This window comes from Rhizobacter terrae (assembly GCF_003852895.1).
GTDB classification, from domain to species: Bacteria; Pseudomonadota; Gammaproteobacteria; order Burkholderiales; family Burkholderiaceae_C; genus Albitalea; species Albitalea terrae.
Map to the genome: position 1 here is coordinate 1 of NZ_QUSW01000012.1, position 93,267 is coordinate 93,267.

The window sequence follows — 93,267 nt, forward strand, 5'->3', positions numbered from 1 at the left end:
TGAAGTGAACTTCACTTCAGTGAGCGTTTTTAAGGTCCTTCAGACCCGACATTCTTTCGAATGCCTGGCACTCAACCCGTCCAAACGCCCACGCTTATCGGCTGTTAGTTTTTAAAGAACGTTGCTGATTTGTTATCAGCGAAGCCCACTATTATGTCTGAATTTTTGTTAGCTCGTCAATTGCCGACTAAATTCAAGGGGCTTTGCAACTTCCGTCGCAACCGGCTCACGCATCGTGCGCCGGAACTCAGCATTATGCATCAATTTTGAGGCGCGACGCAAACAGAGCGCGCAAGAAGATCAATTCATCACGATGCGATCACAATCGCCCCGCTCGGCACACCCCACCAACGACCACTCGCTCATTCATGCCCAAGAAGCCCGCAGCAGGAACCGCGCCCCAAGAGAAGAAGCCCGGCAAGACCACGCGACCTTCCGACACGCGAGTGACCATGACGGATGTCGCCTTGAAGGCTGGCGTCTCGCAGTCAACGGTCTCGCTGGTGCTCAACGGCATGACGGGCACCAAGCTGTCGGACGAGACGCGTGCCAAGGTCATCAAGATCGCCGGCGAACTGGGATATCGGCTACCCGACCGACGCGCAACCGGAGCCGCATCGCGGCGAGGCAAGAGCGCTGGCCTGCCCGTCATCCTTTACCTGGTCGACGAGATGTCCACGAGCCCTCATCCGGTGTTGTCCATCGACGGCGCCAAGGACGAAGCCTGGGGACAAGGTGCGCTGGTGTCCGTCTTCGCGACGCGCACGAACGAGAGCGTGGAATCGGCCGTGTTGTCCACGATGCTGTCCAATCCGCAGGTGATCGGCGTCATCTACTCGACCATCTTCACCCGCGCGATCACCCTGCCCGAGCCGCTCACCCGTGTGCCGACCGTGCTGTTGAACTGCCGCGAGGCGGACGTACCGGCCAATGCACCCCCGCGCCTTTCATCCGTCGAGCCGTCGGAAATCATGGGCGGCATGCTGGCAACGCAGCATCTCCTGGATGCCGGCCACAAGCGGATTGCCTTCATCAATGGCGAGCCATGGATGGACGCCTCGCAGGATCGCCTCAAGGGCTATCGGCGCGCACTGACCAGCATGGACATCCCCTTCGACGCCGCACTCGTGCGCGAAGGCGACTGGCACGTCGCGTCCGGCCACGACTGCACGCTTGCGCTGATGAAGCAGCCACACCCGCCCACGGCCATCTTCTGCGCCAACGACCTGATGGCACTGGGCTGCCTGCAGGCACTGCAGCAGCTTGGCAAGGAGGTGCCTCGCCAGGTCTCCGTCATGGGCTATGACGACCAGGAGATCGCGCGGCACACCTATCCACCCCTCAGCACACTGGTGCTGCCCAACTACGAGATGGGACGCCTGGCCGTGGAAACCCTGCTGGCAGAGCTGGCACAGCCGACGCGACCCAAGCGCCGCCTGAAGGTCGAAGGCCAACTGGTGTCACGCGGCACCGTCGCCACCCGCACGCTCGCCACCCGCAAGCGCTGAAACTCTGCGGTTACTTCCCCTTGCTGCCGTGTCGATGACGGTGGTGTATTGTCGCTCGTCTGACTAATATTTTCAGATTATTAGTCATGACAGCCTGCCAGCGCTGCCACACCCCAACAACGTCTGCTGGCAACGGAAGAAGTTTTTCCGCGACACCCGAGAGGAGATGAACATGTACGGAAGATCCGTGCGATGCCTGGGGGCTGCCCTGGCATCGCTGATCGTGGCTGGATGTGGTGGAGGCAGCACCGACGGCACGTCCACCGCGCTGGACGCCGGCACTCGCAGCAAGGCCGCTGCCGTGACGGCGCAGGCGGTGTCGGCGCGTTTGACCACGCCCTGGACCACCGCCGCGCTGCAAGCCGCGGTCCCCCTGCCGGAATATCCCCGGCCGCAGCTCACCCGGACGGACTGGCTGAACCTGAACGGCAAGTGGAGCTACAACGGCGGCAGCGCCGCGCCGGACGCCAACAGCCCTCCCGCCACGGCACCGGGCTTTCCCGCGAACCCCGAGCAAGTGCTGGTGCCCTACCCCGTCGAGTCCTACCTCTCGGGCATCCAGCGCATGAACGACCGCAACCTCTGGTACCGCCGCAGCTTCACGGTGCCGGCGGGCTGGAGCGGCAAGCACGTGAAGCTGAACTTCGGCGCGGTGGACCGCAAGGCCACGGTGTACGTGAACGGCACACGCGTGGGCCAGCACAGCGGCGGCTACGACGCCTTCAGCTTCGACATCACGCCCTACCTGCGCGCCGGCAGCAACGAACTGGTGGTGGGCGCCTTCGACCCGACCACCGGCGACGACATGATCGGAAAGCAGACGCTGAACCCCGGCGGCATCTTCTACACGCCGAGTTCCGGCATCTGGCAGACGGTGTGGCTGGAGCCGGTGTCCGCCCCGCACATCACGCGGCTGGACATGACACCCGACGTGCCCAACAACCGGCTGCGCGTCATCGTTCGCGGCGACAACCTCGCGGGCACCAGCATCGAGGCCGTCGCCACCAGCGGCGGCGCGAACGTCGGCAGCGCCACCGGCACAGTCGACATCGAATTCACGATCCCCGTGCCCAACCCGCACCTGTGGTCGCCCGACGATCCCTTCCTCTACGACCTGAAGATCCGCGTGCGCAGCGGCACCACGGTGGTGGACGAAGTCGGCAGCTATTTCGGGATGCGCTCGATCGGCGTGGGCACGGTCGACGGCGTGCCGCGTCCATTGCTCAACGGCAAGTTCGTCTTCCAGTTCGGCCCGTTGGACCAGGGCTTCTGGCCCGATGGCCTCTATACCGCGCCGACGGACGATGCGCTGAAGTCTGACTTGCAGGCCGCCAAGGACCTGGGGTTCAACATGGTCCGCAAGCACATCAAGGTCGAGCCGCAGCGCTGGTTCTACTGGGCTGACAAGCTGGGCATCATGGTGTGGCAGGACATGCCCCAGGCCTGGGATGCCGAGACCAACCCCAACGTGCGCGCGAAGGTGGAGGCCGAGGACCGCGAGATCGTCGATGAGCACCGCTCCTCGCCGGCCGTCGTGACCTGGGTCATCTTCAACGAGAGCTGGGGCGACTTCGACATGGTCCGCATGGCCAACACGTTCAAGTCGTGGGACGCGAGCCGGCTGATCAACACCCACTCCGGCATCAACTTCGCCCCGGGCGACCAGGGCACGGGCGACCTCATCGACCTGCACGACTACCCCGGCCCGAGTGCACCGAACTGGCAGCCCGGCCGCGTCGCCGTGCTGGGCGAATTCGGCGGCAACGGCCTGCGCGTCGATGGCCACATGTGGAACCCCGCGTCCACCTGCTGCTACAACCTCTACCCCGACTCGGCCACGCTCACCAACGTCTACCTCGACCAGGTGAACAGCCTGCGCGACCTGGCGGTGTCCCGGGGCCTGAGCGCCGCTGTCTACACCGAGACGACGGACGTGGAGGACGAGCTCAACGGCTTTCTCACCTACGACCGGCAGGTCCGCAAGATGGACTTCGCCCGCGTCAAGGCCGCCCACCAGGCGCTCATCGACGGCGTGCCCTACCTGCGAGGCGGCGCGTCGTACTCGCTGCGCACGGTGACCCCCGGCGTCACCAACCGCTACATCCGCCATGCCAACAGCCTCGCGTCCACGGAAGTGGTGGATGCGTCCAGCCCCGAGCTGCTGAAGACGGACGCGTCGTGGAAGGTGGTCAACGGCCTGGCGGACAGCAGCTGCGTGTCCTTCGAGTCGGTGAACGTTCCGGGCCAGTTCCTGCGCCACGCCAACTTCCGCCTGCGGCTGGACCCGAACGACAACAGCGCACTGTTCAAGTCGGACGCCACCTTCTGCCCACGCAAGGCGCTGAACGGCGGGTTCGGCATGTCGCTGGAATCCAAGAACCTGCCCGGCTACTACGTGCGGCACATGAATGCCGAGGTGTGGCTCAACCAGTTCCAGGACACCGACCTCTTCCGCAACGATGCATCGTGGGCGCCGCAGACTGGCTGGTGGCGCAGCGCCGTGGTCATCACCCCCGGTGACTGGCACTCGATGCGCGTGCTGACACCGGGCTACGACAACCGCTACATCCGCCACCAGGACGGCCTGGCCTTCACCGAGGTCGTGGACGCCGACAGCAGCACGCTGCTCAAGCAGGACGCGACCTGGCGCCTCGTCGCAGGCCTCGCGGACGCGAGTTGCTACTCGTTCGAGTCGCGCAACTTCCCCGGAGAGTTTCTGCGTCACAGCAACTCGCGGGTGCGCCGCGAGCCCCAGCAGAACAGCGACCTGTACCGCGCCGATGCCACCTTCTGCGCGCAAGGCACGGCCGATGGCAGCACCGGTACGCGCTTCGCGGCATTCAACTACCCGAATCGCTACCTGCGCCATTACGCCGCAGAGGTGTGGATCTCCGATGGCCTGGGCGGTGACGCCTGGAACACGTCCAACAGCTTCCTGGTGGACACGCGCTGGTCGGTGCAGGCGCCCTGGGCGCCATGACCTGATTCGTCGCACATGAACTGAAGGCAGACGCCGCCCGGGAGGGTCGCGTCTGCCCTTCCAATACCCCTGACGCAAGGATCAGGGATAGCACTGCACACCCTGTGCAACAGAGTACAGTTTCCTTCACGCCAGTATCTGGCCCGGGCGCGATTGAGCACATCCTTCACCCCACTCCACCAGCCAGGGCCGCCAACCCGGGCCACCATGGGGACCGTGCCATGCCGACGTCGTCCTTCGAACAGATCCTGCTGCGCACCCTGGCGGACCACATGCCGCAGCGCATCTACGCCAAGGACCTGGAAGGCCGGTTCGTCTTTGCCAACCTCTGCGTCGCACGCGGCATGGGCGTGTCGCTGCCCTCCGATCTCATCGGCCGCACCGATGCGGACTTCTATCCCCCCGAGGCGTCTGAACAATACCGCCGCGAAGAAACCGAGGTGATGCAGACCGGCCGGCCCATGGTCGACCGCGAGGAGCACGTGCACTACACCCGCAGCGGCACCGAGGCCTGGATGCTCACCACCAAGGTGCCGTTGGTCGATGACGACGGAAAGGTCATCGGCATCGCCGGCATCAACCACGACATCACCGACCGCAAGGCCGCGGAGTTCAAGCTGCGCCAGGCCATGGAACAGGCCCAGGAGGCCACGCTCGCCAAAAGCCGCTTCCTCGCGTCGATGAGCCATGAGCTGCGCACGCCGCTGAACTGCGTGCTGGGCTACGCGCGGCTGCTGCAGGACCGCGGCGAACTCAGCATCGAACAGCGTTCCAACCTGCAGATGATCGAGCACAGCGGGCGACACCTGCTGGCGCTCATCAACGACTTGCTGGACATCGCCAAGATCGAGGAAGGCAAGCTCGAACTGACGCCCGCCGAAGTGCACCTGCCCGACCTGCTGGCGGCGGTGTGCGGAATCATGCGCGTGAAGGCGACCGAGAAGCACATCGGCTTCGCCTGCAGCGTCGACCCGGCCCTGCCAGCGGTCGTGCTGGTGGACAACCGCCGGCTCAGCCAGGTGCTGCTGAACCTGCTGGGCAATGCGGTGAAGTTCACCGACGTGGGCGAGGTCCGCATGTCGGTGAAGCTCGCGGGCGCATCGGCCGGCGGCGTGCGCGTGCGCTTCGAGGTGCGCGACACCGGCATGGGCATGTCCTCGCAGGAGATCCACCACATCTTCGACCCCTACGTGCAGGTGGGCGACGAAGTGCGCCGCAGCGAAGGCACCGGCTTGGGCCTGGCCATCAGCCGGCAGATCGTGGGCGCGATGGGCTCGGACATCGACGTCCGCAGCGCGCCCGGCCTGGGCAGCCTCTTCTGCTTCGAGCTGGAGATGCCCGCGCCGTTGACCCGCGAGGCCGCAGCAGCCGGCACGACGCCGCCCATCTCACAAGACGCCCCTCTGCCCGAGGCCGAACTGCAAAGCCTCGAGCAGCTCGCACGCATCGGCAACATGGGCGACATCGCCCGCTTCGCGACCCACTTGCAGACGCTGAGCGATTCGCACCGGCTCCTCGCCGACCAGCTGCGCACGATGGCCAGCCGCTGCGAATCCAAGGCCATCCTCGACTTCGTGCAAGCCCTGCCGCGCAAGGCGGCCTGAGCTGCACTCATCGCCTCACTTGTAGTAGCCCGCGCGGCGCATCTCGCGGTCCGCCGCGGCCTGGCCTGCGGACAGCGCCTGCGGCACGCTCATCTTGCCCGCCAGCGCAGCGCTGATGCTCTGCCCCACCGACTGCCCGATGGCCTGGAACTCCGGGATCGCCGCGAACTGCACCCCCACATAAGGGCTGCGCGGCAAGGTGCTGTCCGTCGGGCTGGCGGTGGCGATGGCGATGGCTTCGTCCATCGCAAAGCGTGCCGCCCCCAGGAACTCGCGGCGCCGGTAGGTGGAGGTGCGCGTGCCCGTGGGCACCTGCGCCCACCCGATCTCATGGCCCACCAGCTGGACGTAGTCGCGCGAGGTGGCCCAGCGAATGAAGCGCTGTGCCTGCTCGGCCTTCGCCGACCCTGATGGAATGCCCAGCGCCCAGGCCCACAGCCAGTTCGCGCCCTTGGGCGTCACGGCCACCGGTGCCTGCACGAAGCCCACGTTGGCGGCCACGCGGCTGGCCTTGGGGTCGGACACGAACGAGGCCGCGATGGTCGCATCCACCCAGATGCCGCACTTGCCCGCCTGGAACAGGGCCAGGTTCTCGTTGAAGCTGTTGGCCGCCGCGCCCGGCGGCCCGTACTTGTTGAGCAGGTCCACGTAGAAGCCGACCGCCTCGGTCCAGGCGCGGCTGTCCAGCTGCGGATGCCAGCCCATGTCGAACCACTGGCCGCCGAAGGTGTTCACCATGGTCGTCACCAGGGCCATGTTGTCGCCCCAGCCGGGCTTGCCGCGCAGGCAGATGCCGTACACGCCCTTGGCCGGGTTGTGCATCTTCGCCGCCGCGTCTCGCACCTGCTGCCAGGTGGGGCGCGCCGGCAACGTGGCACCGGCCTCGCGGGCGAGGTCGGTGCGGTACATGGTCATCGAGCTTTCACCATAGAACGGCGCGGCGTAGAGCTTGCCCTGGTAGGACAGGCCGCCGCGCACCGCAGGCAGCAGGTCGCCGACCTCGTAGGCTGCATCGGGCTGGATCTCCTGCAGCCAGCCCTTGCGCGCCCAGATCGGCGTCTCGTACATGCCGATGGTCATGACGTCGAACTGCCCGCCCTTGGTCGCGATGTCAGCCGTCACGCGCTGGCGCAGCACGCTTTCCTCCAGCGTCACCCATTGCAGCTTGATGTCGGGGTTGGCCTTCTCGAAATGCCGCGACAAGCGCTGCATGACGATCATGTGCCCGTTGTTTACCGTGGCAATGACGAGTTCGGTGGGCGCCTGCGCACCGGCGACGGCGCAGGAAAAAGCCAGCATGGCGACTGCGAGAAACTTCACGTCCGGACCTCCGTGGGATCAAACGCACCCAAGGTGCCGGACCAGTGTGTGGCGTTGCCGGGAACGCATCGATACCGCGTGGCGCGCTCCAATACTTGCGCGTTTGGCAAGCCGCGGGGATTTCACCAGCGCATCCGTGGCAGCGGCGTACAGCAGCGCGCAAGGGCGTATCGAAGAAGGCGGACAAACATCCGTAGCTTGAGGCGTGCATTCAAAGAAAGGAACTGCCGTGGCAAGACTCCCGGGCTTTCGACTCGCCGCCTCCCTGAAACTGGGTCACCAGTTGGCCCTGGCCTTCGCGGTAATGGTCGCCTTCGCGCTCGCCTTGGCCGCCACGGGCTGGGCGCAGCTGGCCGCCATCCAGCAGCACTTCGACGGCGTGGTCGACCGCACGCTGCCCAAGCTGGCCGCGCTGGGCGAAGTGAACGACCGGCTGCAGCAGATGCGAAGCGCGCAGTTGCAGCACCTGGCGGCGCCCACCATGCCGGCCAAGGAGCGCGAGGAGAAGAACGTCCAGGCGGTGGTGGCCGCGTTCAACGAGGCGATGAAGCGCTATGCCGCCTTGTCGGATGCCGACAGCGACCCTGCCGCGGACGCCGAATTGAAGAAGACGGTGGCTGCCTTCGATGCGCTGCGCCCACGCTTCATCACCATGTCCAACTCGGCGGCCGGCGGCGAGATCGAGCGTGTGCTGGAGGCGCGCGAGTTCTTCGACGGCCCTGCCCTCACCGCCTTCCAAGCCGCAGACGCGTCGGTTCGCCGGTTGTGGACACAGAACCGCGAGCGCGCCGACCGTGCCAAGTCGGACGGACGCCGGCGGCACGAGCTGGCGCGCCAGGTCCTGCTCGTTACCGCGGCCCTGGCCGTGACGGTGTCGGTGCTGCTGGCCGCCTTCATCTCTCGGCGCATCACCCGGCAGCTCGGTGGTGAACCTGCAGAGGTGGCGCGCATCGCCGGTCGCATCGCAGAAGGCGACCTCTCGCAGGACCTCTCGGCGCAGCCTGGCGCACCCGACAGCATCATGGCCTCGATGGTTGCGATGCAGCAGCAGCTGCAGGCGCTCATCCGCGAAACGCAGGCCACCGCCAACGGCATCCTGCTGGGCGTGGGCGAGATTGCCACCGGCAACATGGACCTGAGCCGCCGCACCGAGGAACAGGCGAGCAGCCTGCAGGCCAGCACCAGCAGCATCGAGGCGATGACGACGGCCGTGCACCTCACCGCTGGCAATGCGCGCAAGGCCAATGAGCTCGCGCAGGAGACCTCGCAGTGCGCCACGCAGGGCGGCGAGGTGGTGACCCAGGTGGTGGAGATGATGCGAGCCATCGCCGAGCGCAGCCGGCGCATGGCCGACATCCTCGGCGTGATCGAAGGCATCTCCGCGCAGACCAACATCCTCGCGCTGAACGCGGCGGTCGAGGCGGCACGAGCGGGCGATGAAGGCCGCGGCTTCGCGGTGGTGGCCAACGAGGTGCGTTCGCTCGCGCGGCGCAGTGCCGACGCGGCCAAGGAAATCGCCTCGCTCATCGACGGCTCGGTGCGCACGACCGCCCAGGGCCTGGTGCTGGCGGAGTCGGCGGGCCAGGCGATTCAGGACATCGTGGTGCGCGTGCAGCGGGTGGACACGCTGATGACGGAGGTCAGTGCCGCCATCAGCGAGCAGACCTCGGGCATCGACCGCGTGAGCCGCGGCATCGTGCTGCTGGAACAGACGGCGCAGCAGAACGCTGCACTGGTGGAGCAAAGCGCCGCGGCCTCCGGCGTGTTGCGGTCGCAGACGGAACGACTGGTGGGCGCCGTGTCGCGCTTCAAGGTCAGCGACGATTCATCGAACGTCGCCGCCTGAAGCCGACCCCGGCACCGAGGCAGAAGCGACCGGAGAGAGCGCCACAACCTTGCGCGCCGCCGGTTCGCCGCTGCCTGCGGATGCCGTCGTCATGCCAATCCCCCTGAATGCTTGAGTAGTGCGCGGATGCTAGGAAGCATCGTGCAGCCGCACCACCGGCAATCCCTCGGGCTGTCGGATTCGCCGGTTGAATGGCAGAACCGGGCCGTTGAATGGCGCGCCTACTTCGCCTACCTGTCCACGAGGGTCACGGCCTGCGGCATCAGCGCGCGCAGCAGCTTCGCATCCACCAGCGTGGCCGGGTCGGTGTCGGACGAGGACACCAGGTTCTCCTTGCGGGCCCAGCGGACCTGCGAGCGCATCGTCGTGACGACCGCCTGGTCCAGCCGCAGGTGGTAGTCCTGCTCGCTCATCAGGCGGTCGGCCAGCTCGGTGGAACCGCCCAGCTGGGTGCGCAGGATGTCGCGGGCGCGCTGAGGTTCGATCTCGATGAAGTGCTCGGCCTTGATCAGGGCCTGCAGGAACCGCGTGAGCGCCTGCGACTTGACCGTCACCGCCTGGCGCGTGGACAAGAGGCTGAAGAACTGGGTGTACACACGCGGGCTGGGAATGATGGCGGCGCGTCCGCCCAGTTCCTGCACGCAGGTACTGGCCAACGGCTCCCAGATCGCCACGGCGTCCGCCCGCCGGGTGGCCAGCGTCTGCACCACGTCGGAAGGGGTGGTGGCCACGAGCTTGACGTCCGAGGAGCCCAGCCCATGGAAGGTCAGCCAGCTCGACATGAAGTACTGCGCCGAGGTGCCCATCACCGTGGCCACGGTCTTGCCCTGCACGTCCTGCGGCCTGGCGATGCCGGCGTCGCGCCGGGCGACCAGCTTGATCTGGTGGGCCGAGCTGCTCAGCGTGCCCAGCAGCACCGATTCAGGATGACTGCCCGCGCGCAGGCTCAGGACCAGCTCGGCGGCGGTGGCCACGTCGGCCGCGCCCGAACTCATCAGCTCGAAGCATTCCAGGCCGCTCTTGCACGGCACGAACACCACGTCCACGCCGGTGGCCTTGAAGTACTGGTTGGATTCGGCCACGTACAAGGGCAGCGAGACGGGGCCGCGCGAAACCGCCACCTTGAGAGGCTGCGCATGCCCCACGGCGGCTGCCAGCAGCAGCCCCAGGCACCACCAGCGAAGCATTGAAACGCGGGAACTTGGCATGACCGAACTCTATGCCACTGCCGCGGCCTCGTCCCTGCCCCGCCGATGGCCCCAGGTGAAAACGAAATCACACCAGCCCGAGGGTTGAAACCCGAAGACATGGCGCATTGCATCGGGATTGCCGATGCAATGCGCGGCCGATAGAGTGCCGCCATGCCCGAAACCCCTTCCCTGCCTGAGCTCACCGGCCAGGTGCTGGCGCACTACGCCGGCATCTACGAGCGGCTGCACACGCGCTGGGACAAGCACCAGCACCGCGCCTCGGCCGAGGCGCTGGCCTTCATGCTGCACCTGTCGCGCAGCGGGCCGCTCACGGTGAGCGAAGCCTGCCTGCATTTCGACCGGGCGCAGTCCGCGATGAGCGAGCTCATCGACCGGCTGGAGGAACGCGCCCTCGTCACCCGCTTCAAGGACACCCGCGACCGTCGGCGCACGCTGGTGTGGCTGAGCGACGAGGGCATGGACGTGCTGAACCAGAGCCTCGCGCCGCTGGACCGCGACAGGCTGTCCAAGGCGCTGCAAGGCCTGAGCCCTGCGGAGCGCGACGCCCTCTGCACGGGCCTGGCCGCGCTGGTGCGGGCCGCCGGCGAATGCCCCCATCAACCCCATCACTTCGAGGACCCCTCACCATGACCACCACCCATTCCTGCAAGAGCTGCGGCATGAGCATTTCCAGCGGCCTGTTGTGCCAGTACTGCGTCACCCCCGACGGCTCGCTGCAGCCCTTCGACGAGCGCTTCGAGCGCATGGTGCAGTGGTCGATGTCGCGCGAACCCTCACTCGCCCGAGACGAGGCCGAGCGCAAGACACGCGCCTACATGCGCACCATGCCGGCGTGGAAGGACCATCCCCAACTGGCGGATCAGCCGGCCTGACGCACCGCCTCAGAACGGCCGCGACAGGTAGTGCTGGCCCAGGCCGGTCAGCACGCCGTCAGCGGCCAGCAGGCTGGTGTGGTGCACGTCGTTGTTCCAGCGGCCGGTGAACCAGGCGTAGCGGAACACGTCGGCGCGTGACTCGCAGACCGACACCATGTCGGTCATCTGCGCCTTCTGCTTGTCCTCGGTATCGATCTGCGCCGAGCCGTCGCCGTTGTGCCAGTTCGCCATCTCAGTCACCCAGAAGGACTTGCCGTACTTCGTCAGCCGGTCAAGCTGGCCGGCCAGGCCGTAGTCGTACCAGTGGAAGGCCAGGTAGTCGATCTGCGGATCGCGGTTGCCGTTGGCCTGGCGGTAGGCGGCGTAGAAGGCATCGAGCCAGGCGACCGGGTCGGCAAAGCCCGCCATCGTGCCCCAGGTGATGGCCGGCCCCACCAGCTTCACGCCGGTGCGCGTGGCGATGGCTTCGTAGCGCGGCCACAGCGTGGCGGCATCCGAGGGCTTGAGGTTGGCCTGGTCGGTGAGGTTGGGCTCGTTGAGCAGCAGCAGGTAGCGGATGCCGGGGTTCGCGAGCAGGTAGGACGTGATCGCCGCGTCGTCGAAGCTGCCGTTCCACAGCATGGGCACGTGGTCCATGGCGTGGCGCGTGCCAGCGTCCGACGGCAGCTTGCTGTTGGGCTTGGAGGCCCAGTTGTAGAACCAGCTCACGCCCGGCGCGAGCGCCGTCATGTCGGCCTCCGAGGCCAGGTCGTAGGCGACGCCGCGCTTGGCGCTCTTGGCAGCGGGTGCGGGTGCGGGTGCGGGCGCCGGAGCCGGTGCGGGCGCCGGGGCTGGGGCCGGTGCGGGTGCAGGAGCAGGCGGCGTCGGGGCGGTCTGCGGTGTCGGTGCCGGCGACGGAGCCGATGTCCCACCCCCACCACCACAGCCCGCGATGCCCCCGACGGCCATGGTGGCCGCTGCCAGGCTCAACAGGCGGCGCCTGCTGAGACCGCCGATGTTCTGTCCCTCGTCGTGAGCCTTGCTCATTCTTGTTCTCCTGCTGGGTTCTTGCGCGAAAGGCGCACGTCAGATCGCACCTGCGAATCCGCGCCAGATGCAGCGTCCGTGCCATGGACACGAAGCACGAAGCACGTCAGCGACAGGCGTGCATGCAGGCCAGAGGCCGTTACATGCGGAAGCAAGGCGCCCGGGTACGTCGCAAGAGGCCGTGAAATGTCACCGCAAGATGGAATCGATTCCAACATGGTCATCGCGGACCAGTGAAAGCGCTGTCATACTGAACCGATCCACGCAGCACCCGTGCCATGTCGTCCCTCGCCAAGCCCGCCCCTTCGCTTGCCGCCGCCACCCACGCGATCCGCGCGCAGTTCTTCGTCTGCGGCATCGTGTTCGCCACCTGGGGCGTGCATGTGCCCAGCGTCAAGGCCCACTACGGCCTGGGCGACCGGGCGCTGGCGATGGCCATGCTGGCCGGGGGCGTGGGCTCCGTGCTCACGCTGACGCAGGCGGGACGCCTGGTCGGCAGGCACGGGCCTCGAACGGTCACGATCGCCAGCGGCCTGGCCGCCTCTCTGGCGATCGCCCTGCTGCTGGCCTTCGACAGCTATGCCGCCTTGCTGGCCGTGATGCTCGCCTACGGCATCGCCATCAGCCTGTTCGACGTGTCCATCAACGCCGAGGCCAGCGAGATCGAGCGGCTGACCGGTCGGCCGGTGATGAGCGGGTTCCACGGCATGTTCAGCCTGGGCGGCATGGTGGGTTCGGCCGCGGCAAGCGTCCTGCACACGGCCGGGGTCACGCCCACGCAGCGACTGGTCGTCGGCGCCCTGGCGAGCGCCGCCACCATCGTGGCCGGCTGGTCGGCAATGCTGCGCGTGGACGGCCCGCCCGCCGAAGGCCCCGCCATGAGCCTGCCGCGCGGCGCCTTGCTGCTCATGGGCGTGCTGGCCGCGCTGGGCCTGATCAGCGAAGGCGCGATGTACGACTGGAGCGTGCTGTACATGCGCGACGTGCTCGCTGCCGATGCAGGCATTGCGGCGCTGGCCTACGCCAGCTTCAGTGCCGCCATGGCCGCCGCGCGCTTCTGCGGCGACTGGGTGCGGCTGCACGTGTCGGCCATGCGCCTGATGCAGCTCAGCGGCACGCTGGGCGCGGTGGGCATGGCCCTCACCCTGCTCGCACCGCATCCGCTGGTGGCCCTGGCCGGCTTCGCGCTGGTGGGCCTGGGCTTCGCGAACGTGATCCCCATTCTCTTCAGCGCCGCCTCGCGCGTGCCGGGCGTGAGCGCCGCGCACGGCATCGCGGCCGTGTCGTCGCTCGGCTACCTGGGCATGATGGCCGGCCCACCCATCATCGGCCTGATCTCCGAGTCGCGCTCGCTGGCGGCCGGCCTGTCGACGGTGGTGTTGTTCTCTGCCGTCCTGGGCCTGGCGGCCCGTCGTGCCCTGCCGCGCGGCTGACGCACCAGTCCGACTCGTCCGCCCATTCCTGCCGGGCACCTGCGTGGTGCCTGGCCACCGTTCACCCCCTCTGCACCGGCATCCGTGCCCCACAAGGGCGCAGTTTTGCCCCGCTGAAAGCCGCTTCCATTGGCACATCGGTTGCTTGTATACAAGAAGGTGTCCAACCAGAGGAGAACGCCATGACGCAGTCGAAGATGAATCGTCGGGAGTTGATCAAAGGCGCCGGTGCGCTCGGCCTGAGCGCCGCAGGCGGCACGTGGATGGAGCTGGCAGCGGCGCAAGCGCCGATCACCGTGGGCTTCATCTACGTGGGCGCGAAGGATGACTTCGGCTACAACCAGGCCCAGGCCGAGTCGGTGGCCGAGATCAAGAAGTTGCCGGGCATCAAGACGGTGGAAGAAGAAAACGTGCCCGAGACCACCGCCGTGCAGAAGACCATGCAGGCCATGATCTCGCAGGACGGCGCCACCCTGCTCTTTCCCACCTCCTTCGGCTATTTCGACCCGCACACGCTGGCGGTGGCCGCCAAGAACGAGAAGATCCGCTTCGCGCACTGCGGCGGGCTGTGGAACGAGGCCAAGCACCCGAAGAACACCGGCAGCTTCTTCGGCTACATCGACGAATGCCAGTACCTCAACGGCGTGGTGGCCGGCCACATGAGCAAGAGCAAGAAGCTGGGCTTCGTGGCCGCCAAGCCGATCCCGCAGGTGCTGCGCAACATCAACGCCTTCACGATGGGCGCTCGCTCAGTGGACCCGTCCATCACCACCAACGTCATCTTCACGGGCGACTGGTCCATGCCGGTCAAGGAAGCCGAGGCCACCAACAGCCTGGCCGACCAGGGCGTGGACGTGTTCACCATGCACGTGGACGGCCCCAAGGTGATCGTGGAGACCGCGGCCAAGCGCGGCAAGATGGTCTGCGGCTACCACGCCAGCCAGGCCAAGCTCGCGCCCAATGCCTACCTCACCGGCGCGGAGTGGAACTGGCTCACGGCCTACAAGACCATCATCGATGCAGCCCGCACGGGCAAGCCGCATCCGAACTTCGTGCGCGGCGGGTTGAAGGACGGCTTCGTCAAGCCCTCGCCCTACGGTGCGATGGTGACGGCCGCCGCCCGCAAGAACGCCGACGACGTCAAGGCAGCGATGCTCAAGGGCAGCTTCGACATCTTCAAGGGCGGCAGCGCCGGCCTGAAGGACAACACCGGCAAGCTCGTCATTGCGGCAGGCAAGGCCTTCAAGCAGACCGACGTCGAGCTCGAAGGCATGAACTACCTGGTGGAAGGCGTGGTCGGCAAGGCCTGAGCGCGAGGCCGCCATGCTGTCGGACGAACGCACCCGCGACGCCCTCGAAGCCGCGCTGCTGCCGCTGCTGGCGCTGGCCGGCGGCCTGCTGTTGTTCGGTGTGTTCATCGCGCTGGCGGGCAAGAGCCCGGTGCAGGCCTGGACGCTGCTCTTCAAGGGCGCGTTCGGCGATTGGTTCTCCTGGCAGAACAGCCTGCAGCGCGCGGCGCCGCTGATGCTCACCGCCCTGTGCGTGGCCATTCCGGCGCGCGCCGGGCTCATCGTCATCGGCGGTGAAGGCGCACTGGTGCTGGGCGGCCTGGCCTGTGCCGGCCTGCCCTACCTCTTCGCGCCGCCGGCCAACTCGCTGGGCACGGGGATGGTGCTGGTCGCGGCCGCCGCCGCAGGTGCTGCCTGGGTGGCACTGGCCGGCCTGCTGCGGCAGTGGCGCGGCGTGAACGAGACCATCAGCAGCCTGCTGCTGGCCTACACCGGCATCGCGGTGTTCAAGCATCTGGTGGAAGGGCCGATGCGTGACCCCGCGAGCCTGAACAAGCCCTCGACGCATGCGCTGGCCGAGGGACTGCGCATCGGCACCCTGCCCGACGCGGACATCCATTGGGGGCTCGTTTTCGGCGTGGCCGCCTGCGTGCTCGCCGGCCTGTGGCTCTTCTTCAGCACCTCCGGATTCGCCACGCGCGTGGTCGGCGGCAACGCGCGCGCCGCGCGGCTCGTCGGCCTGCCGTGCACGCGCATCGTCGTGACGGCCTGCGCCGCGGGTGGCGCCTGTGCCGGACTGGCCGGAGGCATCGAGGTGGCCGCGGTGCACACCGCCGCCAACGCATCGCTGATCGCGGGCCTGGGCTATGCGGGCATCCTCGTGTCCTTCGTGGCACGGCACAACCCGTGGGGCGTGATTCCGGTGGCCGTGCTGTTCGGCGGCTTCGGCTCGGCAGGCAGCCTGCTGCAGCGGCGCATGGACGTGCCCGATGCCTCCGTGCTGGTGCTGGAGGGCTTCGCCTTCCTGCTCATCCTGGCCAGCGAAGCGTTGCGCGGGCGGCTGCCGCTGGCGTGGCGCCTTCCTTCGCGCCGCATGCAGGCTGCGCCGCAGTTGCAGGAGGGCACACCATGAGCACGGAAGTCGATTCACTGGCGATCGCGCTGCAATTGATGGTCGCCGTGCTCGGCGGCGCGATCCGCGTGGGCACGCCCTTCCTGATGGTGAGCCTGGCCGAATGCATCACCGAGAAGTCCGGCCGCATCAACCTCGGGCTGGAAGGCGTGCTGGTGTTCTCCGCCATGGGCGGCTTCGGCGCGGCCTACCTCAGCGGCTCGGCCTGGGTGGGTGTGCTGGCCGCCGGCGCCGCGGGCGCGCTGCTCGCGCTCGTGCACGGACTCGTGTGCTCGCTGCCGCGGGTGAACGACATCGCCGCGGGCATCGCGCTGATGCTGCTGGGCACCGGCCTGGCCTTCTACCTCGGCAAGCCGCTCATCCAGCCTCAGGCGCCACAGATTCCCTCGCTGCCGCTGGGCGGCTGGAGCTCGTCGCCGCAGGTGCGCGCGGCGCTGGACATCAACATGCTGTTCCCGCTGGGCGTGGCCCTGGCGGCGCTGCTCTCCTGGGGCTTTCGCTCCACGCGCTGGGGACTGGTGCTGCGCATGGCGGGCGACTCCAGCGATGCCGCCCGCGCGCTGGGCTACTCGGTCAACGCCATCCGCATCGCAGCGACCGCACTGGGCGGATTCATCGCGGGGCTGGGCGGCGCCTCGCTGTCGCTGTACTACCCGGGCAGCTGGAACGAAGGACTGTCCAGCGGCCAGGGCCTGATCGCCGTGGCGCTGGTGATCTTCGCGCGCTGGAGCCCCTGGCGCTGCCTGGGCGCCGCCCTGCTCTTCGGCGGCGCGGGCGCCCTGGGGCCGGCGCTTCAATCGGTGGGCATCGGCTGGGGCTACCACCTCTTCAGCGCCGTGCCCTACATGCTCACCCTGCTCATCCTCGTGTGGACCTGCTCGCCGCGGCGCAGCCTGCAAGGTGCGCCGGTGGAGCTGGGCGTGTCCCGCTGAACCGACGTCCTGCTGAACCGCCGACCACCACCATGACGACCGAACGCCACGTCCTCGCCGATCCGTACCCCTGGCCCTTCGACGGGCAGCTCCACGCCGCGAACACCGCGCTCATCGTCATCGACATGCAGACCGACTTCTGCGGCGTGGGCGGCTACGTGGACAAGATGGGCTACGACCTGTCGCTCACCCGTGCGCCCATCGAGCCCATCCGCCGGCTGCTGGCGGCCATGCGAGCCCAGGGCTGCACCATCATCCACACCCGCGAAGGCCACCGGCCCGACCTGTCGGACCTGCCGGCGAACAAGCGCTGGCGGTCGCGCCGCATCGGTGCGGGCATCGGCGACGAGGGGCCTTGCGGACGCATCCTGGTTCGGGGCGAACCGGGCTGGGAGATCATTCCCGAGCTCGCACCACTGCCTGGCGAGGTCGTGCTCGACAAGCCCGGCAAGGGCTCGTTCTGCGCGACCGACCTGGAGCACATCCTGCACACGCGTGGCATCCGCAACCTCGTGCTCACCGGCATCACCACCGACGTCTGCGTGCACACCACCATGCGCGAGGCCAACGACCGCGGCTTCGAATGCCTGATCCTGTCGGACTGCACCGGCGCCACCGACCACGGCAACCATCTGGCGGCGCTGAAGATGGTGACGATGCAAGGCGGCGTGTTCGGGGCGGTGTCCACGTCCAGTGCGCTGATCGAGGCCATGGCATGAGCGCAGAACCGCCACGCGCCCTGGCGCTTGAAACCTACCTGCTCACCAAGCGCTTCGGCGCCTTCACCGCACTGGACCACGTGTCGCTGAAGGTCACCCCCGGCACCGTGCATGCGCTTCTGGGCGAGAACGGCGCCGGCAAGAGCACGCTGGTGAAGTGCGTGGTGGGCTACCAGCAGGCAGAAGAAGGCGCGATCATGGTCAACGGCCGCGAGACGCGCATCGCGTCGCCCACCATGGCGCGCGACCTTGGCTTGGGCATGGTCTACCAGCACTTCACGCTGGTGCCGGGCATGACGGTGGCGGAGAACCTGCTGCTCGCGCGCGGCCGGCTGCCGGCGGTGATCGACTGGCCGGCCGTGCGCGCCGAGCTCACCGCCTTCATGGCCTCCACGCCCTTCCGGCTCGACCTGGACGCCACGCCGCAGCAGCTCTCGGCCGGGCAGAAGCAGAAGCTGGAGATCCTCAAGCAATTGCTGCTGCGGCCTCGCCTGCTCATCCTGGACGAGCCCACCTCCGTGCTCACCCCGCAGGAGGCTGACGAAGTGCTGGGCCTGCTGCGCGAACGCGCGCATGCCGGCGAATGCAGCGTGGTGCTCATCACCCACAAGTTCCGCGAGGTCATGGCCTATGCCGATGACGTGAGCGTGCTGCGGCGTGGCCGGCTGGTGGCGGCGCATGCGGTGCTCGACACCACGCCGCGGCAGCTGGCCGTCGACATGGTGGGCGATGCCGACGAGGCGAAACGCGAGTTCGCGGCGCCCGAACGCAGCACGGCCGGCCCAGGCGAGGTGCGGCTGCAGGTCGACGCACTCAGCGCGGATGGCGACCGTGGCACCTGCGCAGTCAACGCGCTGTCGCTGTCGGTGCGCGGCGGAGAAATCCTCGGCGTGGCGGGCGTGGCCGGCAACGGCCAGCGCGAGCTGCTCGAAGCACTCGTCGGCCAACGTCCGCGCACCGGCGGCCGGGTGCGCGTGGGCAACGAGGACTACACCGGCACGCGCCGACAGAACCACCAACTGAAAGTGCGCAGCCTGCCCGAGGAACCGCTGCGCAGCGCCTGTGTCGGCGAGATGGGCGTGGCCGACAACATGGGCCTGCGAAGCTTCGATGAACCGCCGGCTTCGCGTGGCGGCTGGCTGCGCTCGTCGCTGCTGCGGCTGCGCGCTCGAGAGCTGATCACGCACTTCGGTGTGAAGACGCGCAGCGAGTCGACGCCCATCCGCGCGCTGTCCGGCGGCAACGTGCAGCGCGCCGTGCTCGCGCGCGAGCTGAGCGACGACGCGGGTGTCCTGCTCGTGGCCAACCCGGTGTTCGGGCTGGACTTCGCTGCTGTGGCCGAGATCCACCAGCGGCTCATGGACGTGCGCAACCGCGGTGGCGCGGTGCTGCTCATCAGCGAGGACCTCGACGAGTTGCTGGCCCTGTCCGACCGCATCGCGGTGATGAGCGAAGGCCGCATCGTCCACGAATCACCGGTCGGCGGCGTGAACCGCGAGACCCTCGGTGCCTTCATGGGCGGCCATGGGCACTGAACCCCGCATGATCACCGTCGACGCCCTGCCCGGCCCCTTCGTCTTCGACCCGCGTCGCGCGGCGCTGGTGATGATCGACATGCAGCGCGACTTCATCGAGCCCGGCGGCTTCGGCGCGACGCTGGGCAACGACGTGTCGCTGCTGGCGCCGGTGGTGCCCGCGGCGGTGGAGCTGGTGGCATGGGCGCGGCAACGAGGCCTGCTCATCGTGCACACCAAGGAATGCCACCGCCCGGACCTGGCCGATTGCCCGAGCGCCAAACGCTCGCGCGGCCTGCCCAGCCTGCGCATCGGCGATGCCGGACCGATGGGACGCATCCTCATCGACGGCGAGCCGGGCGCGGACTTCGTGGCGGCGCTCGCGCCGCAGGCGGGCGACATCGTCATCCGCAAGCCCGGCAAGGGTGCGTTCTATGCCACCGACCTGCACGGCATCCTGAAGGACCACAGCATCACCAGCCTGGTCTTCGGCGGCGTGACCACCGAGGTCTGCGTGCAGACCACGATGCGCGAGGCCAACGACCGCGGCTACGACAGCCTGCTGGTGGAGGAAGCGACGGGCTCGTACTTTGCGCAGTTCAAGCAGGCGGCGATCGAGATGATCCGGGCGCAGGGCGGGATCGTCGGGTGGACGGCCAGGCTGGGCGCCCTGCGCGAGGCCTGAGGGCTCAAACCCTCGCCGACTCCGGCCTCGCGCTGTGCAGCTTGTGGATGGTGATCTTCCTCACCTCCGCCTTGCTCTCCTCGATGTGGCTGCGCAGCATGAGCTTGGCCTGGTCCCCGCGGCGGCGAAGGATGGCGCGCAGGATCTTCGCGTGCTCCTCGTAGGTCGCAGCGATGCGCGGCGGCTTGGTGAAGTCCAGCCGCCGCACGATGCGGATGCCGTCGGTCACGTCCGAATGCACCCGCGCCATCTCCTGGTTGCCGGCAGCGCTGACGATGGTGGCGTGAAAGGCCTCGTCCAGCGCCGCGACTTCGGCGGTGTCGGTCAGCCGCTCCTTCTCCGGCACCAGCCAGGTGGCCTTGAGCAGGCCCAGGTCGGGCATCGGCTCGGCCGCGCACAGGCGATCGACCGCCGTGCACTCCAGCACGACGCGCAGGTCGTACAACTCCTCGAGCTTGCGGAAATCGAACGGCGCCACGTTCCAGCCGCTGCGAAACGCCACCTGCACGTAGCCTTCCAGCTCCAGCCGGAACAAGGCTTCGCGGACTGGCGTGCGTGACATGCCCAGGCGCTCGGCCATGTCGCTTTCGGTGAAGCCTTCGCCGGGCAGCAGCACGAAGTCGAAGATGGCGGCCTTGATGCGGCGGTAGGCCTCTTCGGCACGGGTCAGCTCGCGCTGGTTGGACGGCGCGCTCACCGGCGCCGCCTTGCGCGCGACGGGTCGGGTGGCTTTCGAGGGGACCGGCTTGCTCATCCCATCAAGCTTACATGGGCGGACACCACGCGCCATCCCTGGCGCGTGCGCATCCAGGTCTGCGTCTGGCGGCCGGTGCGGCTGGCGCCATCACGCCAGAACTCGATGTGGGTGGTGGCGAAGTCCTGGCCGTAGGTGGTGATCTGCGTGCGCAGCACCATGCGCGACAGGCCCACCGCTGCGCGCCCTGCGCGGAACTGCTGGATCGCGCCATAGCCGTAGAGGTTCTCGTTCACGCCATAGCGCAGCGTGTGCGGGCTGTCCCAGAAGAGTTCGTCGAGCACCGGCACGTCGTTCCCCACGAGCGCGGCCTCGTAGCGCCCGAAGGCGGCGGTGACTTCGGCCAGCACGCCCGGCAGGTTGATCTGGTCGTCGCTCACCATCGCGACACCGGGGACTTCGCCACGCCTTGCGCTTCGAGCACGCGGGCTGCGCGCAGGGCCAGGTCTTCGCGCCAGGGTGCCGCGATCAGTTGGACGCCCATGGGCAATGCGGCCGTGGGCCACAGCGGTGCGGCCACCACCGGGCAGCCCGAGAAAGAGACGGGCTGAGTGAGCAAGCCCAGGCTCGGTCGCGCGGGCAGCGTCCTGCCGTTCAGCTCAAAGGTCTCGGTGCCGATGGTCGGCGCGGTGATGGGAGTGGCAGGAGCGATGAGCACGTCCCAGTCCTTGAACAGGTCCTGCACCTTCTGGCGGTAGGCCGCCCGAAAGCGCTGTGCGCGGATGTACCAGGCGGCCGGCTGCAAGGCGCCGGCGATGAAGCGGTCGACCGACAGCGGCTCGAACTCGGCCGCCCGTTCACGCAGCAAGGGCAGGTGCAGCGCGCCGCCTTCGCTGGCCGTCACGATGAAGGCGGCGGCCCGGGCCAGTGCGGCATCGGGCCAGACCACGCCGCGCAGCGCGCCCAGCGCTTCCGCGGCCGTGCCGGCAGCCTTGCGCGCGGCCTCGCCGGCGTGGTCCTCGAAGTAGCCGGCCAGCAAGCCGATGCGCAATCCGCGAACGCCATCGTTGAGCGACGGCAACGTGGGCTGCACCCGTGTCGCGTGGCAGGCGCGGTCCAGCGGATCGGGGCCTTGCATGGCGTCATAGGTGGCGGCCAGGTCTTCGACCGAGCGGGCGAAGGGCCCGAGGTGATCGATGCTGGCCACGAAGGGAAAGCTGCCTCGCCTCGACAGCCGCCCGAAGGTCGGCTTCAACCCGAACACGCCGCACAGCGAACTGGGCACGCGGATGGAGCCGTTGGTGTCCGAGCCCAAGGTCACCGGCACCTGCCCCGCCGCCACGGCCGCGGCGCATCCGCCCGAGGAACCTCCTGCCGTCCGCGACAGGTCGCGCGGGTTGCGCGTGGGGCCGTGGTGGCTGTTCTCCGTGGTGAAGCCGTAGGCGAACTCGTCCATGTTGAGCGCGCCCACCAGAACCGCGCCCGCAGCCTCCATGCGCTGCACGAGCACCGCATCGGCCTGCGCCGGCGGTTCGCCGTTGCGCACCTTGCTGCCGGCGCGCGTGACCAGGCCCTGGATGTCGAACAGGTTCTTCACCGCGTAGGGCAGACCAGCCAGCAGCGGCAGCGCCGCACCGCTGGCACGCAGCTTGTCGATGGCCCGCGCCTGGCGAACGGCTCGCTCGAAGGTGCCATCGGTGAAGGCATTCACGCGCGAGTCCGTCACCTCGATGCGCGCGATGGCGTGCTCCAGCGCTTCCTCCGCGAGCATCTCGCCCGAGCGCACGGCGCGGACAGTCTGCATGCCGGTGTTCACGGCACGTTCTCCTCCGAGGGGAATGGCGCGGGGCAGAAGATCTCTGCCGGCTCGTCGTGTGCCGCGAGCTCTGCGGCCGCCAAGGCCTGCGCCATCGCCTGCGTGCGCTCCAGGTGCACGGCCACGCGCTGCATCTGTGCGGCATCGAGCGTCAGGTCCAGCATCAACGAGGCGGCCCGCACGTAGTCGAGCACGTGGTCAGGAACAGCATCAACGCTCATCGCCGAACCTCCTGCTGGAAGATCTCCAGGCTGCGCTTCTTGGTCTCCACGAAGCTGGGCTGCGACAGCGTGGCCACGGTGCGTGGCCGCGCGTCGCCGTAGCGCAGCACCTCGGCCACTCGCGTGGGGCGCTTGGTCAGCAGCAGCACCTCGTCGGCCAGGTACACCGCCTCCTCCAGGTCGTGCGACACCAGCAGCATCGTGGTGCCGGTCTGCATGAACACTTCCTGCAGCTTCTCGCGGATGAACAGGGTCATCTCGAAGTCCAGCGCGGAGAACGGCTCGTCGAGGAACAGCACCTCCGGCCCCGGCGCCAGCGCACGCATGATGGACGCCGTCTGCTGCTGCCCGCCCGAGAGCTCGTACGGGTAGCGGTTCAGGTCGAACTTCACGTCGAAGCTGGCCACCAGTTCATCCATGCGTGAGCGGACCTGCGCCTTGCTGCGGCCTTCCAGCTTCAGCGGGTAGGCGATGTTGTCGATGGTGCGCATCCACGGGAACAGCGCATCGCGGTAGTTCTGGAACACGTAGCCGATCTTCGTGTCCTTGAGCGACTTGCCGTCGAAGAGGATCTCGCCCGCATCGATGGGCACCAGCCCCGCGATCATGTTGATGAGCGTGGACTTGCCGCAGCCGTTGGGCCCGAACACCGAGGTGATGCGGTGCTTGGGGATGTCCAGGTCGAAGCCCTCGTACAGCGGCTTGCCGGCGAAGTGCTTGGTCAGCCCGCGGATGGTGATGTGCGTGCCCGGCGGCCCCGGCACGAAGGCGGGCGGCGTCTCGGGCACCTCGGCCCACACGGCGGCGTTCATCGGCCACTCCAGTGCACCACGCGGCGCTCGATGGCCAGGAACAGCATGTTCAGCGCATAGCCGAGTGCGCCGGCGGCCAGGATGGATGCGTACATGCTCTTCACGTTGAGCACCTGCTGCGCGTCGATGATGCGGTGGCCCAGGCCGTTGTCCGAGCCGATGAACATCTCGGCCACGATCACGATGACCAGCGACATCGACACCGCCGAGCGCAGGCCCACGAAGGTGGGCTGCAGGCTCTCCCAGATGAGCACGTCCTTGAAGACCTGCCAGCGCGTGGCGCCCATCACCTGGGCAGCCATCACCCGCTGCTTGCGCGCGTTCATCACCCCGTAGGCGCTGGTGAAGAGCACGATGAGCAAGGCACCGAAGGCGGCAATGGCCACCTTGTTCACGTCCGACACGCCGAAGATCAGCAGGAACAGCGGGATCAGCGCGGACGACGGCGTGGAGCGGAAGAAGTCGATAAGGAACTCCACGCTTCGGTAGGCGCGCTCGTTGCTGCCCAGCGCGATGCCGGTCGGCACGCCGATGGCCGCCGCGATGACGAAAGCCTCCAGCGTACGCAGCACCGTGACGGCAAAGTCAGCCAGCAGCGGGCCGCCTGCCAGGCCGACGAGCAGCGTCTGCACCGTGTCCACCGGCCGCGGCAGCAAGATGGCCTTGATCCACCCCGCGCGCACCACCAGGTCCCAGATGAGAAAGAGCACCAGCGGCCCGATGAACGGGACCAGCCGGCGCCAAGGCAACGCATTCATGTCATCACCCCTTGAAGAGCATCGGCTCGACCAGCACGCGCTTCTCGAAGATGCTCTTCTCGGCGAACAGGTCGTAGAACTTCTGGAAGTAGGCGATGTCGCTGGCCTTGAACTCGTTGAAGAGCATGTAGGACGCGAGCGGCACCTCGCTCGTCAGCGCACCGTCGATGGCGGTGTAGCCCTTGAGGAACTGGCGCGCCTCTTCCGGCTTGCTGCGCACGAGTTCGATCCCCTTGGCGTACGCCGCGATGTAGCGCTTGGCCTCGCCGGGGTACTTCTTGATGAACTCGGTGGTGAGGCTGGCCGAGCCACCGTGCCACGGCGCCATGGGGTCGCCCAGCACGTACTTCGCGACCACGCCTGCTTCGAGAACACGTGTCGTGCCGTTGAGCCGGCCCACGGTACCGGTGGGTTCCAGGGTGTAGACCGCGTCGATCTGCCCCGCTGCCAGCGCGGCCACGTGCTGGCCGATCGGCAACTCGCTCACACTGACGGCGCCCGCCCCGGCACGCTCCAGCATGGTCTTGGCCAGCGTCACGTTCTGGATGCCCGGCCCCGAGGCCACGCGCTTGCCCTTGAGTTCAGCCAGCGACTTGACCGCGCTGTCCTTGGGCAGCAGGAACTCGTCGAGCACGTGCTTCGCATTGCTCGGGTTGGTGGCGAAGATCTTGAACAGCCCGGGTTGCGCAATCTCGCCGATGGCGAGGTTGGCCGAGCCCGTGCCGTTGGAGCTGCCGTCGCTGCGGCCCGAGAGCATGGCTTCCATCACCTGCTGGGCGCCGGCGAACTTCAGCGGCTCGACCTCCAGCCCCGCCTCCTTGAAGTAGCCCTTCTCGATGGCCGCGAAGAACGGCAAGCCGGCCGCCACGGGCCAATAACCGATGCGGATCTTCGGCCCGCCCTGTGCGCGGACGATGGCCGGCGCGGCGAGCCCTGCCAATGCGAGGCCGGCCGATTGCACGAGGCGCCGACGGATGCGGCTGGGGGAGTCTGGTCGGGTGTGGCTCATGGCGAATTCCGTGTGTCGTGGGAAGAAGATTCGCGAACCCGCAGCCACGCGAGAAACCCGCGCCAGCCGCCGTGCTCGGTGATGTCGAGCGCCCCGCTGCCCGCTGCGACGCCGCGCGGTTCGCACACGAATCCGCGCTCGCTGCCGCCATCGGCCAGTTCCACCGTGCCGATTGCAAGGGGCGCGCCAACCAGCATCATGAAGCTGCCCAGGTGTGCGCGGTCCATCTCCCACACCTCGACCTCGATGGCGCGACCCGTTGCGGTGCCCACATGCACGAGGCCGGGGCGCGTGGGCTGCAAACCGGTGAGCGAGTACAGGCGATACACCGGCGCGGTGCACGTGCGGGCCACCAGCCTGGCGCTGCGCTCGGCCAATTGCCAGTTGAGCCCGAGGCCGCTCATGTGCGCGCCAACGGTCACCACCCGCACGAGGTGGGCCGGCACGCAGGCGGGCATGTCGGCCGGCTGCGGAGGCAGGCGGTGCCGCATCACGCCGACCTCCGGCTGCCAGGCGCGCACCAGGCGGGCGGCCAGTTGCGCGAGCGGGTAGTCGCTGAAGGCCGGTCCCAGCAGCGTCACGCCCGCCGGCAGTCCATCGGCGCGCCACGGGCCGGGAATGGCATGCGCGGCCATGTCCAGCAGGTTGACGAAGTTGGTGTAGTGGCCCAGGCGCTCGTTGGGACCGAAGCGATCGGCGCGCACCGCATCGAGGGTGGGATGCGTGGCGGCCGTCGGCACGAGCATCACGTCGACCTCGCGCCAGATGGCGTGGGCCTGCTGCTGCAAGGCCTGCATCTCATATTGAGCAGCGAAGGCTTCGTGCGCGAGGTGATTGCCGCCGCGCAGCACGATGGCCGCCACGGCGGGGTCGGCATCGTTCGCATGGGCCTCGATGAACCGGCCCACGGCGGCGTAGCGCTCCGCCACCCACGGCCCTTGGTAGAGCAGGCTCGCGGCGCGTGACAAGGGGGCCATGGGCACGTCGACCAGGCGGCATCCCATGTCCCGCAGGCCGTGAAGCACCTTGTCGAACGCGGCAGCGGCCTGCTCATCGCCGAAGAACTCCAGCGGCGCCGGGATGCCGATGCGCAGGCCCTCCAGCTTGTCCACGCGCAAGAGCGGCGGCGCCAGGGGGCGGGTGAAGGCATCGTCCGCATCAGGACCGGATGCGATGGAGGCCACGGTCCACGCATCCTCGGGCGACAGCGCGAAGACCGACACGCAGTCCAGGCTGCGGCAGGCCGGCACGACGCCCGTGGTGGGCAGCCAGCCCTTGGTCGGCTTCAAGCCCACGATGTTGCAAAAGCCCGCCGGCACGCGGCCCGAGCCCGCCGTGTCGGTGCCCAGCGCGAAAGGCACCTGCCCGGTCGCCACGACATAGGCCGAGCCTGAACTGGAGCCGCCGCACACGCGGGTGCCATCGAACGGGTTGGGCACCACGCCATGGGGCGAGCGCGTGCCGACGAGGCCGGTCGCGAACTGGTCGAGGTTGGTCTTGCCGATGGGAATGGCGCCCGCGTCGACCAGGCGCTGCACCGCCGTGGCGTGGCGAGCCGCGGGCGTCGTGTTGAAGGAAGGACATGCGGCCGTGGTCGGCAGTCCGGCCACGTCGACGTTGTCCTTCACAGCGAAAGGCACGCCCAGCAGCGGCCTGGATTCGAACGCCGCGGGCCCGTGCTCGCGCAGCAAGGCATCGCAGGCTTCGGCCTGGGCCAGCAGCGATGCCGGATCGTGCCGCGAGATCCATGCCGAGCGGGCCAGCCCTTCCCCCGCGGCCAGGGCACGCGACATCCCGCTTGACGCGCTCCAGGCGCCGCTGCCCAGCGCATCGCGCCACTCCTGCAAGGTCCTAGGCTCGTGATCCACGTGATGCTCCGCCTTTGTGCATTCAATCTTGTATGCAAGATAAAAGCACGCATCGTGCCACTGGCCACAGGTCAAGGTTCATCCGCTTGCTGCCGCATGAACGCCAGGAGGTGGTGCGCCGGCGAAGCACCACGCACGAACACGCAGAACGATTTCTGGTGCAGCCGCCGTCGGCCCGCGAGCACTCTCGGTGCAAAGCGGGGCCCATCAAGCCTGAAAGTGCTGGCACGGCTGATGCTAGACATGACCTGTCATAACAGGTTGAGTGAATCGTCCGATGAACGCTGCCCGCAAGACATCGCCCGCCGTCGCGCTCATGCCCTCGGTGCCCATGCACTCGCAGATCCGCGAGATCGTCAGGCGCCGCATCCTCGACGGCACCTACGCCCCGCATTCGCAGATGCCCTCGGAGGCCCAGATGATGGAAGCCTTCAAGGTCAGCCGCATCACCATCCGCCAGGCGCTGGGTGACCTGCAAAAGGAAGGCCTGATCTTCAAGGTGGCCGGCAAGGGCAGCTTCGTGGCCAAGCCCAAGGCCTTCCAGAGCCTGTCCAAGCTGCAGGGCTTCGGCGAGGCGATGGCACCCGCAGGCTACGAGACCTTCAACCAGGTGCTCAGCATGCGCCGCACGAGTGCCGGCGAGCTGGTTGCCAAGCGGCTGCAGCTGTCCCTGGGTTCGCCGGTCTACGAGATCAAGCGGCTGCGCTACCTCAACCGCGAACCCATCTCGGTGGACGTGAGCTACTTCGACGTAGCGCTGGGCGAACGCCTCGCGCAGGAGGATCTGGCCACGCGCGACATCTTCCTCATCCTGGAGAACGACTACGGCATGCACCTCACGCATGCCGACGTGCAGATCGAAGCCATCTCGGCCGACGAGTCGCTGTCGCGACACCTGCGCACGGCCGAGTCCTCGCCGCTGCTGCGCATCGAGCGGCTCACGCATGCCGACGACCGGCCGGTGGACTTCGAATTCCTCTACTACCGCGGCGACGCCTTCCAGTACCGGCTGCGCATCGACCGCTGCTGATGTCACAACAACATGGAGCCCACATGAACACGATCGATCTGGAGTTCGACCTCGTCGTCATCGGCGGCGGCACCGGCGGCCCCATGGCCGCGGTGAAGGCCAAGGAGCGCAACCCCAAGCTGCGCGTGCTGCTGATCGACAAGGCCAACGTCAAGCGCAGCGGCGCCATCTCCATGGGCATGGACGGGCTGAACAACGCCGTCATCCCCGGCCACGCCACGCCCGAGCAGTACGTGAAGGAGATCACCGTCGCCAACGACGGCATCGTCGACCAGGAAGCGGTGATGGCCTATGCGGCGCACAGCTTCGACATGATCCAGGAACTGGACCGCTGGGGCGTGAAGTTCGAGAAGGACGAGACCGGCGACTACAGCGTGCGCAAGGTGCACCACCTGGGCGCCTACGTGCTGCCCATGCCCGAGGGGCACCACATGAAGCGCATCCTGTACCGGCAGCTCAAGCGCGCCCGCGTGGAGATCACCAACCGCGTGGTGGTGACGCGCGTGCTGACCGGCCCGGATGGCGAGGTTGCCGCAGTGATGGGCTTTGACTGCCGCACCGCGGAGCTCTACGTGATCCGCACCAAGGCGGCGGTGATCTGCACCGGCGCCGCCGGCCGCCTGGGCCTGCCCGCCTCGGGCTACCTGATGGGCACCTACGAGAACCCCACCAACTGCGGCGATGGCCACGCCATGGCTTTCCACGCCGGTGCGGACCTGGCCAACCTGGAGTGCTTCCAGATCAACCCGCTCATCAAGGACTACAACGGTCCGGCCTGCGCCTACGTGACCGGCCCGCTGGGCGGCTACACCGCCAACTCCCACGGCGAGCGCTTCATCGAATGCGACTACTGGAGCGGCCAGATGATGCAGGAGTTCTACAACGAACTGCAAAGCGGCAACGGCCCGGTATTCCTCAAGCTGGATCACCTCGCAGAGGAAACGATCCAGAACATCGAGACCATCCTGCACACCAACGAGCGCCCCAGCCGCGGCCGCTTCCATGAAAAGCGCGGCAACGACTACCGCAGCGAGATGGTGGAGATGCACATCTCCGAGATCGGCTTCTGCAGCGGGCACAGCGCCTCGGGCATCCACATCAACGCGCGCGGCGAGACCTCGGTGAAGGGCTTGTATGCCGCCGGCGATTGCGCCAGCGTGCCGCACAACTACATGCTGGGCGCGTTCGTGTACGGCAAGCATTGCGGGATCAATGCAGCAGCCTATTGCGACGAGACGGCACACGCGGCCATCGACACCGAGGCGCAGGCCGCAGAAGCCCTGCGCATCCAGGCGCCCCTGCAGCGCGAGGGCGGCCTCACGCCCTGGCAGGTCGAATACAAGACGCGCCGCCTGGTCAACGACTACCTGCAGCCGCCCAAGATCACGCGCAAGTACCACATCGGGCTCAAGCGCTTCGAGGAGATCCGCGAAGACATGCAGCACATGAGCGCGGCCAACCCGCACGAGCTGATGCGCGCCATGGAGGCCACGTCCATCCTCGACTGCGCGGAGATGGCGGCGCACGCCTCGCTGTACCGCACCGAGAGCCGCTGGGGCCTGTACCACAGCCGCGTCGACCACCCCGAGCGCGACGACGCCAACTGGTTCTGCCACACGCTGCTCAGCCGCGACGCGCAAGGCCGCATCGGCATGCGCAAGAAAGACATCGAGCCCTACATCGTGCCGGTGGACGAAGAAGAACGCACCGCCTACCAGCGCCTGCGCGTGGCGCGCACCGCCGAAGCCGCCTGACCCAAGGAGCATCCCATGACCATTGCCCTCACCCCCACCCAGGTTCCGGTCGTCATCGACGAATCCAAGTGCATTGCCGACAAGGGCTGCACCGTGTGCGTGGACGTGTGCCCGCTGGACGTGCTGGCCATCGACCTGGTGAAGAACAAGGCCTTCATGAAGTTCGACGAGTGCTGGTATTGCCTGCCCTGCGAACAGGACTGCCCCACCGGCGCAGTGAAGGTCGAGATTCCCTACCTGCTGCGCTGAGGTGGCCATGACATCCACGCTTGCACAGCGGCTGGAAGCGGCCGACCCCACCGTGCGCCGCCTGGCCGTGATGGACCTGCCGTACAGCGACGAGGACGACATCGTGCCCTTGCTGCTGCCTCGCCTGCTGGACGGCGACGCGACGGTGCGCATCGAGGCGGTGAAGGCCCTGGAAGGCTTCGAGGAGCCGGAGGTGGTGCAGTCGCTCGCGCCCATGCTGCTCGACGAGGACGAAGGCGTGCGCCAGGCCGCGGCCGACGTGCTGGCCGAACTCAAGGAGACGGCGTCCGCCGGGCCCTTGCTGCCGATGCTGCTGCGCGGCCCGTCGCAGGCGCGCGCGTCGGCGTTCCGTGCCATCCGTGCGCTGCGCTCGCCCGAGGCCTTCGAGCCGGCGATGCAGTCCTTGCGCGATCCGGACGCCGCCGTGCGACGCGAGGCCGTGGGCGTGCTGGGCTACCTGAAGAACGCGGCGGCCGTCGGCGAACTGGCCGAGGTCGCGGCCAACGACCCCGACGCCGAAGTGCGCCGCATCGCCATCGGCGCCCTGGGCTACTCCAACACCGTGAGCGTGCTGCCTGCCCTGGTCCGCGCCCTGGCCGACGGCATGTGGATGGTGCGCGAGGAGGCCGCCCAGACCATCGGCAAGCTCAAGCTCGCTCCCGCGGTGGGCGAACTGGTGCGCGCCATGGCCGACGAGTACTGGCAGGTACGGGTCAAGGCCGCGCGCAGCCTGGGCTGGCTCAAGGCCGAGGCCGCCCTGCCCGCGCTGGTCACCTCCCTCACGCATCCGGTGAGCAACCTGCGCAAGGAAGCCGTGATCGCGCTGGGCGAAATCGGCGACACGCGCGCCATCGCGCCGCTGGAGGCTTCGCTGGACGACCCGGACCCCGACGTGCGCAAGCTCGCGCGCCTGGCACTCACGTCGATCACCCTGGCAGGGAGGAAACCGGCATGACCTTCGTCGTCACCGAAGCCTGCATCCGCTGCAAGTACACCGACTGCGTGAGCGTGTGCCCCGTGGACTGCTTCCACGAGGGGCCCAACTTCCTCGCCATCGATCCGCAGGCCTGCATCGACTGCGCCGTGTGCGTTCCGGAATGCCCGGTGAACGCCATCGTGGCCGACCATGAGCTGGCGCCCGAACAGCAGCACTTCCTTCAACTCAACGCCACGCTGGCCGGCCAGTGGCCCGTCATCAACGCCGCACGTGAACCGCTGCCCGATGCCGAGCAGTGGGCCGGCGTGACCTCCAAGCTGGACCACCTGGTCCAGCCTGCCTGAACCGGATTCGCCCTGCAGTCCTGCGAGCAGCCGCGCATGAACCCCCAGCGCACCACGACCGCCCGAAGGTGGCATCTGACTTGCAGTCCCGAGGAGACAAGACGCTTCCCTCACATCACGGAGATTCGTTCATGAAGCACATCGTCTTGCAGGCCTGCGCCGCCCTGTGCATGGCTGCGGCCTCGCCCGCATGGGCTGCCAAGCAGGAAGTCGTCATCGGCATCGGCACGCAGAACACCACCACCAACACCGTCACGGGCGGCGTGGTGCTCAAGGAGCTCAAGCTGATCGAGAAGTACCTGCCGCACACCGGCAAGTACAAGGACATCACCTTCAAGCTGGACTGGCAGAACTTCACCTCCGGCCCGCCCATCACCAACGGCATGATGGCCAAGAAGCTGCACATCGGGATGATGGGCGACTACCCCCTGCTGGTGAACGGCGCCACCGGCCAGGCACAGCCGGGCAACGAGACGCAGCTCGTGGCCGTGATCGCCTACAACGCCTTCGGCTCGGGCAACGGCATCGTGGTGCACAAGGACTCGCCCTACTACCAGCTGAGCGACCTCAAGGGCAAGACGGTGTCGGTGCCCTTCGGCTCGGCCGCACACGGCATGGTGCTGCAGGCCCTGCAGTCGCGTGGCCTCAGCCCCGACACCTTCTTCAACCTGGTGAGCCAGAGCCCCGAGGTAGGCACGACCAACCTGCAGGAGAAGAAGATCGACGCGCACGCCGACTTCGTGCCGTTCTCCGACCTGCTGCCCTACCGCGGCTTCGCGCGAAAGATCTTCGATGGCGTGGAGACCAAGGTACCCACCTTCCACGGCGTGGTGGTGCGCAAGGACTTCGCCACCGAGTATCCCGAGGTGGTGGTGGCCTACATCAAGGCGCTGATCGAAGCCAACGGCTGGCTGCGCGCCAACCCCGCGGCCGCGGCGGCGAAGATCGAGGAGTGGACCCGGATCGAGAAGGAAGTGGCCTACCTCTACCTCGGCCCCGGCGGCATCCACACGCTGGACCCGAGCATCAAGCCGCGCTGGCTGGACACCATCCGCACCGGCCACGAGGTGCTCACGAAGATGAACCGTGTGAAGGGCCTGGACATCAACGCCTGGGTCAACGAGACCTACCTGCGCGAGGCCTTCAAGGAACTCAAGCTCGACTACGACGCGCAGAAGCAGACGCTCGCGAACTACGACGTCGGCGGCACCGACCCCTTGTGCAAGACACCGATCTCGCGGCCCAAGGAGGCCGGCGAGGTGTGGATCGAGGGCGCGGGCATCACCGCGTACGCCTCGCCCACCTGCACGCTGGCGGCCGTCCACAAGGCGCAGGCCGAGAACAAGAAGGTGCGCGTGGCCTACCTGGTGGACAAGGCGCTGGGCATCAAGCTTTTCGCCGACAAGGCCTTCTTCGCACTGAACACCAGCGATCCGAAGAAGCCGCAGATCGTGCCCTTCCTGCTGAAGAAGGATGCCGAGGCGCACGCCGCGAGCATCGGCGGGCGGGTGGGCAGCTATTCCGATGCCCTGGCTGCGGCCGCGGGCCTGTGACCACGATGTGCCATGAGGGGAATGACCATGTCGACCGCACCGCGCCGATTGTTCGAGGAAGTCTCCGACCAGCACCCGCCGCCCGAATTGCCGGCCATCGCACTGGTGCGGGTGGAAGATGCACTGCGTCCGCCGGCAGCCGCACCAGCGCCTGAGGCCACCGAACCCGCGCGTGCATCGCGTGCCGTCCAGGCGCTGCGAGAGAACGGGCCGGGCATCGCCATGGGGGCCGCGTCGCTGCTGAGCATGCTGGTCTTCTGGCACCTGGCCACCACGCACCGCTGGGACTTCTACATCCGCTTCACCAACATCCCCACCCCGCTGGACGTGCTGGACAAGGTGATGCAGGTCAACGCCAACGGCAAGTTCATCACCAACGTGGGCATGAGCCTGCGGCGCATCTTCCTCGGCTTCGCGGTGGCCACGCTGCTGGGCGTGGCCATGGGACTGCTGATTGGCCGCTACCGCATCGCGCGCGGCCTGCTGTTCCCGGCGCTGGAGGCGTTGCGTCCCATCCCGGCCATCGCGTGGGTGCCCATCTCCATCATGCTGTGGCCCGACAACGAGGTGAGCATCGTCTTCATCACCTTCATCGGCGCGTTCTTTCCCATCCTGCTCAACACGGTGAGCGGCGTGCAGGCAGTGGACGGCGTGCTGCTGCGCGCCGGGCAGTGCCTGGGCGCGAAGGAGGCGCAGCTCATGTGGCACGTGGTGCTGCCAGGCGCGGCGCCGCAGATCTTCACCGGGCTGGCGGTGGGCATGGGCGTGGCGTGGGTGTCGCTCATCGCGGCGGAGATGATCTCCGGCCAGTTCGGCATCGGCTACTTCACCTGGGAGGCCTACTCGCTCATCTCCTACCCCGAGATCGTGCTGGGCATGATCACCATCGGCCTGCTGGGGCTGGCCTGCAGCGGGCTCATCCGCCTGGCGGGGCGCTCGCTGATGCCGTGGCTGGGCCTGGCCGGCCGTGCGGGAGGTGCGCGATGACTGACCTGCGCAAAGGCCGCATCGAGATCCGCGACGTGTCGGTGAGCTTCGGCGGCAAGGGCCAGCGCACCCAGGCGGTGAGCGGCGTGTCGCTGGAGGTCAAGCCCGGCGACTTCGTGAGCGTGATCGGCCCCTCGGGCTGCGGCAAGTCCACGCTGCTGAACATCGTGGCGGGCTTCATGGTGCCCACGCAAGGCGCCGCGCTGCTGGACGGGCAAGCCATCGACGGCCCCGGCGCGGACCGCGGCGTGGTATTCCAGCAGTACTCGCTCTTCCCCTGGATGACGGTGCGCAAGAACGTGGAGTTCGGCCTGAAGATGCAGGGCCTGGGCATCAATGCGCGCGAGTCCAAGGCGCGCACGCTGCTGGGCCTGGCCGGCCTGCTGCCCTTCGAGAACCACTACCCCGACCAGCTCTCCGGCGGCATGAAGCAGCGCGTGGGCATCGTGCGCGCACTGGCCACCAGCCCGCAGGTGCTGCTCATGGACGAACCCTTCGGCGCACTCGATTCGCAGACGCGCACGGTGATGCAGGAGATCCTCACCAACATGTGGCAGCAGCTGCAGCTGTCGGTGCTGTTCATCACGCACGACATCGAGGAGGCCATCTTCCTGTCGGAGAAGGTCTACGTGATGACGGCGCGGCCGGGCCGCATCAAGGCGGAGATTCCGATTCCGCTGCCGCGCCCGCGCACGCCGGAAATGATGTCCTCGCCCACCTTCCACGCGCTGGTGCGGCAGCTCAAGGGCCTGATCCGCGAGGAGAGCCTGGCGGCCATGGGCGGCGAGCTGGGCGCGGCGGGGTTGCAGGGCCTGGACGCCCACATCGGGCAGGACGGGCTGAAGGCACTCTCATGACGCCCTTCGACTTCCCGCAGGCCATCGTGGACCACCAGGGCAGCGGCGTGCTGGAGCTGACCTGGCAGGACGGCTCGGTCTCGCGGCTGCCGCATGCGGTGCTGCGGGCCTCGTGCAGATGCGCGGGATGCGAGCAGGCGCGACGGCACGGTGCACCGCCGCAGTCCGCCGGCGACGTGCGCATCGCGGGCATCGTTCCCGTCGGCGACAAGGGCCTGAACCTCGCGTTCAGCGACGGGCACGCCCGCGGCATCTACCCTTGGCCCTACCTGCACGACATCACGCAGTCCCTCTGAGAAGCTCTGAGAAAGGCAAGGCATGTCCAACCTCGGCACCGAACGCGTCCTGCACGTGCACCACTGGAACGACACCCTGTTCTCGTTCCGCACCACCCGCGACCCCGCGCTGCGATTCCGCAATGGCCACTTCGTCATGATCGGCCTGCCCGTGGACGGCAAGCCCCTGCTGCGCGCCTACAGCGTGGCCAGCGCCAACCACGACGAGCACCTCGAATTCTTCAGCATCAAGGTCGAGAACGGCCCCCTCACTTCGCGGCTGCAGCACCTCAAGCCCGGCGACGAGATCATCGTGGGCCGCAAGCCCGTGGGCACCCTGGTGCTCGATGACCTGCGCCCCGGCCGCAACCTGTACCTGCTGTCCACCGGCACCGGCCTGGCTCCCTTCATCAGCATCATCCAGGACCCCGAGACCTACGAGCGCTTCGAGAAGGTGGTGCTCGTGCACGGCGTGCGCCAGGTCGACGAGCTGGCCTATGCCGACTTCTTCCAGCACCAGTTGCCCGAGCATGAGTTCCTGGGCGAGATGCTCAAGGACAAGCTGATCTACTACCCCACCGTCACCCGCGAGCAGTTCCGCAACATGGGCCGGCTGACGGACCTGATCGAGTCGGGCAAGCTGTGCGCCGACATCGGCCTGCCGATGATCGACCCCGCCAGCGACCGCGTGATGATCTGCGGCAGCGAGGCCATGCTCAAGGACACCTGCAAGCTGCTGGATGCGCGTGGGTTCCAGATCAGCCCGCGCCAGGGTGAGCAAGGCGACTACGTGATTGAACGCGCCTTCGTCGAGAAGTAAGGCATGCCCGGCGCCGCCCTCGCTGCCCGCGGCCTCGCGGCATGGTCCGCACTGGGCGCCCTGGTGCCGGGCGTGGCGCTGTGCGCGGTGATCGCCGCGGCCTCGGGCTTCGTCGCCGGACTGCACGGCGGGCCGCCACTGCTGTATGCCCTCTTCTTCGGTCTGTGCTTCCATTACCTGCATGACGATGAGCGCACGCGCACAGGCATCGACTGGTGCTCGCGGACGCTGCTGCGCCTGGGCATCGCGCTCCTGGGGGCACGCATCACCGTGGCGCAGATGGCCACGCTGGGCTGGACGACGATGGCGATCGTCGTGGCCGGCATTGCCGCCACCATCGCCGCCGGCCTCTTGCTCGCCCGGCTGCTGCGCCTGCCTGCCTCGCAGGGCATGCTGTCGGGCGGCGCCACCGCCATCTGCGGTGCATCCGCGGCCCTGGCGCTGTCGGCCGTCCTGCCGCGCTCGCGCGAACAGGAACGCTTCACGCTCGTGGTGGTGGCCGGCGTCACCACCTTGTCGACGCTGGCGATGCTCAGCTACCCGGCCATCGCGCGGGCCCTTTCGCTGCCTCCTGCCGCGGCCGGGCTCTTCCTGGGCGGGAGCATCCACGACGTGGCCCAGGTGGTCGGCGCGGGCCACCTCATGGGCCCCGCGGTCGAGACGCAGGCCACGCTGGTGAAACTGCTGCGCATCTCCTTCCTCGCACCCGTGGTGGCCGTGGTGGCGCTGACCGCACGCTCGCGTGGCCTTGGCGACGGCACACGCACGCCGGTGCTTCCAGGCTTCCTGGTGGCCTTCGTCGCGCTCGTGGCGCTCAACTCGCTGGGCGGCATACCCGCCGCATGGCAGCCGCACGCGGCGGATGTGTCGCGTGCAGGCATCGTCGTGGCCATCGCTGCGCTGGGCATCAAGACCTCGCCGCGCGCGCTCATGCAGGCGGGCTGGAAAGCACTGGCCATGCTCGTGCTGGAAACGCTGTGGCTGGCCTCGCTGATGTGCATCGCAGCCTGGCTGCTGTCGCCATGAAGCCCTGAAAGCCCTGCCTTTGTTGCGCCGCAACATGCAAAGCGGCCCCGGCCCTTTGCTATCCTGAACCGCATGAAGCGAAGTGCCTCCCCACCACCGGCTTCGCCTCCGGCGGAACCGCTGCGCCATTCGGAGGAACGATTCAGGCTCCTGGTGGAAAGCGTCCAGGACTACGCCATCTTCATGATCGACCCCGAGGGCATCATCCAGACCTGGAATGCGGGCGCCCAGCGCCTGAAGGGCTACAACGCCGACGAGGTCATCGGCCAGAGCTTCGAGATCTTCTACCCCGGGGACGCCATCGAGCGCGGCTGGCCCAGGCAGGAGCTGGCGGAGGCCCGCAAAAACGGCCGCATCGAGGACGAAGGCTGGCGACTGCGCAAGGACGGCACGCGCTTCTGGGCCAGCGTGGTCATCACCGCCTTGCGAGGCCCCGAAGGCGACCTGCGCGGCTTTGCCAAGGTCACCCGCGACCTCACCGAGCGACGCGAACAGCAAGAGGCCCTGCGCCGCAGCGAGGAACAGCTGCGGCTGATGGTCGAGTCGGTCAAGGACTACGCGATCTTCATGCTCGACCCCACGGGCAACGTGGTGAGCTGGAATGCCGGTGCCCGGGCGATCAAGGGGTACACGTCGGCTGAGATCCTTGGCAAGAATTTCGCCATCTTCTTCACTGCCGCCGACGCGGATGCAGGCAAGCCGCAGCGGGAGCTGGCCGACGCGCGGCTGCAGGGCCGCGTGGAGACCGAAGCGTGGCGGGTGCGCAAGGACGGCAGCGTGTTCTGGGCCCACGTGGTGATCACGCCGGTGGTGGACCACGAAGGCGTGCTGCGCGGCTATTCCAAGGTCACGCGCGACATGTCCGACCACCGGCGCCTGGTGGAGCTGGAGCACTCCAGCCAGCGCATGAACGAGTTCCTCGCCATGCTGGCCCACGAGCTGCGCAACCCCCTCGCGCCCATTCGCAATGCGGTGAGCATCCTGCAGGTGCACCCGCTGATGCCTGCGCAACTGGCGGGCACGAGCGACATCATCGACCGGCAGCTCGTGCACCTCACCCGGCTGGTCGACGACCTGCTGGACATCGCACGCATCTCCACCGGCAAGATCGTGCTGCGCCACGAAGCCCTGGACTTTCGCGAGGTCGTGCACGCGAGCATGGAGGCGACGCGCCCGCTGGCCGCCGCTCGGCGCCATCGCGTGCACCTGGACATGCCCGAGCAGCCGATCCGGATGACGGGCGACCACACGCGGCTGGTGCAGGCCTTGCAAAACCTGCTCAGCAACGCCGTGCGCTACACGCCTGCGGGTGGCGACATCAGCGTGCGGGTGCAGCTGGAAGGCCAGGCCGTCGTCACCTCCGTCACCGACACCGGCGTGGGCATCGCGCCCGAAGCGCTGGAACGCATCTTCGAGCTCTTCGCGCAGGAAAGCGGCAAGCGCACGCCGGCTGAAGGCGGCCTGGGGATCGGGCTGAGCCTGGCCCGCTCGCTGGTGGAGCAGCACGGCGGGCTGCTGACCGCTGCGAGTGCCGGTCTCGGCCAGGGCAGCACCTTCACCATGCTGCTGCCGCTGCGCGTGCCCGGCAGCATGAACGGGCCGACCCACGCCCCCACCTCGCTGCCCAAGGCAGCCCGGCCGCTGAGGGCGCTGGTCATCGACGACAACCGCGACTCGGCCGACACCATGGTCTACGTGCTGCAGTTGCTGGGCCACGGCGCCCAGGCGGCCTACGGTGCGCAGCAAGGCCTGGCGGTCGCCGCGGAGATCGCGCCGCAGCTGGTCCTGCTGGACCTGAACATGCCCGACGGCAGCGGCTTCGAGGTGATGCGGCAACTGCGCGCCGCGATCGCGCATCCGGTCTACATCGCCGCCATGACCGGCTACGGCCAGAACAGCGACCGCGCGAGCACGCTGGCCGCCGGATTCGACATGCACCTCACCAAGCCGGTGGGCACGCTCGACCTGAACGACGCCTTGGCGGGCGCCACGCGCCTGCTGGACGAACCCGTCCCCGAGCATTGAGTCAGGTGCAGGCCCTGGCCGCGCGCCGGAACGCCTCCTGCGAGAAGTCGTACTGCTTCAACGCGGGGTTGTGCACCTTCGAAAAGGCGCGGAAGTCAATGGCGTAGACACATCGCGTGAACCGCAGGTGCTGCTCCGCCGTGGCCCGCGTGGCCACCTGGATGGGAAACAGCACCTCGGCCCCTGTCTCTGCCGCGAAGTCGATGCCGCAGGCGTGGTCGTACACCATCGTCGCCATCTGCCCGATGCACAGCATGCTGCTCGCAGCAGTCGCGACGAAGCGGCCGTCCTGCACCAGGCGAAGCCCGAGGTCGGACATGTCCTGCCCGCCCGTGAATACGTCGCTGCCAGCATGCCGGCCCGCGTCCTCGATCGCCTGCACGGCCCCCGCACCCAGCTGGTCGCTCGCGGCCCACACCACGCTGGCTTGCGGATAGCGCTTCAGCAGCTTGCCGGCCAGCCACCGGCCCTCGCGCTGCGTCCATCGCGTGGGCACCACCTGCTTGAGCACGGCCCCCGGGTGTTCCGCCACCGCCCGCACCAGGCCGGCCTCGCGCTGGCCGGAGCCGAACCAGGTGGTGTCGCCGCCCAGGCCCACGACGTGGATGAGCTTGTCGGACGCCACGGCCTGCCTGCGTGCCGCCTCCTGGATGAGCGCCTTGGCCAGCACATAGCCCTTCTCTTCCTCCGACGACTCGAACGAGCCTGCCCAGTGCGGGTAGCGCAGGCGCGGCGACTGGCCGATGGCCGGGAGTTCGCTCGGAAAGATCGACCCCATCACGAACACCGGCACGCCCGCGGCCTCGGCCGCTTCCATGATCGGCTTGCTCTGCCCCACCACGACGTTGACGATGACTGCATCGGGCCGAGGCGTGTCGCCGATGATCTGCAAAGTCTGGCGCTGACGCGCGTAGCGGTCGTCCACGCCGAGACTGTGGGTCGTGAACTCGAAGCCCAGCGTCTGCGCGGCGTGTTCCATGATGCCGAACACCTGCGGCCAGAAGGTGTTGCCCTCGCTGTTGGGCGTGATCATGGCGATGCGCGGCCGCTTGGGCGCCGGCGATGGCGTGGTCGCGTCGGGGGCGGGGCCGGCGCCTGCTGGCATCGCGTGGACTGCCAGGCTCGCACCAACGGCCTGAAGCATTGCGCGTCTCGTCGGCATCCAGTCGCTGCGCACCGCACTCCATTTCCGCGCCCTACGGCCCTGCTTCAGGCGCACGGCCGATTTTCGAAGATCGTGAATGGCAGTGCACAGGAAATACCCTCAGCAGGGTGCTGCCAAGGGAAGGCAAAAAGAAGGCGCCGCCGGGGGTGACGGCGACGCCCAACGGGGAAGCGGCGGCGTGGGTTCAGTAGCGCGGCTTGCGCTTGACGTGCGCCGGGTCGTACTTGCGCATCTCGGCTTCGTCGTCGCGCTCGCGGATGCCGCAACGACGGTACTGCTCGTGCAGCGCGCCCAGCGCGTCGCGGTCGAGGTCCACGCCCAGGCCGGGACCCGGGGGCACGGCCACTGAACCATCGACGATGCGCACCGGCCCGCCCTGGATCAAGTCCTCGCACTGCCAGGGGTAATGCGTGTCGCAGGCGTAGCTCAGGTGCGGCAGCGACGCCGCGAGGTGCGTCATCGCCATCAGGCTGATGCCCGCATGCGAGTTGCTGTGCATGGACAGGCCGATGCCGAAGGTGTGGCACATGCTGGCCAGCTCGCGCGTGGCGCGCAGGCCACCCCAGGCGTGGTGGTCCAGCAGCACCGTCTGCACGGCGTTCATGCGCACGTTCTCGCGGAACTCGGCGTGGTCGCACACGACCATGTTGGTGGCCAGCTCCAGGCCGGTCTGCTCGCGCAGCGCCGCCAGGTCGGCCAGCGTGAGCACGGGGTCTTCGTAGTACTCCAGCTCGCGGCCCAGCCGTTGCGCCACATGCAAGGCGGTGGGCAGCGACCAGTTGCCGTTCGGGTCGATGCGCAAGGGATGCGACGGGAACGCCTGCCGCAGGGCAAGCAATGCATCGGCCTCCGCATCCGGCGCGAAGACGCCGGCCTTGAGCTTGATGCTGCCGAAGCCGAAGTCGGCCACCATCTGCCGCGCCTGCGCGACGATGCCCGCCGGGTCCAGCGCCGCGCCCCAGCGGTCGGCCTCGTAGGGACGGTCGATGTGCTCGGCGAACTTGTAGAACAGGTAGGCGCTGTAGGGCACGCGGTCGCGCACCTGGCCACCCAGCCACACGGCCAGCGGCACGCCCTCGCGGCGGGCACACAGGTCGGCCAGCGTGGACTCGAAGGCGCCGAAGGTCTTCATGAAGACGCGGGCCGCCTTGCTGCCGGGCACGGTGGCGATCTTCTTCTGCTCTTCCGCACTGAAGGCATGGGTGCGCACCGCGAGGTCCACCGCATGCAGGTCGAAGGGGCTCAGGCCACGCAGCGCCTGCGCCGAGGCCTGCAGCCGCAACAGCGTGTCGGACTCGCCGTAGGTTTCGCCGATGCCCAGCGCGCCGTCATCGGTCTCGATCTCGATGATGGCGCGCAAGGCATATGGCTGGTGCACGCCCGATGCATTGAGCAGCGGCGGGTCCTTCAAGGCGATGGGCGTCACGCGGACGGCCGAGATCCTGGCGGGGCGGGATGGGGTCATGTCGTGATGGAAAGTTCAGGCGCGGCGCCGCGTGGAGGCCCGGGGCACCAGTCGCGGTTCGAGGATTTCGTCGAAGGGCTGGGCCAGTTCGCCGTTGATGGATTCGAGCAGCCGCTGCATGGCCACGTCGCCCATGCGCTCGCTTTGCATGTCCACGGTGGTGAGGCCGGGCGATGCGTAGCGGCCATAGGCGATGTCGTCGAAGCCGGCAATGGAAACGTCTTCCGGCACGTGCAGGCCCAGGGTCTTGGCTTCGCTCATGAGGCCGAGCGCCACGAGGTCGTTGTAGGCCACCACCGCGTGCGGGCGGTCAGGCCCCAGCAGCACCTGCGAGGCGATGCGCTCGCCGGCCTCCGCGCTCGGTGCCGCCACCTCGAACACGCGGGCCACCTTGCCCACTTCGGACAGCGCATCGTTGAGCCCGCGCAGGCGTTCCTGGTTCCAGCGCGCCGCCTTGAAGCCGACGTAGGCGACATCGCGGTGGCCCAACTCGACAAGGTGACGTCCCAGCATGAAGGCAGCACGGTAGCCGTCGCTGCCCACGCTGTGGATGCCCAGCCGCCCCAGCCGTCCGAAAAACACCACCGGCTTGCCCAGCTCGGCCAGCCAGGCGATGGATTCTTCAGGCAGGCGCGAGCTGACGATGAGGCCGTCCACCCGCCGCGACAGCGTCTCCAGCAACTGCCGCTCGGGCGACTGGCTTTCTTCGGTGTCGACGAACAGCAGGTTGTAGCCGCGGCTCATCGCCACGCGGTTCGCGCCCTTCACGATGGCCGTGAAGTGAGGGTTGCGGATGTCGAGGATGACCACGCCCACCGCGCCGGTCTGCCCCGTGATCATGCTGCGCGCCAGCGGGTTGGACTGGTAGCCCAGGCGCGAGATGGAGTCCTTGATGCGCGCTTCCACCTCGGGTGAAAAACGCTGCGTGCCGTTGACGAACTTCGACACGGTGGCGGTGGAAACGGCGGCTGCCGCGGCCACGTCGCGCAGGGTGGCTTGACGTTTGATCATGCGTGTTTTGGAAAACGATTAACTCAAGCATATCTGCAAACAACCAGCCACGTCAGAAAGAGATGACCTGGGGTAAGCACCAGGGACAGTTGTCATTGACATCGTACAACTCGAACTCTACGCTGCAAACAAGTTAAACGTTTTCCAAACCAATCAAGCGAGCATGAACTGCAGGGTCCATGCATCGCCGGAGACAACAAGGATGCGATCCGCCTCCAAGCGCCATGGCCTCGCCCTGGCCACCCTCTTCTCGTTGGGACTGCCCCATGGCGCCGCCTGCGCCGACGACACGATCCAGGTCTGGACGCGCTCGTCCGCAGACGGCCGCAAGACCTACGACACCATCGCCGAGGCCTTCACGAAGAAGTCCGGCGTGCGCGTCGAATACTTCAACGCAATGACCGATTTCGAGCAGCGCCTGGCACGCGCCGCAGCGGGCAACGACCTGCCCGACCTCATCATCAACGACGTGGGCTCGCTCGGCCAGTTCGTGGGCATGGGCATCGTGGACGAGATCGACCGCGGCAAGATCGCCGGCAGTGCGGACCTGCACGAAGCCGCCTGGCGCGGCGCCAAGGCCCACAACGGACGGTACTACGCGGTACCCACCTCGGCGCAGGCCCACGTGCTGTTCATCCGCAAGGACTGGCGCACCAGGCTGAAGATGCCCGTGCCGCAGACCTGGGCCGACGTGCAGGCGCTGGCCAAGGCCTTCACCGAGAAGGACCCCGACGGCAACGGCCGCGCCGACACCTACGGCTTCGTCTTCCCGGGCAGCACCACGCGCGGCTATGCGGCCTGGTTCATGAGCTCCTTTCTCTGGCAGGCCGGCGGCGATTTCATCCGCCCCGCCGGGCAGGACCAGTACAAGAGCGCGCTCACCGAACCCGCGGCCGTCCAGACCCTCAACTGGTTCAAGCGCCTGTTGTGCGACGACAAGGTGATGCAGCCCAACGCCATCAACGCGACGACGCAGGAGGCGAACCAGGCCTTCATCTCGGGGCAGGCGGGCATGTACCTGTCGGGTCCGTATCACATCGCCCTCTTCGACAAGGAGCCCGGGCGCGACAAGGTGGAGGTGGTGCCCGCGCCCGCCGGCAGCGGCGGCAAGGCCGTGCTCGCGGGCGGTGAACTCGCCTACCTGATGAAGACCAGCGCCCACAAGGCCGCCGCCCAGAAGTTCGTCGAATTCCTCATCTCGCCGGAAGGACAGTCGTTGGGCATGAAGGCACCGGCCGGCGGCTTGCCGGTGGTGCGGCTGCCGGTGAACAAGAAGGTGGACGTGGGCGCGACCTACCAGGACCCGCGCTGGCAGATGGTGGCCGATGAGTATGCGCAGCACGGCCACGCGCTGGCCGCGATTCCCAACTGGGCGAAGGTGCAACAGGTGGCCGCCGAGGGATTCAACGGCAGCCTGGCGCGCTGCTCCACCGCCGTGCAGGCCGACCTGCAGGCCCTGAGCGCGAAGGTGGACGAAGAACTCGCCCGCCAGAAGGTGCTGGCGAAATGAGCCTGTCACCGACATCGCGACGCCTGGCGGCCTTGGGGCCCTGGCTGTACCTCGCGCCCGCGCTCGTGGTGTTCGCGATGTTCAAGTTCATTCCCATGCTCAAGGGCCTGGAGATGAGCTTCTACAAGGTCAACTTCGGCGGCACGAACGAGTGGGTGGGCCTGGCCAACTTCGAGCGCGCCGTGACCGATCCGGGCCTGCGCACCGCGGTGTGGCACACGCTGGTCTACGTGCTGGGCACCGTCGCGCTGTCGGCCAGCATCGCGCTCTTGCTCGCCATGGCGCTGCAAGGCCAGGCGCGGCACCTGCGCTTCCTGCGCACGGCGATGTTCCTGCCGGCCGTGACCAGCGCGGCGGTGCTGGCCGAGGTCTGGCGCATCCTCTACGCGCCAACGCCGGATGGCGTCATCAACACCATCATCGGCTGGGCTGGCGTGGCGCCGCAGGGCTTCCTGAGCAACCCGGACCAGGCCCTCGCCGCGCTCATGGGCATGCATGTGTGGAAGCATGTGCCTTACGACACGGTGATCTTCGTCGCCGGCCTCGCGGGCGTGAGCAAGGAGCTGTACGAAGCCGCGGAAGTGGACGGCGCCAACGCGTGGCAGCGCTTCGTGCACGTCACGCTGCCGGGCATCGCACCGTCCATCACCATCATCGCGACGCTGGGCTTCATCCGCGGCTTCCGCGTGTTCACCGAGGTCTATGCCACCACCGGCGGCGGGCCGGGCGGCGCGACCGAGGTCGTCATGACGCACATCTACAAGCAGGGCTTCGTGGAGCTGGACTATGGCTATGCCGCCGCAGCCTCCTTCCTGCTGTTCGTGTTCACCGCGCTGACGACCACGCTTTACCTCGCGTGGCGCCGAAGGGGCGCGCAATGAGCGCCGTGATGAGCGCCCTGCCCTCGCACGATCACGGCCTGCAACGCGCACGCCTGCGGCGCCTCGGTGCGCTGGCGGCCCGTGGCCTGCTCTACGCGCTGGTGATCGTCGTCTTCGTCGGCCCGTTCTGGGGCATCGCGATGACCGCGTTCTCCGGCGCCACCGTCGCCCCCGGTCGCCTGCTGCTGTGGCCCGAGCAAGCCACGCTGGACAACTTCCGCTATGCCTGGGAACAGGCCAAGGTCTGGCGCTACCTGCTCAACTCCGCCATCGTCGTCGCTGCGGGCACCGTGCTGCAGGTGATGGTGAGCGCCCTCGCCGCCTATGCATTGGCCCGCAAGAAGTTCCGTGGCGCCGCCTGGGTGAGCCTGGCGCTGCTGTCCACCATGATGCTGCCCGAGGAGGTCATCGCCATTCCGCTGTACCTCGTGCTGGGCAAGCTGCCGCTCCTGGGCGTGAGCGTGCAGAACACGCGGCTCGGGATGATCCTGCCGGTGGTGGGCTGGGCCTTCTCCATCTTCCTGCTCACCGAGTTCATGCGCCGCATTCCGGTGGAGCTGGAGGAAGCCGCCCGCATGGACGGCGCGCGCGACTGGCAGGTGCTGGTCTACGTGATCCTGCCGCTGGTGCGCCCGGCGCTGGGCACGGCCGCGATCTTCGGCTTCATCATGATCTGGGACCAGTACCTGCTGCCCCTGCTCGTGACCAACCGCGAGTCGCTGTACACGCTGCCGGTGGCGCTCGCCACGGTGCGCGCCGACGAGACGATGAAGCCCGCGGTGTTCATCGCCATCACGCTGATCGCGATGCTGCCCAGCATCGTCGTCTACCTGCTGTTCCAGAAATCATTCAACCGCGGGCTGCTGGCCGGCGCGGTCAAGGGCTGAAGCCATGTCTGCCATCCACCTTCACAACGTCGCCAAGCGCTTCGGCAGCGCCGACGTCATCCGCAACGTGTCCATGGACATCGCCGACGGCGAGTTCTGCGTGCTCGTGGGCCCGAGCGGCTCGGGCAAGTCCACGCTGCTGCGCATGATCGCCGGCCTGGAAGCCGCAAGCGCCGGCCGCCTGAGCATCGGCGGACGTGACGTGACCGACCTGCCGCCCAAGGCACGCGACATCGCCATGGTCTTCCAGAGCTACGCGCTCTACCCGCAGATGACGGTGGCCGAGAACATGGGCTTCGGGCTCAAGCTGGCGGGCAAGCCCAAGGCGGAGGTCGAGCAGCGCGTGAACAGTGCGGCCGACATGCTGGGGCTCAGGCACCTGCTGCCGCGCAAGCCCGCGGCGCTCTCGGGCGGGCAGCGCCAGCGCGTGGCCATGGGCCGCGCCATGGTGCGCGAGCCTTCGGTGTTCCTCTTCGACGAACCGCTGTCGAACCTCGATGCCGCGCTGCGCGCCCAGGTGCGCGGCGAGATCCGCGACCTGCATCGCCGCCTGGCCACCACCTCGGTCTACGTCACGCACGACCAGGTCGAGGCCATGACCATGGGCGACCGCATCGTCGTGCTGCGCGATGGGCGCGTCGAACAGGCTGGCACGCCGGTGGAGCTGTACGAGCGGCCTGCCAACCGCTTCGTCGCAGGCTTCATCGGCTCGCCGGCGATGAACTTCTTCGACGCACCCGTGGTGCATGCGCCGGACATGCCGGTGGCCTCCGTCGGCGGCACCACGCTCAAGCTGCCCGCGAACTGCGATGCGCTCGCGCAAGTCACCCTGGGCCTTCGCCCCGAACACCTGGAGCCGGGTGATGCCGATCCGGCCACGCACCTGGGCTGGACTGCCGTCGTCGACTCGGTGGAATTCATCGGCGCGGAGACGCAACTGGTTCTGGACACGCCCGTCGGCCGCCTGTGCGCCACGCATCGCGGCGGCACGCCGGCCAAGCCGGGCGAGCGCATCGCCGTGCGCGCACCCAAGGACCGCGTGCACTGCTTCGACCCCGGCACAGGGGGCCGCATGACGCATTGACCACACGCCGGCCCGATGAAGGCCGGCTTTCACACACCTCGCACATCAGCGCCGGCTCATTCTGTTTTTGGGACCGGAGGGGCGAACTCATGCCTACGCGATGCCTGCGACGGTGCCACGGGGAACCGAGGGGATTCACGAGAGCACTGGAGAGACACACATGATCGGGACGACACGGGACACGACTTTCATCCGCAGCGCGATGGCCTGCGCACTGGCTGCGGCCGGCATGGCCGCGCATGCGCAGAGCAACGTCACCATCTACGGCATCATCGACAGCACCGTCGAGGCCGCGAGCGCCAAGGGCGCCACCGCCGCCGGCAAGGACGTGCCGCAGCTGTGGCGCGAGAACAGCAACAGCTCGCTCATCGGCTTCAAGGGCACGGAAGACCTGGGCGGCGGGATGAGCGCGATGTTCCAGATCGAGTACGGCCTGAACGTGGACCAGGGCACCGGCGGCGCGCCCAACCGCGACACCTTCGTGGGCCTGGCCGGCGGCTTCGGCAGCGTGAAGATGGGCTTCCTCACCTCGCCCATGCGCGGCCTGGGCGGCAAGCTCAACTGGATTCCGGGCAGCACGTCGATTGCCAACAACATCGGCATCTTCACCACGCTCAACGGTCAGGCGCTGGGACTGAACAGCCGCATCCCGAATGCGGTGATCTACAACTCGCCGAAGGTGAGCGGCTTTGAAGGCGCGCTGATGTACAGCTTCGCCGAGAGCAAGCCGGCGAAGAACGACTCTGCCTTCGGACTGGGCCTCACCATGGACCGTGACCCGTTCTGGGTGGGCTACGCCTACGAAGCCCGCAAGGACCGCGGCGTGCTCGCCGCCATGCCCAGCACCGACTGGGAACACCGGCTGGCCGTTCGCTACACCTGGGGCGACACGAAGTTCTCGCTGGGCTTTGACCGTCATGGCTCCGACGGCACCTACGGCACGGGTGCGGGTGCCGGCAATGGCACCACACAGCGTGATGCGTTCGGCCTGGCGGTGTCGCACACCGTGGGGCTGCATGAGTTCATCGGCCACGTCGTGCGGGCCAACAACCTCAAGTGCAGCGGCGCAGCCACCACCGGCCAGTGCGCGGCCGCCAATGTGAGCGAGACCAATGCCAGCCAATGGGCGCTGGTCTACCACTACTGGCTGAGCAAGCGCACGATGCTGCAGGCTTTCGCCACGCGCATCACCAACGCCCGCAACGCCAAGTACGACTTCGACGTGAACCCGGTCACGGCCGACTACGCCACCCGGCCGGCCGGCGCCGACCCGACGGGCGTGGGCTTCGGCATCCGCCACGCGTTCTGACCTTGCCTTGCACACCACCGCTTCCGACATGTCTTCATCGCCCCTGTTCCACCGACTCTTGCTGACCGGCGCGCAAGGCCGCCTGGGCGGCGTGCTGCGCCCGAGGCTGCGCGACTGGGCCACGGTGCTGCGCGTGTCCGACCGCGTGCCGCTCTCGCCCGCGGTGCACGAGGGCGAGGAAGACCTGCCCTGCGACCTGGCCGACCGCGCCGCGGTGCTGGCGCTGATGGAGGGCGTGGATGCGGTGGTGCACATGGGCGGCATCTCGCGCGAAGACCGCTTCGATGCCATCTTGCAGTCGAACATCGTGGGCGTCTTCAACCTCTACGAGGCCGCCCGCAAGCACGGTGTGCGGCGCGTGGTGTTCGCAAGCTCCAACCACGTGACGGGCTTCTACCGCCAGGACGAGACCATCCGGCCCGACGCGGCGCGCCGGCCGGATGGCCTGTACGGCGTCAGCAAGTGCTTCGGCGAAGACCTGTCCCGCTACTACTTCGACCGGTTCGGCATCGAGACGGTGTGCCTGCGCATCGGCGCCTCCTTTCCCGAGGTGCGCGACCGGCGCATGCTGGCCACCTACCTGAGCCATGACGACCTGACGCAGCTGGTGCGCTGCGCGCTGACGGCGCCCAGGGTGGGCCACTGCGTGATCTACGGCGTGTCCGGCAACAAGCACGTGTGGTGGGACAACCGCCAGGCGGCGCACCTGGGTTTCGTGGCGAAGGACAGCTCCGAACCCATGCGCGCCACACTCGAGGCGAACACGCCCGAGCCCGATCCCCAGGACCCGGCGGCCATCTACCAAGGTGGCGGCTTCGTGGTCATGGGCCCTTTCGACGATTGATACGAACCGCAGGATGCATCCACCATGCGCCACTGCCGATTGCTTGTGCGATTGCTTGTGTTCAGCCTGTCCCTGGGCCTGGCCGCCTGTTCGACGCCAGGGCAAGGCATGACAGCCGCGCCTGAACCTGTGCTTGAAGTGCCCACGGCGCAGACGCTGGTCGCCGCGAAGGTGAAGGACCCGAACGCGTCGTTCTTCGACGTGGCGGCACGCCGCCGGCAACTGGCCGGCGACTTGCCGCCCAGGGTGCGGGCGTCGCTGCCGCCGCGTACGGGCTGCTCCACCACGGCCGCCCCCACGCCGCCCACGGGTGCCATGGAGATCCCCCGCCGATATCTCGCGCCGCCTCCAGGCCGCGGACCGCTGAACCCCGAGCAGGCCAAACGCGCCGGGCCCTACTGGCAGCTGGAAGACTTCGTGGCCGAGGCGTCCACGCGCTATGGTGCCTATGGCGACCCGGCCGTCGCAAGCTGCCTGCTCGCAACGCTGGATGCCTGGGCCCGTGCCGAGACGCTGCTCAACTACGACCCGAAGGCCTGGTCGCAGTCCTGGTTCACGGTCGAGTGGACGACCACGAGCGCAGCACTGGCGGTGTCCATCATCCGCGCCGAGCCATCGCTGGACCAGGACTCGCTCCAGCGCGTCACCGCCTGGCTGGACCGGGTCGCCCGCAAGCAGCTTTCTCACACCGCCGTCATGGGCGGCTCGCAGAACAACCACGCGTACTGGCGCGGGCTGATGGCCACGTCCACCGCCATCGTGGCTGCCGATGACGAGCTCTTCCGGCAAGGCCTCGCGCTCTTCGCCACGGGCATCGAGCACATCGCCGAAGACGGCAGCTTCCCGCTGGAAATGCAGCGCGGCGAACTCGCCGTGCACTACCAGAACTTCGCGATCATGCCGCTCATGGCCACGGCGGAGCTGGCGCGGCGTCAAGGCATCGACCTCTACCGCTACAGCGCCAACGGCCGCACGCTGCAGAACGCAGCGGGCTTCCTGCTCTCCGCGCTCGATGACCCGGCCGTCGTCCGCAAGCACCAGTCGATGGCGCAGGACGAGGTCCCGCCCGAAGACCTCTCATGGATGGAATGGGCCGCGCTGCGATGGCACGACCCGCGCCTCGCCAGGCACCTCACGCACCCGATGTTCCACCGGCGCCTGGGCGGCGGGATCACGGCACTCGTCGCCGGCACCACACCCTCTCACTGAGGAGGTTCACATGGCCAAGACATGGCGCTTCGCCGCGAAGCGCGGGGCCGCTGCATGGGCGGCGCTGCTGTGCAGCGGCATGGCGGTCGCGCAGACCGTCGAGCTCAAGACCTGGAACATCCACCCGCCCGGCTACCCGGTGACGCAGGCGCTGGAGTTCTTCGCCGACGCCATCGCGTCCGGCACGGGCAACCGCTACACCGTCAAGCTGCATTCCAACGGCGTGCTCGGCGACCAGCCCAAGGCCGTGCAGATGATGAAGCGCGGCGAGATCGACCTGGCGGAGTTCAGCCTCTCGCCCTTGTCTGAAGCCGCGCCCGGCGCGAAGGTGCTGACCCTGCCCTTCCTCTTTCGCGATGCCGGCCACATGTACCGCCAGCTCGACGGCAAGCTCGGCGAACGCTTCTCGCAGACCCTGCGCCGCGCCGGCTACGTGGTGCTCGGCTGGTACGACGGCGGCGCGCGGCACTTCTACTGCGCCAACCACCGGGTGCGCGGGGCGTCCGACTTCTCGGGCCTGAAGGTGCGCGTGCAGCAGTCGGAGACCGCCATCCACATGGTCAAGCTGCTGGGAGCGACGCCGGTGGTCATGCCCTACCGCGAGGTGCTCGACGGGCTCAAGACGGGCGCCATCGACTGCGCCGAGAACAACCTGCCGGCCTACGAATCCACCGGCCACATGTCGGTGGCGAAATTCGTGTTCCTGTCCAGCCACACCGTGACGCCCGAGGCGCTGGTGATGTCGGCCAAGGCCTGGGACGCACTGGGTGAGGCGGACCGCCAGGTCTTCCTCGACGCCGGCCGCCGCTCGGCCGAACGCATGCGGGAGCTGTGGAAGACGCGCACCGAACAGGCGCGCCAGGCCGCAGGCAAGCAAGGGACCCAGTTCTTCGCCATGGAGGACTACGGGCCGATCGTGAATCGAATGAAGCCCCTGTACGAGGGCTACTTCAAGGACCCGGTGACGCGCCAGGAGATGCTTTCCATCCTGGCGGACTGAGTCCTTCGTCCACTCATGAGGAGAACCGCTTGAAACTCAACCACCTCACCGCCTCGACATCCGGCCGCGTCGCCGGATGGATGGCGCTGCTGCTGCTGATGGCCTTCGCGCTGTCGGCCCATGCGCTCGACCTGAGCGCCGCCAACCGCCGCGCGCCCCTTCCCGGCCTCTACGACTGGCGGCACGCCGGCTACAACGAAGGCGCCGACCTGCCCACCGATGCCAACGTCACCGCCACCATCTACGCGGTGAACTTCGGCGTCACCGCCAACGACGGGACCGACGACACCACGGCCTTGCAGGCGGCCATCGACTCCGGCTCCGGCACGGGCTTCAACGGCCTGCGCAAGCTGGTGCTGCCGGCGGGCACCATCAACATCTCGCGCTCCATCGCCGTGCGATCGAGCTACCTGTGGATCGTTGGCGCCGGCAGCGATCCGGCCACCGGCACGAAGATCGTCTTCAAGCCCGATGCCAACACGCGCTACGACATCCTCACCGCCGACAGCAGCCAGCCCGACATGAGCGCCATGGCCTCGGGCTCGGGCCAGATGGGCTGGGTGTGGCCGGGCCGCGGCCTGTTCAAGGTGCAGGTGACTGACGTGCACGATGCCTACGCGAGCGAATACGCCGCGGCGCCCGCCAACCGCCGCGACATCTTCGAAGGCAGCGTGAACTTCCACTGGAAGGCCGGCGTCAAGGTGAGGCAGACGGCGCCCTATGCCGCGCTCAAGGGCGCGACCATCATCCCGCTGGACAGCAGCGCCGACATGTCGCACTTCAGCGTGGGCGGCTACGTGCAGATCGGCGCCGCGAACACGAGGAAGATGTTCACCGACGAGATGGGCGCGGACTGCGTGGCCAGCCCGGACGAGTGCACCAACGGCTTCATGAAGTCGCAGGTGTTCAAGCTGAGCGCGGTGGACGCCGCCGGCAAGACCATCACCCTCGACAAGCCGCTGGAGTTCGACCTCAACCGCGACAGCGTGGCGGACGGCTCGGCCCAGATGCCCGCGTCGGCCGGCGGCTCGCCCGCGCTCTACTACAGCAAGGCCGTGCCGCTGAAGATGGTGCGCGGCGTGGGCTTCTCGAACTTCTACACCGAGCTGCCGCTGACCGGCCTGCCCAGGCTGGGCGGCGGCACGCACACCGCCACCGCGGCGGACGCCATCCACAACTACGGCAACATCGCGCCCGAGTACGCGATGCACGGCATCATCTTCAAGTGGGCGGCGGATTCCTTCGTGCGCAACGTGAAGCTCTCGATGACCGGATCGCATCCCATCGTCACCGAGTTCGCCAAGAACATCCAGGTGCAGGACAACCAGGTCGACGGCGCCTGGAACAAGGGCAAGGGCGGCAACGGCTACCTGCGCGGGAGCAAGGTGTGGGACAGCCTCTACACCGGCAACACCCTGCGCAACGTGCGGCACTTCACCTTCCAGTGGGGCGCGTCGGGCAACGTCGCGATTGCCAACGACTTCGACTGCGACATGAACCTGCACGGCGGCTGGGAGCGCAACAACCTGTTCGAGCTGAACACGGTCAAGGTGCCCTTCAACCATTCGTCGGGCAGCTGCACCGCGAACTGTGGCGGCGAAGGCGGCGGCACCGACGCGGGCACCTGGTACCCCATCTACTGGTCCACCGGCGGGAAGGCCCACTGGGCCGGCGCCACGGGGCCGAAGAACATCTTCTACAACAACCTGATGAAGAAGGAGAAGGACGCCAACGGTGATCACGTCGGCGACGGCTTCGGCGGCACCGACTCCGACTTCCTGCCCTACTACAGCAGCGACGGATCGAAGCAGCACACCATCTTCCAGCTCGGCACCGACAGTGCGAACGAGGCGAACTACAAGCACCTGGAGACCTCGCCCGGCGTGAAGCTGGCGGACTGGGGCGGCAGCGAGACGCTGGACTGGGCGGTGAGCCCGCGCAATGGCGTGAACAGCAGTCGCACGGATGGGGCGAGTGCGTCGCTGTTTCTGGTGAACGCCGGGGCACCCTGCACGGTGCCGGGCACGCCGGCCGGTTTGGTGGCGACACCCGGCAATGCGCAGGTCAACACCAGCTGGAATGCTGTGAGCGGCGCGGCGAGCTACACACTGAGCTGGAAAGCTGACGCGGCTTCGGCCTGGACGGCGGCCGGCGGCATCACCAGCACCAGTTCGTCGCGCACGGGCCTGGCCAACGGCACGCTGTACGACTTCAAGGTGGCCGCAGTGAACAGCTGCGGCACGAGTGCCGATTCGACGGTGGTGAAGGCAACACCCGCAGGCAGCGGTGGGGGCGGAGGTTCCTTCGAGGTCAAGGCCGAACTGAACCGCGACGACAGCAAGCAGACGAAGTACAACGTGAGCGTGAAGAACACCGGCACGGCGGCGGCGACGGGCTTGTCGGCCCGCATCTACGTGGACGTGTCGGAACTGCTCGCCGCCAACCATGCGGCTTCGTCCGTGGTCTGCGATGTCCGCTCGGGCACGAGCAGTTCATTCACCTGCAGCGCGCTCAAGCCCTACAGCGGCAACGTGTACTACGCCGAAATGAACTTCGGCAGCTACAACCTTGCGGCGGGCGCAACGCTGAACCACAACGTCACGCTGCGCCTGTCGGACTGGGCGCTGATCTGGAACAGCGGTAACGACTATTCGCGGACTGGGCTGAACACGAGTTCGGCGGTGGTGACCACGCGGATTCCGGTGTACCAGGGCGGGACGCTGGCATCGGGCACCAACCCCTGATCCCGCCACAACCCGGGAGTCGCCCTGGTCACTCAGCCCTTGAGCTGCCGCCCCAGCAGGTCCGGCAGCTCCAAGCCCTCCTTGCGCGCCTCGTCGAGCACGCGCTGGGCCAGGGCGCGGTCACTGATGGCCAGGGCGTAGTGGTAGCGCCTGATCACCGTTTCCGGCTGCAGCGGCTCGACGGCCATGTGCAGCTGGATGAGCGCGTCATGTGTCGGATCCTGCTTCACGCGCGCGGCCAGGGTCTGCGCGTAGGCAGGATCCGCATATCGGAAGAGCAGCCACGCCCAGGGGCTGGAGCGGCTCGGGAAGCGGCGATCACGGTCGCGCAGGAGGGTCATCACCTCGACGATGTCCGGATCGGCCTGCACCAGGCGGCGGAACTCGGGATCTTCGTCGTGGTGAAGGATCATCAGCGTCGACGCCTCGATGAGGCGCCCGTACTTGGCCAGGCTCGCCGCGAACGCCGGGTTGGCCTTGGCCAGTCGCAATGCGGCCCGGTTTTCCAGTGATTCCGTGAGCATCGACAAGGTGCCGGCACTCGGGCTGAGTGCGCGCGCCTTGTGCGCCACCTTCACGGCACCATCGGCGTCGAAAGGCTGGCCCAGGCGTGCCAGTGCCGACTGTCCATCCACCCACTGGCCCGCCGCCACGGCCCACGAGGCCGGGCTGCGCTGAAGTGCGCTCTGGCCCATCAAGGCAGCAGCCTGCCGGACCTGGACCTGGGTCTCCTCGACATTCTTCTTCAGTTCCGAACCATCGGTCAGTTTGCGCAGGCGCTCCTTGCCGTCGGCCATGTCCACCTTGGCCGCCGTTGCGCGCGTCGCGATGGATTTCATCGCCCCGACATCGTCCACGATGGCGGCGATGGATCCGGAGAACGCGTAGGCGCGCGGGTTGCGCGGGGCAAGCAGTGCAGCCTTCTCGCTGTAGGCCAGGCCCTTCTTCACGGCCTCGTTCTCCCGGATGGTGCGGCGCACGCGATCGAGCGAAGCCTCGTCGTCGTACAGGAAGGTGACCAGGTGGAAGTTGGCCGGCATGTGCAGCAATGGGAGGTCGATGCGTTCACCGAGGATGGCCGCTGCCGCTGCGGAGCCCACCGCGCCCACGTTGTTCAGCAAGAGGATGCTGTCCATGGGCATCAGTGCCAGGGCTTGGTCGAGCTGGGCCAGTCCGGCATCCCGATGCTTGGGATCGCCCTCCATCGAATACAGCGCCAGGTGAACCAGCGCCGAACTGTTGAGCTGCGTGGAGCTTTCCGGCATCTTGGCGAACTCCTCGGCCGCCAACTCGTAGTCGCGCTTGGCCGCGGCACGCTGGCCCTTTTGCTCGGCAATCTGTGCACGCACCGTGTGGATGGATGCGCGAATGCGGGCCTGCGAACGGTCCGAGCGCTCCAGCCAGGCCAGTTCGTCCTGTGCATCGGTATTCATCACCGAGCGGAGGTGAGCGGCGGTCCAGCGAAGGTCATTGTCCGTGGCCTTGGCATGCGCTTCCTCGCTCAGCGCTCGCGCCTCCTGAACGGCGCCGATGGAGCGCAGCAGCACGGACACGTCGATCAACATTCCGGGCTCCCGCTTGTGCGAGGCCAGCAATTCGTCGAACAGCTTCTTGCCATCGGCCTGCTTGCCCAACCAGTAGTAGACCTGGCCCAGGTAGAGCCGGTACTTGTCCGTGTTGCCCACCACTCCGCGGATGGACAGGAACACTTTCTCCGCGGCCTGGAACTGCGCGTTGCGCGCCGCAGTGTCGCTCAAGGTCTGCGCACGCTGGACAGTCACGATGCCCAGGTCCAATGCCACGGGCACGATGGCGGCCGACTGGCGCAACCCCTGCACCAAGGCCTTCAGCGCACCGCTGGCATTCATCTGCTCGTCGATGAAACCCGACACCATCTCGCGCTTGCCGGCTTCGTCGGCCGCGTCGTAGCGCTTGTAGAACTCGGCCGGCGCCTTGTCACGGCGCAGCATCTCGATGGAGGACTTCTCGATGCCCGAGACCATGGCCTCGTAGTCGGCCTGCTGCTTCACGAAGACTTTCAGCTTCTCCTCGGTGTACGGCTGAAGCAGCGCATAGCTGTCGTCCAGCCGCCCCTTGGCTGCATAGATCTGGCCGAGGATGCGGGCGCCCTCGCCTTTTCCGAGCACGGCAGCGTGCGGTGCCAGCAGCACCTCACAGCGCGCGCAATCGCGGCGCTGGTCCAGCAGTTCAGCGTATTCAATGGCCGCCGCTGCATTGCGCGGATCCGCCGCCACGATGCGCTCCAGCAGCGGCAGCGTCGCCGTTGCGAGCTTGGCCTTGTCGGTCTCCACCACCTTGATGGCATCGAGGACGGCCTTGGCGCCGGCCGGGTCCTTGTCGGCATGCGCGGCCACCAGTGCCCAGCCGAGACCGGCCACGTCCTTGCCCGACATGGGCGCGTGTCCGGCTGCGCGTGCGCGCAGGCCATGCTGCAGCACCTGCGCCGCGTCGGCCGCGGGCAAGGCCTGCAAGGTGGCGAGGTCCAGCAGTCCTTTCAGGCCGACGGCACCCTGCGACGCCGCTTCGGTCCCCGATTGCGCCACACCCGCGAACAGCGCGGCCGACTGCACGACATGCCCTTCGGCCCTGGCCTGTGCCGCTTGCTTCAGCTGGCGTGCGGCCACCTGGCCGGGCGACTGGTAGTACTGCCAGCCGCCGAATCCCACAACCGCCGCGGCAATGGCTGCCCCAGCGATGAGCTTCGCTCTCCCGACGTTTCCCGACATTTCATGATCCTGTTATTTGATGTGCCGGGGTCCCTCCCAGGCGGGGCGAAGCATAAGGCAGCACGTCAGGCCAGCGCACCCCGGTCGACCCGGCTACAGGCGCATCCTCGGGCAAAAGTCACGCCCGGAATCGGGTACACCCTAGCTCGGGCGCGTCCGATCTGGGCGTCGTCGAACGCGGTGGATATGGTCTGGAGGTCCGAGCCTTGAGCTCGCCCTTCATGCCGTCCCACGGAGTCCACCATGCCCCTGACCGTCGACCAGGCCGCCCAGAAGATCCACAACCTCGTGCAAGACGATGGCTTCTGGGGCACATCACGCAACGACCACATGCACGAGGTGCGCGACCTGCTCAAGCAGTATTCGCCGGCCGACGCCAACGCCATCATCTCCAAGCTCAGCGAAGGCGACCTCCACGGGCTGGCCGATGACGTCAACTCCGGCGGCATCTTCGGCGCACAGGGCCTGTCGGGCGACGAGAAGCGCGACATGTTCAACGACCTCGCCAAGGAACTGGACGGTACGCAGCTCGGACGCCTGGCCAATGCCTTCAGCGACCGCGGTGACGTGCTCGCGCTCAGCGACTCGGTGGCCACCTTCGGCTCCGGCCAGGCCAAGGTCGACTACGTCAAGGCCATTGCGGCGCACTCCACCGACCGCGAGGCCAAGATCGACACCGGCTTCGGCTACTCCAGCACCACCTTCGGCGACAAGGAAGCCATTGGCATCGGCAAGGTGCTGGCCAGCCTGAAGAACGACCCGGCCTCCTTCAATGCCGCCGTCACCGCGCTCAGTCCCGAGCAACTCGCATCAGTGGTGAAGGCCGGCGAAGGCGAGCGCATGACCAGCTACTCCGGCGGCATGGGCGTGTCGCAGCCTCAGACGACCTTCGACCCCGCAGGACTGCGCGGCATCCTCGACGCGGCCGCCAACAGCAGCCACCCGGTCGTGAAGGCGCGGGTCTTCACCGCGGCCACCACCGCCCTGAGCGACATCCGCGGTTCCGACACGCTGCTCACGCCCAACCCGAGCGCGGGCGACGCTGCCAAGGTCGTGGCCGAGGGGCTGACCAAGGTGATGGACTCGGACACCCGAGGCATCGTCAACGAGCTGAACAATCGCGATGCCAGCGGCAAGGCGCTCACGACCTACCTGCAGGAAGTGATCAAGGAAGACCCCAACTCCACCAACCCCGCCATCGGCCGCCAGATCGCGGCGCTGCAAGGCGCGGGCACCGGCATGAGCGCCGCCCAGTACATCAACACGCCGGAGAAGACGGCCAACGGCGACAGCTTCTACCGCAACGCGCAGAACCTGGGCTACTACTCCGGCGCGGTGCAGGCGGGCATCAACAAGATGAACGCCGACGACAAGACCAAGGGCGACATCCTGAGCAACGTGTTCAGCACGGCGATCACGGTGGGCACCACGGCCATCACCAAGATGCCGACCTCCGGCAAGATCGCTTCGGGCATCTTCAATGGCCTGACCAAGGAGGCCCTGCGCGAGATCGTGGCCGACGTGAGCGCGGGCCGCAAGTCGCTGCGCGATGCGCTGAGCGAGATGGCGCTGCCCAAGGACCCCGGCGCCACCAACCGCTACCGCGGACCGGCGGATCCGTTCTTCCAGGGGGCCGCCAACACGGTGGTGCTGGCCAACCAGTGATACTCGGTGCATGCGATGCACGACCGATGAGCTGCCTTCGTTTTCGCGCCGACGCCTGCTGGGCATGGCAGGCCTGGCCTTGACCACCCTGCCCGGCTGTTCCGACCGCGGCCCGGCCTCGCCTGAGCTGGCGCCGCCGCAAGCGGCGCCCATTGGTGCGCGCGGCGTGTTCGACCTCGCCCTGTCGGATGCAGAAGTCGCCATCGCCGACAGCGTCGGCCGCGATCACGGCAAGCTCGACGTCATGCGGCATCGGCTGTCACCGTCAATGAGCTGGCAGTCGTTGTGCGAGTTCTATGCGCAGCGGCTGGGCGACGGCTGGAAGGTGCTGACGACCTACCCGGAGAACCATGCCGCCTTCCTGCTGCGCGCATGGGAGCATCCATCGCTGCTGGGCGGCGGGCCGGTGCTGGTGGCGGCGTGGTTCAAGGAAACGGCCGTCGATGCCGAGGGCCGCCTGTTCCGCCCGCTGCTGGTGGCCGCCTCGCGTTGAGAGGAGCCGCACGCCTCAGGGCGTGTCGCTGCGCCACCTCAGGATGTCATCCACCAGCGCTTCGTTCGGATACCTCGTTCCGTCGTATCGCAGCCTCACCTTGAGCGGCTTGCGCCTGGCCTTGTGCCCCTCAGGGACGCGCGACGTCCCGGTGATGACGAGGTCCTTGAAGCCATTCGTGGTGCCGGCACCGACGGCGATGCTGAAACCCGCCTGCTCGATCTCATCGTCCTCCGTCTCGACCGGGCTGCACGCCGGGTTGCTGCCCTTGACAAACCACCAGTGCGACAGCCACACCTCTTCGAGCACGGGGCGGATGTGTTCTTTCTCCACGACGTACAAGGAACGCGTCGGCCCAAGGCCGCCTTCGGCGCAGCGAGGGCCAGGCGTGCCGCTGGCAATGTCCAGGCCGAACGCTCGCACCCCCGGCGAGAGCTCATAGCGCGCCGTGTCGATGCGCAGGCTGCCGCCATAGATCGACACCACCGCATCCTCGCCGATGCTGCCGCGATGGCTGGCCACCACCAGGCCATCGCCAACACGAATCACCGCGAGGAAGAGCGACTTGCGCGACTCCTCGCCCTGGTCGTAGGCCACCGCGGCGATCAGCAGTTGGCTGTCCATCGGCCAGGCCTTGCATGCGCTGGACACGACGATGCCTTCATCGTCCCGGGGCTTGAAGTGGTCCAGCTCCAGCACACGGCCGATGCGTTCGATGACCGACGGTGGGCATGCCTGGTCGCGCTCGGCCGCCCAGGCAGCGTCGACGCACAGCATGCACCCCGTCGCCAGCACGCTGACGAACAGCGAGGTCTTCATGTTCAAAGTATGGTGCTGCTTGACTGACTCGTGGTGGACTTTTCGAGGCTCGCGCGCATGCGCTGCCGGCGCGGCGTGGCCCTGGCGCGCATCCACAGGTCCCGATCGATGACGAACCAGCTCGCCGCCGCGCCGCTGCATGGGCGGTCGCCGTCGTGCCGGAACCCCAGCGTGCGCAGCACATGCCGCACCGAGCGGTGCTGCGGATGGCAGATGCCCCACACACGCGGCAGGCCCAGTTCCAGGAAGGCCTTGTCCAGCAGGCGCTCGCCGCCGTCGTGCACCAGCCCGCTGCCCCACACCTCGGGAATCAGCCTGCAGCCGATCTCCACCTCCTGCGGCATGTCCGTGACGCGCATGAGGTTGAACCAGCCCACGAAGCACGGCACGGGCCTGGAAAACAAGGCCAGCGCCTCATCGCTCAGCGAAGCCTGCACCTCCGGGTTCGCCAGGTCTTCGTCCGACAAGGCGGCCACCCAGCGCTCGGCGCACCAGATGCCCAGGCCCGGATGGGTTCGGTAGTAGGCCTGCATGCGCTCGATGAAGGCATGCGCGACGCGGGCATCGTCCAGCGGGAAGTCATCCACCAGCAAGGCCCGCACGCGGGCATCGGCATGCATGGCGGTGATGGCCTCGCGGTCGCGGTGCTCGAACTCGCGAAGGCTCAGCCGTGGCGTGTCCTGCTCTGCCATCAGCCCGGGCCGCGTCAGCTCGCCGTCCAGTACACCGGCCCGCAGCTGCGCGCCGGCACCGATCCCTGCTTCATCACCGCGGCCGTGCTGGTCACGTCCTGGTTCGCCGTGGTGGCGGACAGCGGCACGATGTCGGGCTCGGGCGAACCCGACCCGAGCGGCGGGCAATCGCCACGCACCACCGTGACCTTGGTGCCGTCCGGGCTCCATGCGGGCCACGCCTGGCCGGCATGCACCTGCGACAACTGCGTGAGGCTGGACCCATCCACGTTGATGCGCCACAGCGCCCCGCCCTGGATGAAGGCGATGGCCGATCCATCCGGCGACACCGCCGGCTGCGATGGCGCGTTGCCGGCACTGCCCAGGCCGATCGCGCCGATGCGCACCGGCGTGGACGGCGCCGCGAGCGGGATGCTGAACAAGCCGTCGTCGCCAGCGGCCACGATGGCACTCGCGCCCAGCCACACCGGGTCATGCAGGCCGCTGGCGTGCATCAGCACGTTGGCGCTCGCGTCGACGGCGTAGATGTGGTCGGTGTCCGGCGTGCCCAGCCCATTGTTCTCGATCGTGTGCAAGGCGAAGCGCGTGCCGTCCGACGATGGCTGGACGGGGCCGGACACACGCAATCCGGCGGAGCTGATGACGGGCAGCGACTTCACGAACTGGAAGGTGCCGGCGGTGTACTGCCACAGGTTGACGGTGTACTCGTTGGGTGCAGCGGTCGTGTGGGTCACCACCGTCACGTCGGTGAAGAGGCCGCCACCGTAGCCGAGCTGGTCGTTGCTGTCGGTGGCCAGGGCCTTCTTGCTTTCCACGCCGGCCGACACGTCCAGGCGCGATGCGGATCCGGCCTGCGTGTAGAACATGGCGCCGCTGCCACCAGGCCCCGGCGGCGGCGGTGTGGGAGTCGGCGTGGGCGCCGAGCTGCTGCCGCCTCCGCCGCATCCGGCCACGATGGCCAACGCCAGCACTGCGCCGGCGGCTTGAATGTATCCAGACTTCTTCGACATCACATCCATCCCTGGTCGTCTTGCAGGTTCAGTTCAACGACAGACCCTTTGCCGTCACCTGCACCCGCTCGGCATCGGTCTTGAGAAACTGTTCGAGGTTGCCCTTGGCGATCTGCCGCATGTTGGCGGCCACCGCGTCATTGGGCTTTTGCTTGAGCGCCATCTGCACCGTGGCCAGGAAGAGGCCTCGGATGACCATCTGGTCGTACATGTCGCGCTTCTCGGCCGCGGAGGCCCGCAGGAACTCCGGGTTCGACGCGATGATCTGGCGCATCTGCGACACCAGCGCCGGGAAGTTCTCGTCGGGGAAGTCGGAGTTGCGGTAGGCCATCCACGAGCCCGCGACGAAGGCCGCCACGGCGCCCGCCAGGTCGTTGGCGGGAATGTTGAAGCGCTGCTCGATCTTGCGGTAGCCATCCAGCAATTCGCGGAAGGCGCGCTCGGTCTCGGCTCGCTTGTCGGGCGGATAGTTGGCCGCCAGTTGCGCCGGCACGTTGGACGCGCTGCGCGTGGGCACCACGGTGGGCGACAGGCCCGCGCTGGTCGTCAGCGCCGCCGCCTTGCCCTGCGTGGCCACGGCCTTCTCGGGCTGCCCGATGTGCTTGCGCCACTCGGACATGTACACGTTGGAGTTGTTGTTCCAGGTGCCCACGCTCATCATGGGCACGTAGTCGATGTAGGCGCGGGCCGGCCCCGCCATCGCCAATGCTGCGCCGGCGGCGAGCGCCAGGCGTCGGAACGTGGACTTCATCTGTGCATCTCCCAATGGAAAAAGGAAGGCAGGAGACCATCTCCTGCCTTCCGGTGACCCGCTTGCGCGGGCCGAGCGCGAAGCGCCCTTATTGCTTGCGAGCCGCGGTGCTCAGCGCTTCGCCGATGGTCTTGATGGCCTGGTCGGCGGAGTTCATCATGAAGCTCAGGCGCTGCGAAGCGGTCTGCAGCTCGGTCATGGTGCTGGGCTTGTCCTTGGCGTTCTGGTCGGTGATTTCCGACGACAGCTGCTGCACCTTGGCGGCTTGCGCATCCAGCGCCTTGCCCAGGGCCTCGGCCAGGGCTTCCAGCCAGCTGCCGGAACCCTTCTTCTTCGTGCTCTTGATGTTCTGCACCGCGTTGTCGACGATGCTCTTGGACAGGTCGTTCTTGAAGTCGTCCACCGCGCTGCCGGCGGTCTCCTTCAGGTGGCTGTCCACAGCCGGGTCGCTTTGCTTGGTGAGCTGGCCCACCACCGAGTCCACCACCTGGCCGATGAGGCTGGTGAGGAACTTGGGCATGCCGAACTCCTGGGCCAGCGTGGTCGCGGCCATCTTGACGGCCTCGCCGATCGCGGTCGTGAGCAGGTTGCTCAGGCCGCCGGCCAGGGCCAGGGGCGGGAAGGCGATGGACGCGACACTCAAGAGCGCGCCGAAGATGTTGCCGCCGCCAAAAACGCTGTTCAATGCACCAGACATGGGGTCTCTCCTGGAACGTGGGTTGATTCATCGTGCCGCCTGCGCCGCGTTGTTCGTTTTGGCGTCGGCTGACGGGATGAATTGAAGGCGATGCCTCACGTTCGGAATAGCTGGTGCGTGCCATAGCTAGGGTGCGCCAGAGGTCGTTGTGCTTGTCCCTTGAAGACGCGCGAGTGTGCCTTCCGGCTGACAAGCCGATCACGGTCTGCGTGTATCCAATGGTGTCGCCATGCAGGCGCAATGAGGTCATTCGACCTCGTTGCCGTGCGGGTCGATCTCATGGGAGTCGACCGTGCTGATGCCGCCTGCCGTCACGCCCAGCAGGTAGTCGCGCCCACGGTAGCGCACGGTCACCAGGCGCTCGCGCGGCCCGAGCCCCACGCTGCCGACAATGCGCGGCAAGTGACCTTCGTCACCGCCTGGCGTGCGCCGCAGCTGCATGCGCTTGAGCAGCTTCAGCGACACCCAGGCGAGCGCGAGCACCGCGATCAGGGCGACGACCGTGGAGATGAGGTTGGCCACAAGGCCGGGGCCATCGTTCATGCATGTCCTTGCTGGTGGTGGGGGTCCAACGCTGCGGATGGCGCGAGGTCGTAGCGCGTCAGGTCCTCGCCGGGCGGGGCGCGCCTTGCGGTCGCCGGCCCGGCCCCGGCCTCGCGGGCCATCTCCTCGCGGACGTCCTTGGCCCAGAGGATGACCTGCGCGATCACGTCGAAGAGGTCCTGCGGGATCACCTCGCCCGGCTCGCCGCGCGCGAGCAGGTCGCGGGCGAGCGCAATGTTGCGCACGATGGGCACGCCCGCCTCCTCCGCCGCCTCGCGCATGGCGCGCGCGACGTGGTCCTCGCCCTTGGCCGCGATGGTGGGCACCGGGCAGTTCTCGCGGTCGTAGTCGATGGCGATGGCCACGTGCGTGGGGTTGACGATCAAGGCATTCGCCCCACGCGCCGCCTGCTGCGCATTGCGCTGCGACCACTCCTCGTGGGCCTGGCGCCGGTGCTGCTTGATGTGCGGATCGCCCTCGCTGTCCTTGAGCTCCTGGCGGATGTCGCGCCGGCTCATGCGCATCTTCTTCGTGAAGCTGAAGCGCTGGTACGCGAGGTCGAGGATGGACAGCAGCGCGAACACGGCCACCGCCCAGGTGAGCACGGGCCTGGCCGCCGCCCAGATCGCGCTGCCCACCGATTCCGGCCGGTCAGCGAAAGGCAAGTGCACGAGCTGCGGCAGGAGCGACGACACCGCCAGCCAGCCGATGCCCAGCAGCGTCACCGTCTTCGCCGCGGCCTTCACCAGCTCCACCAGGTTGTCCATGGAAAACATGCGCTTCACGCCCTCCACCGGGTTCATGTTCTCGAGCTTGGGCTTGAAGCGCTCCACCGAGAACACCGGCCCCGCCTGCAGGTACTCGGCGACGATGCCCACCGCCGCCACTGGCAGCAGCAAGGCCGCGGTGAGCGCAAGCAACGCATGCAATGCGCTTTGCCCGATCGCCGGCGCGGCCAGGGCGAAGGGGTCGCGGATGGCCATGAGCATCGCATCGATCAAGGTGGTGAGCTGCGTGGCGGCGTACACGCTCGCGAGCATGGCCAGCACCAGCCACACGAGCAGCTCCACCGTGCTCGTGACGTCCTTGCTCTTGGCCACCTGGCCCTTCTTGCGAGCGTCCTGAAGCTTCTTCGGCGTGGGCTTTTCGGTCTTGTCCCCGCCGTCGTTCTTGTCGGCCATGGGGCCTCCCCTGCACTGCGTGGTCGTGAAGCCAATGGTCTTCCCGACCGCATGACGGGCCGATGACCTGCTCCGAACGGCTGCCATCGTCGAAGGTTTCCCCTCCGCATTTGAAACTGCATGCAACCTAGGGGGTCGGGATGCCACGTGCGCGCGTTTTTATATTGGAGTTCCTTTGGAATCCATTTACCAGCTGTCACAGGATCGCCATGACTTGTCACGAAAGGCCTTTGGGATCGCCCCAACACTGCGCTCCATCGACCCTGCACTGCAATGCACAAAAGACGGGCGAACGACGGGTCGGAAATGGGAGTGGTGACGATGAACGGAGCCTTCAGGCGCCCCCTCGCACAAGGGGTGCGTCGTCGAATCGGCCGCGCCTTGCGTGCACACAATGCACCCTGGCAATGGGCCCTCATCCTGCTGGTTTGCGGCATCGCAGGGCCAGTGTGGGCGGACACCGGCGAGTGCGATGCAGCGATCGCGAAGCTGCCGGTGGCGCAGCGCAGCAAGTTCAGCCTCGCGGCATCGGCTTGCCACGATTTCGCACGGGCGAACGCTGTTCGCACGAACGCACCGCAAGCGGACGCGGTGGTGATGTCCGATCGGGCAGGCGCAGCCCGCCGGCCGGCGGTTCCGGAGCCGGTTTCACGCGAGCTGCAACTTTTCGACACAGACCGCACGCCTGCCACCGGCGGTGATGCGAGCCCCGCGCCGGTGTCGCGCGTGGTGCTGCCGCCGCTGGCTGCAATCTCGCTGCCGACATCAACGGCAACGCGCCGCAACGGCAGCGCCGGCGCACGGGCCATCGCGCTCTCGCCCGACATCGACGAGGTCGCGCGGCGGCACGACATCGACCCCTTGCTGCTTCACGCCATCGCGCACGTCGAGTCGCGCCACAACACCGCGGCCCGCTCGCACGCCGGCGCACAGGGCGTGATGCAGGTGATGCCCGCCACCGCGCAACGCTTCGGTGTCGACGGCACGCGGGCCTTGTACGAGCCGCGGACCAACCTGGAGGTCAGCGCCGCCTACCTCAAGTCGCTGCAGGAGCGTTTCGGCAACAACTTGACGCTGGTGCTGGCGGCCTACAACGCCGGAGAAGGCGCGGTCGAAAAGCACGGGCGACAGGTACCGCCCTATGCCGAGACGCGCAGCTACGTGCGGCAGGTGCTCGACGCCTACCGAACGTTGAGTTCGATCGCCCACCGCTCGACGACGAGCGCGCGGCGGGCGGACTTGTGACGCTCCCCAGAGCGCCTCACCCGTCCTCACCGCCGCCAGCCCGGCAAACGCCAGACCGGCGCGGGCTTCCTGTTGCCGACAACGACTGAGTTCCGACGCACACGACCATGAGCAGCTTGCCCACCGCGACCCGAACCGATCCGCTCGCCAGCGCCTGGCGCGGGCGAGGCTACAGCGACATCCTGCTCGTGGGCGGCGTGGTCGCCATCCTCGCGATGATGGTGCTCACGCTGTCGCCGCTCATCATCGACGCGATGGTGGCAGTGAACATCGCGGTGGGCGTGGTCCTGCTGCTGGTGGCGCTGTACATCGGCTCGCCGCTGGAGTTCTCGGTGTTCCCGAGCGTGCTGCTCATCACGACGCTGTTCAGGCTCTCGGTGGCCATCGCCACCACCAAGCTCATCCTGCTGCACGGCAATGCGGGGCACATCATCGACACCTTCGGCCGCCTGGTGGCCGGCGGCAACCTGGTGGTCGGGCTGGTGGTGTTCCTCATCATCACGGTGGTGCAGTTCATCGTGATCGCCAAGGGTGCGGAGCGGGTGGCCGAGGTGGCGGCGCGCTTCTCGCTCGACGCGATGCCGGGCAAGCAGCTGTCCATCGACTCCGACCTGCGCTCGGGCCTCATCGACAAGGATGAAGCCCGGCGCAAGCGCCGCCAGCTCGAACTCGAAAGCAAGCTGCACGGCAGCCTCGACGGCGCCATGAAGTTCGTGAAGGGCGATGCGATCGCGGGCATCGTCATCATCGTCATCAACCTGCTGGGCGGGCTGGGCATCGGCGTGCTGCAGCAGGGCATGGACCTGTCGCACGCGATGCTGAAGTACTCGGTGCTGACCATCGGCGACGGCATGGTGTCGCAGATCCCCGCGCTGCTGGCCGCGATGTCGGCTGGCCTCATCGTCACCCGCACCACCGACGAAGAGACCGACCGCCACCTGGGCGAAGCCATCACGCGGCAGATCTCCGCCAAGCCGCGCGTGCTGCTGGTGGCAGGCGGCCTGTGCCTGATGCTCGCGCTGGTGCCGGGCTTCCCGGGCGCGGTCTTCGCCGTGCTGGGCCTGGCCTTCGCCATCAGCGGCGCGCTGCTGATGCCGGCGGTGAAGGCACGCTGGCAGCGGCTGTCGCGCCCGGCGCGCGAGACCGTGCTGCGCCGCAAGGACCCGCCGCCGGCCACGCTGTCCACTGCCTTGCCTGCCGCACGGCCGACGGTGCCGCTGCTGCTCGAAGTGCCCGCGGCGCTCATGCACGGCGACACGCCGCACCAGCTCGTGCAGTCGCTGGAAACCACGCTGGACCACATCAACCTCACGCTGGGCCTGCCGCTGCCGCGCATCACCTTGCACGGCGCCCATGCCGCAAGCGAAGCCGACGCCGCGTGGCGGCTGCTGGCCTACGAGGTGCCCATCGCCCGCGGCCCCTTGCCAGAGGGCGACGTGCCGCAGGCGCTGGCCCATGCCGCGCTGCAGGCGCTGCGCCGGCACACCGCCCTCTTCCTCGGCACGCAGGAGGCGAGCGCCCTGCTCAACCGCGCGTCCAGCGAGATCCCCGACGTGGTCAAGGAAGTGCTGCGCGCCTTGCCGCTGCAGCGCGTGGCCGAGATCCTGCGCCGCCTGGTCGAGGAGGAAGTCGCCATCCGCAACACCCGCGACATCCTCGAAGCGATTGCCGATGCGGCGCAGCGCGAGAAGGACGTCTACGCGCTGACCGAGCTGGCGCGCATCGCGCTCAAGCGGCAGCTGAGCCACCGCGTCGCGCCGCAAGGCCGGCTCACTGCGGTGCTGCTCGCGCCCGAACTGGAGGAACTGCTGCGCCAGGCCGTGCGCGTCACCAACGGCGTGCAGCAGCTCGCCCTGGACCCGCAACAGGCCATGGACGCGATGCAGGCCCTGAACACCGCCGTGCGCGCGCATGCGCCCGGTGCCGTCGTCACCGCGGTGGACATCCGCCGCCACGTGCGCAAGTTGATCGAAACCGAGTGCTTCGACACGCCCGTGCTGAGCTTCCACGAACTGGTGCCCACGCTCCAGCTCGACGTGGCCGCTCGCGTGGGCCTGCCCGGAGCGCCATTGCTGGAGGCTGCATGATTTCAAGAGTCGGGGCGGCGTGGCCGCTGGGGGCATGGTTGCATGGCTGGCGGGCGTTCGCCGCGGCGTTGTTGCTGTGCATGGCACTGCCCGCGCAGGCCATGCCCATTCCTTTCGCGGACCGCACCGTGCAGCTCACGGCCCGGGAGCAACCCATCGCCGGGTTCCTGCAGGACCTGTTCGGCCTGGTGGACGTGCCGGTCAACGTGAGCCCGTCCGTCAAGGGCGCGGTCAACGGCAACTTCAGCGGCCCGGCCGAACGCGTGTGGCGCAACGTGTCGCGCGCCTTCAACCTCGTGGAGTACTACGACGGCGTGGTGCTGCACATCTACGCGCCCAGCGACATGGCCACGCGCACGCTGCCCATCGCGCCCAGCCTGTCGGCCAAGGTGCAGCGCACCGTCAACGAGATGCGGCTGCCGGATTCACGCAACACCGTGCGCGTGACCCGCGAAGGCACGCTGGTGGCCAGCGGCACGCGGCGCTTCATCGAGCAGGTAGAAGAGATCACCCGCGCGCAGATGGTGGGCGACAAGGTCGCGCCGCCCAGCGGCTTCAAGGTGTTCTACCTGCGCTACGCCTGGGCGCAGGACGTGTCCATCAACTTCGGCGGCCGCTCGGTGGTGCTGCCGGGCGTGGCCAGCATCGTGCGGGCGATGATGACCAGCAACTCGCGCAGCCAGGTGGCGGTGGCGTCCTTCGAGGCACCGTCGCGCAACACGGTGCCGGGGCTGCGCGGGCAACGCACCGGCCGCGCCAACGGCACACTGGGCGGACCGGACGCGGACACCAACGCACCCTCCGCGCCCACGCTGGCCGCGGCGTATGCCAGCGGCGCCCTGCCCGGCATGGTGGGCGCGGCCAACGCCTCCGGCACCGGAACGCCCGTGCTCTCGCCGTCGACCATGGCCATGGTGCTGCCTTCCAGCGAGGCCCAGCAGGTGCGCGTCGAAGCCGATGCGCGGTTGAACGCCGTCATCGTGCGCGACATGCCCGAGCGGCTGTCGCAGTACGAGCAGCTCATCGCCGCGCTGGACGTGGAGCCGCAGGCGCTGGAGATCGAAGCGACCATCATCGACGTCAACACCGACAAGATGCGCGAGCTGGGCATCAACTGGCGCTACACCAAGGGCCGCGGCTCGCTGCTGTTCGGCCGTGGCGACAACTCCGACCTGCTGCTCACGCCCACCACGCCGCCGGGGGACATCACGCCCATCGGCAAGGGCGGCTTCATCTCGGCCGTGCTGGGCAACGCGAACCAGTTCATCGCACGCATCAACGCGCTGCAGGAGCAGGGCGCGGCCAAGGTCGTGTCCAGCCCGCAGGTGCTCACGCTGTCCAACGTGGAAGCGGTGTTCGACAACAGCAGCACCTTCTTCGTGCGCGTGGCCGGCCGCGACGACGTGGACCTGTTCAACGTGTCGGCCGGCACCACGCTGCGGGTGACGCCGCACGTGTTCAAGGACCGCGGCGACGTGCGCATCAAGATGCTCGTGGCCATCGAGGACGGGTCGCTGTCCACCCGCACGGTGGACACGCTGCCGGTGGTGGACCGCTCGTCCATCAACACCCAGGCCCTGATCTTCGAGGGCGAGAGCCTGCTGGTGGGCGGCATCACCCGCGAGAGCAGCAACGACGAGGCCACCAAGGTGCCGGTGCTGGGCGACGTGCCGGTGATCGGCGCCCTCTTCCGCAGCACCAGCAAGAGCAACTCGCGGGTGGAGCGGATGTTCCTCATCTCGCCGCGGCTGTCCAGCGGGCGGCGCGTGGCGGTCGAGCCTGCGGGCTCGCGGCCTGCACCGCCGGCCTCCGCGCCAGGCAACTCGACGCCCGCGCCGGCTCCCGTTGCGCCTGCTCCGGTGTCCAACCGCGGCAACCGTTTCGACGACCCTTTCAGAGGCTAGCGCCATGACCCCACAACGCACTCTCGAACTGCGCGTGCTCGGCGGCGAGCAGCAAGGCGCGCGCTGCCGACTGTCCGACGGCTTGCCCACCACCGTGAGCGGCCAGTTCGACAGCGACATCGTGCTGCGCGGCAGCGACCTCGCCAGGCGCCGCATCGCCATCACGCCGCAGGGCGATGGCGTTCGGCTGGAAGTGCTCAGCGGCGACGCGAAGCTGGGCGACCGCATGCTGGCCGCGGGCGAGTCGGTGCAGCTGCCGCTGTATGCGCCGGTGCAACTCGGCGACACGGTGGTCGCGCTCGGTGATCCCGAGGGCGACTGGTCCGCACCGGTCACCCATGACGAGGCCGCGCCCGCACCTCGCCGCGCGGCCGACGTACATCGCTGGTCGCGCCGCCTCATCATGGGCGGCGGTGCGGTCGCCACCGTGTCGATGGCCATGCTCGCCTTCGCCTACACGGCAGCGCCCGCCGAGCCCACCACCGAACAGCTCGCACGGCGCGCCGAAGCCGAGCTGCATGCCGCGGGCTTCCCGCGCCTGGTGGTCAAGGCCACGCCGCAAGGCGAGATCAGCGTCACCGGCTACCTGGAGACGAACGAGGAACGCGCGCGCGTCGAACGCACGCTGGCCTCGCAGCCGGCCACCGCCCGCCTGTCGGTGTGGGTGAACGAGCAGGTGGCGAACTCCGTGCTCGACGTGTACCGCGTCAACGGCGTGAACGCGCAGGCCGACGTGACCGGCCCCGGCGCCGTGCGCGTCACCACGCACGAGGCCGACGTGGGCAAGCTCGAGCAGATCCGCACCGTGGCGCGGCGCGACGTGCCGGGCCTGTCCATCCTCGAAGCGCGCAACGCGCCGCCACCGGCCGCGCCGCAGGCCGCACCGGTGCTGGACGACCCGGGCAAGCGCGTGGCCGCCATCGTGCCGGGCGAACCGTCCTACGTCGTCACCGCCGACGGCACCCGCTATTTCGAAGGTGCGCTGCTGCCCACCGGGCACCGCATCGCCAGCATCGCGGACCACGAGGTCCTGCTCGAACGCGGTGGTTCGACCACGCCGCTTCGCTTCTGAAGTTCCATCCCCCCACCCTCAACGAAGGAGACCGAGATGAGCGATTCGATCAATCCCCTGAGCGTCATGGCCACCGCGCCGACCAGCAGCGACAAGAAGGCCGGCAGCTGGTACCAGGCCATGGCCGATGCCTGGGGCCAGACGCTGGACCGCCAGGCGTCGAGCATGGAGACCATCGCCGACAAGATCAGCGCCGGCGACGACAAGCCCGCCACCATCACGCAGCTGAGCGCCGAGTCGCTGAAGATGGGCTTCCTGTCCAACACCTCGCACACGGCGTTGTCGTCCACGGGCGAAGCGCTGAAGACGATGGCGCAGAAGTCCTGACCGGGGCCGTCATGACGACCCCCGTTTCGACTTTCGCACCAGCGGCGCTGCCCATCGAAGCGCAGGGCGCGCCCACCGTCAGCGCGGGCTACGGCGTCTCGCTCACCGACGTGGCCGCCTTCGAGCAGGCCATCTCGCGTGCGCAGGCCGCCGGCGGCCCGGGCGTGACGGTGCAGGCCGCACCGGTGCAGGCGCCCAGCCAGGCGATGCAGGCGCTGTTCCGGCCGCTCGAACACATCAATGTCGAAGCCTCCACGCTGTCGGCGCAGGCGAGCTCGGCCGCGGAAGGCGGCCGGTCCCTCACGCCCGGCGAGATGGTGATGCTCACGGTGAAGTGCCATGAATTCATGTTCCATTGCCAGCTCACCGCCAACGCCGCGAACCGGACCTCCGAAGGTTTGCAGCAACTCTTCCGCCAGCAGGCTTGAACCCATGGGCACCCGCTGGCTTCGACATGCGCTGGTGGCCACGGCCGCCGCAGGCACGCTCGCCCTGAGCGGTTGCGGCGAGCAGGACTTGTATGCCGAGCTTTCGCAGCGCCAGGCCAATGAGATGGTCGCGGTGCTGCGCAACGCCGGCATCGAGGCCGACAAGCAGACGCGCGAGAACAACACCTTCGCGGTGGTGGCACCCAAGGACAACTTCGCGCAGGCCATCGAGGTGCTGCGTGCGGCAGGCTACCCGCGCGAGGGCTTCGACAGCCTGGGGCAGGTCTTCAAGAAGGAAGGCTTCGTGTCTTCTCCGCTGGAGGAGCGCGCGCGGCTCACGCATGCGCTGTCGCAGGAGATCGCCAACACCATCGCCAGCATCGACGGCGTGGTGGTGGCGCGCGTTCACCTCTCCGTGCCCGAGAAGGACCCGCTGGCCGACAAGCCGCCACCCGCCGCGGCCTCGGTGTTCATCAAGCACCGGCCGGGCGTGAACCTGGAAGCGCGCATGGGGCACATCAAGGCCCTGGTGGTGAACTCCATCCAGGGGTTGGCGTACGAGAACGTCACCGTGGTCCTGTTCCCGTCCGAGCCCTGGCCGGTGAAGCCTGCGGCGGCGCCAGGCGGCATGCATGGCCTGGGCACCACGCTGTGGTGGGTGGCCGGTGCGGGCAGCGTCGCGCTGGCGCTGGGCGCAGGACTGTGGTGGTGGCACCGGCGGCGACCGACGCCCCGCACCGAGCTGGCCGCGGTGACAGACATCACCACGCGGCAGAGGGCTTGAGATGAACGCCACGCCTTCTGCGGACCATCGCCGCCACCGCACCCAGGCCGCGCGCCTGCTGGCGATGTCACCACGCCGCCGTGACATCGCCTGGCGAGACCTCGCCCTCGTGCCCGACTGGGCCTTGGGCGAGCGCACTGCGGTGAACCGGCTGGCCGTGGCAGCCGGAGTCCGCGCGCATGCGGCCGCGCTGCGGCGCTGCATCGATGGCCGCGTGCTCAAGCATTTGTGCGCGCAGCTCGGCGAACCGGCGATGGATGCCTTGATCGGCCATGACGACGCCGACGCAGCCACGGGCATGGAAACGCTGGACCCGATCGAGCACGACATCGATGCCCGCCTGCTTGCCACCGGCCGCGACTGGCTGCTGGCGAGCGTGGAGTCGCCGGTGCTGCGCGAGTCCCTGCGCGAGCTGCTGTGGCCCGATGCGGGGCCCGGCCTGCGGGCCTTGAACGCGAAGTCCGCGGCGCGCGTGGTGGAGGCCGCCAGGGCGGCACTCGAACTGAAGGAGATCGCTGCATGAGCTTTCTCGCGATCCATCGAAGCGCCGGCACCAGCCTCGCCGTGGACCAGCCCTGGCTGTCGGCCGACGAGTGGACGGCCTGCCACAGCGCGGTCGATCTGCTCGCCCAGTTGCAGGCCCTCCACTCGGCCCAGGCCGCACGCCTGGAACTCGAAGCCGCGCAAGCGCGTGGTGCCGGATTCGCCGCGGGCCGTGAGCAGGGCCTGCGCCAGGCCAGCGAAGGTCTCGCAGCGGCCTGGGCCGATGCGGCCGATGCGGCGCAACTGCAAGCCCGCGAACTGCGCGAAGCGGTGATCGCACTGAGTCTGGAGGTCATCCGCCGCATCACGGCCGAACTTGCACCGCAGGAGGTCGTGGCCGCCCTGGCACAACGTGCAGGCGAAGACCTGATGCCCGATCGAGCGGCCAAGGTTCGGGTGCACCCGCAGGCTGCGGCCGCCGTGGCGCAGAGGCTGTCCGCGCTGCCGCAGATCGAGGTGAAGGCCGATGCCTCGCTGCACCCTACCGACTGCGTGTTCGACACACCTGCCGGCGAATGGCTGGCGGGGCTGGACGTGCAGCTGCAGCGCATCGCGCAGTCGCTGCGCGAAGAGTCGCGCAAGGCTGTTGAATGAGCGCCCTGTTCGACGACACCCCGCGTGCCACGCACGCCGCGGCCGACCTGATCGGCTCGCTGCGGCATGCGCGGCCCATCGCCGAGCGCGGGCGCATTGTCCAGGCATTCGGCACGACCTTGCGCGTGAGCGGGCTGTCCGCACGCATCGGGCAGCAGTGCCTCATCACCGACGGCCGCGGCGCCTCGCTGCGTGCACAGGTGGTGGGCCTGTCGCACGGCGATGCCTTGCTGGTGCCGCTGGCCGGACTGAACGATGTGGCCATCGACGCGCAGGTCGAGATCGTGTCCGACTCGCCGTTGATGCCCTGCGGACCCACCCTGCTAGGCCGCGTGCTCGATGCCTTCGGCCAGCCGCTGGATGGTCGACCGCTGGCGCTCGACGACTGTGGGCTGCGACCGGTGCATGCCGGTGCGCCCAACCCCATGAGCCGGCTGCCGGTGCAGCAGGTGTTCGCCACCGGCGTGCGTGCCATCGATGCGGCCCTCACCATCGGCGAAGGCCAGCGCGTGGGCGTGTTCGCCACGGCCGGCGGCGGCAAGTCCACGCTGATGGGCATGCTGGCCAGGCAGGCGTCCAGCGACGTGAACGTGATCGCGCTCGTCGGCGAACGCGGCCGCGAGGTGCGTGAGTTCATTGACGAAAGCCTGGGCGAGCAAGGCCTGGCGCGCTCGGTGGTGGTGGTGGCGACCTCGGACCGGCCGGCGATGGAGCGGCTGCGTGCTGCGCAAGCCGCCACCGCGATCGCCGAGGGCTTTCGCGCACAAGGCGCCCGCGTGCTGCTGCTGATGGATTCGGTGACACGCACCGCCCGCGCCCTGCGCGAGATCGGCCTGGCCATCGGTGAACCGGCGGTGCGCCGGGGCTTCCCGCCTTCGGTGTTCGCCGAGCTGCCTTGCCTCTTCGAACGCGCGGGCAATGACGAGCGCGGCTCCATCACCGCGTTCTACACCGTGCTCGCCGAAGACGAGGACGGCAGCGACCCGGTGGCCGAGGAGGTGCGTTCCATCCTCGACGGGCACATCGTGCTCTCGCGCGAGCTGGCCAACAGCGGGCACTACCCGGCCATCGACCTGCTGGCCAGCACGAGCCGCGTGTTCGGCCGCATCACCGAACCGGCGCATCGCCAGGCGGCCACGCGGCTGCGCTCGCTGATGGCCAAGCACCGCGAGATCCGATTCCTGCTGCAGGTGGGCGAGTACCGCAGCGGTGCTGATTCGCTGGCCGACGACGCCATCGACCGGTGGCCGGCCATCGAGGCGCTGCTGCGCCAGCCGCCGGACGAGGCCACGGCCTTCGGCGACACCCTGGCTCGATTGAAGGAGGTGGCGGGATGAAGCACACCGATGAACTCACGCAACTGTTGCGGCTGCGCCGACTGCGCGAGGATGCCGCGCGCCTGGACTTCCAGCGCCACCGCGAGACACGGGACGCCGCGCAGGCCGCGGTAACCGCGCGGGAGGCCGAAGTGGCACGCCTGCGCCATGAGCGGCACTCGCTGGTGCAGCGCGCGGGCCACGAGCATGCGCCGGCCATGCCGCGGCTGGGCATCTTCACCAGCACCCGGCGCGAGATGCTGGACGACCTGCTGGAGCGCGCCGAGTACGCGCTCATCGACGATGAGGAAAGCCTGACCGAGGCGCAGGACGCGCTCGATGCAGCCCAGGCCGCATGGCAACGCGAGATGGCGCGCTGCGAGGCCGTGCAGATGCTGCGCGACCGCGTGCAGCGCGACGCCCGGTGGGCCGATGCGGCCAGGGCCGAGCGCGAACTCGATGCCTCCAAGCGCCTGGCAGGCTGGGAGGCCGTGCGATGACGACGCCCCCCGTGGACAAGCCGGTGACGACGGCGCAGGTCGACAAGCAGCGGCGCACGCCGGCGGCGCCACTGGTGTCGCCGGTGCAGCGTGACCGTTTCGAGCAGGCCCTGAAGCGCGCCTCGCATGACGCAGATGAGGAGAAGCCCGAGGCCGGTGCGCACGAAACAGCGATGCCGTGGCCCATTGCGGCCCAATCTCTCCAGCACGCGGCAGCCATGCCTCCCCAGACACCGGTCTCGACGCCGGCCGTATCGCCGACCGAAGCAGCGATGGGCACGAGCCTTCGCCACGGCACCGCCGTGCATCACGCCGGCTCGCCCACGACCGCACACCTCAGCGTCGAACTCACCGACACCCGCCTGCCCCTCGCAGCCATCGACGTGCAGCGCATCGGCACGCGCATCGACGTCGCCTTGACCGGCCACACCGCCACACGCACCGACCTCTCGCCCATGGCCCTGGGCCGCCTGCGCGAACGCCTGTCCGCACGCGGTGCCGAGCTGGGCGCACTGACCTGGACCTCCACCCACCATGACGAAGACGAGCACGATGAGCATTGAACAAGCCCGCAGCGATGCCAGTGACTTTCCGCCCGAGATGGCGCAGCGCCTGGGCCAGCTGCTGGGGCAGGCGCTCAGCGGCCTGGGGGATGCAAGCGAAGCTGCCCCGGCCCTCACCATCGAGCCCGCGAAGGAGCCCGCTGCCCCGGCCCTGCTCGCACGCAGCCACGGCAGCCCCAAGGCACGGGCGCAGGCCCAGGCGATGTACCTGCGCTGCCTCGCGCACTACCGCACCAAGGTGCAGCGCGGCCTGCCGGTGGACGACGTGGGCGCGGCGGCCGCCTACTTCGTGCTCGCCAACCTTGCGGCCTTGCAGAACCTGCACATCAACGAGGCGCAGCTGGCCCTGGTCGAGCGGCAGATGCGCCACGTGATCGGCCGACACGCGGCATGGCAGTCCGCCGGCGCCCGCGAACGCCAGACCTTGTTCGAGCAACTCGCCGTGCTGGGCGTGCTGGTCGGAGAAAGCCAGGCCCAAGCACGCACGCAAGGCGCGGCGGCCATCCTGCATGTGCGGCAGGCGGCGCGGGGCTACCTGCGCGAACTGCTGGGCATCGATCCCGATGCGCTCAGGCTGGATGAGCACGGCTTGCGCTTCGAGGTCATGGTGCCCGCGGCGGCGGCCAACAACTGACGCGGCGAGCCGGCGCGATGGACCCGATCCAGGCCATCTCCGGTGCGGCGGACGCGGCCTTGCAGGCCGTGCGCGCACTGCTGGGCGAGGAGCCCCCGAGCGGACTGCCTGCGCAGGAGCCAGGGACGGGGCCGGCGATGGAGTCGCCTCGCGACGCGCCCGCTGAATCCGCCGCACGCGCCATGCCCACGACACCGATGCCGCATGCCGTCGCAGCCGGTCACGAAACCGCTTTGCCCGTTGACCCCGGACGCGGCACGCTCGCGCAGCTGGCCGCGCAGGGTGCCAACCCTCACGGTGCGGTGGCCCAGCATGCGCCGCTCGCCAGCGAGACCGCGCATCTGGTGGCGCAGCGCGCCGCGACCGCGAGTCCGAACCCCGGCATGCAGCCGGCGGGAAGCAATGCGTCGATGTCGCTCGAAGCTGCAGCAACGCCCCGTGGCCTCGCGCCGACCGCCGCCGCAGGCACGAGCACACCGGCGCTGGCAATGCATGCCGTCCGCCCCGAAGCCGCCGCCGCGTTCGAGCGAGCCGCCGATGCGGTGCTGATGGCCTCGCAAGTGAGCAGCCTGCACGCGCAACCTGCGCAGATGCAACGCACGCCGGCCGTGCCCACGCGCGAGGAGCCACGAGCGAGCCAGTCCCGCCACGAGACATGGCAACAGGCGGACTGGCTGGAAGACCACGAACGCCAACACCACGCGCAGTCGCCAGAGCCCGAGACCGTTGCCGACGAAGAACCACCGAATGGCGACGACGGCATGCTGGCCGTCGACGACCCCGACTACGCCAGCTTGCACCTGCGCCTCGTCGACGCCGGGCAGCGTGCCGCCTTGCGCGAACTCGATCAGCGCCGCTGCGTGCTGCTGCTGGTCCCCGCGACGTCACCGAAGCCGGGCAGAGCACCAGCGCGTGCGCACCTCCTGTGCGGCGCCAAGGCCACGGTGCATGCCTTCTCCGCCCGCTGGTGGCCCGGCGCCCAGGGCGCAGCCGAGTGGTCCGCGTGGCGGCTGCACCGCGAAGGCGATGGCCCGCGCTGGCGTTCACGAACCACCGAGCGCAGCGCAGCGCCTTTGCTGCTGCGCCTCGCACCACCGTCTCACTCTCTCCTGGAAGCGGCCGGCGCCTGCCTGGACATCGGCGACGCCCGGCGCTTCCGACACGCATTGGGCGGGCAATGGAGCGTGCTCGCGCTTCTTTGCCCGGCGTGGAGTCCGCCAGCAGTCCATGAACAACAACGTCACGATGTCTCGTAACACGCATCCTCGCCACAACTTCGCGCCGGGCGACCTCGCTCTCAAGGACGGCGCCACCCTCGCCCTGGACGCCTTCGACCGCGGCAGCGCGCTGCTGGACCTGACGCACCAGTGCCTGCGCTGGTGCAGCCCGGGTTTCGAAGCGCATTGCTGCGCAACGCATGAATCTCCGGTGGCCGAACTGGAGCAGCGCCTGCCGGGCCTGCAGGCCGCCATGAATGCCCTGGCCGGCGCGCACGGCGACGGCCAGCGCTGGGACGGAACGCCGGGCAAGCCCTCGCGCCGCCAGCCGAGCGCTGCCATCGAAATGCGCAGCGGCCCGAACTCGAAGGTGGTGCAGTGGCGGCCCCAGCCCGGCAGCATGGACGTGCAGGCCACCATCGTGCGGCACGGCCTCGTCGCCCTGCGGCTGATGGACGAGCCCGGCGACGACGAGGAGCGCGAGCGTGCCGCACGCCGCCACCTGGAAGACCGCGAGAAGCTGCTCTTCACCTCGCGGGCGCTTTCGGTGGGCGAGATGGCCTCCACGCTCGCGCACGAGCTGAACCAGCCCATCGGCACGGTGGCCAACGTGCTGCGCGGCATCCGCATGCGCATTGAGCGGCAGGCCATGGCCGACGACAAGGCCACGCTGCTGCAAGGCGTGCAGCTCGCGCTGGACCAGTCGCTCTTCGCCTCGCGAATCATCGCGCGCATCCGCGAGTACACCCATTCGCGCCAGCCGCGCCGCGATGCGCTGGACCTGGTGCTGGTGCTGCGCGAATCGCTCGCGCTGCTGGACTGGGAACTGCAGCGCGACGGCGTGGCCACCGAGCTGCACCTGGTGGATGGCCCTTGCCCCGTCATCGGCGACGAGGTGATGCTGCAGCAGCTCTTCGTCAACCTGCTGCGCAATGCCCTGGAAGCCATGCGCGACAACCCGCCCGGCGACGACGGCCAGCCCTCGCGAAAGCTGGTGCTTCGCCTGAGCATCGAGCGCGGCGGCCGCGAGGCCGTGCTCGCCTTGCGCGACAACGGCTGCGGCCTGCCGGAAGACGCAAGGCAGCGCCTGTTCGTGCCCTTCCAGTCCACCAAGCCCAACGGCATGGGCATCGGGCTGAACATCTGCCGCTCCTTCGTGGAACTGCACCAGGGCCGGCTGTGGTTCAGCGCGAACGACCATGAGCCGGCCGGCGGCGACGCGCGCGGCTGCACCTTCCACGTGGCGCTGCCCGTGTCCACCGAGCCCACCGCGCGGCCCGCGCCGCTGCCTGCCCCGAGCTCTTCACCTGCATGAGGACCCCATGAGCACACGCACCATCTTCATCGTCGACGACAACGCGGAGTTCCGCAGTTCCGCGCAATGGTGGCTGGCCAGCGCCGGCTACGAGGTGGTGGACTTCGCCGATCCGGCCGATGCGCTGGACGCCTTCCAGGCCAGTCCGCCGGAAGGCCCGGCCTGCCTGCTGCTGGACGTGCGCATGCCCGGCATGAGCGGCCTGGACCTGCACGACCGGCTGCACGAGCAGGGCCTGAAGCTGCCGGTGATCTACATGACCGGCCACGGCGACGTGCCGCTGGCGGTGCAGGCGATGCAAAAGGGGGCGGTGAGCTTCCTGGAAAAACCGTTCGCGGATGCAGCGCTGGAAGAGGCGCTGGACCGCGCCTTCTCCAGGCACGAAGCCGCACCCGTGGAGGAAGCCGGCGACGACGCCCACCGCCAATGGCAGCAGCGCCTGGCCCGGCTCACGCCGCGCGAGAAGGAGCTGCTGGCCTGGGTGGTGGAGGACAAGCTCAACAAGACCATCGCCGACCTCATGGGCATCAGCATCAAGACGGTGGAGCTGCACCGCAAGCGGGTGATGGACAAGCTGGAGGCGCAGTCGGTGACGCACCTCATCAAGATGGTGGTGGGAGGACGAGTCGTATGAGCATGCTGCGCTTTGCGGCAGACACAGCCTGGGGGCGTGTGCGGCTGGATCTGCCTTCACCAGATGAGCATCGCGATGCCGTGGCGCATGCGCTGGCGGTGGAGGCGGCGCACGGGCTGATCGATGCGCTGGAGCAATGGGGTGATGCGGTGTTGGACGTATCGCCCTGCACCGAGGTGTCGGATGATGCGGCGGTTCTCGCCAGCATCACCGATGCCTCGCTCGCGCCCACGGGATCGCGCCTGGCCCTGCCCTGGCGATGGATGGCGGCTGCGCCTCGCGCGGTGCCGCCTGCGCTCTCGGGCCACGGCGTGTCGTGGGAGCGCATTCCTGTCATTTGCGAGCTGGCCCGCTTCGATGCGGCGCCCTTGCCTGCTAACGCACTGGACGACGGCGGCGTGCTGTTGCTGCCGCCGTCTTTCGACGCGCACTGGACGCTGCGCCTCGTCTCCTCCATCTTGGACATGGCGATGGACGCGCCCTGCACGGGCCTGAACTCGCCGTGGCGGCTCGCTGTTCCGCCACAGGCCGTGGACGCAAGCGAGCAGGCCTGGCGCGTCGTGCTCGCCGATGCCCTGTTGCTGCACCCGCTGCAATGCCTGCCCGGCAACGACACCACCATCCACTGGCCCCGCCAGCTGGCCGCGCACCTGCTGCCACCCGGCAGCACCGAGCCCGTCGCGCGCGGCAGGCTGATGCCGGCATTGGCCGGTGCCGCCCTGTGGGTCGCTCCTGCCATCAGACCGGCACCCACCCAAGCCACCACCCTCGACGCCCAGCCCGCCTGAGGCACCGCTGCGATTCATGGACCTCACCCAGTTCTCGCCCTCGTCGGCCCTCGTCACCGTCGTCATCCTCGCGCTGGCGCCGTTCGTCGCGGTGATGGTGACCTCGTTCACCAAGATCATCGTGGTGCTCAGCCTGCTGCGCAATGCGCTCGGGCTGCAGCAGGTGCCGCCCAACGTCGTGCTCAACGGCATGGCGCTGGTGCTCACCATCTACGTCATGTTTCCCGTGGGGCAGCAGATGGGCGACAAGGTCGGCTCCATCGAGGGCCTGGGCAGCAGCACCAAGTCGCTGCTCTCGGCCGCGGACACCGCCAAGGAGCCGCTGCGCGAGTTCCTGCTCAAGCATTCGCATCCCCGTGAGCGGGCTTTCTTCCTGCGCACGGCGCAGAAGTCGCTGCCAGCCGAGCGCGGTGCGCAACTGGCCGAGCGCGACTTCATCGTGGTGCTGCCGGCCTTCACCGTGAGCGAGCTGTCCACGGCCTTCCAGATCGGCTTCCTCATCTTCCTGCCCTTCCTGGTGGTGGACTTGGTGGTGTCCAACATCCTCATGGCCATGGGCATGCAGATGCTCACGCCCACCACCGTGTCGCTGCCCTTCAAGCTGCTGCTGTTCGTGCTGGTGGACGGCTGGGTGAAGCTCTCGCACGGGCTCGTGCTGTCGTACTGAGGGGATCGTTCCATGCCGCAAAGCGAAGCATTGCAGCTCACCTACCAGGCCCTGTGGCTGGTGCTGGTCATCTCCGCCCCGCCGGTCATCGTGGCGGCCATCGTGGGCCTGCTCATCGCCTTCCTGCAGGCGGCCACGCAGATTCAGGAGCAGACCTTCCAGTACGCGGCAAAGTTCTTCGCCATCGTGCTCACCATCTTCGTCACCGCCTCGCTGCTGGGCGGCTCGCTGCTGCAATACACCGACCGCGTGATGAGCAACTTCGCGGGCATGGTGGCGCGCTAGCGGCGATGGAGCTGTTCGAGGCCATCCACTCGCTGCGCGACCTGGCGCTGCTGCTGGGCCTGTCGACCACCCGCGTCGCCGTGGCCTTCCTGCTGCTGCCGGTGTTCGCGCCGGAGACCGTGCCGGCGCTGGTGCGCAACGCCATCTTCCTGGCGATGGGCATGCTCACCGTGGCGCTGCAGCCCGCGGTGCCTGTGGAGCACTTCACCACATCGCAGTGGATTGGCCTCTTCGCCAAGGAGTCCATGCTGGGCCTGGCATTGGGCTTCGGGCTCGCGGCCTTCCTGTGGGCCTTCGAAGCCGCGGGGCAGATCGTGGACACCAAGATCAGCGTGGGCAACACGCAGCTCACCGACCCGATGTCGGGCCAGCAGGTGTCGGTGTCGGGTGCGCTCATGGGCCGCCTGGCGACCTTCATGTTCATGATGGGCGGCGGCATGCTGCTCTTCGTGGGCACGGTGGTGGAAAGCTTCCACGCCTGGCCGCTGGCGCAGATGAGCATCGTGCCCCGGCAGGCCGCCGTTCCTGTCTTCGAGCACCACCTGGCCGACCTGATGACGCTGGCCTTCCTCATCGCCGCACCGGCGCTGGTGGTGATGTTCGCGGTGGACATGTCGCTGGGCCTGGTCAACCGCTATGCACCGCAGCTCAATGTGATCGCCATCTCCATGTCCATCAAGGGCGTGGCGGGCACCGCGATCTGGATGCTGCTGCTGGCCACGCTGGCCGACGGCTTCACGCAACTGCTGGCCAAACGCATCGCGGCCATCCTGCCGACATTGGCCAGAACCTTCTCCGGTGGGTGACGTCTTGAACGCGTGAGCTCCCACTCACGCTGGGGCCAACCCCGACAGCGTGCACCCGAGCTAGGGCACGAACGAACATGCTTTTACAAAGCACACGTGTTGAAGTTCGCTCCCAGGCCGTGCGCGGGTGCCGCGGCCGCCCAACCACTCCTGAGGGGAGCGACCGATCATGACCGTCACCACGAGCGCCACCGTCTCTGCCACCGCCACGCTGGATGCGCGTGCCCTGTGCACCGACCCCGGCAACCCCACCCACGCCAGCACCACCAAGGTGGGCGGCAAGGTGCAGTTCGAGAACGACAACTACCGCATCACCGTCGGCGACGACAACTCGGTGAACATCCACAACAAGAACACCGGCGAGGACTACCAGGTCTGGGGCGACCCGCACGTGAACGTGGACGGCCAGCATGCGTTCGACTTCTGGGGCACCACCACCTTCGCGCTGGACGACGGCACCAAGGTCACCATCCAGACCACGCCCTGGGCCGCCAACCCGGGTGCCACGCTGGCCTCCAAGGTCACCATCACCAACGGCGACTACGGCGTGCACATCACCGGCGTGGACACCAACACCGTGGGTGACCTGCACTTCGACGAGGCCAAGGGCTGGGGCGGACTGCTCGACGCGGTGGTGGCCGACGGCAACACCATCTACGAGAACTCCTACGGCAAGGGCTTCGTCGGCTTCGATGCGCAAGGCCGCCTGCGCCAGGTGGACCAGTCCTTCATCAACGGCACCGACCTGACCAAGGCCGGCCAGCTCAAGGACCGCTTCGGCGGCGCCTTCCAGCTGCTGGCGGGGCTGCTGTCCGTCACCTTCATCGGTGCGTTCCTGGGCTCGCTGGCGGGCCGCGGCGGCCCCACCAACCACCACTGGGGCGGCGGCCACGGTAAGCTGACCCTCGACGTGGACGTGAGCTTCAAGCTCGTGCTCAACGGCGGCCACCACCCTCACCACGGCCGCGCCTGACGCGGCAGCTGGGGTGGACCCTAGCTCGGGTCCACCCGGACTGCACGCCGCCCAAGCGACCCGCTATCGTTACCCCCACACCGGTTCACGACCATGTCCAGCATCCATCCCTACCAGCTCGGCGTCGGCTCGCTCGCTCCCTCTTCGCAGGGCGTGGAGGCGGCGCGGGCCGGACAACGCAGCACGGACAGCGCCGCTGCGTGGCTGGATGCGGGCGCCGACGCCACCAGCGAGGCGCTGCACGTGAGCCCGCACGATGCGCGCCGCAGCATCGACGACATCGAGCGCGACTTCATCGCCGCACTGTGCGACTCGGCCGACGGCTCGCGCTGAGCCGCGAGGCTTCGGCCTGAATTCCACCTGATGACGCCCTCCCCTGCCTTGTCCCTTCGCCCGCGACCTGACTGGCGCGCAGCGGCGCAGCATCTCATCGATGGTTGTGCGCACCTGCCGGATGCAGCCTCTCGCGTGGAGCTGCTGGAACGCTTGTGCGTGGCCCTGGGGGACGAGCTCTACCCCGCCTTGCTGGGCGTGTTGTGCACGGTCGGTGAACGGGCCGCTCCGCCTGCGCGGCGCGCGGTGGCCAGCGCGCTGGTCGAGGGTTTGCGCAGCGGCCGCGTGCCCAGCGGACGGCGGCCGGCGTGGGGCTCGTCAGGCGCGTCGAGCATGCGCAGCCTGGGTCCCATCGAGTACCTGTGCGCCTGGTATGCGCAAGGCGGCGGCGCGCAGCCGCCCAGCGCCAGCAGCTTCGACCGGGCGATGCGCTCGCTGCTGTCGCTGGTGGGTGCCAGCGACGAGGCGCGGCTGATGTATGCGCAACGCCTGATGGCCGTGGCCGACGATCCGCTGTCAGGCACGCTCACACGAAGCACCCGCGACGGGCTGCGCCAACTCGCATCGCGCTGGGAAGCCGATGCTGCGGACGTGCAGGCGCCGGTGGATGCGTTCCTGCACGCCTTGCAAGGCGGCGGGTTGCAAGGCCTGGCCACCCGGCGTTTCCTTTGACCCGCTGACCATGAGCCCGTGGCTCATGGGTTGGGAATCAGGTTCGAGGAAATGTTCGTCGGTGCCGGCTGGTACCAGTTCTGGTTGTCCAGCGGGAGGATGAACCCCAAGGCCTGCAAGTCGTTCGCGGCCGCCCGGTATTTGGCGATGTAGTCCGACCGCGTGGGATAGAGGTCAGCCAGCGTGGCGCGCTTGTCACCGGCTGATTTGACGGATGCATTGACCGCCAGCGGAACGGAGGATCCCTCAAGGCCACAGCTCTCGCCGACAGCGAATCCATTCTTGCGCAGGCTCCAACCCACGTAACTCGACACAGGCACCTTGACTTCGGGCGTGATGATGCCGCCCATCTCATTGCCATTGCTGTCCAGCTTGGGAACGTGCTGGACATAGCCCTTGGTGAAATCCACGATCGGCTCGGCCTGGCCACTGGCGGGAAAGTAGTCGGTGGTGTAGATCTGGTTGTAGTAGCCGACGTGCGCGCCATTGATGACCGTCGGCGTGGCTGCGTCACCGATGGGCACCTTGACGTTGGTGACATCCGCTGGGAAAGCGTAGTTGGTCTGGGTTGGTGTCATGCGGATCGCCCCGCCCGCGACCGTGGGGTGCACCGAGGACGGAGGCACCGCGCCGACAGTCACCCAGTCCGTCAACCTCGACAGCAGCGCGCGCCACACCGTCGCTGTCTTGATGTTGACTGTCGGAAACAGGCACGCGCTCGTCGACGCTGGCAAGGTGTTGATCCCGGTTCTGACGCCCACGCCCGATTGATGCTTCGCGCCGGCAATCAGGTAGACGCGCACATTGGAAGGCAGCGCCAGGTCATTCTCATGGTCGTCGGTCACGACCAGCGATCCGCGCCCTTGCCACCACTCCACCGAACTGTCGACGTGCAAGATCCTGGGGCAGGTGGCGGTCGCCAGGCACTTCTTGAGGATGCCGTCGGACACGCCGGAATAACGATCGGTCAGCACGCCGTAGGTGAAAGGAAACTGATCCCCCGGTTGCCAATGATCAGAGTGCGCCGTCGTTGTCGCACCGGGCTGCGAGAAGCGTTGGTTGACCCAGGTTCGCTTGGCACCGGAAATGATCGGCAGCATCCCGTCGAAAACGATCTTGCCGAATTTGTCGACGTTGAAACCCTGGTAGAGGAAGTCCTTCAGGAAGCGGCCGGACTGCGATTCACCGGCTGCGACCGCCACGTCGAAGTTCGTCGGCGGATTGCTGGAGCAACTGGCCACGATGCATCGGGCCGACAACATGTCGCGCAGCGGGTTGGCGTGTCCTTGCGCATCGGCCGGCAGGTTTTTCAGGTAGGACACCAGGTCGCGCACGGCGGCGAAGCCAATGCCGTTGACGCGCGGCTGCTTGGCTCGATAGACAAAGGTGTAGATGGTGCCGGCGTCCGGCTTCACGCTGACGTTGTGTTCGTCCGGCACGAACTGGGGCGGCGTGAAAGAGACGGAGTAGCTGCCATCGGAATTGGCGACGTACTTCCAGTCGCTGACTGCAGCGGAATAGGACGTCCGATAGCCCAACTGGTGATTGCTGTTGTACCAGGACTGGCGTGCGCTGAACTTGACTTCCGAGAAGTCCGTCAACGAGGCTGGCTTGTAGCTGAGCCGCATCGTGGTCCCGGACCCGATGAACTCCTGGGTGGTCAAGCCAGTGATCTCGGTCCCATCCGCATTCTTGGCGGTTGGAAAGGCGGTGCCCACGGCGCCATGAAGGCTGTCACCGCTTTGCGGGATGTCGCCCTGCCACCCGCTCCAGACGAGCGTGTAGCCCTTTTGCAGCAGGGACGGAAAAGTCGCAGGCGGCACCGTGCCGGCCACGAGATCTCCTCCAACGAAATCGCCCAGCCCCAACTTGCCGCCGCGATTCACCACGTCGTAGTAGAGCAGCCTGGTCGCGTTGGCTGCGGACTGGGGGCGCAGGATCAGCACGTCGGTCGAGTAGGAGACGAGCCCGTTGGCATCGCGGGGAGCGTTGGCCAGGTCCACGATGCCGGCATTCAATGCATGCGCCGGATCGAGCTTGCCATGAGCGATGGCAGTGATGAGCACATAGGGGCCTGCCGCCCCTGGCGGCGTCGCGCCGCCGAATGCGGCAGCGGTGGACACGATCTCAAAGTTGTCGATCACCCCCGCAGCCGCATGGGCTGGCGCATGCATTCCCAATGGTGCTGCAGCGACCAGCACAAGAAGTCCATTCAGCAAGCGCTTCATCTGTCCCTCCAAAGGGCGCATCACTCGGGTGAACGCCGCGAACAAGAGATGTTGGTTGTCTCCTCGGTCCGCGCAGTGTTGGAGCAGCCGTCGGGCCGATCAATGAACCTGCCCGCTCGACCTTTAGCCAGATCGGAAACGTCGGTGACTGCTTCGCACCGCGCTGACGACTCAGGGTCTGTCCGGAGGTCGCCATCAAAACTAGCCTAGTGCACCGCCCATACCTGTAACTCGCGTAAACCCTTGTTCGCAAAAACTTGACGAGTTCGCGCCGAAGACAATAATCCGCAGCAAAAGTGGAACCGATTCCACACAGCGGCCGACAGACGCACACTGCGGCCCCTCTCACCACGCTCGGAGACAACCATGTCCACCTCTTCGCAACAGCCCTTGCGGGCTGCGTCGCGCGCTGCCGCATGCCTGCTCGCAGCCCTGGCGCTGCAACTGCCCGGCAGCGTCTGGGCACACAGCAACTTCCTCAAGGTCGACGGCCGCGTCGTCCGCAACCAGAACGGCACGGGCGATCCCGTCTACCTGCGCGGCGTGAACCTCGGCGGCTGGCAGGTGCACGAGTCGTGGATGTCGCCGCTCGTGGGTGCGAGCGACGACTACACCATGCGCCGCACCCTCAGCCAGCGCTTCGGCGATGCAGGCCGCGACGCCCTCATCAACGCCTACCAGGACAGCTGGCTGCAGGAGAAGGACTTCCGCATCCTCTCCAACCTCGGCATGAGCGCGGTGCGCCTGCCCATCTACTACCTCAACCACATGAACGAGGACGGCACCTGGAAGCGCGATTCCTCCGGGCGCATCGACTTCCGTCGCATCGAGTGGGTGGTGGCGATGGCGAAGAAGTACCGCATGTACGTCATCCTCGACCTGCATGGCGCCCCCGGCTCGCAGAACGGCGCCGACCACAGCGGCCGCATCGGCGGCTCGGGTGCACTGTGGAACAACAGCACCTACCAGGCGCAGACGCTCACCTTCTGGCGCGAGCTGGCCACGCGCTTCCGTGACGAGTCCACCGTGGCCGGCTACGACGTGCTCAACGAACCGTCGCTGAACTACCCCAGTCCGGCCACGCGACCGGTGCTGGACATGTATGACCACATCTACCGCGAACTGCGTGCGGCGGACCCGAACCACATCGTGATCATGGAAGGCATCTGGGACTGGACTGCCATCACACGACCCAGCGACTACGGCTGGACCAACGTGATCTACGAGTTCCACTACTACAACTGGAACAACGAATCGAACTACCAGGCGCAGGTGGACTTCGTCGAGTCCAAGGTCAACCAGGAGAAGCAATACCTCGCGTACAACGTGCCGCACTACGTCGGCGAGTTCATGCTGTTCAACCTGCAAAGCAGCTGGGAATACGCACTGCGCCGCTACAACGAAGTGGGCTGGCACTGGACGAGCTGGACCTACAAGGGCACCAACGTCGGCAACTGGGCGCTGTACAACCACAGCAACGCCGACTCGGCCAAGCCCAACGTGGCCACCGACAGCTACGCCACCATCGAAGCCAGGTGGCGCAGCTGGGACACCGAGCTGAACATGGTGCCCAACAGCATGCTCAATGCGGTGTTCAAGGCGGCGCTCACGGGCAGCAACAGCCTCATCCGCCCCTTGCCGTATGAAGGCCGCTGGAACGCCGCCAGCAAGCTGGAGGCAGAACACTTCTATTCGCAAAGCGGCGTGAGCTTCGACAGCACCGGCGTGGGCAGCTTGGATGCCGGCGACTGGCTGCGCTACATCGACCTCGACTTCGGTGCAGGCATGGACCGCATCCGGCTGAATCTCGCGGTGGATGCAGCCTATGCCGGCAAGACCATCGAGGTTCGGCTGGACAGCCCGACGGGCGCGCAAGTCGGCACGGTGACCGTGCCCAGCACCGGTGGATGGACGACCTTCCACGAGGTCGTGACGCCCATCCAGCGCACGTCCGGCGTGCACAACCTCTACCTCGTGGCGCGCGGCGGCAACGGCGTGGCCAACATCGACTGGCTGCAGTTCGAGGACAGCACTGGCGGCGTGGTGCCGGGCCTGCCGGTGTCTGGCCAACGGTACGCATTGATGGCCAAGAACAGCAACCGCAGCCTGGACGTGCGCGACGTGTCCACCAGCGACGGCGCCTTGCTGCAGCAGTGGAGCTACGGCGGCGGCGCCAACCAGAAGTGGATCGCGACGAGCAGCGGCAACGGCCTGTGGCAGCTGCGCTCGGTGCTGAGCAACAAATGCGCCGACGTGGCCGGCGTGAGCACCGCCAATGGCGCGGCCATGCAGCAATGGACCTGCACCGGAGGCGCCAACCAACAGTTCCGGCTCGAAGACCAGGGCGGCGGCTACTTCTACATGCGCGCCTCCCACAGCAACAGGTGCCTGGCCGTAGCCGGCGCATCGACGCTGGACGGCGCCGCAGTGCAGCAGTGGGACTGCGGCGGCGACAACACGCGCTGGCGCTTCGACCCGGTCCAGTAATTCCAATTCCTTCGGCACGGTTCCACACGACCAAGAGACCCGCCGCGGCAGGCATCGCCCTGCCCGCGAGCCGAGTCCATCCCACCTCACTTGCCTTTTGGAGACTCCATGAAGAACACCGCCTGCAAGCATTTCACCCGAACGCTCGCCGCCATCTGTGCGGCCGCTGCGCTCGTTCCGGCCGCCTTCGCCGGCCCCACCGTGGCGCCCTACTTCGAGACCTGGGCCTATGGCAGCAGCCAGAACCCGAACAGCCTGATGACCGCCCGCAACCAGGGCGGCGTGACGGCGGCCACCCTCGCCTTCGGCATCGCCGGCAACGGCTGCTCGCTGGGCGGCGGCATCGAGGCCGTGCTTGCCGGCTCGGCCAAGACCGACGTCGCCAACTTCCGCGCGGCCGGCGGCAAGGTCATCCTGTCGTTCGGTGGTGCGTCAGGCACGTACCTCGAAGCCGCCTGTTCCGATGACGGGATGGTCAACATCATCGACAACCTGCTGCGCTCCACCGGCTCGCGCGCCATCGACTTCGACGTGGAAGGCGGGCAGTCGGGCAACGCGGGCCTGGACGGTCGCCGCAACCGCGTCATCCAGCGCCTGCAGACCGCCTACCCCGAGCTCTACGTGTCGTTCACGCTGGCTGCCACGCCGGGCGGCCTCGAATCCAACGGCCTGCGCATCGTGCGCAGCGCCAAGGCCGCGGGGGTCAAGGTGTCCATCGTCAACCTCATGACCATGGACTACTACGACGGCAACAACAGCCAGAGCATGGGCGCCAAGGCCATTGCCGCGGCCAACTCGCTGTTCGGGCAGCTCAAGGGCATCTACCCCGAGCTGAGCGATTCGCAGATCTGGGCGATGCAAGGCAACACGCCGATGATCGGCGTGAACGACGACCAGAGCGAAGTCTTCCGCCAGTCCGATGCGTCGCAACTGGCCACCTTCGCGCAGCAAAAGGGCCTGGGCCTGCTCGCCTACTGGGCGCTGCAGCGCGACATGCCCGGTGGCAACGACTACAACAACTTCAGCCTGGTGAACACCAAGCCCTACGAGTTCTACCAGCTGCTGTCCCAGAGCAGCCCGCCGCCCTCGGGCATCCAGGACGGCACCTACGTCATCACCTCGGCCTACAGCGGCAAGTGCGTGGACGTGGCCGGCGCCTCCACCGCCAACGGCGCGCAGGTCCAGCAGTACCAGTGCAACGGCACCGGCGCGCAGCGCTTCACGCTGACGAACATGGGGGGCGGCTGGTACCGGCTGATCAATCCGAACGCGGGCAAGGCGGTCGACATCGCCGCAGCCTCCACCGCGGACGGCGCGAAGGTGCAGATCTACACCGACAACGGCACCAACGCGCAGCGCTTCAGCTTCACGCAGGGCAACGACCCCACGACCTGGGTCGTCCGCAACCAGGCCAGCAGCAAGTGCCTGGACGTGGCCGACTGGAGCACCAACGACGCCGGGAAGATCCAGCAGTGGAGTTGCAGCGGCGGGCAGAACCAGCTGTGGCGGTTGACGAAGCAGTGAGGTGAATACATGCCCGGCCGGCCCCAACGTCGGCCTGGCCGGGTTCGTGTCACTTCGAAAAACGGAAAACCATTTCCACCAGGAATCCACCAGAGACCTTCGGCTCGCACGGCTCCTAGACTTCGTCATCACTCCTCTCATGCGAGTTCGACGATGTCATCGAAGTCTTCCTCCTTGAAGGTCGGCATCGCCGGCCTGGGCCGCCTGGGCTGGCGGCATGCCGACAACCTGGCGCACCGCATTCCTCATTGCGATCTGGTGGCCGCCTGCTCACCCGTGGCCGCGGAGCTGGCGCGTGCCGAGAGCGATCTCGGCGTGCAGGCCGGCTACTCCAACTTCGACCAATTCCTCGACCACCCCGGGCTGGACGCCGTCGTGCTCGCCACGCCCAGCACGCTGCACGCGCAGCAGGTGGAAACCGTGCTGCGCCGCGGCCTGCCCGTCTTCGTCGAGAAGCCGCTGGCATTGACGCTGGACGATTGCATCCGCCTGGAGCAACTGGCCGCGCAACCCGGTGCACCTGTCGCCATGGTCGGTTTCGTGCGGCGCTTCGACGCCAGCTACCAGAACACGCGCCGCATGATCGACGAGGGCCGCATCGGAGAACCTTTCCTCGTGCGATCGCAGACCTGCGACAGGCTGGACCCCACCGGCGCCTTCTTGCAGTTCGCGCCGACCTCGGGCGGCATCTTCATGGACTGCAGCGTGCACGACGTGGACCTCGCCCGCTGGCTGCTGGGCAAGCCGCGCGCCACCCGTGCCTTCGCCACGGGCAGCATCGCCGTCCACCCTGAACTGAAGGCCATGGGCGACGTGGACAACGGCCTGGCCGTGGTCGAGTTCGAGACCGGCCAGCGTGCAGTGGTCTATGCCTCTCGCACCTTCGCCCATGGGCACGAGACCAGCACCGAGGTGATGGGCACGCAAGGCAAGCTGCTGGTGGGTGCCGGTGCGGCGCGAGACCGCGTGCTGCTGTCGGACTCCACCGGCGTGGGCCACCAGTCCGTGGCCGACTTCTACGAGCGTTTCGCCGAAGCCTTCCTGCGCGAGATGGAAGCCTTCGTGGCCGCCTGCCGCGGCGAAGCCTCGCTGCCGCTCACGCTGAACGACGCGACCGAGGCCACGCGCATCACACTGGCGATCACGAAGTCGCTCGGGAGCGGGCAGCCCGAGGCGATCTGAGCTGCCCGGGCCCGCTCAGCGGTATTGCCCGCTGAACCGTTCGACCTTCTCGACATTGGCCCGGGTCACGAAGCCCGGGCCTGAATTGATGTCGCGCCCGTTGGACGGCTTGAGCTCGATGCCGTACTTCGACATGCGCGCATGCAGCCGGGGCTGGGCGTAGACCGTGTACTTCACCAGCCCCAGGCCTGACGCCGGGGCGCCTTGCCGCAAGTACTCGCCCATCAGTGCCACCGACAGGTAGCCTTGCGCATACGGCTGCTGGTCGATGGCGAAGGCCACCACGCCATCCTTGATGCCGCCGACGATCTCCTGCGACACATCGAAGCTCACGAAATACGGACGCCGTGGCGCGTTCGCACCGGACTTCATCGCGCGGATCACGGCAATCGCCGGATGCGCCGAGGTGGGCCCCAGCGCCAGCCAGGCCTGCACCTGCGGATTCGCCACTTGATACTGGACGATGCGCTGCTGCATCTCGGCCGCATTGCCCGACAGCTCCAGCTCGGCCGTGGCGGACACAGGCAAGCCCAGCCCCTGCGCGAAACCCTGGCAGCGTTCATGCGATGCGGCGCTGCTCGCATAGTGGTTCAAGCACACGAAAGACCGCACGCCCTCTTTCGCCGCACGCTGCCCGGCTTCCAGCCCGGCCTGGAACTCCGGCTGGCCGATGTGCAGCATCGCCCCGGCCTGCTTGCTCTGTTCGCCGGTCCCGGAGTTGACGGTGATGAGCGGCATGTGCCCGATGCCGACGACCTGGTGCAGCGCCGGAGCCAGCCCTCGCGCATCGGCCAGCGTGGTGATGACGCCCGCATAGCGCTGCGTCGACAGGCCGTTCAGGATGCGGCCCATCTCCTGGATGCTGCCGTCGTGCGGATTGAGGTAGTCGACGTCCACGCCGAAGTCCTCGCTCGCCTGCTGGATGGCGTTGCGAATGGTCGTCCACCAGGTGTCGCTGTCAGGCGCGTGGCTGACGAACGCGATGCGCGGCCGCGCCGGCGGCGAAACCGCCGTTGCCGGCAGCGCGAGTGGAAGAAGGGACCAGCCCAGCAGCACGGGCAGGCATGCCCGGCGGGCCACGCAAGACATTGAAGCCATGCGACGCTCCTTGGTCGAATCGACAGGATTCAAAAAGAAGGCCTCGCGGGCGAACGCCTGCGAGGCCCAATGCACCTGTGCGGGAGGCCTCCCGCACATCGGCCGCTCTCGCTCAAAGACGAATCAGAACCAGATCTCGACCTGAGCGCCGTAGCTGGTGCCGCTGGTCTTGCCGTCGCCGTTGCCGGTGAGGCCGCCGGCGCCCGCTGCCGCGTTGGCCGCGTCGTTCCACTTGGCGCTGGTCA

86 protein-coding genes are annotated in these 93,267 nt (G+C 68.0%); 62 read left to right on the forward strand and 24 right to left on the reverse strand.

Translation table 11 applies throughout. The features are described from left to right. The first annotated feature begins 452 nt into the window (after positions 1-452). The 3 genes from DZC73_RS28690 (at position 453) to DZC73_RS28700 (ending at position 6,092) form a co-directional block, all read left to right on the forward strand. Positions 453-1,508 (forward strand): LacI family DNA-binding transcriptional regulator, encoded by a 1,056-nt coding sequence (locus tag DZC73_RS28690; RefSeq protein ID WP_124543913.1) that lies wholly within the window; start codon positions 453-455, stop codon positions 1,506-1,508. A 172-nt stretch (positions 1,509-1,680) separates the two neighbouring features. Then, positions 1,681-4,488 carry an AbfB domain-containing protein gene (locus DZC73_RS28695; RefSeq protein WP_161974796.1) on the forward strand — a complete coding sequence of 936 codons (2,808 nt, stop codon included), beginning with the start codon at positions 1,681-1,683 and terminating at the stop codon, positions 4,486-4,488. Positions 4,489-4,709: 221 nt separating this feature from the next. Beyond that, on the forward strand, positions 4,710-6,092 hold the full coding sequence (locus DZC73_RS28700; RefSeq protein ID WP_124543835.1) for an ATP-binding protein: 1,383 nt from the start codon (positions 4,710-4,712) through the stop codon (positions 6,090-6,092). 15 nt (positions 6,093-6,107) lie between these two features. Here the strand turns inward: DZC73_RS28700 and DZC73_RS28705 are convergent, their stop codons facing one another. Further along, on the reverse strand, positions 6,108-7,391 hold the full coding sequence (locus tag DZC73_RS28705) for an ABC transporter substrate-binding protein (RefSeq protein WP_124543914.1): 1,284 nt from the start codon (positions 7,389-7,391) through the stop codon (positions 6,108-6,110). A 250-nt stretch (positions 7,392-7,641) separates the two neighbouring features. Between DZC73_RS28705 and DZC73_RS28710 the strand changes: the two genes are divergently transcribed. Further along, positions 7,642-9,258, forward strand: coding sequence for a methyl-accepting chemotaxis protein (locus DZC73_RS28710; protein WP_124543836.1), 1,617 nt, complete (start codon positions 7,642-7,644; stop codon positions 9,256-9,258). A 230-nt stretch (positions 9,259-9,488) separates the two neighbouring features. On the opposite strand, the gene DZC73_RS28715 is transcribed toward DZC73_RS28710, so the two are convergent. Continuing rightward, positions 9,489-10,466 (reverse strand): ABC transporter substrate-binding protein, encoded by a 978-nt coding sequence (locus tag DZC73_RS28715; protein WP_124543837.1) that lies wholly within the window; start codon positions 10,464-10,466, stop codon positions 9,489-9,491. A 153-nt stretch (positions 10,467-10,619) separates the two neighbouring features. On the opposite strand from DZC73_RS28715, the gene DZC73_RS28720 reads away from it, so the two are divergent. Both DZC73_RS28720 and DZC73_RS28725 read left to right on the forward strand, forming a co-directional pair. Further along, entirely contained in the window at positions 10,620-11,099 is a 480-nt protein-coding gene (locus tag DZC73_RS28720; RefSeq protein ID WP_124543838.1) for a MarR family winged helix-turn-helix transcriptional regulator, read from the forward strand. Further along, complete coding sequence (locus DZC73_RS28725) at positions 11,096-11,341, forward strand: hypothetical protein (RefSeq protein WP_124543839.1); 246 nt, start codon at positions 11,096-11,098, stop codon at positions 11,339-11,341. The genes DZC73_RS28720 and DZC73_RS28725 overlap by 4 nt, the downstream gene beginning before the upstream one ends. Before the next feature lie 9 nt (positions 11,342-11,350). On the opposite strand, the gene DZC73_RS28730 is transcribed toward DZC73_RS28725, so the two are convergent. Next, positions 11,351-12,370, reverse strand: coding sequence for a glycosyl hydrolase (locus DZC73_RS28730; RefSeq protein ID WP_235835328.1), 1,020 nt, complete (start codon positions 12,368-12,370; stop codon positions 11,351-11,353). Between the two features lie 278 nt (positions 12,371-12,648). Between DZC73_RS28730 and DZC73_RS28735 the strand changes: the two genes are divergently transcribed. The 7 genes from DZC73_RS28735 to DZC73_RS28765 all read left to right on the forward strand — a co-directional run bounded on the left by DZC73_RS28735 (position 12,649) and on the right by DZC73_RS28765 (position 20,074). Continuing rightward, complete coding sequence (locus DZC73_RS28735) at positions 12,649-13,803, forward strand: MFS transporter (protein WP_124543840.1); 1,155 nt, start codon at positions 12,649-12,651, stop codon at positions 13,801-13,803. A 182-nt stretch (positions 13,804-13,985) separates the two neighbouring features. Beyond that, a complete protein-coding gene (locus DZC73_RS28740) occupies positions 13,986-15,113 on the forward strand; it encodes a BMP family ABC transporter substrate-binding protein (RefSeq protein ID WP_124543841.1) in 1,128 nt (375 codons plus the stop codon). A 13-nt stretch (positions 15,114-15,126) separates the two neighbouring features. Continuing rightward, the gene (locus DZC73_RS28745) at positions 15,127-16,224 is read left to right on the forward strand and encodes an ABC transporter permease (RefSeq protein ID WP_124543842.1); all 1,098 of its coding nucleotides are present in this window, start codon (positions 15,127-15,129) and stop codon (positions 16,222-16,224) included. Beyond that, positions 16,221-17,156 (forward strand): ABC transporter permease, encoded by a 936-nt coding sequence (locus DZC73_RS28750; RefSeq protein ID WP_198415036.1) that lies wholly within the window; start codon positions 16,221-16,223, stop codon positions 17,154-17,156. Before DZC73_RS28745 ends, DZC73_RS28750 begins: the two co-directional genes overlap by 4 nt. 32 nt (positions 17,157-17,188) lie before the next feature. Beyond that, complete coding sequence (gene biuH, locus DZC73_RS28755; RefSeq protein WP_124543843.1) at positions 17,189-17,875, forward strand: biuret amidohydrolase; 687 nt, start codon at positions 17,189-17,191, stop codon at positions 17,873-17,875. Next, the gene (locus DZC73_RS28760; RefSeq protein WP_124543844.1) at positions 17,872-19,410 is read left to right on the forward strand and encodes an ABC transporter ATP-binding protein; all 1,539 of its coding nucleotides are present in this window, start codon (positions 17,872-17,874) and stop codon (positions 19,408-19,410) included. The genes biuH and DZC73_RS28760 overlap by 4 nt, the downstream gene beginning before the upstream one ends. A gap of 7 nt (positions 19,411-19,417) precedes the next feature. Beyond that, entirely contained in the window at positions 19,418-20,074 is a 657-nt protein-coding gene (locus DZC73_RS28765; protein WP_124543845.1) for a cysteine hydrolase family protein, read from the forward strand. A gap of 4 nt (positions 20,075-20,078) precedes the next feature. Here DZC73_RS28765 and DZC73_RS28770 read toward each other — a convergent pair whose 3' ends face one another. The 8 genes from DZC73_RS28770 to atzF are packed head-to-tail and all read right to left on the reverse strand — an operon-like array spanning position 20,079 to position 27,252. Next, positions 20,079-20,828: a GntR family transcriptional regulator gene (locus DZC73_RS28770; RefSeq protein WP_124543846.1), complete on the reverse strand. Its 750-nt coding sequence runs from the start codon at positions 20,826-20,828 to the stop codon at positions 20,079-20,081. Beyond that, positions 20,825-21,211, reverse strand: coding sequence for an oxalurate catabolism protein HpxZ (gene hpxZ / locus DZC73_RS28775; protein ID WP_124543847.1), 387 nt, complete (start codon positions 21,209-21,211; stop codon positions 20,825-20,827). Before hpxZ ends, DZC73_RS28770 begins: the two co-directional genes overlap by 4 nt. After that, positions 21,205-22,572 (reverse strand): AtzE family amidohydrolase, encoded by a 1,368-nt coding sequence (locus DZC73_RS28780; RefSeq protein WP_124543917.1) that lies wholly within the window; start codon positions 22,570-22,572, stop codon positions 21,205-21,207. Before DZC73_RS28780 ends, hpxZ begins: the two co-directional genes overlap by 7 nt. 8 nt (positions 22,573-22,580) lie before the next feature. Further along, positions 22,581-22,805, reverse strand: a complete 225-nt coding sequence (locus DZC73_RS28785; RefSeq protein WP_124543848.1) for an AtzG-like protein — start codon at positions 22,803-22,805, stop codon at positions 22,581-22,583. Further along, a complete protein-coding gene (locus DZC73_RS28790) occupies positions 22,802-23,617 on the reverse strand; it encodes an ABC transporter ATP-binding protein (protein ID WP_124543849.1) in 816 nt (271 codons plus the stop codon). Before DZC73_RS28790 ends, DZC73_RS28785 begins: the two co-directional genes overlap by 4 nt. Further along, entirely contained in the window at positions 23,614-24,375 is a 762-nt protein-coding gene (locus DZC73_RS28795; RefSeq protein WP_124543850.1) for an ABC transporter permease, read from the reverse strand. Before DZC73_RS28795 ends, DZC73_RS28790 begins: the two co-directional genes overlap by 4 nt. 4 nt (positions 24,376-24,379) lie before the next feature. Further along, positions 24,380-25,384: an ABC transporter substrate-binding protein gene (locus DZC73_RS28800; RefSeq protein ID WP_124543851.1), complete on the reverse strand. Its 1,005-nt coding sequence runs from the start codon at positions 25,382-25,384 to the stop codon at positions 24,380-24,382. Beyond that, the gene (atzF, locus tag DZC73_RS28805; protein WP_161974797.1) at positions 25,381-27,252 is read right to left on the reverse strand and encodes an allophanate hydrolase; all 1,872 of its coding nucleotides are present in this window, start codon (positions 27,250-27,252) and stop codon (positions 25,381-25,383) included. Before atzF ends, DZC73_RS28800 begins: the two co-directional genes overlap by 4 nt. A gap of 277 nt (positions 27,253-27,529) precedes the next feature. Between atzF and DZC73_RS28810 the strand changes: the two genes are divergently transcribed. From DZC73_RS28810 to DZC73_RS28865, 12 genes are all read left to right on the forward strand, one after another. Beyond that, positions 27,530-28,282 (forward strand): GntR family transcriptional regulator, encoded by a 753-nt coding sequence (locus DZC73_RS28810; protein WP_235835329.1) that lies wholly within the window; start codon positions 27,530-27,532, stop codon positions 28,280-28,282. Between the two features lie 23 nt (positions 28,283-28,305). Then, a complete protein-coding gene (locus tag DZC73_RS28815) occupies positions 28,306-30,036 on the forward strand; it encodes a fumarate reductase/succinate dehydrogenase flavoprotein subunit (protein ID WP_124543853.1) in 1,731 nt (576 codons plus the stop codon). A 15-nt stretch (positions 30,037-30,051) separates the two neighbouring features. Beyond that, positions 30,052-30,285, forward strand: a complete 234-nt coding sequence (locus tag DZC73_RS28820; protein ID WP_124543854.1) for a 4Fe-4S dicluster domain-containing protein — start codon at positions 30,052-30,054, stop codon at positions 30,283-30,285. Positions 30,286-30,292: 7 nt separating this feature from the next. Next, on the forward strand, positions 30,293-31,240 hold the full coding sequence (locus tag DZC73_RS28825; protein ID WP_124543855.1) for a HEAT repeat domain-containing protein: 948 nt from the start codon (positions 30,293-30,295) through the stop codon (positions 31,238-31,240). Next, positions 31,237-31,566: a ferredoxin FdxA gene (gene fdxA, locus DZC73_RS28830; RefSeq protein WP_124543856.1), complete on the forward strand. Its 330-nt coding sequence runs from the start codon at positions 31,237-31,239 to the stop codon at positions 31,564-31,566. The genes DZC73_RS28825 and fdxA overlap by 4 nt, the downstream gene beginning before the upstream one ends. A gap of 131 nt (positions 31,567-31,697) precedes the next feature. After that, on the forward strand, positions 31,698-33,119 hold the full coding sequence (locus DZC73_RS28835; RefSeq protein ID WP_124543857.1) for an ABC transporter substrate-binding protein: 1,422 nt from the start codon (positions 31,698-31,700) through the stop codon (positions 33,117-33,119). A gap of 27 nt (positions 33,120-33,146) precedes the next feature. Further along, positions 33,147-34,106 (forward strand): ABC transporter permease, encoded by a 960-nt coding sequence (locus DZC73_RS28840; protein WP_124543858.1) that lies wholly within the window; start codon positions 33,147-33,149, stop codon positions 34,104-34,106. Further along, the gene (locus DZC73_RS28845; RefSeq protein ID WP_124543859.1) at positions 34,103-34,963 is read left to right on the forward strand and encodes an ABC transporter ATP-binding protein; all 861 of its coding nucleotides are present in this window, start codon (positions 34,103-34,105) and stop codon (positions 34,961-34,963) included. The genes DZC73_RS28840 and DZC73_RS28845 overlap by 4 nt, the downstream gene beginning before the upstream one ends. Continuing rightward, positions 34,960-35,259, forward strand: coding sequence for a gamma-butyrobetaine hydroxylase-like domain-containing protein (locus tag DZC73_RS28850; RefSeq protein WP_124543860.1), 300 nt, complete (start codon positions 34,960-34,962; stop codon positions 35,257-35,259). The genes DZC73_RS28845 and DZC73_RS28850 overlap by 4 nt, the downstream gene beginning before the upstream one ends. A gap of 22 nt (positions 35,260-35,281) precedes the next feature. After that, complete coding sequence (locus DZC73_RS28855) at positions 35,282-36,058, forward strand: ferredoxin--NADP reductase (RefSeq protein WP_124543861.1); 777 nt, start codon at positions 35,282-35,284, stop codon at positions 36,056-36,058. A 3-nt stretch (positions 36,059-36,061) separates the two neighbouring features. After that, on the forward strand, positions 36,062-37,084 hold the full coding sequence (locus DZC73_RS28860) for a YeiH family protein (RefSeq protein WP_124543862.1): 1,023 nt from the start codon (positions 36,062-36,064) through the stop codon (positions 37,082-37,084). 72 nt (positions 37,085-37,156) lie between these two features. Next, positions 37,157-39,109 (forward strand): PAS domain-containing hybrid sensor histidine kinase/response regulator, encoded by a 1,953-nt coding sequence (locus DZC73_RS28865; RefSeq protein ID WP_124543863.1) that lies wholly within the window; start codon positions 37,157-37,159, stop codon positions 39,107-39,109. 1 nt (position 39,110) lies between these two features. Here DZC73_RS28865 and DZC73_RS28870 read toward each other — a convergent pair whose 3' ends face one another. The 3 genes from DZC73_RS28870 to DZC73_RS28880 all read right to left on the reverse strand — a co-directional run bounded on the left by DZC73_RS28870 (position 39,111) and on the right by DZC73_RS28880 (position 42,750). Then, complete coding sequence (locus DZC73_RS28870) at positions 39,111-40,253, reverse strand: ABC transporter substrate-binding protein (protein WP_161974798.1); 1,143 nt, start codon at positions 40,251-40,253, stop codon at positions 39,111-39,113. A 205-nt stretch (positions 40,254-40,458) separates the two neighbouring features. Beyond that, the gene (locus DZC73_RS28875; RefSeq protein ID WP_124543865.1) at positions 40,459-41,739 is read right to left on the reverse strand and encodes an enolase C-terminal domain-like protein; all 1,281 of its coding nucleotides are present in this window, start codon (positions 41,737-41,739) and stop codon (positions 40,459-40,461) included. 15 nt (positions 41,740-41,754) lie between these two features. Beyond that, entirely contained in the window at positions 41,755-42,750 is a 996-nt protein-coding gene (locus tag DZC73_RS28880) for a LacI family DNA-binding transcriptional regulator (RefSeq protein WP_124543866.1), read from the reverse strand. A gap of 202 nt (positions 42,751-42,952) precedes the next feature. On the opposite strand from DZC73_RS28880, the gene DZC73_RS28885 reads away from it, so the two are divergent. The 9 genes from DZC73_RS28885 to DZC73_RS28925 all read left to right on the forward strand — a co-directional run bounded on the left by DZC73_RS28885 (position 42,953) and on the right by DZC73_RS28925 (position 54,218). Next, entirely contained in the window at positions 42,953-44,260 is a 1,308-nt protein-coding gene (locus DZC73_RS28885; protein WP_124543867.1) for an ABC transporter substrate-binding protein, read from the forward strand. After that, positions 44,257-45,141: a carbohydrate ABC transporter permease gene (locus DZC73_RS28890; RefSeq protein WP_124543868.1), complete on the forward strand. Its 885-nt coding sequence runs from the start codon at positions 44,257-44,259 to the stop codon at positions 45,139-45,141. Before DZC73_RS28885 ends, DZC73_RS28890 begins: the two co-directional genes overlap by 4 nt. 8 nt (positions 45,142-45,149) lie before the next feature. After that, entirely contained in the window at positions 45,150-46,028 is an 879-nt protein-coding gene (locus DZC73_RS28895; RefSeq protein WP_124543869.1) for a carbohydrate ABC transporter permease, read from the forward strand. A 4-nt stretch (positions 46,029-46,032) separates the two neighbouring features. Further along, a complete protein-coding gene (locus tag DZC73_RS28900; RefSeq protein ID WP_124543870.1) occupies positions 46,033-47,112 on the forward strand; it encodes an ABC transporter ATP-binding protein in 1,080 nt (359 codons plus the stop codon). Between the two features lie 160 nt (positions 47,113-47,272). Beyond that, positions 47,273-48,421: a porin gene (locus tag DZC73_RS28905; protein ID WP_161974799.1), complete on the forward strand. Its 1,149-nt coding sequence runs from the start codon at positions 47,273-47,275 to the stop codon at positions 48,419-48,421. Positions 48,422-48,449: 28 nt separating this feature from the next. Further along, entirely contained in the window at positions 48,450-49,265 is an 816-nt protein-coding gene (locus DZC73_RS28910) for an NAD-dependent epimerase/dehydratase family protein (protein ID WP_124543872.1), read from the forward strand. A gap of 108 nt (positions 49,266-49,373) precedes the next feature. Beyond that, positions 49,374-50,474 carry an alginate lyase family protein gene (locus tag DZC73_RS28915; RefSeq protein ID WP_161974800.1) on the forward strand — a complete coding sequence of 367 codons (1,101 nt, stop codon included), beginning with the start codon at positions 49,374-49,376 and terminating at the stop codon, positions 50,472-50,474. A gap of 10 nt (positions 50,475-50,484) precedes the next feature. Further along, complete coding sequence (locus DZC73_RS28920) at positions 50,485-51,474, forward strand: TRAP transporter substrate-binding protein (RefSeq protein WP_198415038.1); 990 nt, start codon at positions 50,485-50,487, stop codon at positions 51,472-51,474. A gap of 29 nt (positions 51,475-51,503) precedes the next feature. After that, a complete protein-coding gene (locus DZC73_RS28925; RefSeq protein WP_124543874.1) occupies positions 51,504-54,218 on the forward strand; it encodes a hypothetical protein in 2,715 nt (904 codons plus the stop codon). A 32-nt stretch (positions 54,219-54,250) separates the two neighbouring features. Here DZC73_RS28925 and DZC73_RS28930 read toward each other — a convergent pair whose 3' ends face one another. Then, positions 54,251-56,965, reverse strand: coding sequence for a tetratricopeptide repeat protein (locus DZC73_RS28930; RefSeq protein ID WP_124543875.1), 2,715 nt, complete (start codon positions 56,963-56,965; stop codon positions 54,251-54,253). 243 nt (positions 56,966-57,208) lie between these two features. Here DZC73_RS28930 and DZC73_RS28935 point away from each other — a divergent pair, with 243 nt between their 5' ends. Both DZC73_RS28935 and DZC73_RS28940 read left to right on the forward strand, forming a co-directional pair. After that, complete coding sequence (locus DZC73_RS28935; protein ID WP_124543876.1) at positions 57,209-58,630, forward strand: hypothetical protein; 1,422 nt, start codon at positions 57,209-57,211, stop codon at positions 58,628-58,630. 10 nt (positions 58,631-58,640) lie between these two features. Continuing rightward, complete coding sequence (locus DZC73_RS28940) at positions 58,641-59,123, forward strand: hypothetical protein (RefSeq protein ID WP_124543877.1); 483 nt, start codon at positions 58,641-58,643, stop codon at positions 59,121-59,123. A gap of 15 nt (positions 59,124-59,138) precedes the next feature. On the opposite strand, the gene DZC73_RS28945 is transcribed toward DZC73_RS28940, so the two are convergent. From DZC73_RS28945 to sctU, 7 genes are all read right to left on the reverse strand, one after another. Then, on the reverse strand, positions 59,139-59,942 hold the full coding sequence (locus DZC73_RS28945) for a PA3715 family protein (RefSeq protein ID WP_124543878.1): 804 nt from the start codon (positions 59,940-59,942) through the stop codon (positions 59,139-59,141). A gap of 2 nt (positions 59,943-59,944) precedes the next feature. Then, the gene (locus DZC73_RS28950; protein ID WP_161974801.1) at positions 59,945-60,634 is read right to left on the reverse strand and encodes a GNAT family N-acetyltransferase; all 690 of its coding nucleotides are present in this window, start codon (positions 60,632-60,634) and stop codon (positions 59,945-59,947) included. 14 nt (positions 60,635-60,648) lie between these two features. Further along, positions 60,649-61,644 (reverse strand): TolB family protein, encoded by a 996-nt coding sequence (locus DZC73_RS29925; protein WP_124543880.1) that lies wholly within the window; start codon positions 61,642-61,644, stop codon positions 60,649-60,651. A gap of 28 nt (positions 61,645-61,672) precedes the next feature. Then, positions 61,673-62,395 (reverse strand): DUF6683 family protein, encoded by a 723-nt coding sequence (locus DZC73_RS28960; RefSeq protein WP_124543881.1) that lies wholly within the window; start codon positions 62,393-62,395, stop codon positions 61,673-61,675. Between the two features lie 88 nt (positions 62,396-62,483). Then, positions 62,484-63,092 carry a hypothetical protein gene (locus DZC73_RS28965; RefSeq protein WP_124543882.1) on the reverse strand — a complete coding sequence of 203 codons (609 nt, stop codon included), beginning with the start codon at positions 63,090-63,092 and terminating at the stop codon, positions 62,484-62,486. 246 nt (positions 63,093-63,338) lie between these two features. After that, entirely contained in the window at positions 63,339-63,635 is a 297-nt protein-coding gene (locus DZC73_RS28970; protein WP_124543883.1) for a FliO/MopB family protein, read from the reverse strand. Beyond that, positions 63,632-64,816: a type III secretion system export apparatus subunit SctU gene (gene sctU / locus DZC73_RS28975; RefSeq protein WP_124543884.1), complete on the reverse strand. Its 1,185-nt coding sequence runs from the start codon at positions 64,814-64,816 to the stop codon at positions 63,632-63,634. The genes DZC73_RS28970 and sctU overlap by 4 nt, the downstream gene beginning before the upstream one ends. Before the next feature lie 381 nt (positions 64,817-65,197). On the opposite strand from sctU, the gene DZC73_RS28980 reads away from it, so the two are divergent. The 23 genes from DZC73_RS28980 (at position 65,198) to DZC73_RS29090 (ending at position 84,503) form a co-directional block, all read left to right on the forward strand. Next, entirely contained in the window at positions 65,198-66,061 is an 864-nt protein-coding gene (locus DZC73_RS28980; RefSeq protein WP_161974802.1) for a lytic transglycosylase domain-containing protein, read from the forward strand. A 107-nt stretch (positions 66,062-66,168) separates the two neighbouring features. Next, positions 66,169-68,148 carry an FHIPEP family type III secretion protein gene (locus DZC73_RS28985; RefSeq protein WP_124543886.1) on the forward strand — a complete coding sequence of 660 codons (1,980 nt, stop codon included), beginning with the start codon at positions 66,169-66,171 and terminating at the stop codon, positions 68,146-68,148. Further along, a complete protein-coding gene (gene sctC / locus DZC73_RS28990) occupies positions 68,145-70,052 on the forward strand; it encodes a type III secretion system outer membrane ring subunit SctC (RefSeq protein ID WP_124543887.1) in 1,908 nt (635 codons plus the stop codon). The genes DZC73_RS28985 and sctC overlap by 4 nt, the downstream gene beginning before the upstream one ends. 4 nt (positions 70,053-70,056) lie before the next feature. Continuing rightward, positions 70,057-71,124, forward strand: a complete 1,068-nt coding sequence (locus DZC73_RS28995; protein ID WP_124543888.1) for a SctD/MshK family protein — start codon at positions 70,057-70,059, stop codon at positions 71,122-71,124. A gap of 36 nt (positions 71,125-71,160) precedes the next feature. Further along, positions 71,161-71,451 carry a hypothetical protein gene (locus DZC73_RS29000; RefSeq protein ID WP_124543889.1) on the forward strand — a complete coding sequence of 97 codons (291 nt, stop codon included), beginning with the start codon at positions 71,161-71,163 and terminating at the stop codon, positions 71,449-71,451. 11 nt (positions 71,452-71,462) lie between these two features. Next, the gene (locus DZC73_RS29005) at positions 71,463-71,879 is read left to right on the forward strand and encodes a hypothetical protein (protein WP_124543890.1); all 417 of its coding nucleotides are present in this window, start codon (positions 71,463-71,465) and stop codon (positions 71,877-71,879) included. A gap of 4 nt (positions 71,880-71,883) precedes the next feature. Then, the gene (sctJ, locus tag DZC73_RS29010; protein ID WP_161974803.1) at positions 71,884-72,663 is read left to right on the forward strand and encodes a type III secretion system inner membrane ring lipoprotein SctJ; all 780 of its coding nucleotides are present in this window, start codon (positions 71,884-71,886) and stop codon (positions 72,661-72,663) included. Between the two features lies 1 nt (position 72,664). Continuing rightward, positions 72,665-73,186, forward strand: coding sequence for a hypothetical protein (locus tag DZC73_RS29015; protein WP_124543892.1), 522 nt, complete (start codon positions 72,665-72,667; stop codon positions 73,184-73,186). Further along, positions 73,183-73,800 (forward strand): FliH/SctL family protein, encoded by a 618-nt coding sequence (locus DZC73_RS29020; protein WP_124543893.1) that lies wholly within the window; start codon positions 73,183-73,185, stop codon positions 73,798-73,800. Before DZC73_RS29015 ends, DZC73_RS29020 begins: the two co-directional genes overlap by 4 nt. Then, on the forward strand, positions 73,797-75,137 hold the full coding sequence (locus DZC73_RS29025; protein ID WP_124543894.1) for a FliI/YscN family ATPase: 1,341 nt from the start codon (positions 73,797-73,799) through the stop codon (positions 75,135-75,137). The genes DZC73_RS29020 and DZC73_RS29025 overlap by 4 nt, the downstream gene beginning before the upstream one ends. Next, entirely contained in the window at positions 75,134-75,616 is a 483-nt protein-coding gene (locus DZC73_RS29030) for a hypothetical protein (RefSeq protein WP_124543895.1), read from the forward strand. Before DZC73_RS29025 ends, DZC73_RS29030 begins: the two co-directional genes overlap by 4 nt. Continuing rightward, on the forward strand, positions 75,613-76,179 hold the full coding sequence (locus DZC73_RS29035; RefSeq protein ID WP_124543896.1) for a hypothetical protein: 567 nt from the start codon (positions 75,613-75,615) through the stop codon (positions 76,177-76,179). Before DZC73_RS29030 ends, DZC73_RS29035 begins: the two co-directional genes overlap by 4 nt. Continuing rightward, a complete protein-coding gene (locus DZC73_RS29040; protein WP_124543897.1) occupies positions 76,169-76,813 on the forward strand; it encodes a DUF6683 family protein in 645 nt (214 codons plus the stop codon). Before DZC73_RS29035 ends, DZC73_RS29040 begins: the two co-directional genes overlap by 11 nt. Positions 76,814-76,830: 17 nt before the next feature. Next, positions 76,831-78,069 (forward strand): hypothetical protein, encoded by a 1,239-nt coding sequence (locus tag DZC73_RS29045; protein WP_124543898.1) that lies wholly within the window; start codon positions 76,831-76,833, stop codon positions 78,067-78,069. Continuing rightward, on the forward strand, positions 78,041-79,345 hold the full coding sequence (locus DZC73_RS29050; RefSeq protein ID WP_124543899.1) for a sensor histidine kinase: 1,305 nt from the start codon (positions 78,041-78,043) through the stop codon (positions 79,343-79,345). The genes DZC73_RS29045 and DZC73_RS29050 overlap by 29 nt, the downstream gene beginning before the upstream one ends. 7 nt (positions 79,346-79,352) lie before the next feature. Then, positions 79,353-79,979: a response regulator transcription factor gene (locus DZC73_RS29055; protein WP_124543900.1), complete on the forward strand. Its 627-nt coding sequence runs from the start codon at positions 79,353-79,355 to the stop codon at positions 79,977-79,979. Next, on the forward strand, positions 79,976-80,767 hold the full coding sequence (locus DZC73_RS29060; RefSeq protein ID WP_124543901.1) for a hypothetical protein: 792 nt from the start codon (positions 79,976-79,978) through the stop codon (positions 80,765-80,767). Before DZC73_RS29055 ends, DZC73_RS29060 begins: the two co-directional genes overlap by 4 nt. A 16-nt stretch (positions 80,768-80,783) precedes the next feature. Further along, positions 80,784-81,434: a type III secretion system export apparatus subunit SctR gene (sctR, locus tag DZC73_RS29065; protein ID WP_124543902.1), complete on the forward strand. Its 651-nt coding sequence runs from the start codon at positions 80,784-80,786 to the stop codon at positions 81,432-81,434. A gap of 12 nt (positions 81,435-81,446) precedes the next feature. Then, positions 81,447-81,719 carry a type III secretion system export apparatus subunit SctS gene (sctS, locus tag DZC73_RS29070; RefSeq protein ID WP_124543903.1) on the forward strand — a complete coding sequence of 91 codons (273 nt, stop codon included), beginning with the start codon at positions 81,447-81,449 and terminating at the stop codon, positions 81,717-81,719. Between the two features lie 5 nt (positions 81,720-81,724). Then, positions 81,725-82,525 (forward strand): type III secretion system export apparatus subunit SctT, encoded by an 801-nt coding sequence (sctT, locus tag DZC73_RS29075; RefSeq protein ID WP_124543904.1) that lies wholly within the window; start codon positions 81,725-81,727, stop codon positions 82,523-82,525. Positions 82,526-82,694: 169 nt separating this feature from the next. Then, a complete protein-coding gene (locus DZC73_RS29080; RefSeq protein WP_124543905.1) occupies positions 82,695-83,498 on the forward strand; it encodes a DUF1521 domain-containing protein in 804 nt (267 codons plus the stop codon). 93 nt (positions 83,499-83,591) lie between these two features. Beyond that, complete coding sequence (locus DZC73_RS29085) at positions 83,592-83,831, forward strand: hypothetical protein (RefSeq protein WP_124543906.1); 240 nt, start codon at positions 83,592-83,594, stop codon at positions 83,829-83,831. Between the two features lie 30 nt (positions 83,832-83,861). Further along, positions 83,862-84,503: a hypothetical protein gene (locus DZC73_RS29090; protein ID WP_124543907.1), complete on the forward strand. Its 642-nt coding sequence runs from the start codon at positions 83,862-83,864 to the stop codon at positions 84,501-84,503. A gap of 23 nt (positions 84,504-84,526) precedes the next feature. On the opposite strand, the gene DZC73_RS29095 is transcribed toward DZC73_RS29090, so the two are convergent. After that, entirely contained in the window at positions 84,527-86,731 is a 2,205-nt protein-coding gene (locus tag DZC73_RS29095; protein WP_124543908.1) for an alpha/beta hydrolase domain-containing protein, read from the reverse strand. 366 nt (positions 86,732-87,097) lie between these two features. Here DZC73_RS29095 and DZC73_RS29100 point away from each other — a divergent pair, with 366 nt between their 5' ends. From DZC73_RS29100 to DZC73_RS29110, 3 genes are all read left to right on the forward strand, one after another. Beyond that, a complete protein-coding gene (locus DZC73_RS29100; RefSeq protein WP_124543909.1) occupies positions 87,098-89,218 on the forward strand; it encodes an RICIN domain-containing protein in 2,121 nt (706 codons plus the stop codon). Between the two features lie 108 nt (positions 89,219-89,326). Beyond that, positions 89,327-90,742 carry an RICIN domain-containing protein gene (locus tag DZC73_RS29105; RefSeq protein WP_124543910.1) on the forward strand — a complete coding sequence of 472 codons (1,416 nt, stop codon included), beginning with the start codon at positions 89,327-89,329 and terminating at the stop codon, positions 90,740-90,742. A 153-nt stretch (positions 90,743-90,895) separates the two neighbouring features. Next, a complete protein-coding gene (locus DZC73_RS29110; RefSeq protein ID WP_124543911.1) occupies positions 90,896-91,924 on the forward strand; it encodes a Gfo/Idh/MocA family protein in 1,029 nt (342 codons plus the stop codon). A gap of 15 nt (positions 91,925-91,939) precedes the next feature. Here DZC73_RS29110 and DZC73_RS29115 read toward each other — a convergent pair whose 3' ends face one another. Next, positions 91,940-93,022: a substrate-binding domain-containing protein gene (locus DZC73_RS29115; protein ID WP_161974804.1), complete on the reverse strand. Its 1,083-nt coding sequence runs from the start codon at positions 93,020-93,022 to the stop codon at positions 91,940-91,942. Positions 93,023-93,267: the final 245 nt, after the last annotated feature.

Coding starts and splice junctions, on each gene's coding strand:
- DZC73_RS28895 (WP_124543869.1), top strand. CDS start 45,150: ATGAGCGCCCTGCCCTCGCACGATCACGGCCTGCAACGCGCACGCCTG.
- sctS (WP_124543903.1), top strand. CDS start 81,447: ATGCCGCAAAGCGAAGCATTGCAGCTCACCTACCAGGCCCTGTGGCTG.
- DZC73_RS29035 (WP_124543896.1), top strand. CDS start 75,613: ATGACGACGCCCCCCGTGGACAAGCCGGTGACGACGGCGCAGGTCGAC.
- DZC73_RS29000 (WP_124543889.1), top strand. CDS start 71,161: ATGAGCGATTCGATCAATCCCCTGAGCGTCATGGCCACCGCGCCGACC.
- DZC73_RS28820 (WP_124543854.1), top strand. CDS start 30,052: ATGACCATTGCCCTCACCCCCACCCAGGTTCCGGTCGTCATCGACGAA.
- DZC73_RS29060 (WP_124543901.1), top strand. CDS start 79,976: ATGAGCATGCTGCGCTTTGCGGCAGACACAGCCTGGGGGCGTGTGCGG.
- DZC73_RS29045 (WP_124543898.1), top strand. CDS start 76,831: ATGGACCCGATCCAGGCCATCTCCGGTGCGGCGGACGCGGCCTTGCAG.
- DZC73_RS28960 (WP_124543881.1), bottom strand. CDS start 62,395: ATGAAGTCCACGTTCCGACGCCTGGCGCTCGCCGCCGGCGCAGCATTG.
- DZC73_RS28750 (WP_198415036.1), top strand. CDS start 16,221: ATGAGCACGGAAGTCGATTCACTGGCGATCGCGCTGCAATTGATGGTC.
- DZC73_RS28940 (WP_124543877.1), top strand. CDS start 58,641: ATGCGATGCACGACCGATGAGCTGCCTTCGTTTTCGCGCCGACGCCTG.
- DZC73_RS28950 (WP_161974801.1), bottom strand. CDS start 60,634: ATGGCAGAGCAGGACACGCCACGGCTGAGCCTTCGCGAGTTCGAGCAC.
- DZC73_RS28880 (WP_124543866.1), bottom strand. CDS start 42,750: ATGATCAAACGTCAAGCCACCCTGCGCGACGTGGCCGCGGCAGCCGCC.
- DZC73_RS29090 (WP_124543907.1), top strand. CDS start 83,862: ATGACGCCCTCCCCTGCCTTGTCCCTTCGCCCGCGACCTGACTGGCGC.
- DZC73_RS29055 (WP_124543900.1), top strand. CDS start 79,353: ATGAGCACACGCACCATCTTCATCGTCGACGACAACGCGGAGTTCCGC.
- DZC73_RS28730 (WP_235835328.1), bottom strand. CDS start 12,370: ATGAGCAAGGCTCACGACGAGGGACAGAACATCGGCGGTCTCAGCAGG.
- DZC73_RS29105 (WP_124543910.1), top strand. CDS start 89,327: ATGAAGAACACCGCCTGCAAGCATTTCACCCGAACGCTCGCCGCCATC.
- DZC73_RS28795 (WP_124543850.1), bottom strand. CDS start 24,375: ATGAATGCGTTGCCTTGGCGCCGGCTGGTCCCGTTCATCGGGCCGCTG.
- DZC73_RS28835 (WP_124543857.1), top strand. CDS start 31,698: ATGAAGCACATCGTCTTGCAGGCCTGCGCCGCCCTGTGCATGGCTGCG.
- sctU (WP_124543884.1), bottom strand. CDS start 64,816: ATGGCCGACAAGAACGACGGCGGGGACAAGACCGAAAAGCCCACGCCG.
- DZC73_RS29030 (WP_124543895.1), top strand. CDS start 75,134: ATGAAGCACACCGATGAACTCACGCAACTGTTGCGGCTGCGCCGACTG.
- DZC73_RS28885 (WP_124543867.1), top strand. CDS start 42,953: ATGCGATCCGCCTCCAAGCGCCATGGCCTCGCCCTGGCCACCCTCTTC.
- DZC73_RS28735 (WP_124543840.1), top strand. CDS start 12,649: ATGTCGTCCCTCGCCAAGCCCGCCCCTTCGCTTGCCGCCGCCACCCAC.
- DZC73_RS28900 (WP_124543870.1), top strand. CDS start 46,033: ATGTCTGCCATCCACCTTCACAACGTCGCCAAGCGCTTCGGCAGCGCC.
- DZC73_RS29115 (WP_161974804.1), bottom strand. CDS start 93,022: ATGGCTTCAATGTCTTGCGTGGCCCGCCGGGCATGCCTGCCCGTGCTG.
- DZC73_RS28840 (WP_124543858.1), top strand. CDS start 33,147: ATGTCGACCGCACCGCGCCGATTGTTCGAGGAAGTCTCCGACCAGCAC.
- DZC73_RS28725 (WP_124543839.1), top strand. CDS start 11,096: ATGACCACCACCCATTCCTGCAAGAGCTGCGGCATGAGCATTTCCAGC.
- DZC73_RS29005 (WP_124543890.1), top strand. CDS start 71,463: ATGACGACCCCCGTTTCGACTTTCGCACCAGCGGCGCTGCCCATCGAA.
- DZC73_RS29050 (WP_124543899.1), top strand. CDS start 78,041: ATGAACAACAACGTCACGATGTCTCGTAACACGCATCCTCGCCACAAC.
- DZC73_RS29025 (WP_124543894.1), top strand. CDS start 73,797: ATGAGCGCCCTGTTCGACGACACCCCGCGTGCCACGCACGCCGCGGCC.
- DZC73_RS28905 (WP_161974799.1), top strand. CDS start 47,273: ATGATCGGGACGACACGGGACACGACTTTCATCCGCAGCGCGATGGCC.
- sctJ (WP_161974803.1), top strand. CDS start 71,884: ATGGGCACCCGCTGGCTTCGACATGCGCTGGTGGCCACGGCCGCCGCA.
- DZC73_RS28965 (WP_124543882.1), bottom strand. CDS start 63,092: ATGTCTGGTGCATTGAACAGCGTTTTTGGCGGCGGCAACATCTTCGGC.
- DZC73_RS28815 (WP_124543853.1), top strand. CDS start 28,306: ATGAACACGATCGATCTGGAGTTCGACCTCGTCGTCATCGGCGGCGGC.
- sctC (WP_124543887.1), top strand. CDS start 68,145: ATGATTTCAAGAGTCGGGGCGGCGTGGCCGCTGGGGGCATGGTTGCAT.
- DZC73_RS28740 (WP_124543841.1), top strand. CDS start 13,986: ATGACGCAGTCGAAGATGAATCGTCGGGAGTTGATCAAAGGCGCCGGT.
- DZC73_RS29095 (WP_124543908.1), bottom strand. CDS start 86,731: ATGAAGCGCTTGCTGAATGGACTTCTTGTGCTGGTCGCTGCAGCACCA.
- DZC73_RS29015 (WP_124543892.1), top strand. CDS start 72,665: ATGAACGCCACGCCTTCTGCGGACCATCGCCGCCACCGCACCCAGGCC.
- fdxA (WP_124543856.1), top strand. CDS start 31,237: ATGACCTTCGTCGTCACCGAAGCCTGCATCCGCTGCAAGTACACCGAC.
- DZC73_RS29080 (WP_124543905.1), top strand. CDS start 82,695: ATGACCGTCACCACGAGCGCCACCGTCTCTGCCACCGCCACGCTGGAT.
- DZC73_RS28715 (WP_124543837.1), bottom strand. CDS start 10,466: ATGCCAAGTTCCCGCGTTTCAATGCTTCGCTGGTGGTGCCTGGGGCTG.
- DZC73_RS29110 (WP_124543911.1), top strand. CDS start 90,896: ATGTCATCGAAGTCTTCCTCCTTGAAGGTCGGCATCGCCGGCCTGGGC.
- DZC73_RS29020 (WP_124543893.1), top strand. CDS start 73,183: ATGAGCTTTCTCGCGATCCATCGAAGCGCCGGCACCAGCCTCGCCGTG.
- DZC73_RS28850 (WP_124543860.1), top strand. CDS start 34,960: ATGACGCCCTTCGACTTCCCGCAGGCCATCGTGGACCACCAGGGCAGC.
- biuH (WP_124543843.1), top strand. CDS start 17,189: ATGACGACCGAACGCCACGTCCTCGCCGATCCGTACCCCTGGCCCTTC.
- sctT (WP_124543904.1), top strand. CDS start 81,725: ATGGAGCTGTTCGAGGCCATCCACTCGCTGCGCGACCTGGCGCTGCTG.
- DZC73_RS28985 (WP_124543886.1), top strand. CDS start 66,169: ATGAGCAGCTTGCCCACCGCGACCCGAACCGATCCGCTCGCCAGCGCC.
- sctR (WP_124543902.1), top strand. CDS start 80,784: ATGGACCTCACCCAGTTCTCGCCCTCGTCGGCCCTCGTCACCGTCGTC.
- DZC73_RS28760 (WP_124543844.1), top strand. CDS start 17,872: ATGAGCGCAGAACCGCCACGCGCCCTGGCGCTTGAAACCTACCTGCTC.
- DZC73_RS29100 (WP_124543909.1), top strand. CDS start 87,098: ATGTCCACCTCTTCGCAACAGCCCTTGCGGGCTGCGTCGCGCGCTGCC.
- DZC73_RS28870 (WP_161974798.1), bottom strand. CDS start 40,253: ATGCTTCAGGCCGTTGGTGCGAGCCTGGCAGTCCACGCGATGCCAGCA.
- DZC73_RS28915 (WP_161974800.1), top strand. CDS start 49,374: ATGACAGCCGCGCCTGAACCTGTGCTTGAAGTGCCCACGGCGCAGACG.
- DZC73_RS28845 (WP_124543859.1), top strand. CDS start 34,103: ATGACTGACCTGCGCAAAGGCCGCATCGAGATCCGCGACGTGTCGGTG.
- DZC73_RS28690 (WP_124543913.1), top strand. CDS start 453: ATGACGGATGTCGCCTTGAAGGCTGGCGTCTCGCAGTCAACGGTCTCG.
- DZC73_RS28945 (WP_124543878.1), bottom strand. CDS start 59,942: ATGAAGACCTCGCTGTTCGTCAGCGTGCTGGCGACGGGGTGCATGCTG.
- DZC73_RS28860 (WP_124543862.1), top strand. CDS start 36,062: ATGCCCGGCGCCGCCCTCGCTGCCCGCGGCCTCGCGGCATGGTCCGCA.
- DZC73_RS29925 (WP_124543880.1), bottom strand. CDS start 61,644: ATGTCGAAGAAGTCTGGATACATTCAAGCCGCCGGCGCAGTGCTGGCG.
- DZC73_RS28890 (WP_124543868.1), top strand. CDS start 44,257: ATGAGCCTGTCACCGACATCGCGACGCCTGGCGGCCTTGGGGCCCTGG.
- DZC73_RS28790 (WP_124543849.1), bottom strand. CDS start 23,617: ATGAACGCCGCCGTGTGGGCCGAGGTGCCCGAGACGCCGCCCGCCTTC.
- DZC73_RS28800 (WP_124543851.1), bottom strand. CDS start 25,384: ATGAGCCACACCCGACCAGACTCCCCCAGCCGCATCCGTCGGCGCCTC.
- DZC73_RS28745 (WP_124543842.1), top strand. CDS start 15,127: ATGCTGTCGGACGAACGCACCCGCGACGCCCTCGAAGCCGCGCTGCTG.
- DZC73_RS28765 (WP_124543845.1), top strand. CDS start 19,418: ATGATCACCGTCGACGCCCTGCCCGGCCCCTTCGTCTTCGACCCGCGT.
- DZC73_RS29040 (WP_124543897.1), top strand. CDS start 76,169: ATGAGCATTGAACAAGCCCGCAGCGATGCCAGTGACTTTCCGCCCGAG.
- DZC73_RS28770 (WP_124543846.1), bottom strand. CDS start 20,828: ATGAGCAAGCCGGTCCCCTCGAAAGCCACCCGACCCGTCGCGCGCAAG.
- DZC73_RS28695 (WP_161974796.1), top strand. CDS start 1,681: ATGTACGGAAGATCCGTGCGATGCCTGGGGGCTGCCCTGGCATCGCTG.
- DZC73_RS28720 (WP_124543838.1), top strand. CDS start 10,620: ATGCCCGAAACCCCTTCCCTGCCTGAGCTCACCGGCCAGGTGCTGGCG.
- DZC73_RS28865 (WP_124543863.1), top strand. CDS start 37,157: ATGAAGCGAAGTGCCTCCCCACCACCGGCTTCGCCTCCGGCGGAACCG.
- DZC73_RS28825 (WP_124543855.1), top strand. CDS start 30,293: ATGACATCCACGCTTGCACAGCGGCTGGAAGCGGCCGACCCCACCGTG.
- DZC73_RS28910 (WP_124543872.1), top strand. CDS start 48,450: ATGTCTTCATCGCCCCTGTTCCACCGACTCTTGCTGACCGGCGCGCAA.
- DZC73_RS29085 (WP_124543906.1), top strand. CDS start 83,592: ATGTCCAGCATCCATCCCTACCAGCTCGGCGTCGGCTCGCTCGCTCCC.
- DZC73_RS28700 (WP_124543835.1), top strand. CDS start 4,710: ATGCCGACGTCGTCCTTCGAACAGATCCTGCTGCGCACCCTGGCGGAC.
- DZC73_RS28970 (WP_124543883.1), bottom strand. CDS start 63,635: ATGAACGATGGCCCCGGCCTTGTGGCCAACCTCATCTCCACGGTCGTC.
- DZC73_RS28780 (WP_124543917.1), bottom strand. CDS start 22,572: ATGCAGACTGTCCGCGCCGTGCGCTCGGGCGAGATGCTCGCGGAGGAA.
- hpxZ (WP_124543847.1), bottom strand. CDS start 21,211: ATGGTGAGCGACGACCAGATCAACCTGCCGGGCGTGCTGGCCGAAGTC.
- DZC73_RS28995 (WP_124543888.1), top strand. CDS start 70,057: ATGACCCCACAACGCACTCTCGAACTGCGCGTGCTCGGCGGCGAGCAG.
- DZC73_RS28875 (WP_124543865.1), bottom strand. CDS start 41,739: ATGACCCCATCCCGCCCCGCCAGGATCTCGGCCGTCCGCGTGACGCCC.
- DZC73_RS28935 (WP_124543876.1), top strand. CDS start 57,209: ATGCCCCTGACCGTCGACCAGGCCGCCCAGAAGATCCACAACCTCGTG.
- DZC73_RS28920 (WP_198415038.1), top strand. CDS start 50,485: ATGGCCAAGACATGGCGCTTCGCCGCGAAGCGCGGGGCCGCTGCATGG.
- DZC73_RS28855 (WP_124543861.1), top strand. CDS start 35,282: ATGTCCAACCTCGGCACCGAACGCGTCCTGCACGTGCACCACTGGAAC.
- DZC73_RS28930 (WP_124543875.1), bottom strand. CDS start 56,965: ATGTCGGGAAACGTCGGGAGAGCGAAGCTCATCGCTGGGGCAGCCATT.
- DZC73_RS28810 (WP_235835329.1), top strand. CDS start 27,530: ATGAACGCTGCCCGCAAGACATCGCCCGCCGTCGCGCTCATGCCCTCG.
- DZC73_RS28785 (WP_124543848.1), bottom strand. CDS start 22,805: ATGAGCGTTGATGCTGTTCCTGACCACGTGCTCGACTACGTGCGGGCC.
- DZC73_RS28705 (WP_124543914.1), bottom strand. CDS start 7,391: ATGCTGGCTTTTTCCTGCGCCGTCGCCGGTGCGCAGGCGCCCACCGAA.